Source organism: Candidatus Syntrophosphaera thermopropionivorans, assembly GCF_004353895.1.
GTDB classification, from domain to species: Bacteria; Cloacimonadota; Cloacimonadia; order Cloacimonadales; family Cloacimonadaceae; genus Syntrophosphaera; species Syntrophosphaera thermopropionivorans.
On the sequence record NZ_SMOG01000001.1, the window covers coordinates 115343 to 230685 of the forward strand.

The window sequence follows — 115343 nt, forward strand, 5'->3', positions numbered from 1 at the left end:
GGATAAGCTACATTTTCCTATGAATAAGGTTATAGTAAACATTGAAAAATATGCGAATACTTCCTCAGCCACCATACCAATTGCTCTGGATGAAGCCATAAGGGATAAGAAGATTAGACGGGGTGACCTCGTTATTCTGACTTCATTTGGTGCAGGTTTAACCTGGGGTGCTATTCTGGCAAGATTTTGAGGTGTAGGTATGAAGACAGCTTTTGTTTTTCCGGGACAGGGTGCACAATATGTAGGAATGGCACAGGATTTTATCTCTGCTTATCCAGAATTTGCTGCTGTATTGGATGAATTTGATGCAAGACATCAAACTAATCTAAGACAAATTATGGCAGAAGGTCCAGAAGATGTTTTGAAAGAAACTCGTTACACTCAACCAGCAATTTTATTTCATAGTATCTGTGCATTGAAATGTTTTGAGGAGCACTCTCCTATTCGTCCTGATTATGTGGCAGGACATTCTTTGGGAGAAATAACTGCTCTGGTAGCTAATGGAACTCTTTCTTGGAATGATGCTATGCATTTGGTTTATAAACGCGGTGAGTTTATGATAAAAGCTAATGAAGGAAACCCTTTTGCTATGGCAGCAGTGATGGGATTGGATCCTCAGACAGTGATAGAAATATGTGAGGAAGCAGAAAAAGAAGGATTAGTCAAAGCAGTAAATTTTAATACCCCAGCTCAGACGGTTATTTCTGGAACTGAATCAGGAGTGGCAAAAGCAAGCGAATTGGCAAAAGCAAAAGGTGCAAAAAGAGTTGTTCCTCTAATTGTAGGTGGTCCTTTTCATACCCCCCTTATTCATAAAGCCAGTTTATGGTTAGCTCAGGAGATGGAAAACATTCCTTTTAAAGATGCCACTATTCCTCTAATCTCTAATGTGGATGCCTTGCCTAATACTTCAGGACAGATAAGCAAAGAAAAACTGGCAAAACAAGTTATTTCTCCTGTTCTATGGGTGGATTGTGTTAGAAGAATGATCCAAGATGGAGTGGGATATTTTATTGAATTTGGTCCCCAGAAAGTTTTAAGCGGAATGATAAAGAATATTGACAGAGATGTTAAAGTTTTTAATATGGAAAAAATAGAAGATTGGAAAGCAATTGATGACGCTTTTAAAGGATAAGGAGTTTTAATCTTGGTTAAATATGATTTTGAGAATATGACTGTAGTCATCACAGGTGCAGCTCGCGGGATAGGTTTTGCCATAGCTGAAGCCTTTGCTGGACAAGGAGCTCATCCAGTAATAATAGACATCAATAAGCAAGTGGTGGACGAAGCAATGCAGAAGTTGCAAGATAAAGGATACTCTGTTTCTGGTTATGTAGGTGATGTCACCAATTCTTCTCAAATGGATGAGGTCTTTTCTGCTATTATAGAAGAAAGAGGTAAAATAGACTGTTTGATTAATAATGCTGGAATCACTCGCGATAATTTACTTTTACGGATGAGAGAAGAAGAATGGCGAATGGTTTTGGAAATTAATCTAACGGGTACCTTTATCTGCACCCAGAAAGTGTTTAAATATATGATGAAAGCAAGATCTGGTTCTATCATTAATATTGCCAGCGTGATTGGAATTATGGGAAATGCAGGACAGGCTAATTATGCTGCCTCTAAAGGTGGAATCATAGCCTTTACTAAGAGTTGTGCTAAAGAGTTTGCATCCAGAAATATTAGAGTGAACGCTGTTGCACCAGGTTTTATAGAGACTGAGATGACAGCAAAGCTTCCAGAATCTGTAGTAGAAGGCTATGCCAAAGCTATACCTTTGCAGAAAATGGGAAAACCTGAGGATGTAGCTAAGCTTTGTCTTTTCTTAGCTTCTGAAGAGAGTGCTTATATAACCGGTCAGACCATAGCTATAGATGGTGGACTGGTTATGCATTGAGGTGACAATGAATTTTACCCTAAGAAAGAGAACACGAAAATAAGAGGAGGAAAAATGGATAGTGAAGCCATTGAAGCCAAAGTTAAACAAATCATAATGGAAAAGCTGAATGTGGAAGAATCGGAGATTGTTCCCTCAGCTAACTTCATTGAAGACTTACGTGCCGATTCCCTGGATACAGTGGAACTTGTTATGGCATTTGAAGATGCCTTCCAGATTACTATTCCACTGGAAGACCAAGACAAACTTCAGACTGTGGGACAAGCAATTGATTATCTGAAGGAGAAATTGGCTTCTTAACCTCAACTGAAAATCAATCCTGATAGCTTCGGTTATCAGGATTGATTCAATTTCTTACATCACTACACTTATTTATTTAATGTTGGGTGAAGTATTTGTAGGGGATGAGGTTTATTAATCTTCTTTATAAGAGGTCTTAATAATGAAAAAAAGAGTAGTAATAACCGGTTTAGGGGCTTTAACCCCAGTAGGAAATAATATAGAAGAAACCTGGAGTAATTTAGTCCAGGGAGTTTCTGGTGTTGATTTAATCAAGAATTTTGATACTTCCGCTTTACCTGTTAAGATTGCGGCTCAGGTGAAAAACTTCAAGCCTGAGGAACACTTTGATCCCAAAGAAGTCCGAAAAATGGATACTTATACCCAGTATGCTTTAGTAGCTTCAAGAGAAGCAATTAAAGATGCAGGTCTAATGCCCTATACTGGTGACAACTGGAGAATTGGAGTTATTACAGGTGTAGGTATCGGTGGTATTTATACTTTTGAAGAGGAATGTATCAAGAATCATGAACTTGGTCCTCGTAGAATCAGTCCCTTTTTCATTCCTAAGATGATTTCCAATATTGCCGCTGCTCATATTGCCATAGAAAACGGTTTTCAAGGAATTAATTTTAGCATTTCCAGTGCCTGTGCCAGTGCCAACCATGCTTTAGGGACTGCCTTTCGTACCATTCAATATGGAGATGCTGATATCATTATCAGTGGCGGCACTGAAGCTGCGGTTACTGCTTTTGCTGTTGGAGGATTCTGTGCTTTGCGTGCTCTTTCCACACGAAATGATGAGCCGGCCAAAGCTTCTCGTCCCTTTGATGCGGAACGCGATGGATTTGTAATGAGTGAAGGGGCAGGTTTTCTAGTATTGGAAGAATTGGAACATGCTAAAGCAAGAGGTGCAAAGATATATGCAGAAATTGTAGGTTATGCAGCCACAGATGATGCTTTCCATATCACAGCACCACTTGAAGATGGTTCAGGAAGTGCGGAAGCAATGAAAAGAGCTATAGCAGATGCAGGAATTCAACCTGAGGATATACAATATGTTAATGCACATGGGACTTCTACTCCGTTGAATGATAAAGGTGAGACTCTTTCTCTAAAGAAATGCTTTGGGGATTATGCCTATAAATTGAAGATTAGTTCAACTAAATCTATGGTAGGACATATGCTTGGAGCAGCTGCGGCTATTGAGGCAATCGCATGTGTTAAATCCATAGAAACAGGGGTAATTCATCCCACGATTAATCTTGAGAATCCCGATCCAGATTGCGATTTGGATTATGTTCCTAATAAAGCTCAAAACTGTAATGTGAATGTAGCTCTTTCCAATTCTTTGGGATTTGGTGGACATAATTCAGCTCTCATTATAAAGAAATATAGCTAAGGTATTGTGGAGGTGAATTTCCACAAGAATGAAAGAGCTTCGTAAAGAGAAGGGTGTAAATAAGTTCTTTCAGCGTTTTATAGACTTTATCAATGGAAAACGTATCAAAGAACTATATCCTAAATGGGAAAAGAGCCTTAAACAATTACAGAAGAAGATAGATTACAATTTCCATGATATAAATCTTTTGAAAGCTGCTCTAACACATAAATCTTATCTTAATCGTAATTACTCTGAGTCTCAGGCTCCTTCTCCCTTTGAAAGAATGGAGTTTTTAGGAGATGCCATCCTTGGTTTTGGGGTATCTCGTGAGTTATTTAACAGACATCCTGAAGAACAAGAAGGAAAGTTAAGCAAACTTAAATCTAAAATTGTTTCCGAGACCTATCTCACTCTCAAGGCTAATGCTTTAGACCTGGGAAAATACTTACTTCTTAGCCAGGAAGAACAACAAGCTGGAGGAGCAAAAAAACCTTCCATCCTCAGTGATGCAATGGAAGCTCTTATCTGTGCTATCTATCTGGATAGCGGAATTTCTGCCGCTATGAGATTCATTAAAAATAATATTATGAATGATTATGAGAGTGTTGTCAATCGTAATGAACTGGTCAACTACAAAAGTATCCTTCAGGAATATATGCAATCTCGTAATCAACCCCCACCAGTTTATATAACCGTAGCAGAAGAAGGACCAGAGCATAATAAAACCTTTATCGTGGAAGCTCGCTTAAAAAATGAAGTATTAGGTAAAGGAAAAGGCAGCACCAAAAAGGGTGCCCAACAAGAAGCAGCACGAGATGCCTGTCAAAGACTGGGAATTTAAGGAAAGTTTTATGATTCATCTCATTTATGGGGATATAACTAAGTTTGAAGGTGATGCTATCGTAAATGCAGCTAATAGTTCATTGCTTGGAGGTGGTGGAGTTGATGGAGCAATCCATCGTGCTGCAGGACCAAAACTTCTGGAAGAATGCAGAACACTTGGCGGTTGCAATCCTGGTGAGGCAAAAATTACTAAAGGATATAATCTCAAAGCCAGATATGTTATCCATACTGTAGGTCCTATTTGGAGAGGAGGTAACTCTAACGAAGCAGAGACCTTAGCCTCCTGTTATCGTAGAAGTCTGGAATTAGCCAGACAATATGGTATACAATCAATAGCTTTTCCCAATATTTCCACTGGGATTTACGGTTTTCCTAAAGAACAAGCAGCCAGGATAGCAATTGATACAGTAAAAAAAGACCTTTATGAAAATGGCGAGCTGGAGGTCTATTTTTATTGTTTTGACCCAGAAAATTATCAGCTCTATTCAGAATTGCTTGCTTAAAGTTATATTATCCAGATTACCAGAGACCAGTTCTTTTATATAGATTAAAGCCTGAATAGCGTTAATTTGTGCTTTCAGAATGGGAAGCTCAGGATTAATAAATTCAGGATAATGGAGTTCAGGAACTAACAGAGATGCAATTTTAGTGTTTAAATAAGCGTCTCTATCTTTATAATCAAGAAATCTACCATAGCCAAGAGTCATAATATTACCGACGGTGATGCGAGCATATTTGTTTTTGATTCTTCGAGTAAAAGAATAGTCATGGTAAGCGGGAACAGGAATTGGTTGGTATTTTTGGAGATATTGTTTTAGTAACTGACGGTGCGTTCTCTGTGAGAAAGGTATTCTTTGCCAGAACTCCATAAACTCATTATCCCAGAGTGGGATTCTCCATTCGTAGTTGAAGAATTCGTAAACGCGGACAGAATTAACGATAAATTTTGATTCCCATTGTCTCCAAGCCCATTCATCATAGATTGATGTAGCAATCTCAGTTAGCACCGTATCGGGAATGGTAAGATAGCTACCAATTCTATCACTAAAAAGGCTGTATAATTTTTCCATGGGGTATTCCCATAAATGGTAAAATTGCCTTAGGATGGTCTGTATCAGCTCTTTTGAGGTCATTTTATCTCTATTTTCAAATATTAAAGGAAGGTACTGACCTTGAAGAGCTCCTCCAGAATGACCTGGAACAAAGATAGCATCTGAAGGGATAAGTTCCTTTTCCTTAAGAATTTTTACAGCAAGCCAATCCTGAACATGAAAACTGGAACTCAGATTTGTGCCAAAACGGAAATATTGGAGCATTTCTTCACTATGGAAAGCTTCATACCACATTGGACGTGTGTTTTCCACCATAATCCAGGGAAAATTAAGAAATTTAGCTACTTTACGGGAAGTGCTACAATCTCCGTCATAAGGTTTTCCATAAGTGAAACAGATAACATTTTTATAATCTGCTCTTTTTAGCATATAAGCTATATTACGAGAATCATAACCACCGCTTAAAGGAATAACTAAAGTGCGATTGTGAGCGCTATCAATCAAGCGTTGAATTATATGTTGGTGCATCTCATCCATTGCCTCAATTGGATTCTCTATAGGTTCAAAGAGATGCTGATAAATATAATAATCCCTTAGCTCCAATCTGGCTTCTGATTTGTGCCAGATAAGAAACTGTCCTGCTTCCAGTTGTTTTATTTCAGGGTAGAGAGTATCATTTTGACAGCAATGAGCAGTAAGCAAAAACTCGGTAAATATTAAATTATCTAATTCAGGATTATTCAGAAGTTTTTTTAGCTCAAATGCATCAGGGTCAATGAATAAATCCTTTCCCTTTTGGTAAAAGAAAAGAGGAAGAGAGCGTACTCTATCCACAGCTGCAATAAGGAAATCATTACCTTCAACTATTAATCTGAAACAGCCATTTAATTCTTTCAGAATGGAAGTATAGGTCTCAGGTTTATATTCTGACGGGAAAAAGTCTGGTGGTAAATCGTTAAAAAGTTTGTTTTGATACCAAAAATAGCCATTAAATAAATCGGTTTTCATTTAGAACTCCAGAGAAGCTTTAAATCGGATAAAGAAATACTTAATAATTCGTGCAAGGAGAACTCCTCTTTTTTTATAAAGACGATTAAGTAAAATAGTCCATAGATAAAATAAGAAATGCAGGATGCGATGGCGGCACCAGTAATTCCTTTGAGGGGAATTAACCATAAATTTAAAGCAATGTTAATTAATAAAGAGCAGGAAGTAGTGAGAAGATGTATCTGCGGTTTTCCTGTACTGAAAAAATATTGCATTGAGACTTGAGCACAGCTGGAAAAAATAGTGCCTATTAAAAGAATCTGAGTGCTTATAATTGCTCCTGCAAAAGCCTTACCATAGAAGAAGGGGATAAGTAAACTTAAGGGGATACCAATCACTGCTAATAAGCAACAAATCCAGAAGGTTAGCTTATATGTCTGAGCCATAACCTGTCTGAATTTTTGTTTTTCATCAGTATTATAAAGCTTTCCTAAAAGTGCGGTATTGATACTTGCGGGAAGTAAAAACATAAGTTCTGCCAGAGTTACTGCAATAGAATATACCCCCAGAAAACTGGTTCCCAGCATCTGTTTTATCATCAATTGGTCAACTCTAAGATGTAGATAATCACAACAAGCGGCTAAAAATATTATTCCACCATAAGAATATTCTGCTTTGAGCAAAGCTAAGTCTATCTCAGGTCTAAAACCTTCTCCTGTATGAGTTCCCAAAAATATGGCATTGATTAACATTCCCAGGACAGAAGCATAAAAATAGGTCAGAGGATTTAAGGTTCTGGTCAACCAGAGTAGGATGATAATAGCACTTTTGATAAAAAAAGCAGTGATAATGAAGCGATTGCTTTCCCTAATAAGTTCATCAGCTACGAACCACGAACGGTAGTGAGTAAAAAGCAAATTTGAGAAAATATATATTATTCCACCCAGAATATAAAGGTAGTTGTAATCACTTAGAAACCATCTGTTACTTCGTAGGACTAAGAGAACAGAACTGATAGCTACTGCAAATAGGATTAATAATGTTACATTTACATTATATAGGTGAGTGGGATTAATTTTTTTTCTTTTTTTAAAGTAGATAACGGCGTTGTTTAAACCGAAGTGACCGAAATTACCCAGTATAGTGAAAATCAATATGGCATAAGCCACATATCCCATTCCCTGAGGTCCCAGGACACGGGAAGCAATAATACTGGTGGCAGCACCTATGATTAGATGAAGAATCTGATTGACCAGGTTACTGGTGATATTTGCTTTATAACCTTTTCTGGGAATCATCTACAATAATCTGAAGGTGAGGTAAAAATTATTAGAAGATTTCTGTCTGAGGATTTGAAGGGATTATGCCCAGATGTTGATAAGCTTTATAAGTTGCTTTTCTACCTTGAGGGGTTCGTTCCAGGAAGCCTTGCTGAACCAGATAAGGTTCAAAAATCTCTTCAATTGTTCCGGGATCTTCTCCTACAGCTGTAGCTAAAGTTTTAATACCTACGGGTCCACCTCTATAATATTCAATTATAGTAGAAAGCAATCTTTTATCCATTTCATCCAATCCTTCATTATCAACCTGTAGCATCTCCAATGCTTGTAACGCTATATCCCGAGTAATAACTCCATTTCCCATAATCTGAGCAAAATCACGCACTCTTCTCAATAACCTATTTGCAATACGTGGTGTTCCTCTACTACGATGAGCAAGTTCAGCAATTCCTTCATCTTCTGCTGGAATTCCTAAGATATTAGCAGACCGTCGGATAATCTGATTAATTGAATCAAGGTCATAATAATCCAGACGAAGAATGATGCCAAACCGATCTCTTAAAGGTGGAGTCAGCAATCCTGCACGAGTTGTCGCTCCAATAAGAGTGAAAGGTTCTATACTGATACGCAGAGTTCTTGCACTGGGACCATTATCCAGGATAATTTCCATCTGGAAATCTTCCATTGCAGGATAGATATATTCTTCTATGATATGACTGAGGCGGTGAATTTCATCAATAAAGAGCACCTCATGCCGTTGTAAATTAGTGAGAATTCCAGCTAAATCACTTGGTTTTTCCATCACAGGACCACTACTTACGGTAATATTAACTCCCAATTCATTAGCAATAATTCCTGCTAAGGTGGTCTTTCCTAAACCAGGAGGACCATAGAGAAGAATATGGTCTAAAGATTCTTTCCTCAATTTTGCAGCTTTTATAGAGATATCCAGAAGCTGCTTTATATGTGTTTGTCCGATAAATTCATTTAGAGTACGAGGACGAAGAGCACGATCAAATTCTTTATCTTCAGGTCGCTCAAAAGGTGTGTTAATGCGTTCTAACATTAGTTAGTTCCGTCAATGACAGTGCGGGCAGTTACTACAGCTGCTGTTATTTTCTTTTGGCTTATCGGAGCTATTATCAGTTTTAGGTATTATTTTCTCGGATTTTACTTCTTTGTAGGGGGGAATAATCTGAGGAGTGTCTAATAGCATAATAGTGGCTGTTCCTTCAGGAATATAGACATCCCATTCTACCTTTTGTCCCGTTTCTTTGTGTGTTAGTTCCAGGTGAAGAGTCTCTCCAGCATGCCATTGACTGGGAAAATTACCTAAATTGACACGACTAACCACCATAAAGGGAACTTTCTTCCCATCTCCAACCTGTGTGATTGCCAGATGATGATAGGTATGTGTTTCAGTGCTCAATATCTCATCAGGTCTTTCCCAAATCCAGGCTCTAAATAGATATTCTGGGGAAGTTTGGTCCTTATACCAAGTTATAAAAGGATTTGTCCCATCCTCTAAAACCAGTTTTTGCACATAAACTCTCGGAATAGTCGGTTGAGCAAAAAGGGACAGTAAGGCTATCATTAATAATGTAGTTATCCATACTTTTTTCATAATAAACCTCAAAGCTATTTAATTTTTCCTAAAAGCTTCATTATTTGTAGGCGCCATACCATCCAGGCTGCTTCCCAGACAATCTGACGACTCATCTTGGAAACTCCATCTCTCCTTTCCGTAAATACTATAGGGATTTCATAGATAGTAAAGCCTTTAACCCAGGCTCGGAAATTCATTTCAATCTGGAAAGCATAACCATCGGAAAGGATGCTATCTAAATCTATTGCTTCCAAAACCCTTCGGCGAAAACATTTAAAGCCACTGGTCGGGTCTTTGATAGGCATACCTGTAATTATACGCACATATTTGGAAGCAAAATAGCTGATAAGTAAACGCCGGAAGGGCCAGTTGATTATGTTCACTCCTTGACAATAGCGTGAGCCAATTACCACATCATATTTCTTTGCTGCTTCCAATAAACGAGGTATGTCCGCTGGATTATGAGAAAAATCAGCATCCATCTCCAGGACATAATCATAGTCGTTATTTAAAGCATATTTAAAACCTTGAACATAAGCAGAACCCAAACCCATCTTTTTGGGACGTTCTATTAGATTGATATGTGGCTCATTTTCCATCATTTCTTTCACTGCTTTAGCTGTTCCATCGGGAGAATTATCATCTATAACTAAAATATAAAGGTCAGGTGATTGAGATAGCGAAGCAGTAATAATATTTTTTATATTAGCTATTTCGTTGTAGGTTGGTATAATTAGTAAAGCTTTCACGATTTATCCAGATTATTCTTTAAAAGTTGAGCTTCAGGTACATCGCGTAAAATACGAGCAGGACTTCCCAGAACCACTTTTCCTGCAGGAACATTATGAGTTACTACTGAGCCAGCAGCAACACAAGCATCTTCTTCTATAATGATACCGGGTAGAATGGTAGCATGAACACCGATACGTGCTCCGCGTTTCATAGTAACCCCTTTAAAATGCTGGAATCGTTCTGGATCTCTTGCCATATAATTATCATTACTTGTTGCAACACAGGGTCCAACAAAACAGTAATCCTCAATTTCTGAATAAGCAGTTATATAGCAATTGGTTTCCAATTTATTGCGGGAACCGATTTGAACATAGTTTTCAATAGTTACATTCCGTCCAATAATATTTAAATCTCCAATCTTTACATTTTCCCGGATAGTTGCCAGATCAGCTATCATATTGGATTCTCCTATTTCACACTGAGCATATATAATTACATTTGCTCCTATCTGGGAATTAGCTCCAATAATCGCAGGTTTCAATTCTTGAGTGGTTTTAAAAATGCTACGAAGTGAAGTAAGTGGTTTTTTTCCTATTACCGTATTATCATCAATTCTTACATTATCTCCAATATAAGTACCAGGATGAATAACAACATTATTTCCAATCTGACAATAATTACCGATTACAGCATCATCCATAATTATAGTATTACCACCCACTTTAATTTCTTTTCCCAATCTGGCACTATCTGCGATATAATGATTCATCATCACTCCTTCTACTAAAACTAAATTTTTCTCGACAAACAAACAGGCAAGTAAAAAATGCATATTAGGGATAAACTTATGACTCCAGAACAAGAACTATATCAACAATATATACGCGGTGAAGGGAAATCACCATGCACTATTACTGCCTATATGAAGGATTTGAGTCAATTTTATAATTTTGTGGAAAGATATTTTGAAGATGGTAATATCCAGCTTGAACAAATCTCTCCACAAATGATTCGGGACTGGTTTCTTCATCTTCATAAACATCAAGTTAGCAATCGCAGTCTGGCAAGAAAAGCAGCTGCTTTACAGAGCTTTTTCTCCTGGTTAAAACTTACCAATCGCATTTCCAAAAATCCTATGGATAAAATTAAAAGACCTAAGTTTGAAAAGGGTCTACCACACTATTTTACGGAAGAAGAAATGCTTACTTTGCTAAATCTGCCTGATCAATCCAGCATCTTTGGTGTGAGAAATCGTGCTATTCTGGAGTTGCTCTATTCTTCTGGACTTCGGATCTCTGAACTGGCAGATTTAGAGCTAAATGACATTGACTTGAAACGAGCTCTGGTGCGTGTTAAAGGTAAAGGTAATAAAGAAAGAATCGTACCTATAGGAAAGCCAGCAATAGAAGCAATAGAAGCATATCTTCCTGTGAGAGACAAGTTAAAGCAAGAATATAGTTCCCATAAACTTTTTCTCACCAAAAGTGGCAAAGATTTTGACCACAGACAATTATTCAAAATTTTACACCATTATTTCCAAATAATTGCACGACAAAAAGGTTATTCTCCACACACTATTAGACATAGCTTTGCCACCCATCTCCTTTCCCGCGGAGCTGACCTTCGTGCTCTTCAAGAAATGCTCGGACATTCCAATCTTGAAACAACCGCTATTTATACTCACCTAACCCTGGATGACATTAAAAAAGCCTATCTTAAAGGTCATCCCCGCGGAAAAGAATGAATCTGTTATTATTTACATTTTAGGATATAATTGGAGAATACACTCCTTCTACTTATTTCTAAAACATCACACCTAAGCTTATCATCAGACCATTATTAGTGGTAGTGATATCCTCATTATCATCATCATAAATATCTGCTAAACCGAGAGAATATCTGGCTCCGATAAGAAACTGATTTAAAAAAGTAATGTCCAAGCCAAAGTCAACTCCATAATCCAATAATATAGGGTCATTTGGGAAATCTGCCTCTTCCTCATTTACCAGATACTGAGTAACGATTGCATATCCTATTCTTGGAGCTACTGCTGGTTGAATATGAACATCACTGATATTGATATCAAATTTCAATGCAAGAGGCAATTCAATATAGTCCATATTAACTTTGGTTTTGATATCTTCAAATAACGGGATTTCAATGGTTCTCTCATATCCCCTTTGAGAATAAAGTAGAGAGGGTTCAATAATGAAATATTTACCTAAAGGATATTGCATAAAAAGTCCACCATGATAACCGTAACGGTCATCAGTTTTAGCTTCATCACTATCATCATCAGTAATTTTTACATTTGTTACATTCAATCCTCCACGAAAACCAAAATATGGTTGAGCAAAGGATAATCCAATAGAGACAAGTAAGAGTACTGCAAGTATTATTGACTTTTTCATTTTTCTCTCCTTTAAATATTTCTTTATATATTTAAATTAATGTATTTATGAGATTAGACAAGTATAATTTTAAATTTAGTTTATTTTACTTATTTACTTATAGCAGTTCAAATAGTTTTATAGAATGAAAAATATTAGTGTTAAGGGACAGAATATCCTTGTATCGCAAAGCAGTAAAGCTTTTCCAGTGTTACCGATGATAATTTCTATAACTTAAAAATATAAAGAGACAAAAAGCTTCTGCAAAGCTCAGAAGGTGAAGACATCTTCTCCTTCATTACACGAATTTACATTGCATATTATAATTATAAATTTCAATAAGTTACGAGTTCTTTCTTAGCTCTCTCTTAGCTCTTGCTTACCTTTTTACTAAAGAAATCGTCAAGAGGAGGCTAAGTAACAAAAAGTTAACCAATTAAGGTAATTCAAATGATGATAAAAGAGATATTTATCTGGATGATAGATAAGCAATTCAGAGAAAAATAGAATTCTGCACGCATTTAAAGTGCAGGCTAAAAAAGATTGATTTATCAAAAAAGAAAAGAAATAATGCCTATAAACTTAGAGACCGCTCTCTTTATCCTTTATAAGATACATCTTTATAACAAACCACAGAATCTATTGCTTAAATTCTATATTTTCTTTATTGGTCTGGAAAGATATTGGACTTGACTAAATGAAGATATGCATAATTAGAATAAAATATAAGATGTAAGGAGATAAGAGAATGATTATAGAGGAATTACTTCAGCGTTTAAATGAATTTGCTCCTTTTTCTCAGGCTTATGAATGGGATAATATAGGTTTATTAGTTGGAGATTCTAAAAGGGAAGTAACAAAAGTCCTTATTACTCTGGATGTAACTTTTAAGGCAATGCAAAAAGCTCTGGAATTAGGAGCAAATATAATTCTGGCTCATCATCCAGTGATATTTCATTCTTTAAAGCATATAACCGACCCGCTTTTATTATCCCTGGTAGAGAACCAAATAAATGTAATTTCAATGCATACCAATCTTGATGTTGCACCTCAAGGAACTAATTATGCTCTGGCTACAGTTTTGGGTTTGGAAAATCTGGAATCTTTATCCTCTGAACAAGGCGAAAAATGGTTTCATCTTTCAGTTACCGTTCCTGCAGGTTATACTGAAAATGTAGCAGATGCGGTCTTTAAAGCCGGTGGAGGAAGGGTTGGCAATTATATTTATTGTTCCACTCGTCATCCAATTAAAGGGACTTTTAAACCATTAGAAGGAGCCAGACCTTTTATATCGTCAAAAGAGGACGATAAATTTACGCAAGTAGCAGAAGAAGAACTGGAGTTTATGGTACAGGAATCCAGGCTATTTGATGTTGTTTCTGCAATTAAAATCTCTCATCCTTATGAGACGCCTTTGCTGTATTATTTCCCAGTAACAACCCCTCAACCTCTTTTTGGCTTGGGGATGACAGGAATTCTACCAGAACCTTTAACACTTAGTGCAATACTATCCTGGATAAAAGATAAACTTGGATGTCCCAATCCTAAACTATGGACAGCAGGATTACCCTTATCCACTTCAATTCAAAAAATAGCAGTTTGTGGAGGTAGTGGAAGTTCTTTGATTAGGTTAGCTGAACAATCTGCCGAACTCTATATAACCGGTGATGTAGGCTATCATAATTTGATGGAAGCAAAAATTCCTATTGTGGATGCGGGTCATTTTTACACTGAATATCCGGTTCTGGAAGTATTGAAAGGACAGCTCATTAATTGGAATCTGGAAAGTTATGTGCTTTCCAGAGAGGAATGTGAATACTGGCAGAATACTCATTCCTATCATAATTAAATAAAGAGACTATATTTAAGAAAGATTTTCTATAGCATCTCGTATATCGTCTGGGTCAAAACCTTTACGAAAGAGATATCCAAAAGCTCTTTCTTTCAGTTTTTCAGGTGGTAAATTTGAATGAGTAGAATAGTATTTTTTCAATAATTCTTCCAGATTACTGGCTTTTTCTTCTTCAGTATAAAGTTCTTCCAACAGAGGTTTCCAGACATTTATGGGTATATGGTTTGCAGAAAGTTTAGCCGTAATAGCTCGTTTACTGGCTTTTCTTTTTATATAGGAAGAGATTAAAAGTTCGGCAAAACGCTGGTCATTAAGATAGTTTAACTCCAAACAACGGTGGATAGCATCCTGAACTATTTCTGAACAAAATCCCTTTCTCTGCAGATAAAGAACGCATTGGTATTGACTATGTTCTTCTTTAGCTAAGTATTTTACTAAAAGATTAAAGGCATAATCCTCAAGCATCTTAATGATTTGATTTGCTTCACTCTCGCTTATTTCTCCCTCATAATCAGAAGGATAGAGAGAGGATATCTGCTTAATGGGTAAGATTCCCCTAGATAAATCTTCTAATTCTATGGTGGCAAGATATTTATTCTTGGATGATATCCTCAGTTTCATCTGTTGTAGGAGATTCAAACATCTTTTCAGGTTTTACATTCTGTTTCACCAAATTAGATATTTCTTCTAACAAAGCAGGGTTTTCATTAAGATATTGCCTGGTCTTTTCAATACCCTGTCCCAGTTTTAAATCACCATAGGATAGCCAGGAACCACTTTTCTTAATGATTCCAAGGTCTATTGCCATATCCATTATAATGTCAGTATTGGAGATGCCTTTTCCAAAGATAATAGGAAATTCCACTGTTTTAAAAGGTGGGGCAAGTTTATTTTTAACGATTTTAACCCGGGTCTTAGCACCGATAACTTCTGCATCCGGTCCACTTGATTTTATCGCTCCCGCAAAGCGTACTTCCATCCGAACAGAAGCATAAAATTTGAGTGCTACACCTCCGGAAGTAGTTTCTGGATTCATAAAAGCAGCGGTGCCAATTTTCATTCTGGTTTGATTGATAAAGACTACAGCAGTATTGGATTTGGACACGATAGAGGTAAGTTTTCTTAGAGCCTGACTCATAAGTCTTGCTTGCAAACCTACATGACTATCACCCATATCTCCTTCAATTTCTGCTTTAGGAACCAGAGCGGCAACAGAATCAATTATAACCAAATCTATGGCAGAGCTACGAACCAAAGTTTCGCATATTTCCAGGGCTTGTTCACCTCCATCAGGTTGAGAAAGTAATAGGTCTTCCACTTGGACACCTAAATTTTTGGCATAAGCAGTATCTAAAGCATGTTCTGCATCAATAAAAGCGACGATTCCACCAAGTTTTTGTGCTTCTGCCGCAATATGCAAAGCAAGTGTAGTCTTACCACTGGCTTCAGGACCGTAAATTTCAGTTATGCGTCCACGTGGAATACCTCCAATTCCCAGAGCTATATCCAGATTAAAAGCGCCAGTTGGAATAACATCCACTTGTTGCAGGGGCTGATCTCCCAAACGCATAAGAGTGCCCACACCATATTTCTTTTCCAGTTGTGATATGGCAGTCTTTAAAGCCACTTCTTTGTTTTTATCCTGCATAATATCTTCCTTTAAGATAAATTATATTGGTCTAAAATTTGATAAACTGGACCTTCCGGTTTTAAGATGCTACGATAGAGAGTGATTGTATCATAGCTAAAGAAATCCTTATCTACCTTACTTTCCAGGATTTCTCTTTCTTTGCTAACGGGAAGTTTAGTTTTAATACGTCCCAGTGTGATATGAAGTTTTAACGGTTTTATATCAGGTTCAAAACCTGCTTTACGAATCTCTTTAAGTAGAGATTTATGCCACTGGAATAAAGAATCATCCTGTTCTAAAAGGGTAGCCCAGACAAGTCTTGGTTCCTTATAGGGAAATAGTTCCAGACCTTGAAGGGAAAGATTGAAAGGAGCAGCTATTTCTGTTGCTTGTTCCAGAATACCAGATAATTCATTAATTCTGGTGCTATCTACATCTCCCAGAAAAAGTAGAGTTAAGTGCAAGTTCTGTTCTTTTACCCAATTTACACCCTGAGTAGATTTAAAAGTATTGAGCTTCTCTTTTAGGTTTAGAAAGACAGTTTTAGGAGGTTCCAGGGCAATAAAGGTGCGATAATTCATTTAGCGTTTATATCCCAGGTTCCGGAGAAATCTTTTTCTATGCGTAATATCTGTATCCAGTTCAATACCTTTAGGTGAATTTCCATCAATTACACCCAGAATACCATTTCCCTGTTCTGTTTTAGCCAGAATTACCTGTACCGGATTAGCTGTTGCACAAAAGATATTTACCACTTCAGGACAATTCTTGATAGCGTTGAGTACATTGATAGGGAAAGCATTCTGCATAACTATGAGAAATGAATGACCTGCTCCCAGACGATGCATATTTTCTATGGCACATTCCATCAATTCATTGTCAGTTCCCTCTTTACGAATAAGACAGGGTCCGGAAGCTTCGCAAAAAGCTAAACCAAACTTGATGCCTGGAACGCTGTTGACCATAATTTCGTAAAGGTCTTCCACGCTTTTAATAAAATGACTCTGTCCCAGAATGATATTGGCATCAGATGGGAATTTAAGCTCTTCAATTATAATTTCCATTCAGATGACCTCTAAGTTTTATTTATTTCTAAGCATTAAATTATTAAGACTTTGTCAAGGAAAAGTTTTTGTAGTTAAAATGGTTTTCTCAGAGCCTTTCATTCTCTCCAGCCAGAATTCAAATTACCATAAAAGCAGGTATAAGTAGTTCCACGCACAAGGAGGTAAGATGATAGCACTTTTACTTCCATTGATCCACCCCGAGAAGAGATCTGACGCACAGCTAACATTTTTTTATTCAATCTTTTTGACCAAAAAGGTGCAAGATAAGTTTGTGCAGAACCAGTGACAGGATCTTCATTAATACCTTCCCAGGGAGCAAAATAACGGCAGACATAGCCATTTTCATCTAAAGCAGACACTGCGATACCAGTAAAAGGCAAATCCTTGAAACAAAGCAAAGTGAGGAAATCTGGCTTAAGTGATTTAATCTTTTTTGCATTGTCGTAGATAAGGATAAGATTATGACTTTCAGGAGCAAGATAACTTTCTGCTGGCTTAGTTTTCCCTAAGGCTTTCAGAACTTTTTCCTCTGTAATGAAAGGGATTATTTCCTCAAGTGGTAAGGTTAGCTGGATTAAATGGTTATATTTTTCTGTCTCAATCATACCATTACTGGTTATGAAACTAAACTTATCTTTCTCTGGGTAAAGGTGAGAAAAAATTACTGAGGCTGTTGCCAAAGTTGCATGACCACAGAGAGAAATTTCCTGGGTGGGGGAAAACCATCTGATTTGAGCTAAATCAGGACTTTTCAAGCAAAAGAAAGCGGTTTCAGAAAGATTAAACTCTTTTGCCAGTTTTTGCATTTTTTTATCTGAGGGGAAATCGGATAGAGCTACAATTGCCGCTGGATTTCCTTCATAGAAACTTCTGGAAAAGGCATTAATTATCCATAGCGGGTCATATTTACCGATAGAGATTGCTTCTTCCTCGGTTAAGTTTTCCTTCTTATTGATATTTTTGGTTGTTTCCATTTTTTTAATCCCAATCTTTTTCGTTTATGGGCGAAAATTGAAGTTGAACCTGATGAATGATAGCATCTAAGAAAGGTTCTCCGGTATCATAGATATCAAAAGGCTTAAAACCGAGGTATTTATCCCACTGTCCAGCAATATAATCATGTGAGATTATCCGGTAGATTTTATCTGTTTCAATTGAATCCAGCCTGGTATATTCACAAATATCAAAGGGTTTTTCCTGTGAATGAAGTTCATTTAACTGGAAGAAAGTTAATAAATCCTTACCATAGCAAGAGAAGACTACCACCGTATTATTAAAAGGTAGCAATTCATTCAAATCACGAAGTGTTACCGGTCCAGCAGGAATTACTTTTCTTAAGCCTCCATTGTTGATGATAGCCATATCGGGATGATAAATTCTTTCATATTCAGTCTTTAAGGCACTGGCTATCCAGCGAGAAAGGGTAGTGGATTGATATTTATCCGGAATCCAATCTTCTGGAATAAAACCAATTACCTTAGACATCTCTTCTTCTATTTTCACAGTCTTTTCCTGGATATATTTTGCCAGAGGTGTATCAAATTCCTTTACTGGTATTTCCAGAGGAATAAGCTGATTTTTAAGTGAGGTTATTTTGTCATCTTCAACTTCCAGTTCAGCTAAACCCAGATAATTTAGATGAGAACCACTATAGAGCAGATACTTACCGTTTATAAAGTGGGGCTTTTCTGCTCTTATATGGTCGTGTCCTCCAATAATGAGGTCAACTCTTTTATCCAGATTAACGGCAAGCAAGCTATCTGCTTCAAAACCTTGGTGAGTTAGGACAATAATTAAATCAGTCTTTTTATCAACTTCTTCCAGATATTTATTGATAGCCTCAATAGGTGGAAGGATGGTTACACTACTAACATTTTCGGCTTTGACTTTTTCAGGCAATTTTTCCAGAGTGATGCCAAAGATTCCGACTTTTATATTATTTCTCTCCAGAATAGCATAGGGTATTCCGGAAACACTCTGTCTTGTAGTTTTATCTATTAAATTCGTGCAGACAAAGGGATAATTAGCTTTTTTTGCCAGGTCTCTGGTGTTAGTATAGGAAAAGTCAAATTCATGATTTCCAAACACACTGGCATCAAGTGCGAGCTGGTTGAAGACTTCAATAACTGCTCCACCATAAATTCCATCTTCTACCAGCGAGGAGAAGATAGTACCGGTTTGTTGGTCTCCCGTATCTACATAAATGCTATTCTTACTCTCCGTTCTTTTTTGATTTAATACTTCTTCCAGAACCAGATAGCCACCCATAAGAGTTCCTCGTTCTTTATCCAATTGAGCTTCATAAACACCATGAGTATCTCCTGTGTAAAAGACAGAAAAGGGAGTAGAATAGATACAACTAATTGTCAGGGACAGGATTACAATACAAATTCTCTTAAACTTCATAGTTCATCTCTTTTAATAAAATTTCCAGATTAAGTAAATCCTCTAAAGTATCCACTCCCATACCATTATATTCTGTAGTGACCATCCGGATAGGGATTCCGTTTTCCAGTGCTCTTAATTGTTCAAGTTTTTCCACCTGTTCCAGTTTTCCTGCAGGTAGTCTCACTAATTGCATCAAGGTTTGACGACGATATGCATAAACTCCAATATGTTGAAAGTAATCTTCAAAATGGATGTTATCACGATTGAATGGTATGGCAGAACGAGAAAAATAGAGAGCGTTAGAAGCATTATCTACTACCACTTTAACCAGATTAGGATTAGAAAGTTGTTTTAAATCTTTAATTTTAGTCATCAGTGAGGCTATTTGGATGGAAGAATTCTCAAAAACATGAAGTAAAGGGGCAAGAGCTTTTTGATTAATTAAAGGTTCATCACCTTGCACATTAACTACAATATCGCAATCAAGCGTTTCTGCTACTTCAGCAATACGGTCAGTTCCACTTGGATGTTCTTTTCTGGTGAGAATAGCTATAGCACCAAAATTCTCTGCAGCTTCTTTAATCTGTATAGAATCAGTAGCGACTATTACCTGATCAAAAAGATTGGCATTAATTACTGCTTCCCAGACCCATTGAATAAGAGGTTTAGAAAGAAGTTTTGCCAGAGCTTTCCCGGGAAAACGGGTGCTATCATAGCGAGCAGGAATTATTGCTACTGCTTTCATTCAGCTTTTCTCTCAATTTTTTGTTGTTTCTTTAGCCAGAGCAAAAGAGCAGCGGTATCAGAATAGTTAACTCCTGGAATACGCATTGCTTGAGCAAGGTTATGAGGGCGGATTTTCATTAGTTTTTCACGAGCTTCCCAGGCAAGTGCATTGATAGAATAATAATCTATATCATTAGAGAGGAAGATATTTTCAGAAGCACGGAAGCGTTGCATTTCTTCTTCTGCGCGTTGCAGATAGCCTTCATATTTTAATTCCAATTCGCAGCGGCGAAGAATATCTGGAGTTACTTCTGGAGATGGTTTATAACCGTAAAGTTTGAGCTTTTCTATATTGATATCTGGTCTTTTTAAAAGGACAGCAAATTTTTGTGGTTCTTTCAGGTCAGGATGATTGATGCTCTTCTCGGTTTTCAACCTTTCCATTTCCCGTTCTTTCAATTCCATAGTATGTTTAAATTTTTGCCAGCGAACATCTGAGACCAATCCTAATTGATAACCCAGAGGCATTAATCGTTCATCACAATTATCCTGACGAAGGAGCAAACGGTATTCAGCGCGGGAAGTAAACATACGATAGGGTTCATTAGTTCCACAGGTAACCAGGTCATCTATAAGGACACCAATATATGCTTGAGTGCGACTGAGGATGATGGGTTCTTTGCCTTCCAGAGCAAGAGTAGCATTAATTCCAGCCATAATGCCTTGAGCAGCAGCTTCTTCATAACCAGATGTGCCATTAATTTGACCGGCTAACCACAGACCTTTGATTTTTCTGCATTCCAGCGAAGGAAGAATTTCTTCTGGGTTAATATAATCATATTCAATAGCATAGGCATATCGCATTATTTGAGCATTTTCCAGACCTGGAATGCTATGTAGCAATTTTTCTTGAATATCAGGAGGCAAAGAAGTAGAAAGTCCATTCACATAACCTTCACAGGTGTCCAATCCTTCGGGTTCAATAAAGATATGATGGCTTTCGCGCTGGGGGAATTTCACTATTTTATCTTCAATGGAAGGACAGTAACGAGGTCCAATACCTTTTATGATGCCTCCATAGAGAGAGGATTTCTGCAGATTTTGTTTGATAATATTATGTGTTTCAGTGGTAGTATGGGTGATATAACAGCTAACTTTATTAGAAAGTTCTACTTCCCGATACTGAGAAAAACCCATTGGTTCAGGGTCTCCTGGTTGTTCTTCTAAAAGATTATAGTTCAGGGTTCTCATATCAATTCGGGGAGGAGTGCCAGTTTTGAAACGACCAAGTTTCAATCCATACTTTAGTAAGCTGTTAGAAAGAGCTTCTGAAGCAGGTTCTCCACTACGTCCACCAGGGAAAGAGATATTTCCCATATGGATGAGTCCATTGAGAAAAGTTCCAGTCGCAAGGATTACTTGAGGAGCAAAATATTCCATTCCTTGCAAGATTCTAACACCCTGAATACTTCCTTTTTCTACCAAAAGTTCAGAAACACTTGCTTCTATCAAGCTGAGATTATCCTGTTCTTCTAAGTGCTGTCGCATTAATAATGAATAGAGCAGCCTATCATTTTGAGCGCGAGGAGCCCAGACAGCTGGACCCTTACTTCGGTTTAGCATACGAAAATGAATGCCGGAAAGGTCTGCTACATAACCAAGTTCTCCACCCAGAGCATCAATTTCCTTAGCAAGATGTCCTTTAGCAGGACCTCCAATGGAAGGATTGCAACTCATTCTGCCTATAGTTTCCAGTTTCAGGACAAAAAGTGCTGTTTTAGCACCTCTTCGGGCAGAAGCCAGAGCTGCTTCAATACCTGAATGACCTCCTCCTACAACGATTACATCAAAGTCACGGGTCATATTTATATCAGATGTGCTCCTATCCAATTATAAAGAGGTTCCAATCCTGTCTTTTTTAGGGCAGACACCGGAAAGATATCTTTATCTTTCAACCCAAGTCCTTTAGCCAGATGTTGTAGCGTGCGATTAAGTTTGGTCTTTGGTATTTTATCTGCTTTAGTAGCGACGACACAGTAATCTATTCCTCTAAGTTTTAACATTTCCAAGAGTTGGATATCTTTAGGATCGGCTGCTAATCTTATATCTACCAGAACTATTATTCCTTTTAACATTTCTCGCTGGTCAAAGTAGTTGTTTATCATTTTACGCCATTTTTCCTGTTCCGCTAAGGGGACTTCTGCATATCCATAGCCAGGGAGGTCAGTTAACTGTAAATGTCCTTCTTTTTGAGCTTCATCATCTTTCCACCGAATAAGGAAGAAGTTTAAAAGTCTCGTTTTACCAGGATGTGAACTGGTTTTAGCCAATTGATGATAGCCAGTTAATAGATTGATTAAGGTGGATTTACCAACATTACTTCTTCCTGCAACAGCGAATTCAGGGTAGGCACTGGCAGGATAATCTTTGGGTTCAACTGCACTTTTAACAAAATAGGATTGCACGAATCTAAGCATTGCTATATATAACACTAACTTTATCGGATTCTTGCAGTTCCACTTCTAAAAGTGATAGCGAGCTATCTTTAAAGGATTCGCTTATGCTTTCAAAAATGTACCTGGCAATATTCTCAGAAGTAGGATTAATATCTTTAAATATGGGCAGTTCATTTAAAAAGATGTGGTCAAGCTGATTTAAGATTTCCCAGAGCTTCGCTTTTAAGACTTTAAAATCTATAGCCATTCCAAGGGAATCAAGTGTATCTGTCTGGAAAGTAACCTTAACTTTCCAGTTATGTCCATGAACATTGCTGCAAGGACCTTCATATCCACGAAGTCGGTGAGCAGCACTAAAGTAATCATAGACGCTTAATTTATACATAGATAACCTCTATTTAAAACATATTTTTATGGATGAAATATAATACCACGAGGGTGGATGCAACTGCTGAGATTCCCATCAAAATGAGAAAAGCATATTTACTTTCTTGAAGTGGTAATGCTACATTCATACCCCAGATACTTGCCACCAGAGTTGGTAGCATCAGGACGATACTTACTGAAGTCAGGAATTTCATTCTGATATTTAAGTTGTTGGAAATGATAGAAGCAAAAGCATCCATCATACTGCTTAAGATACTGGAATGGACATTAGTCATCTCAATAGCTTGACGATTTTCAATAATAACATCTTCAATCATATCTTCTGCATCAGGGTCTTGATTCAACCACCGTGAGCGTTGCATCCTTTCCAGAATTATTTCATTTGATTGCAGGGAAGTGGAAAAATAGACCAGACTTTTTTCCAATCTTAAAAGACGAGTGATCTCTTTATTTCTCATACTCTGATATAATTCAGTTTCTATGTTATTGGAACGGCGTATGATTTCTTTCAAGAACTTCAGAAAATAGATAGCAGTGCGGAGAGCTATTTGGAGTAGAAAACTCTGTTGTGTGATATTAAAAGGTTTATGTTTACCTTCAAGGTATTGAGTGAGCACTTCAGTGGCAAAGAAAGAAACAGTTATGAGCTTGTCCTGTACCGCAATTATTCCTAATGGAGCTGTAGCAAAAGGAATAGTGGCAGATCTATGACGGTAATATAAAGGCACCCGAAGTATAATGAGAACTGCACCTCCATCATATTCCATACGGCTGTTCTCATCAGCATCCTGGAGGTCGGTGATATAGTCTTCTTCCAAATTGAAGCGTTCAATCAATTGTTTGATTTCTTCATCATTAGGATTATCCAGATGAATCCAGAAAGCTTCATTCGGTGACATTGCAGGGACAAAACGCTGCTCTTGAACTTTGAAATATTGGACCATAATCACCTCCTTTTTTACTTATTTCTTATTTACCATTCTTTTAAACTGCTATATTATGGCAATAGAAAATTTAGAGCTCCATATCTATCAAAAAGATAGACATTTTTTACCCGGTTCTTTTATAAAATTCAAGGATTTCATATGAATGCAGCTCAGGAGTTCATAATTAATTATCATATAAATCTTAAGATTATTGGACACAAAAAGTCAGGAAAGTTATAGCTAATTGTATTATATATCAGTGAGTTAGGCATATTTTAAATTGCAAAACTCCTAATTGACTCTCTCTTAGCACTTTATGAGCAAAAGAGCCAAGAGAGAGCCAGGAGAGAAATTGGGGGAAGGCATACATCTTCCCAGGTTAATATAAAAAGGACAATAATGATAAGTAATGATATGGTAATAAAGAAATAAGGGATAGTAAGGTGGAAAATAAGAGGAAAATAAATTATGAAGAGAGAAGATAAAGGTGTAAATAATCTATGTTAAAAGGGATATTGGGGGACTATATGTAAGAGCTGGATATTTTAATTAAGTGTGAGATATTATTTTCCAATGCAGAAGTTATTGAAAATATTGGTGAGTAAGTCCTCGGTGGTAACGATACCCAGAATTTCTTCCAGAGCTTGGCTGGCGGCAATTAAATCAAAGGCGGTAAATTCATAACCTGCTTGATTATCAATAGATTGGAGAGCATTTTTAAGAGAAGAAATGGCTCTGGATAAAGCAGCAAGATGACGTGCATTAGTTACTAAGGGACGGTCAACCCATTTTTGAGGTAGAGCAAAATGATTAAGAATGGCTTGCTGGAGTTTTTCCAGACCTTCTATTGCATATACAGAAGCAGGAATAGCGGAATCAGGTGAATGTCCATTCAAATTATCAGAGTTTTTGACATCAGAAAAATCAGGAGTTATAAGGTCATATTTAGTTGCTACCCAGAGAATTTTATTCTTTATTTCAGAGGGAAGTTCATCAATTTCTTTCCAGTCAATTTCCTGGTCTACAGGAAGAAGATAGAGAATTAAATCAGAGTTTTGCATAAGCTCTCTGGTTCTTTCAATACCTTCCCGTTCCACTTCATCGGAGCTGATTCTCAATCCGGCAGTATCATATAAGATCAAGGTATAGCCCTGTAAATTAACTCTCTCTTCCAAGTAATCTCTGGTAGTACCAGGATGAGGGTTAACAATAGCACGATTATACTTTAGAAACGCATTGAAAATAGAGGATTTACCAGAATTAGGTGCACCTACCAGACTGATTTTAATGCCTTCTCTGATATATTTACCCTGCGAAACACCTTCTGCATACAGCTCTTCTGCTTGTTTTAAAATATGGGATATTCTATTTTTCAAATCTTCAGGATCTACAGGAGGTAAGTCCTGATCTGCGAAATCAATAGCTAATTCACAGCGTAATCTTGTTTCCGATATATCATTTAGCAAATTTTGTAAATGCTGTGAGAGAATTCCCTGCACCTGCATTAACGCAGCTGATTCAGCCATAGCCCCGGAGGCAAAAACGAGGTCATTAACTGCTTCTGCTTGAGGGAGGTCCATTTTTCCATTTAAAACTGCTCGCAAAGTAAATTCTCCTGGATTAGCCATTCTTGCATCCAGAAGTAGATTTTCCAGGATTTGAGAAGCAATTTGTGGATTTCCATGCGAGGATATTTCTACCACATCTTCGCCGGTATAGCTGTGAGGTGCTCTAAAAACTGTGCAAAGCACCTGGTCTATAGCTCTTCCTTCTCGGGAATAAAAGGTGCCAAATACCACCCTATGAGAAGGGCAATTGAGTAGTTTTTTGCGGGGCTTAATATATTGTGCTACAATGCCAATGCTTCCTTTTCCACTGATTCTTACAACATTTATAGCAGCATAACCCGGAGGTGTAATAAGAGCACAGATAGGCTCGGAAAGATTTGCCATTTATAAACTTAGATGTCTTTGTATCTCTTCCGAAAGATGAGCGGGAGTGAAACCAATCAATTCATTAAGCTGTTCTATCTTTCCATGCGGTACAAAGAAATCAGGATAACCAAAGTTAATTACTTTACAGGGTGATTCTTCCAGCAATTGTCCTATGCGAGCACCAACTCCACCGATTACCACATTGGTTTCAAAGGTAAAGATATGGGAGCAGGTTTTTCCGAGATTTTTTAGCAAGTCCTCATCTAAGGGTTTCAAGCAACGGAGATTTATAAGCCAGGGATTTAATCCCTTGCTATTTAATAAGTTCCAGGTTCCTAAAGCAATTTGCCAGGCTCCCCCTTCGGAAAGTAGAGCAATATTTTCACCTTCTTTAACTATTTGAGCTTTACCAGGGATAAAATCGGTAACAACTTCTTCACTGTGAAAAGCAGAACCACGAGGATAACGGATAGCTATGGGACCTTCCTTATAAGTGGCAGCAAAGTTTATCATAGCAATCAATTCCTCATCATTGGCAGGAGAAAAAATCATTAGATTAGGGATGGAATTTAATAAGGAGATATCAAAGGTTCCATGATGAGTGGGCCCATCTTCTCCTACTAATCCAGCACGGTCAATACAAAAGACGACTGGTAATTTTGGCAGAGCAACATCGTGAATAACCTGATCTATAGCTCTTTGTAAAAAGGTGCTGTAAATGGCAACGAAGGGTTTTATTCCCTTGCATGCCAAGCCAGCGGCAAAGGTCACAGAATGTTGTTCTGCTATTCCTACATCAAAGAATCTTTTGGGGAATCTTTTTTCAAAAGGGGTTAAACCTGTGCCAGAGGACATAGCTGCTGTAATAGCCACAACCTCAGGATTATTTTCCGCTATATCGCAAATCGTTTTTCCAAAGACTTCGCTCCAGCTTTTCTTTCCATTAGCAGGTAAAGTTCCACTTTCTGCATCAAAAGGTTCCACGCCATGGAAGAGGACTGATTCTTTTTCTGCAGGTAGATAACCTTTCCCTTTTTGAGTGACAACATGGAGAAAAACCGGACCTACCATATGTCTTTGAATCCGACGAAGCATAGTACAGATTAAATTTATATCGTGACCATCAATGGGGCCCACATATTTAAATCCTAAATCCTCAAAGATGATATTGGGGACCAGTATGTTCATCATTGATTCTTCAAGTTTTTGAGCTCCGAGAATGAAGGTTCTACGTAGATTTGCAGGTAAGGTGGAACTGAGGTCCCAGATTTGTTGTTTCAGAGTGTTATAAGGACGGCTTGCCAGCATTCTTGCGAGATATTTTTGCAGACCACCCACATTTGGTGAGATGGACATAGCGTTATCATTTAAAATTACGAGGAATTTATCTTTCTGGAGTTGCCCTGCATGATTTAAAGCTTCAAAGCTCATACCACCAGTTAATGCTCCATCTCCAATGATGGCAATACAATGTCCAGTTTCACGATTGAGGTCTCTTCCACAAGCCATACCCAAAGCTGCAGAGATAGAAGTGCTGCTATGACCTGTGGTAAAAGCATCATAAGGGCTTTCATTTCGGTTGCTAAATCCACTCAATCCATTAAGAGAACGGAGCGTTTCAAATCTATCATTTCTTCCAGTAAGGATTTTCCAGGTATAGGTTTGATGACCTACATCCCAGACTATACGGTCTTTTAAGGGATCAAACACATTGAGCAAGGCGATGGTCAATTCAACCACACCTAAACTGGCAGCGATATGTCCTCCAGTTTTGGACACAACATCAATGATGCGTTTGCGGACTTCTTTTGCCAGGAGGTTCATTTCTTCCGTATTTAATTTTCGGATGGAAGAAGGGTCCTTTATATTTTCTAATATCATAGTTAACTTCCTGAACTGGGAACTGCTTCCGGAATGGAGCGCAGTTCCTCACTTTTAACCAGAATAATTTCCAGAATTACCAGAGCTAAGGCTATAGCCAGCAGGATTTTCCATAATTCATAACCCAGCCGAGTATGGAATATCTTATCCTGCCAGTCCTCACCTAAGAGCTGGACATTTTTCAGTTCTTGATAATTCATTGGGATAAATTCACTTTCCTGTCTGGGAGCTTCCACCGATATAACCGTTTCCGTTCCATCAGCCTTTTGTAGAATATAAATTCCCGGTTGAGAAAGCTTATAAGGACGATTGGAAAATAACAAGTTTTCACCAGCTGGAGTTATTACACTGTGAGTGTTTATTATATCTCCGACAATATATTTTTCTCCGGTAGCAATAGATGAACTGGTATGTTCCAAACAACGATAAGCGAAGACAGGAAAAGCTGCATCCAGCAAAAATGTAGAGCGTTCTGAACCAGGGTCAAAGTTCCAGAGGATAAAATTATCTCTGGCTAAGGCAAAGGTCTCTCCCGAACCAGCCAGAAGTGCATTTATTTCCCTCCCTTCTAAATGCCAGAAATCTGAAATGTTATTGAATTGAAGACTTTTTCCAGCAACAAGAGAAGTGGTAAAATGATGGGGATTAACATAAGTTATAGATTTTGGCTGAGATTGCCAAGCACCAAATTTGACCTTAAATATATTTTCCAGAAATGCGCGATATTCAGTGGAAAGATTAGCGGAAAGACAGAAAAGAGCACCACGATTGGAACTCTGTAAAGTATTTATGACTTCTCGCATCTGAGGTGGAAAAGAAGGGGTGCCTAAAAAAACATAGGATTGGTATTGATTGAGCATAGAAAGATTAAGTTGCTGCGGTTCAATTAAATTAATTTTGCCTTCGGAGCCTGCATAAACTCTTAAGAGAGAATATAAAGCTGGAGGTAAAGACCTGTTCTGGGTGATGACCGCAATTTGAGGATAAAGATAAAAAGGGAACGAAAAATAACTGCGATTATCTTGTTCCAGATGGTCATCAACCACTTCCACATATCCACTCTGCCAGCCATCTTTTTGCAGGTCTATGACCATAGTTTGATTTACCGTCTGACGAGCAGGAAGATGGACGAATTTCTCTCCTACCTTTGCTTCTCCCAGCACTGTTCTAACTAGCACTTCCTGACGGTCTTTATTTCCATGATTGGTGAGTTTAAACTCAATAGTTTGTCTTCTGGATTTTTCTGCCAGTTGAGGTAAGACCTGTGCTTGAGAACAACTTAGATTTGAAAAATCTTCGTTCTCAGCGATGTTAATCACTTGGAGGGTAATATCAGAAGGGGAAGGATATTCCTGTTTTTGACCATCGGTTATCAGGTAGATTTCTTTATTGGCAAACTGAGTTTCCTGTAAGCGGCTTTTTGCCTGTTCCAGCATAAGGGAAATGGTTAAAGGTTCGTAGGTAACGCTTATTGGTTCTATGATATCTTCTGGAATAGAGCCTGCATATATCTGAGAATGAAGGCGATTCCAGTTTTCATCTGAAGTGACCAGGATTAAACGGTCATCAGAATTGGAGAGTGAATTAATCTTTTTGATTGCATCCTTTGCTCGGTCTAAATTGCTGCGAGAATCATAAACATAATCCATACTATATGAGGTATCCAATAAAATTGCTAAAGCTGTGGGAGGATGATTAGCAGAAGGTTTCAAATGAGAAGAAGAAAATAAAGGTCTGGTAGCAGCTAAAGTTACCAGCAGAATAATGAGCATACGTATGATAAGTAGAAGGATATTTTTAAATCGGGTTTTCTTTTTTTCCTGTTCTTGACTGGCTTTGATGAAACGGATAGTAGGGAAAACAACCTGTTTTGGTTTTTTCTTAGCCAGCAACCAGATAATTAATGGAAGTATAGTTGCAGCTAAGAAAAAGAGGAATCCTGCATTGAGGAAAGTTAAGTTACCCATAGTTTAGGGCATTCCCACACCCAGCGATATAAGTAATTCACTATCTTTAAGTTTCATACCTTTATTGTTCAAGGAAAAGTCAAAACGGAAAATATTGTAGTTATATCCGCCACCAATGGTATAATTGATATTCTGAGTACCATAAAAGTTGTGACTATATAGTCCAGCTCTAAGCGCCAGTGCTTTATTTGCACTTTCCACACTATAATATTGCGAACCCCAGGTCCAGATATATTGTCCTCCAAGATGATAGGTGGTATCAGTGGATTGAGCAATTTTACCCTGCAATCCCAGATTTAAGTTGAAATTATCTGTTCCGTATTGAATACCCATAGCTACTCTGCTTTGAATAGCTTCTGAATTGTAATGTTCCCAGTATAAGCGAGAGAAAATATCATAAGCTGCCAAACCATAGGTGAAACTTCCCGTCTGGAGGGTAAAACCTAAATCAGTAGAAAAGCCATTAAGTTTGTCATCAATGAAGGAATTTGGATTGGTAGAGACAAGATAGACCAGCCTTCCCGTTAAGTATTTAAGATTTAAACCGAAGCGAATAGGTTGCCAGGAATCATCACTGCCAGCTATGGTAGCTTGAACTTTATCCAGTTTATAGTCATAATAGCGATATCCCACTCCGGTTTCAGGAGGTTCAACAATATGTACAGAAGCCACTGGTTGATAAGTCCATGCTGTTTGTTTTGCCAGAAGAGAAATATACTTTAACTGCTTGGGCTTCAAAATATTGCTAAATTGAGCAGCTTCAGCAAAATTCACCGCTTCATCACTTTTTATCCTGAATGCACCCATCAATACGCTAAAATCATTGTCTCCAATTAAAGCAGGATTGGAATAACTGGAATAGAAATCTCCTGCATAGGTTACATTTAATCCACCCATACCTATGGCAATAGGGGAAACATTGTTTTCAGGAAGAGCATAATCATAACTCTGAATGATAGGCATATCCGAATTCTGAGCAAAAATAGAAATAGAGCAAAAGAGGAATAGTAAAGTTAGTAGTCGCTTCATTTTGGTTCTTTCTCCAGTTTTTGTCTAATCCAATTAGCTACAAAGTAACCTGCAATCCCGGTTACAATTCCTGCCACTGCATCAATAAACCAATGATAATGGCAGTAAACCGTAGAGATAGATAGAAAGAAAGCTATTACACAGAACACATAACCCCATTTACGCACATATTTTAAACCCGCAATAGTAAGCACTATAGTTATTGCAATATGAGAACTTGGGAAAGCACCACCCCAGTGTCCACTATGATTATAGATAAAAGCCATAAGTCTGGTGAAAAAGCCATAACGATAGGAATGAGCTAATTGATAACCTTCAGGAAAGTAACGACCTCCAACAACCGGAACGAGACTATAGAAAAAATAGCAAAAATAAAAGACAAAGGTAAGATTGAATATCAGCTCTTTAAAGCCTTCTTTATTTTTAAAATAGAGATAGGTAGGCAATCCTGCAATCATAGGATAATAGCAAAAATAGGCAAAATGGAAAAATTCCTGGGCAAACCAGTTGTCATATTTTTGTCCCCAGACCATTGAAGGATAATAACCAAAGATTTTATAATCTATATTGCTGAAGAAAGGGTCCAGCCACTCAGGATAGAGAATGCGACAAACCGAATGCAGAGAAGTGTAAAAATAAGTAAAAAGGAGAACAGGATAAATACTTCTGATAAATTGGAGAAATTGCAATAGCTTAGGATTCATAACGGAAGCATAATTGCGTTCCAGCCAAGCCATAAGTAACACAGCAGTTATAATGCTGATAAATCGTGGAAGATGAATTGCAGGTTGTTCTGCTCTCCCCACAAAAATACCAATTATCATATAGATAATAATCCAGGCACAATAAGCAATGGTTATAATATCTATGGGGCTTAAGAAAGTTTTGGTCTTGCTTTCCACATCAACTAAAGAGGTCTTTTTTTCTTTTATAAGAGCTTCAGAAGCATGGTTGGACATTCTATATTTCGCCTAACCTTTTGGATAATATGAAATTAAGTACACCCATAATAATTGCAATAGCCCAGATTATAACGATAAAATGAGGAGGTAAATTCCTTCTAAAAGTAGGAATAAAGGCATAAAAAATATGAGTTAAAAGCACGGGAAGAATAACAATAACATACTGAGCAAAACGAACTTGTTTCCAGATGAAGGTAATTACTCCGGCAACAATTAAAGAAATAATCATAGGAGCGGGAACAAAATAGAGCAAATACCCACTATAGGTGAAGATTCCTCTTCCACCTTTGAAGTTATTGGTAGCAGGAAGACAATGTCCAACCAGCATTGCCAGTCCATAAAGTAACATAATGTTTTTGTTATAAAGAAGGTCAGCCCCCTCTACAATTCCATAAAAATTAAGCCAGCGCACGAGATATTCTATTACAAGTAAAAAGAAGAAAGCTTTAAGAATGTCCAGTAATCCTACCAGGACTCCCAGAGGACGACTCACATTAACAAAGATATTTTCTGTATCAGCTAAGCCAGTGCCAACTTTATATATATTTAAAGAACGGAAGGTTTTTGCTACAACACGAGCGGAAGAGATGCAACCATAAAAATAGGCAGCTATAATGATTAGAATTAAAATCAGATAGTTCAATTTGTTCCTCCATAATTTCTGGTACCAAAGATAATAGTGCCCAGACGTAGCATATTGGACCCTTCTTCCAGAGCTATCAGGTAATCTTCACTCATTCCCATAGAAATATATTTCATTTGAACTTCAGGTATTTTTTCAGCCTCTATTTTCTCTTTCAATTTCCATAATTTTCTGAAGTAGGGACGGGTGTTTTCCGGGTTAGGACTAAGCATTCCGATGGTCATTAATCCTTTAATATTCAGACAAGGCAAAGCAGCAATCTGCCAGATCATATCTATAGCATTTTCTGGGTTGACTCCACTTTTAGTGGTTTCAGCAGTAGTATTAACCTGAATTAAAATATCCTGAGTGATATTTTTTCGTCCCAGTGAACGATTAAGTTGTTGAGCGATATATAGACTATCTATGGACTGAATGAGCATTGGTTTTAGTTTTAAGAGATTGTTTATTTTATTGGATTGGAGATGACCTATAAAGTGGAAACCTTCATAAGGAACGGTTATAAATGGGATTTTATGTATTGCTTCTTGCACCTTGTTTTCTCCGATATGAGAAATGCCATTTCGCAGAGCTTCCTCTATTACTGCAACTGGATGAGTTTTCGTGACAGCTACAATAGTTATGTCATCTTCAGGTCTTCCCAGGGAAATTAGTTTTTCTACAGTTTGTTCTTTTATTCTCTTAATATTGTCCGCAATACTGGACATTCAAGCTCCTTTTATCATATTTTTATAGAGAAATCCTTTTTTATCTTTGACTGGAACTGTCAAGAACAATTTACTTTTACTTACTATGATACAAGCCTTTACCGATAATAAAGTACCACCGTGCTAAGAGTAAATAGTTTTAATTAGCTTATTTAAGATGGAGCTTTAGATTCTTGGTAAAGATGGAAGACCTCAAAGACTTCCACTGGTAAGCGTTGCGCTCTTCCTTCACTGGCAAAAACTCCCAGCATCTGAGCTTCAAAGCAGAGCCTACCACTGGAATCATAAATCTGCTGAATCCAGTGTTGTTTTATTCTGCTTATTTCATCAAACCAGCTTCGGATAGTGATTAAATCCTCATGCTGGACAGCTCTTTTATAGTCCAGGTTGAAATTTCGGATAAGAATCTGCAGATTGAGCTCTCTCATTCTTTTAATGGACATCCCCATCTTTATCATAGCTTCCACCCGTGCAGCTTCCAGTAATTGGAGATAATTAGCATTGTTTAGGTGTCCATACACATCACATTCATAGCCGTATATTCTTTTCTGGAATTCAAATATCATAGTGCAACTCCGTTATTTAAATAACTATGCTGTGCAATTTATTCTTGACCAATAAAAGCAGCATAATTCAAAGGTAATAACAATATCTGATTTGAGGATTATATGGCTAAGAAAATTGTCAATCCCAAAATTTCCCCAGTTGGGAAACAAGAGAAGAAAAAGATGGTAACTCAGCAAGAGGTAAAGAAAAAATTGCAGGAAAAAGGCAAACCCTCTTCTGTGCCAGTTAGTGTAATCGAACCTGGAGAGACTCTTTCTCAAAAGAAATGGCTGCCCTGGGTTTTGATGATATTTTTGTTTGTATTTGTTAGTCTGCTCTATTTTCCAGTAGCTTTTCAGCATATGGTTCCTCCAGCTTCGGATACAGCTCAATGGGAAGGAGCTGCACATCAGATAATAGAGTATAATAAGACCCACAAGGACCCTGCTCTCTGGACTCAGAGTATGTTTTCCGGGATGCCTTCTTATATGATATCTTTTCCCAATCGCTATCCTTTTCTGGAAAACATCACCAGGATAACAGATAAGGTTATCAACTGGAGGATATTCCTGCTATTTGTAGGTGCTCTGGGAATGTTTTTATTGCTACGCTATCTCAAACTAGATATCTGGGCTTGTTTTTTAGGTGCCGTAGCCTTTATGTTTTCCTGCCACTGGATGGGATTATTGGAGATAGGACACAATACTAAATTCCGAGCTATAATGTATATTCCCTGGGTTATCTGGGCTTTAATTCATTTAAGGAAAAAGCCAGGGTTGCTTGGACTTGGATTCTTGAGCACAACCTTGATTATGCAATTGCGAGAGAATCATCCGCAAATCACCTATTATTTATATCTATTTGTAGGATTGTATTGGATTTGGCAATTGATAGTAAGCCTTAAAGCTAAGGATTTAAAGAAATTCTGGCAATTTACTGGATTGCTTATTCTGGCATTTCTGATAACAGTTTTAGCGGTTATGAATCCCTATTTAAGCACTTGGGAATACAGTAAATATACCCCTCGTGGTAGTTCTGGGGGTCTGGAAACCAGCTATGCTCAGCAATGGAGCTTTCATCCTCTGGAAATCGTTACCTTGATTATTCCTAATTTTTTTGGAGGTGTGAGTCCTGATTACTGGGGTTATATGCCCTTCACTCAGACTTATAACTATTTTGGTATTGTAGTCCTGGCTCTGGCAATTATAGCTTTGTGTGGTAAAAAACATCGTAAAACAGCTACCTTTCTTGGAATCAGCTCTCTACTCTTTTTAATTATGTCTTTCGGTAGTGCTACACCCCATCTCTCTAATCTATTTTTAAAATATCTACCTTATTTCAATAAATTCCGAGTACCCTCTATGATTCTGGTGATGGTTCAGATTCTGGCAGTAATTATGGCAGGACTGGGATTGGACACTATTTTAAGTTTGACGGAAGAGGAAAGAAAGCAATGGAGCAAAGGACTTTTCAAGGCTTTCTGGATTTGTGGAATAATCTTTCTATTATGGTTGATTCTGGCTAAACCTATTTTTGGAGGGTTACCTTTTGCCAGTGCACAAGAAAAGCAACAGCTGGCAAAATACAATATGACTGAGATTCCTGCTGATATTCGTGCTACACGGCTTAATATGCTATATACCAGCGGAATATTGAGTCTACTACTATTAACTGTCAGTATTGGATTGGCATATCTTAAAACCGTGAAGAAATTGCCTCAAATGATTTTTGTGGTTCTGATGTCGGTAATTGTCTTTATTGACCTCTATACCTATACAGGTAAGTTTCTCAAAAAAGAGAATCTGCAACCTGTTCAGCAATATAAAGACCGCTTTGCAGCTCAGGATTATGATGAATATCTACTGGCTGATAATAGCAACTATCGGATTTATCCAATTGAACAAAATATTATCAGTGATGCACGTTTGCCTAAGACCACAGGAGAATGGGCATATCATCATCAAATAGTTACAGGTTATTCTGCTGCCAAACTGGCTCGTTATGATGCTTTAATGAACTATCTGCAGGATAGCGTTAAAGGACCTGGTGAATGGCGTGATTATCTTATTGGAATTTTTAGCCCTGAAAAGGGAGAAATTCCACGAGAAAAACCAACAAATATAATGGATATGCTATCAGTTAAATATATGTTGCATCCTGAACACCTGCCCTATGATTCATTATTAGTTAATATCCATCCAGTCTTTGATGGAAGTGACAATGTGATTATATATAAAAATAATAGAGCTTTGCCTCGTGCCTGGTTTGTGAATAAAGTACAGAAAGTGGCTCCCGCAGATTCTATCTTACCACTTTTGAGGGAAGAGACTTTTAATCCTCGTAATCTGGCTTATGTGGAAACAGATATTAAAGATGTGCAGGCTCCTGATTCCTGCAGCGTGGTTCAAACCGTTAATGAATTACATAAGCTGGCTTATGATGTTTATACTGATAAGCCTTCTTTCTTAGTGCTTAGCGAAGTTTATTATCCCGCTGGCTGGAAAGCAAAGTTAGACGATAAAGAGATTCCTATCTATCCAGCTAACTATATCCTTCGTGGATTGCAGATTCCAGCAGGTCAGCATAAACTGGAACTGGTTTTTGCTCCAGAATCCTATACTATCAGTATCAGATTGAGTTTGATAGGTTTGCTTGCGAGTTTATTAACTCTTATAGGTGGATTAATCTGGAATTATAACAGAATTAACAAAGTTAAAGAGGAGAAAGTTTAAAACTAAATAAAAACGGAATAATATGATAATAAATCAAAAAGAATATAAAAGTGTATGGTGGGAACATAATCGTTTGTATGCGATTGACCAGAACAAACTTCCCTGGGAACTTTCCATTGTAGAATTCACAGATTACCTCCAGGTGGCTCAAGCCATAAAAGATATGACCGTTAGAGGAGCTCCTGCCATTGGAACTGCAGCAGCTTTTGCTATGGCTTTAGCGGCGCAAGTTGCACCCGAGGATAGATTTCGTGTTTCTCTTAGAGAAGCGAGAAAACATCTTTTAGAAACTCGTCCCACCGCAGTGGATTTGCTTAATGGGGTAAACTATGTTTATGAACAGACCATAAAGTTTATTCCAGATATAAAGCATTGTCGGCAAGTTGCCATACTTGCAGCCCAGGAATTTGCCAGACACAGTGAAGAGGATTGTCGCACGATAGGCGAAATTGGAAGTGCGATAATTCAGGACCAGTCAAGAATCCTAACTCATTGTAATGCAGGGGCATTAGCCACTGTGGATTGGGGAACAGCTCTTGCTGCTATTCGTTTTGCTCATCGTCAGGGTAAAAAGATTTTTGTTTATGTGAGTGAGACTCGTCCTCGTTTTCAGGGTGCACTTCTCACAGCTTTTGAATTGGAACAAGAAGGAATCCCTCATTCTATCATTCCGGATAGTGCTTGTGGCTTCTATTTCTGGAAGAAAGAGATTGATTTAGTGATTACTGGTGCTGATCGTGTTTGTTTAAATGGAGATGTGGCAAATAAGGTTGGAACCTATGAAAAAGCAGTTCTGGCAAGATATCACAGAGTGCCCTTTTATGTGGCTGCTCCACTTTCCACTTTTGACCTTGGGTGCATTCGGGGCAAAGATATACCTATAGAATTCCGCAGCGAAGAAGAAGTGAAACAGTTCGCTGGTGTTCCGACAGCTAATCCTTCATCTCCTGCTTTGAATCCAGCTTTTGATATCACACCGGCAAAACTTATAACTGGAATTATTACTCCTCAGGGCATTTTTCCTGCTTCTGAAGCAGCTCAAAAGGTGCAAAAATACTATGAATAAAGAGATTGATTTAATCGTAAAGGGTGGCATTATCCTTTGTATGGATGAGGAGATGAGGAATCTGGAAAATTACCAGATTGCAATTGATGAAGGCAAGATTATTGACATCTATCCAGCAGAAAGCAAGGAATATATTGCTACTAAAACTCTGGATGCATCGGATTGCATTGTGATGCCTGGTTTGATTAATGCACATACTCATCTTCCAATGACCTATTTTCGCGGTTTAGCGGATGACCTTCCTCTGGAAATCTGGTTAAATCATTATATCTGGCCACTTGAAGCAAAGATTCTAAATAGAAACTTCATCTATAATGCCTCGCTTCATGGAGCAGCAGAAATGCTGAAAAATGGCATAACCCAGATTCACGATATGTATTTTGATATGCTGGCTATAGCTGATGCCTGTACTAAAGTGGGTTTGCGTGCTATTATTGGCGAGGCACTTTTAGATGGGAATAACAGTTCTCCAGAAAGGTTTAATGAACTTGGAAATAAGATGCTGGAATTGAAACAACGCTATAAGGATAATCCCTATGTGGATTTTAATCTGGCACCTCATTCCATCTATGGTTGCAGTCGTCAAACGCTGGAGAAATGTGCTCAGGTAGCAGCTGATACAGGAATATTATTGCATATGCATCTTTCCGAAACAAAATCAGAGGTAGAACAATGTATCAAAGAACACGGATTGAGACCAGTTTTTTATCTAAAGGATATAGGAATCCTTGATTTACCAGCGGTTTATGCTCATGGAGTCTGGATAGATGAAGAAGAAATTGAGCTACTATCAGAGGTTCCTGCTTCTATTGCTATCTGTACGGAAAGTAATCTCAAACTTGCTTCTGGCATTCTTCCTTTGGCTGCTTATAGAAAGTATAAGGTAAATCTTTGCTTTGCTACTGATGGAGTTGCCTCTAACAATAATCTGGATATCCTGTCAGAAATGGATGTTACCGCTAAGTTGCATAAAGTGATAAATAATGATCCTGCTTTTCTTCCAGCAGTGGATATTGTGAGAATGGCAACTTGTGATGCAGCCAAAGCTCTTGGTATTTCCCATAAACGTGGTTCCCTGGAAATTGGTAAAGATGCAGATATTTGTATCCTTAGTCTTTCCGAACTGGAAAGTCAGCCACTATATAATCCCTATTCTCATATTGTCTATGCTCTCAGTTCAAGGAATGTGCGAGATGTTGTCGTTAATGGCAAAATTGTGCTGGAAAATGGGAAGCTTATGCAAGAGGATGAATCTGCTCTTATTGCTACCGCTAAACAACAAAAAGAATATATTCTTCAGCAATTAGCAAATTGAAATCAATTAAAAATAGAAGAGCTGAACACGACTATTATATCCTGCAGAAAATAGAAGCGGGAATAGTACTGACTGGAAGTGAAATAAAATCCATCCGGGCAGGAAATGTCAATTTTCGCGATAGCTATGCCAAAATTGAAGATGGAGAATGCTGGCTTTACAACCTTCATATCAGTCCCTGGGGAAAATCTGCCCATTTTGTTCCGGATCCCAGTCGCAAACGCAAACTATTACTTCATAAAAGAGAAATTATCAGGTTAAAATCTAAAGTTGAAGAACAAGGTATGACCTTAATCCCTCTGGAACTCAAAATCAATGAAAAAGGGCTCTGTAAGGTTATTCTGGCTCTGGCAAAAGGGAAAAAGATTTATGACAAACGAGAATCCCTTCGCAGAGAAGCCATTGAAAGAGATAGAGAAAGAGGATAATAAAAAATCATTTACCATCCTTCATCCAGAGGTATATTTAATTCTTCCGTACCAGGGAGAATAAATCTACCGTTTCGGATGATATCAGTGCGAGTTCCATCGTAACCAATTGCAGTAATAGAATCCAGCATTTCATAGGGTAGGGTGATATCTATATGTTTATTGGTGTAAGCATTTATAGGGTCTTCTTTTCTGGTAGTACTTTTTTCATTTTCTACAGCAATCATAGATTTACCGTTTAAAAAATTGATATGAGGAGCCTCTTCTTCATGGCTGAAGCAGGTATCTCCAATGGCAAAATGAGGTCCCATCTTTTCTATGATAAGGATAGGAAGGCGAGAAATAATATTGTATTTACGAGCCATTTGATAAGCTGTGGTATTAGTGCCGATAGCAAATTCGCCCAGAGGTAAAGTCTGATGTGGTAGGAGGAGATTTTGGTAGATATATCTTTTACTTTCTTCAGGATCAGGAAAGTTGGTGCAGGAATAATCTTTAATCCAGCCATCTTCAAATTGAATTTTTAGATTGAAAAAGCGAAGGTTCTGCAGGTAAATATCTTCTACAAAGAGTGTACCATTAGTGCCTTTAAGTAATGGAGAAGTGAAGACTTCACCTACAGGAATATTAACATCTGCTACACAGTTTTCAAACTTAGTTTGATGTTCAGAATCGGATAAGGGATGTAATTTAACTATAATATTGGTTTCATTTCCTGGTTTACCCTTAACATAGACAGCATCAGCATTATCCAGCACATCTATTATCTTTTGTTGGATGAGAGCATATTTATGACTATCCAGCGTATTGATTTTTACCGTATCGGCAAAGATTTCAGGGAATTGAGGTCCAATTTCGGGAGATGGGAAAGCTATAATGGTAAAACTTGTTTCATCGGGATGATAATACTTCATATAGAGAAAGGAATTTTTACTGCTCAGTTCCCTATAAAGCTGTTCCTGCTCAGGACTTAATTGAATAGTAGAAGATTTGATTTCAGGAGTGAATGGAAGCTCACCAAAAAGTTCAACATAGACAGGTCCCGCTTGGTCAATAATGAGGTTTTTTAGATCTTCCAGGATATCTTCTGCAATTTTGAGGCTTTCATCCACATAGGAACGGTCAAGCAGTAGTGCAATATCAAAACGATGGTCATAGTTGTATTGACGATTAGCACCTTTAGTATAAGGTTGAGTGACTAAAGGGATAAAATTAAGCCTTTTTAATTCTTCTATCAAAAGCTTCCCAAGGCGTTCCATACCACAAGGAATAACCAGATTTACATATTTCTTGAGCGAATAATCTTTTTTGGCACGAATAAAACCATCTATCCAGCACTGAATTATATATTTTGCCAGCTTATCCAGTTCCTCTGAGGGATATTGAGTCATAAAATCTGCGAGGGCAAACTCATTATCACTGATATAATTTCCATAACGGAAAAGATAGCGAAGATCATTTAAATCCGAAGTTTCTATAATATTACGGAAAAGGTCAACCTCAGGAGAGAGTCTCAGTAGATTTTGAAGAGCAGATTTTAAATACATATTGGTTAAACGGGCAGAGAGATATACCTTTTTCCAGTCATCAAAATTGGCATTATTAGAAGAGGCTAAATCATAAAGAGTTAAGAATAAATGTAAATCTTCATCCAGTTGGAGGTAGTTATCAAACAAGAGATATGTGCGTGTATTGCGATATTGAGTGTAAATAGCAGAAAGTAACTGTCCCATATCTTTACCATATAGATTTACTGTGTAATCTGGATTAGCCAAGCTTCTCTGATAACCTTCTGGTTTGATGGGGGCGAAATAATCAGCATTGAGTGTTTGTAGCAATTCTATAGGTGTAGATTTAAATTCTGGGTCTTCCGAAATTATTTTCCCGAACTCATATCCTTGAAGAAAAATATCCCGAGAGGCATTAAAAAATTCTTTAAAAGGAAAATCTTCAGGTATAGTTAAAGCTTCCAGTTGAGTTTTTTTACTTTCCCACTTAGGTTTATAGCTTTGCAATTGTGACTTAATTTGTTCATAATTAAGGCTCATAATTTATCCTTTTTCGCAGTAGAGAGATAATCAATTAAAAAGAACTTTAGCAGTGATAGTCTCTCCACCGCTTTTAATATTTATCAAATAAATCCCGGAAGGGACTTTTGTCCCGGAAGAGTTTGTGCCATCCCAGATTATTTCCGTAGAACCAGAGAGAAGAGTCTGATTCCAGGTGCGGATTTTTTGACCTTTAAGATTATAGATAGAGATTTCTGCCTTACCAACATCCTGACTCTTGATATTTATAACTGCAGTATTATGAAAGGGATTGGGTGAGATAGAGCTAAGGGAGAGGTAAGATGGGGGTGAAGTTATTGTCTCATCGGTAATTGGAGTACTCCAGATACGGTCTACAAATTCTGGATGGTCAACATAGGGATTACGATTATTTTGAAATTCATAGATGGCGTTATTACGTGCAATTTCCGCTGCATCTGGAGGGTCTTGAGTATTCCAGACAACTAAATCGGGTATCATATTTACATTTTGCTGAGTAAGAGTATCATAATAACGGGTATTAAAATATAAGAGAGCACGTGCCACATTTCCCTTGGATTCATCAGCAGGTTCAAAAACGGTATAACCATTGGCACTAAGACCACGATAGCTTTGCCACGGAGTATATGAATAATAAACATTGGCAGAATTATGATTAGCAACAGTGAAAAGAGGGTAATTACTACGGGCACTATTGACATTGGAATCAGAAGGGAAAAGATGATGAAGGTCAGAACGACGCACTGGATCATTCTCAACTCCAAACCAGCTTTGGGCATAAATGTGTTCTGTATTTGGATTAGTTGAACCAGTGTAGTTATATCCTACATAAAAGGATTGGCCAGTATAGATACAGGTTACATAGCCATTAACATTATCCAATTGCTGGAAAAGAAAAGCTTTAGAACCATTATAACTATTATTGGTATTGGTAGATATGAGTGAATGTAAAGCTGTATAAAGAGTTTGTCCGGTGAGATCAATCACAGAATCGTAATAATTTCCCTGAGCAAAACAGAAGATACTCAGTGAAATTAAAATAAGAGTAAAGATTATTTTTTGCATTATGTACCTTTAGTTAAATGTAGGCAAAAAGCCTATTTTCTATGTTTTCTAATAAGATATGGATTATCATTGTATGAATTTCCTGCACTCTATCTGTGGCAAAAGAGGGAACGATAAGTTCAAAATCACAGGTTCCGGCAATTTTTCCTCCATTTCCACCTAATAAAGCAACAGTGAAGCAATCAAGACTTAGAGCCTTTTGAACACCTTTGATGACATTGAGAGAATTACCGCTGGTGGAAATTCCTACCACAATATCTCCTGCTTGGGCATAAGCTTCCACTCCTCGAGCGAAAATTTCTTCAAATCCGAAATCATTGGCTACACAAGTGATAAAAGAAGGATCAGATAAGGCAATGGCGGGAAGAGCTTTACGATTTTGGCGAAAATGTCCAGCCAGTTCTTCGGCAAAATGCATAGCATCGCACATAGAACCGCCATTTCCAAAGATAATCACTTTATTATCTCTCTCAAATGCTTCAGCTATCAGGTCTGCAATCTTATCTATGGTTTCTAAGTTGTGGTTATTGGTAATAAAAGCTTGCAAAGTCTTTTCGGCTTCGGTAAAAGATTTCTGGATAAGGTCAAACATAGTTACAGATTTTCCTTCATTTTAATAGTGGTTTTTAGTTCGCTTTTTTCCAGTTCTTCCAGCTCGCGGAGAGTTTCATTTATCAATCTTACTCGTTCTTTATAAGGTAAGAAAGCACTTTTGAAGCCATTAAGGATAACATTTTTTATGGTGGGATAATCCAAGTGAAGTTCGTTGATAGCAAGCATATATTCATCGGTGACAGTGGTATCACTAATGGTGCGATTGTCGGTATTGATAGTAACTCTTAATCCATAATCAATATAGAAATCTATAGGATGACTTTGAATATTGGGAACTGCTTTAGTATGGAAATTGCTTTTAATGCAGATTTCTAAGGGGATTCTATGGTCATTAACATAATTCAGTAAATCACCATCTTCCACTAAACGAGTTCCGTGTCCGATACGATGTGCTCCACAATAATGCACAGCTTGATGAATGCTATCAGGTCCATAGGCTTCACCCGCGTGAATAGTTATATTTAGATTGTTTTTAAGAGAGAGCTCAAAAGCTTCTTTGTGTTCCTTGGCGGGATAATTAAATTCGCTACCAGCTAAATCAAAACCGACTACTCCTCTATTTTTAAAAGCCACTGCTAACTCAGCTAATTTAATTGAAGTGGTAGGGTCCATATTCCTAAGTCCGCAGATAATAACACCTGTCTCTATGGGAAATTCTCGCTCTGCTTGTCTTAAACCATCTATAACTGATTGAGTGATTTCAGTCATTTTCAGTCCCTTTTTTGTGTGTAAAATAGGAGAAAAGCGCACTTCCATATAACGGACATTTTCATTAGCTGCATCCTCTGCCAGTTCATAAGCAGCGCGGTATAAACCTTCCTTGGTTTGAAGAACAAGATTAACTATATCAAAACCACGCAGATATTCTTCCAGACTTCTGGTATGTTCATCACAAACGATAAGTTTTCTGAGTTCACCCGGGTCCATAGTAGGAAGCTGTATATTGAATTTTTTAGCTAAATCTATAATGGTATTTATCCGAACACTACCATCCAGATGGACATGAAGGTCAGTTTTGGGGAGCTTTTGCACAAATTCACGAGTTAATTTTATATTCATTTTTTACCTCAAATAATTCCTTAACACTAAATAAATAAAGAGGGGTTTGTCAAATAAAAAAAGCGATTAAACCTCAGCTTGATCTTTTATGATAATAGGTGACAATCTTGTCCAGGGGTAAACGGTTCTTGCTTTTGGGGAAAACGCTTAAAGCCTGAGTGTAGAGAGTTTTCTTTTCTGCAGGATAGCCTAGGGGAAGTAAAGCTACAATCCTCCAGGAATCAGGTAATTGGAGATATTTTTTCAGAGTTTTTTCACTAAATGCAGCAATCCAGCAACTTCCAATGCCATAGCTCCAGGCAGTTAAAACCATCTGCTGGACCGAGATAGCAGTATCCACCAGATAGTAGTCTTGATGATTTATCCGAACATTGTAATTAGTATCAGCACAGGCAACAATTAGACAGGGAGCTTTACGAATAAAGATATTGGATAAGCCAATCAAACCGCAACGCAAGGATAACTCTTTTATATCATCATTGGAAGTAAAGACAATATAACGCCAGGGTTGACGATTTCGTGCAGAAGGTGCTAATCTTCCTGCTTCCAGAATCTGTTCAAGAATTTCTTCAGGAATGGGATCAGGAAGATAATCCCGTACACTATGACGAGTTGCAATCAATTCCATTAAGTCCATAATAGGTTCTCAGGACGGTTAATATTAAGCAGAATCCCTTTATCTTCAACTGGAAAGTCAATAATCCCTTTTGCTTGAGTGCGAATAATAGAAGCAAGACCCTCTTCATTATCATCCATAAAAAGGTCTAAAGAGGAAGGGATAAGAACAGGATGTCCAGTTTTTCCGTTGCAAGAAGGACGAATTACCATTTCTGGAAAGTGATGAAAAGTAGAGCATAAAGCATTTATCGTAGAAGGTTGCACAAAAGGATGGTCAATAGGGAAAATGAGAAATCCCGAAAAGCGGTAAGGATTTAATTGTTTTAATGCACAACGCAAGGTAGATAACATATCATTCGTATTGAAATCTTTTGCTAAGTATATATTATTAATTCCCGCTTCTTTCAGGGTATTTATGATACAATCAGTAAAAGTTTTACCATTTAACAAAGCTTTATGTTTGGGTTGACCAAATCTTTTACCTTTTCCGGAAGCCGGTATAAGGGCAAGTATATCAGAGAAGGGCATTAAACTCCTCTATTGCATTATCCAGTTGTTCCAGATTATCTTCAAAAGTTTCTTGCCAGTATGCAGGATCCCATTGCTGGAGAATTTCCTGATAGGTTTTTCCTTGCTGTTCTATCCAGGTATAGTATTTTAAATTATGAATGCGCTTTTTATCCCAATAGCGAAGCTCAAGGAAATAATCAATCTGTTGCGACATAATTGTACCTTCCCAATCCAGAGCTGCCTGTCTTTCAGAATATTCTCCTTTAAGATTACGCTGCTCTATAAGTCTGGATTGATACAATTCCGCAGAATCGGTAAAGACAGTAAAAATGATATCATCTTTCCCCAACTCAAAATATTTACATAATTTTATAGAAGCCAGAAGATTGGCGATAGAAGAAATTCCTAAAAGAGGCAGTTTTTGGACTATATCTTCTGGAATACCTTCTTTTATCAGAAATTCTTGTCCTGAGGGTTCATTGAACAAACGGAAAAGACGGAGACAATCTTCATCCCGTATAGCAGCAACAGCATCAGTGTTCCGGACATTATGCACCCAGGGTATGTGTTTATCTCCTATACCTTCAATACGATGGCCACCAAAACCATTAAAAAGGAGAGTGGGACATTCCAGAGCTTCGGCGGCTATAGTTTTCATCAAAGGGAAATGTTTTTTCAAATAATCTCCGGCAGCAATAGTTCCTGCGGAACCAGTAGCACTAACAAAACCACTAAAATTACTATGTTCATCTTTTACTATATCCCATACTTCTTTAATAGCATTTCCAGTGACATGATAGTGCCAGAAAGGATTACCGAATTCCTCAAATTGATTGAGAATAACATAACGAGGATCTTTTCGTAATTCAGCACAAAGGTCATAAATCTCTTTAACATTAGATTCACAACCGGGTGTAGCATAAACCTCAGCTCCAATTTGGCGTAACCATTCAAAGCACTCTTGACTCATTTCTTCGGGCAAAATTGCTACTGCTGGACAGGCTAAAAGAGCGCAATCAAAAGCACCACCGCGACAATAATTACCTGTTGAGGGCCAGACTGCTTTTTGCGTTTCCGGGTCAAAAGTTCCACTAACAAGCCGTGGTACTAAACAACCATAGGCAGCTCCGACCTTATGTGCACCAATAGGAAAGTATTTTCCCACCATCCCAATAATTCGGGCTGGAACTCCGGTTAGAGAAGAAGGAAGTTCAAAAAAGTTAGGTTTTCCAAAAAGACCTGTTTTAATGTCATTTTTCCAGGTTATACGAAACAGATTCAGAGGATTGATGTCCCATAAACCTATATTTGATAATTGATTCTTGATGTTATTGGGAATAGTTTCAGGATTAATCTGTTGTTTAATAGTAGGGAGGATAATTCCTCGTTCTTTACAGCGTTTAGCATTTTTCAAAATGATATTGTAATTCTTTTCAGTGATTAATTTAGGCATTACTGCTCCAGTGTATTTAAAGATTTTAAGTGGGATAGAGGATTTTTTATTTTAGAAAGAAATATCATAGCAGCGATGACAAAGGGTTTATATCCTGCTTCTTGATAAGTGTGAATACGATAGCGTTCAAAGACAGATTTTGCTACTTCGCCTTTGGGACAACTTACACCTGAAATATCGGCAGGAAGACAATGTTCATAGAGTGCATTGCCATTGCGAGTAAGTTTCATCATTTCCTCGGTGCATTCCCAGTCTTGATGTCTGGCATTTTCTGCTAAGCATTGTTTTTCCAATGCCTGCAATGCCTGAAGATTTCCTTCTTTTAATAATCTTGTTCTTTCTTGCATAACCGTCATAGGTGCCCAGGATTTTGGATAGACCACATCAGCATCAGTAAAAGCATCTGTCATAGAATGAGTGATACGGAAGGAACCGCCACTTTGCTCAGCAAAAGCTTGTGCGCTATTTACAGTTTCAGGCAGCAAGTCATAGCCTTCTGGATAGGCTAAGACTACTTCCATACCGAAGCGAGACATAAGATTGATTATACCTTGAGGAACAGAAAGTGGTTTTCCGTAAGAAGGAGAATATGCCCAGCTCATAGCTATCTTTTTACCTTTCAGCTGATTGAGGTCTCCAAAATAACTTTTCAACTTTAAAAGGTCAGCCAAACATTGAGTGGGATGGTCTAAATCGCTCTGAAGATTAAGAATCATAGGACGCTGAGCCAGAACTCTATTTTGGAATCCATCGTTAACTGCTTCGGCAACTTCCAGCATATAGGAGTGTCCTTCTCCGGGATACATATCATCACGAATACCTATAACCTCAGTGAGAAACGAAATCATATTAGCTGTTTCTCTAACAGTTTCTCCATGCGCAATCTGAGATTTTACCTCATCCAATTCTGCTAAAGCTAAACCGAGAGCATTAACAGCAGAAGCAAAACTGAAACGAGTGCGAGTGCTATTATCACGAAAGATAGAGACGGCTAAACCATAGTCAAAGATACGGAAGGGTTTCTTTTCCCAGTGCAAACTCTGCAGTATTTCTGCTACAGCCATAATGGCTTTCAAATTATCCAGACTATTTTCCCAGGTGAGCAGAAAATCTTTTCCATAAAGCTCTGGCTGTAGTTTTTCCAATTCTAAAAGTCTTGACTTAATTATTTCTTTTTTATCCATTTCATTCCTCAAATGCTTTTTTAAATTTAGTTGGAGGAAAGTCTGTCAGCGGCAAGCATTACAGCATCAATAATCTGTTGATAACCGGTACAACGACAAAGATTTCCCCTAATAGCCAGTCGCACTTCTTGCCTGGTTGGATGTGGATTTTTATTAAGTAACGCATAAGCAGTTAAGACCATACCAGGCGTGCAAAATCCACATTGAATAGCACCTGCATCAATGAATGCTTGTTGAACAGGATGTAAAGTTCCATCTGGTAAGGCGATACCTTCTATAGTGATAATATTGCAGTTCTCAACATCTTTCAATTTCAGACGGCAAGAAAGTTTTGGTTCTCCATCAATCAGGACAGTACAAGAACCACAAACTCCAATATCGCAACCTATTTTAGTACCTGTGAGAGAAAGGTCTTCTCTCAACCAGAGAGAAAGTTTTCTTTCCAGGTCATAATCATAGTAGTTGAAACCATTAACCGTAATCATATTTTTATCCTTATAGGCAAAGAATGATATCGTTTACCGGTAGCGTGATAAATAGCATTAGCTATAGCAGGAGCCATAATTTCATTAGCAGGTTCACCGATACCTTTAGCTCCGGAAGGTGAGATAGGGTCTGGATTTTCTATAAAGATAGCTTTCATTTCCGGTAAATTTATGCTTCTTGGCGGATGATAATTATGGAAATTAGTAGGAACAACTAAGCCATTTTCACAGGGACAATTTTCAAACAGAGCATAACCCGCACCCATAGCCATACCACCGTAGTATTGTCCTTTTAAAGCATAAGGATTTATCACTTTACCAATATCGTGTGCCGCAATCATATTCAGCAGTTCCACTGCACCTGTTTGTGAATCAACTTTTAATTCCACTGCCTGACATCCATACACCCAGGTAAAATAGGCATTTCCCTGCCCAGTTTCTTCATTCCAGGAAATTTGTGGAGGCTGGAAAACTCCAAAGGCATAAGGATAGACTTGATTATCATAACAGAGCTTTATTGCTTCATCCCAGGACATAATAAGATTATCTGAAGAGTCAAGTAGTTTAGAATCTTTAAAATAAGCAACAGATTTACCCGTAATCTTCTGTATAGTTTCGGTGATAATCTGTTTTAAAATTATTGAGGCATTAATTACTGCTCCTCCACCCATAATAGTTCCACGAGATGCTACGGTTGAGCCTCCATCAGGAATATTAGATGTGGAAGGCATACGATAACGGATTCGTTCTAAGGGAAGTCCCAGTTGTTCTGAAGCAATTAAAATCATAGCTGATTCAGCGCCCTGTCCATTTTCAAATACACTTGTTTCTAATAGGACTGAACCATCAGGTTGAACATATAAAATCGCAGAATTCACATCAGTTCCTTCAGCACCAAGACTTACACCCCGATAGCTGATAGCCAGTCCAATACCATACCATTCCTTTTGATTGAGATTGCCCAAAGAACAGAGTTTACGTTTATTTTCATAATCGCTTTCTTTCAATACTGCATCCAGCACTTGAGTTAGAGAAACTATATGATTATCCAGCACCTGACCAGTTATAGTAGTGGAACCCTGTTTAACTATATTTTTACGACGGAAAGTTATTTCGTCCATTCCCAGCTTTTCTGCTGCTATTTCTACCAGTTGTTCTATAGCAAAATTTATTTGAGGGGAACCAAAACCACGCATAGCACCACAGAATACATTATTAGTATAGACTCCATAGACATCAGTTTCCACATTGGAGACCTCATAACATCCACAACTTTGAACCGTTGAACGCCAGGTGACCCAGGGAGTAACACTACAATAAGCACCACCATCTGCCACAATGCGTGCTTTGACGGAAAGGATTTGACCTTCTTTATTTAGTCCCATTCTATATTGCATCTTATAAGGATGGCGTTTGTAGCTTTCCCTCATACTCCATTCCCGGGAATAGGTTATTTTAACCGGTTTTTTAAGAATCCAAGCACAGAGCGCTGCACGTGCACAAACCAATGCAGCCGTATCATCTTTTCCACCAAAACCACCACCACAGGTTAAAGGTTTAACTTCCACATCCTTTAGCTCTACTCCTAAAGTGGAGGCAACGAAACGACGAGTTGAAAAAGGATGTTGCATACTGCCAAAGACTTCCATAACTCCATCCGATCTTAAATGACATATAGCTGATTCTGGTTCTAAATAGGAATGTTCAACTCTGGAAGTGGAAAATTCTTCTTCAATTATGAGGTCGGCTTCTTTTTCTGCTGTGGCTACATCTCCACGACGGACCCGATGATAATTGGTGAGATTGGAACAGTGAAACGGGTGAAGAATCTCAGCATCTGGTTTCATCGCTTCTTCAGGGTCTAAAATAGGTTTTAAGGGCTGAAGTTCTATTTTGATAAAAGGAACAGCGGTTATTGCTTGTTCGCGTGTCTGGGCTACAATTAAAGCTAAAACATCCCCCGTGGAATTGATATCTTCATCTACCAGAACAGGATAATCCTTTATTATCTGTCCGTAACGGATGTTTCCTGGAATATCTTTAGCGGTGATAATAGCAACCACACCTGACTGTTTTAAGGCAGCAGAACCATCAAGAGAGATGAGTTTTGCACGAGGCATTTCACTATAGACAGGGACAGCATATAACATATCGTGTAATTTCAGGTCATCAGTATAAATAGCCTGACCGGTGACTTTTGCATAAGCATCATTTCTAAAAGCTTTTTCCATATTTATACCCTTAAAAGCAAGACATTAAAGTCTTCGGTTTATGGATGGTCATTTCATCCAGACTCGCTTGAGAGATAATTCCTGGCTCTACAAAGTTGTTGAACATACTGGAATAAAGAGTTTCCAAACCAGGGATTCCACAAGGTACCAGTTCAAGATTATCTTTAAAGCGGTCTTTATCTTCAAGTTTAAATGGACAATGGTCACTGGCTAAAATATCAAAATATCCATCTTGCAGAAGTTCTACTAAGAGTCCCCGAGATTCTTCACTTCTGAATGGTGGTGTGCAAAGCCAGCGATGAGCATTTATACCAGACAATCTATTTTCATTATATATTAAATAATGAGGTGCTGTTTCACAGGTTATAAAAGGATACTCTTTCTTTGCTTCATTAACCAGGATGGCAGCTTTAGGTGAAGAGATATGAACTATATGTATAGGATGAGTATGTTTTATAGCTAAGTTCAAGATTTTTTCTACGGCAACTATTTCTGCCAGTTCAGGTCTCCTGAGAGTATGGTCTTGAGGGGTGCGAAAAGGATGCTCTGCAGAAGCTTGAGTTATAATCTGGTCATCTTCACAATGCACTAACATTCTGGTTTTAATATCCGATAGTTCTACCATCCAGTGTTCTATTTGTTCATAAGAGCAGTACAATCCAGATTCACGATAGGTGGTATAGAATTTTAAGTCCCATCCTTCTTGCAGAAGCGGAAATAATTCATCAGTTTTTGTATGAACTGGAGTTAAGTGCCAGTGTACTTTTCCTTTAAAATTAAGTTTGGCTTTTTCTTGCATCTTTCTAAGTTTTACCGTTAGAGAAAGGTCCGACTCTTCCGTCACGAATGTTCCAATTCCAGCAATACCATTAAGTTCAGCCATTCTATCCAGATCAGGAAAATCATCCCGCAATTCATATCCGCTTATTTTTTCGCCGATATGGACATGAAAGTCGCAGATTCCTGCAGGTTTATAATCTAACGGCATTGATATCCTTTAAGCCAGTTCCTGTAATGAGCAGAACAATCTTATCTTCCGGTTTAATCCATTTTTGGGTTAAAGCCTTTTTCAATCCTGAGAAAACTGCTGCAGAGGAAGGTTCAGCAAAGATTCCCGTCATTTGTGCCAGATATTTTTGGTCAGAGAGTATTTCCTCATCGGAAACACGAACTGATTTTCCTTGAGTTTGATATAGAGCATTAACTGCCCAGTGTGCATTAGCTGGAGTTTTAACTGAGATAGAATCAGCTATAGTGTAAGGATGATTGGCATTATGATAGGAGCCTGTTTCCCAGTAAGAAGTAATAGCATCAGAACTTTCTGCTTGAACGGAAAGAAGTTTAGGTAATTTCTCTATTATACCAGCAGATTTTAAATCTTTAAAAGCTTTATAGATACCTCCCAGAATAACACCATCACCAACCGGTATAATAATCCAATCTGGAACATCGTTTAATTGAAGAAATATCTCAATTCCAGCAGATTTTTTCCCCTCTATAGTTAAAGGATTGAAAGCGGTATTCCTATTTAAACAATCATTATTAGCAGAATAAGCCAGCGCAGAATTGAAGGCATCATCATAGGTGCCAGATACAGTATAGAGTTTTGCTTTATGCACTTTAATCTGAATGAGCTTTGCCTCAGGAATACTTTTGGGGACAAATATTATAGCTTCTTTTCCTGCAGCTGCACAGATAGAGGCAAGTGAGGAAGCTGCATTTCCTGTGGAAGCACAAACAATTTTATCTATTCCCAATCTAATAGCATCTGCGACTACTAATTGAGAAGCACGGTCTTTTAAAGAACCACTGGGATTCAGAGCATCGTTTTTGATAAATAAATTAGGTAGATTTAAGTTTTTGTTAAGTCTTTCAGGTCTAAAAAGGGGTGTGTTACCAACCGGAAGGGAGGGATAGAATTTTTCTTCAAGAACACTGAACAATCCAGGATAAGGTTGTTTATCCCATTCTTGTTTAATCGCTGGATAATCAAAGAGGGCTTCTAAAACTCCGATTAGAGGTTCACCACCTATCCACTTTTTGCTACATTGAGGGCAAAGATAGTGAACTTCGTCCAATTCATATTCATTACCACAATTGGTACAGCGCCAGTTCTGAAAGAAACTCATTGATTTAAAGCATAGATTAACGCAGCATAAAAAGCTGCGGCTTCGGTTAGATGGATTACAGGCGTCGCTTCATTAGGGGCATGAGCATAAACTTCATTGCCAGGACCCAGACCAATACAGGGTATATGATGCATTCCTGCAATAGCAACGCCATTGGTAGAAAAGGTCCATTTATCAATTACAGGTTTTCGTCCTAAAGTCTGGCTATAAGCTCTTTCAGCAATTTTAAGATAGGGGGAATCCGCAGGAGTGACCCAGGTGGGATAATATTTTTCAGTGGGATAGACCAATCCAGTATATGAAGGTTCATTATAGGTTAAAACCTGAATCCGGGCATCTGATTCTCCAGCTAAATGACAGGCTTCTTTAACTTCTTCCACTGCTATTTCTTTGTTTTCACCCTGAGTTAGTCTGCGGTCTAAATGCAGATATGCACTATCGGGAATAGCACATTGTGAAGGTCCACTAAAATGCACTTCTGTGGCTGCAATAGTGCCCTTTCCCAGAAAGTCATCATAGCGTAAATGTTCATTAAGCTTCTCTATTTCAAGAGCAATACGACTAATTTTATAAATAGCATTAACGCCTCTTTCTGGAGCTGAAGCATGACAGGAACGACCTTGGACAAAAACCTGCATTTCCATCCTGCCACGATGTCCACGATAGATATTCATATTAGTAGGTTCCGTGAGGACTACCAATTCAGGCACTATTTTATCTTCTCTTATGATATACTGCCAGCAAAGTCCATCGCAATCTTCTTCCATAACTGTGCCCGTAAAATAAATACTAAACTTTGAATTTAGATTTAACTCTTTTATAATACGAGCAGCAGTAAGCATTGAAGCCATTCCACCTTCCTGGTCAACAGCTCCTCTTCCCCAAATCATCCCTTCTTTTACCTGAGGTTCAAAAGGGTTAAAATCCCATAAGGAAAGGTCTCCAGGATAGACAGTATCTATATGAGCATCAAAGGCAATTATATTTTTTCCACTACCTATTTTTCCTATGACATTTCCCAGAGGGTCTATAAAAGCTTCATCAAATCCAGCTTTCTTCATTTCTTGCAGGATATATTCAGCCAATTCCTTTTCCTTAGTGGAAAAAGCTGGTATGCGTATCATATCTGTTAGATAACGAATGCTTTCAGCTTCATATTCTCTGGCTTTTTCTAAAATCTCGTGATACATTTATCTTCCTTAAAATCTTTCCCATAAAGCTTTAGCAAGTTCACGGCCTCTTTTCCGCACTTCATTTTCATCCACAGATAACAGCAATTGACCATTCCACATCAAAATCTCTCCCGCACAGATAGTTGTATTTACATTAGCTTGAGAGATGCCATTAACTATATGTCCAATCCAATTCTCTTCATTTAGTGGAGTATGTGGTTCATAATCTATCAGAATAATATCGGCAGGAGCTCCTTCAGCTATGAAACCAAAATTATCTCCCCAATATTTTTGAGCTATTATAGGATTATTCAAAAGTAAGGTCTTAGTCATTTCTTCAAAACCTGCGGAAGGATTATTCTGTTTTATATGTTGTGCCCAGATTCCAACTCTCAGTTCTTCCAGCATATTAGTAGTCATAGCGTCTGTTCCTAAACCCACAGTGATACCTAATTCATTCATTTTGCATATATCTGCTATTCCGACGGCATTATTAAGATTGGATTGAGGATTGGTAATAATTGCTGCGCCTGCTTCTTCTATCAACATCATTTCTCTGGCATTTAGATGAACGCCATGTGCCAGAAGACTATGGCAATTCAGGAGGTCAAAATCACAGAGTCTTTCAATCACTCTTTGTCCATAGTGCTGAATATTAAAGAGTTCATCATATTCGCCTTCAGCTATATGAATGTGAATACCACAGTTGAGTTTATCCACCCAATCTGCTATATCTTTCAGAGAATCATCAGAGAGAGTAAAAGCTGCATGCATTCCAAAAAGTCCTTTAAGCCTGGGATTTTGTTCCTGAGAGACTTGTTGCAACCAGGTCACATTTTCCAGAATACCTTCTTCGCACTTATCAATACCATCTCTATCGGAAACTTCATAGCAAAGAGATGCACGAATTCCACTTTCCTGGATGGCTTTAGCAATTTGAGATAAAGAACCTTTTATAAAACCAGGGCTGGAATGATGGTCAAAAATAGTAGTGCAGCCATTTCTAATGGCATTCATTGCAGAAATTAACGCACTGATATAGATATCTTCTGCAGTCAGTTGTTTATCTAAACGCCACCACAGGTTTTCCAGCACTCCCAGAAAATCTTTAGCTGGAGATGCTTTGGTTAAACCAGTTACTAAAGTGCTATAAAAATGATGATGGGCATTAATTAATCCTGGCATAACAATTTTTCCCCGGGCATCCAGCTTTTCATAAGGCAAAGATTCTATCTCTGTATCTTTCAGAATTTGGCTAATTTTACCATCTTCTACCAGTAAGGAATAACCTTCTAGTAAGGGGAGTTCAGGATTAAAGGTCAAAATTATTCCGCCATAAATTAGATAGGGTTGCATTTTTTTAGTCCCTTGATTTTATTTTTATTTAATAAAAAAATATCTTCTATTTTCTGTCAATCAGAAAAGCATCATATTCCCACCGTAATAATTGAATATAATGCACTATGGATAAAGAAGCTGCTATATCCTTATATAAAATTTAGGAGATTTTAATATCAGATTATCTTAGTTTTTGTGTTTTTGAATTTGAGCGTTATATTCTCTCAGGTACTTAGGTTCCAGATTGGCAATATAATCCAGATTGTAAATTTCTGGTTGAGGAAAGATTTCTTTTAGCAAAAACAATCCAGCTGCACTAATAGGTAAATACGGAACTGAGATAAAAGGTACATTTTTTTCCTGGGAAAGCAGCTCTAAGGAGTTTATTCCTCTTTCCATAAGATAACAATCTCTAAGTTCCCAGGATAGTATATGTTCCAGAGTGCATACCTGTGGAGGGTATATTTCTTCCAGATTTTCATTGTAAAGGGCAGCATATACCTCTTGCATTTTAGCATCAAGTAACACCAGAATATCCTTTCCACAATGATATCGCTGAAGAGCATAGAGCTGGAGACTGCTATAGGTCAAAATTGGTATTTTTAAAGCATAGGCTATACCTTTAGCCGTAGCAAGCCCAATTCTTAGTCCTGTAAAGGAGCCGGGTCCGCTGGTGACTAAAACCGTCTTGATATCAGCTGGTTTGTAGCCACAAAATTTCATAGCTGTGTCAATCTGAGGCATTAAAGTCTCGCTATGAGTAATTCGGATATCAAAACAGGCAGACCAGATGGTTTTTCCCTTATCCCATAAAGCGATGGAACCAGAAGATTGAGAAGTATCAAGAGCTAATTTCAAAACGCTAATTACCCTGCTTTAACCACTCATCGTATAAAGTTTCAAACCATAGTTTGTGTTTTGCCTCTTCAGAAGCAAGTTTACGGAAGAGGTTACCTATTTGTTCATCAGCGAATCTAACACTGAGTTCAGAGTAAAGACGCAATGAAATTTCTTCGCGTTTCATAGCCATAACCAGCAAATTTGGATAGTTGAGGTCAAGCTTTTCTATATCGTCAGTTAGATATTCAGATATATGTAGGTTGGGCACTTTATCAATATTAAAATCGTTAGTATAGCGAATGTTTTGAAGAGTAGATTTATGAGCTTTTTCCATTGCTTCCAATTCTTTTAGCATTTCTATCTGACCCTGAAATTTAGTTTCTTTCTGAAGGTCTTGATAAAACTTAATAGATTCCTCTTCACGAGCGATAGCAAAATCAATTATTTCTTGAAATTCTTGAGCAGTCATTTTTTTCCTTATATAGGAAAGCCTGCATCAAGCAGGCTTTCCTCTTGGTTAGTGTTTATTAGTCTATCGGTTCAAACATATCTTTGCCGACTCCACATTCCGGGCAAGTCCAGTCATCTGGAAGTTGCTCAAATGGAATATCATCATTTTCGGCAGGATCATAGATATAACCGCAGGCTATGCATTGATATTTTTGCATAGTATCCTCCCTCAGTAATTTTCACAAAGGACTTCAAAATAGGATTGTGGATGCTGACAACAGGGACAAGTTACTGGAGCTTCTGTGCCTTCATGTATATAGCCACAGTTGTTGCATTTCCAGTAGACCTTCTCGTTTCTTTTGAACACCATTTGGTTTTTCACATTCTCATATAATTTACGATAGCGTTTCTCATGCTGTTGTTCCACTTTCATCACCTGGCGCCAGGTATTAGCTATATCAGTATAACCTTCTTCTTCAGCGATATCAGCAAATAGAGGATAGAGCTCACTCCATTCTTCCTTTTCTCCATTTGCCGCATAGAGAAGATTTTTAAGAGTGCTATCGGGAGACCAACCTATAGGATAAGATGCCATAATATTTCTGGCTTCTCCTTCCAATCCATTAGCTATTAGATGTTTGATAAAGAGTTTGGCATGTTCTTTCTCATTATCTGCAGTTTCATTGAAGATATTTCTAATCTGAATAAATCCTTCCTTTTCTGCAACCCGTGCTGCATATTGATAACGCAAACGAGCTTGTGCTTCTCCAGCAAATGATTTCATTAGATTATCAGCTGTACGACTATCTTTAAATGCCATTTTTATTCCTCCTTCTATTTTTTAATGATTAAGCTTTCCATAATCCGTGGATATTACAGTATTCACGAACACCTATAACCTTTTCAGCTTTCACACAAAAGGTTGCTTCAGGAGCATCTCCTGGTTTGAGTTCACGACGTAAGACCTTCTTTTCGGTAAGAACTTCAATCATTGTGATATAATGTTTCTCTTCCATAGGATGAGGTACTGAACCTACGGTTACTTTTACCTTATCACCCAAATCAATCAAGACGGGAACATGCTTTTCCGTTGCAGCATCTACAGTATTACCTACCAGTAATTCCATTGGTTTACCACAGCAGACTAATTCTCCTCCTCCAACATAGGTAACTTCTACAACATTGCCACAAACAGTGCAATGATAAAGCTGACGTAATTCAATCATTTTTCAACTCCTTATCAATATATTTATTTTCTTATGCGATTCTTTTGCTTTTTTTGTCAATATAAATTTCACTTTATGACACATATTTAATTTTATTGTATTCCTGAAGTTACAAAATCCACTTTTCAGGATTTACATAAAATAACACTGACTATAATTATAATAATTCTATCTGCCGAAAAAGAAACTCTTTTTTAAAAGATTTTTGTTTAGATTAGAAATTCAGTGTCAAAAATATTTTCCTTGCCAAAAAATCGATTATTCTTTTAGTAGGAAAAGATAAGCTAATTGTAATGAGGATTCTAAATTGAAGAAAAAAATGTTACCTCTCTTAATCATAATGTTATTCCTGTTAGTTGGCTGTGTGGAGTACAATGAAGAAATGTGGCTAAATCCTGATGGTTCAGGAAAAGTCTCTTTGCGTTTAGTCCATCGTTCCAACTATGCCAATACACAGGAGATAATGAGAAAATCTGAATTACCGGGAATTCATCTTATTAGTTCCCAGGTGCAGAAAAATGGACCTTTTATGGTCTATAAGGTAACTTTCAAGTTTGATAATATAGAATCCTTCAATAGAATAAGCGAAGAACCTACTCCTGTAGATTTTTTGGGACAGATATCTGTAAATAAAAATAGTGAAGGACATCTCGTCTATAAACGTAGAATTTCTTTAGGTGGTTCTGAAATACTGGAACCTGGAACGGAAAGTGATTCTATTGATATCAATTTACTTTCTGACCCTGATGATATTCTGGCAAGCATCTATAAAAAGCAACAGAAAGATTATCCTAAATGGAATTATACAATTCATCTACCCTGGAAAATAATCTCTGCCAGTACTACTGCTGATAAAATAGATTATAAGAATAAAACGGTTAGCTGGGAATTTGACACGGAACAAATGTGGAATAAGTCAGAATTAATGACCGTGGAAATGAAAAAAGGAATAAGTTGGATAGTTTGGGTCATAATTGCACTGGCAGTTCTGCTTTTGGCGTTCTTTATTAACTGGTTAATTAAGATAAGACATCGCTCTCATCTTCAGGAAGCCATTGAACATAATCAACGACCAGAAAATCAGCAATCTCCGCCTACTATGAATCTTGAGGAAAGTGGAGAAGAAAAGGATTTAGAATAAAACTAAAATAATGCAGGTATCCAGAGGATTAGCACATAAATCCAGGTTAAAATACCCAGAATAATTGTCCCATAATGACCAAAAGTATGAGCAGATAATTTCTTATTAAACCGCATATTGGCAATATTAATATAATTTTGTATGGGCATAATACAGCAAAGAGACAAAGTTAAGGCAACAAAAGAGACAAAAATACTAACTAAGAAAGGGATGCGGGTCAGATAGTTAATAATTCCGCTGGCAAAGATAAATAAAGTTAGCAGGGCTAAAATCCAGATTATTCCATTAACAGTGAAATCTCGCTCTTCTTTTTGAACCCGTAATTCTTTATCATTGCTTATGTGCTGAAAGATTCTAATGACACCGAGTGGATTGATTAAATCCAGCCAGAAGGCTTTGGCACTACTATTTTTACGAAAGTAATGTAAGAAACGCCAGTTCATATACAGCCAGTAGAGTTCATACCAGCCAAAAGTGACAATACTTAAGGTTATTAAGCGAGTTGTGGGGATATGAAAGAATAGGGGAATAGATTCATCACTTTCGCCGGAAAGAGCAATTTCCTCAGCCCAATCGGATATCTGGATGTCAGATTCATAAAGGAAGTGCATTAATTCAGGGATATCACGTATTTTAATCCAGCGTGGAGAACGTGTGTCCATTACCAGGGAATCCAGGCTTAGCACATCCTTTAGAATGAGGTTTAATATCTGTTCACGATTTACGGGACCGAGAGTTTTCCCTTTGTCCGTATAAAAATAGCGAGCCATATTTAGAGAAAGGGCGGCAGAAAAAACTTACCGCCCTCAATTATTGCTTTATAAACGAGAGAGATATTCCATTAGGTCGGCTACTCTGCAGGAATAACCCCATTCATTATCATACCAGCTAAATACCTTTACTAATTTACCTTTTACAAAGGTAGAAGTGGCATCAAAGATAGAAGAACTGCTATTACCAACTATATCACTGGAAACTATAGGATCTTCAGAATACTGCAGATAACCCTTTAAATAGGTTTCCGAAGCTTCTTTCATTGCTGCATTTATCTCTTCTCTGGATACCTCTCTTTCCAGATTGGCACTAAGATCAACTAAAGAACCATCTGGAACTGGTACCCGGATGGCTATACCATCAAGTTTTCCAGCCAATTCGGGAATAACTAAGCCAATTGCTTTTGCTGCTCCAGTGGAGGTTGGAATCATATTAAGAGAAGCAGCACGAGCACGACGCAGATCTTTGTGTGCTAAATCCAGAATACGTTGATCGTTGGTATAAGCATGCACCGTAGTCATCAATCCGTTTATAATGCCAAAGTTATCTTGTAAGACCTTAGCTATAGGTGCAAGGCAATTCGTGGTGCAAGAAGCATTGGAAATCACCTTATGTTCAGCAGTTAAGATATTATGATTAACTCCCATAACGATAGTTGCATCAACCGTATCTTTAGCTGGAGCAGTAAGAATTACTTTGGAAGCACCAGCAGTTAAATGTTTAGCAGCACTTTCTCTGGTATTAAACACACCTGTGGATTCAACCACAAAATCTACTCCCAGATCTTTCCAGGGAAGATTTTGGGGATCTTTTTCAGCAAAAACTCTTACAGTTTTTCCATTGACTATGATGCTATCTTCTGTATTGCTTATATTAGCATCAAAGATTTTATGCACACTATCGTATTTTAAAAGATAGGCAAGAGTCTTGGCATCAGTTATATCATTAATGGCAACAATCTCCATTTCAGGATGGTATTTTATTATGGCACGGAACACTAAACGTCCGATGCGTCCGAATCCGTTAATAGCTACCTTTTTCATATTCTGTTTCTCCTTTTTTATAATTATAATAATATACTATTATTAGCGCTTCCAGACATCAAGCAAAAACTCTGGACGGTATTTTGCATTCTTTGTTCTGCTTTAATAAGCCATTTCCGAGGATCAAATCTACTTTTATCTGGCATATAGACATCGGGTGGAACATCAGGAGGACAGACAATGGCATCTTTTTCTTTCTCCCAATAGGCTTGCACTGCTGCTGCCATATCCATCTGATAATGGGTATCTTTGTTAAGTTTGACTACACCATTAGCTATAGCTGTTTGTTGTTGTTCATCAGTCAAACCGGAAGCACCATGTAAAACCAGACCTCTTTCAACTCCATTAGCAATTAGCAAATCATCAATCTCTTTAATTAAATCCAAACGCAAAACCACATTTTCTCCTTTAGTGACACCATGATTGGTACCTACAGATGCGGCAAATAAATCTACATTAGTCTTTTTCACAAATTCCAGTGCTTCTTCAGGTTTAGTATAAAGTTCCGTTTCTGAAACTATCTCGTCTTCTGAACCTTTAATATAACCAATCTCACCTTCAACTATAATTCCATGGCGATGAGCAATATCTACCACTTCTTTAGTAATTCTGATATTTTCTTCCAAACTTTCTTTGGATGCATCTATCATTACCGAACTGACCAAATTGTTTTCAATGCAATAGACGATAAAGTCAAAATAGTTGGGTGTGGCATGGTCTATATGTAAACCTACCCCACAATGCGGAAATTGTTCAGTGAAAACCTTGGCTATAGCGGATATTAAACGAGCTCCAGCTTTGATATCCTGAGTTTCTCCAGCGGCATATTTACAAGCACCACTGCTCATTTGTAAGAGTCCATCCGATTTAACTGCATTATAACCTTGGACTAATGCTCGCACTTGCATATCAAATACCACATTGGAAGCAATAATGCCAAAACGCTGTTTTTTTGCTTTGAGAAACACCTCTTTCATCTGTTGTCCTGTTAGAAACATTTTAACCTCCTTTTTTATTTATGTTTTAAGTAATACTTTATTTTTAAATTTAATAGAGACTGTCAAGATAAATCCTCATCCGTATTTTCTTCAACTTGTACCTGATAATCTTTTTCCTCTCCCAATTCTAAGATCACTGAACTTTCCTCCAGTGGAAGTTCTTCCACGCTTTTAAGCTTTCTCTGAATTTGACGACTGCGAGAACTGGCATCTTCTATGGTATTGGATGCTTCTTGCAACTTCTTCTGAGTTTTATCCAGTAAATCTCCAAATTTGGCAAAATCAGTCTTTATAGCACCGAGAATTTTCCACACTTCATTGGAACGTTGCTGAATAGCTAAAGTGCGGAATCCTAATTGCAGACTGTTTAAAATAGCAGATATGGTGGTTGGTCCAACTGCTACAATATGATATTTCTGCAATTCATCAAAAAGAGTGGGATCGTGTAAAACTTCTGCATATAGACCTTCTATGGGAAGAAAAAGCAAAGCAAAATCAGTAGTCAAAGGTGGGGCAATATATTTTTTCTGGATATCTTTTGCGCACTTCAAAATCCTATCTCTAAGAGCAGCTCTTGCAGTTTCTACAGCAGCTAAGTCACCTTTATCCCAGGCATCAACCAGGGCATTATAATCTGACAGAGGGAATTTAGCATCTATGGGTAGATAAACTTTTTCTTTCGGATCATCTTTACCAGGTATGCAAATAGCAAATTCTACCACCTCATTTTTATTCTTATCTGGCTTCCAGTTCTTAACATATTGACCAGGACTTAGTATCTGTTCTAATATTGCTTCCAGCTGATATTCTCCTTGCATTCCTCTGATTTTAACATTGGAGAGCACTTTTTTCAAATCACCAACTCCATTAGCGAGATTTTGCATCTCACCTAAACCTTTATAGACCTGTTCCAATCTTTCACTTACCTGTTGAAATGAAGCACTTAATCTCTTTTCAAGGGTATCTTGTAACTTTTCATCTACTGTTTTTCGCATTTCTTCCAGTTTATTTTCATTACTACTGCGAATCTGTTCCATTTTTGCTTCCATAGCAGTTTTTAAGGAATCAAATTGAGTCTGTTCAGTACTTACAAGTTCCTGAAGCCTACGAGATAAAGATTCGGATAAATCTCGCAAAGAATTACCCAATTCATTACGATTCTTAGCTGCATCCTCATTCATTTGTTGATTGAGCTTTGCCAGGGAAGATGAGATTTCTTCTCTATTGCTTCTATTTTCTTTGCTGATAGCCTCATTTTGCTGATTTAATGTGGTTAGTAATTCTGTTCGGGTATTGGATTGAAAAGATAATAAATCAGCTCGCAAACGCTGGATATCATCTCTAATAGTCCTTTCAAAAGATTCTATCAATGTGGATATATGATTCAGAGAATCCTTTAATTGTTCCATTGGAATATTTTTTCTTGAAAGAAGAATAATTAGAATAATTCCGATGATGAAGAGTAGAGAACAAAGAATAAGGATAATTACTTCTATATTAGACATATGACATTGGTTCTCCTATCTATTTAAAAAGTTTGAGCATTTGATATATAATCTAATGCATTTAATTAAATTGTTAAGAAAAAAATCAATAAAAGTGCTTAACTATTAATTATAAAGGGATTTTCATCCGACTCGCAAGAAACTAATTATTTGGACAGATTTTATTATTCTTCAATTATTGAAACATAGAAAAAATCAAGACTAATATTATAACCCCCAATAACAATAATATTGCAATAGCACTATTGAGCATTTTGTTTATGTGAATTATTACCTTACCTTGTTCTTCTAATTTATCCATAGATTTATTTTCTAATTCTTCAATTCTATTAAGGATTTCTGGTTCAATAACTTCATTTAAGGTTTTCATAAGTTCCAGATTATCTTTATTAACCTTTTCAAAAGCCTGGTTAATATTATTTTCCAGTTTAGCAATGCGTTCCAAAATTTCTGGTTCAATATTATCTTTTATAAGAGTGATAATATCCTGGCTATTTTTATTGATTTTATCAGCAGCTTGATTAAGACTATTTTCCAGTTTAGTGATACCTTCCATAAGTTCTGGTTCGATATTATCTTTTATAAGCGCGATAATTTCCTGGTTATTTTTATTTATTTTATCAGTAGCTTGATTAAGACTGGTTTCCAGTTTAGTGATGCCTTCTATAATTTCTGGTTTAATATCATCTTTTATAAGCGTGATAATATCCTGGCTATTTTTATTGATTTTATCAGCTGCTTGATTAAGACTATATTCCAGTTTAGTGATGCCTTCCATAAGTTCTGGTTCGATATTATCTTTTATAAGGGTGATAATTTCTTGGCTATTTTCATTGATGTTATCAATTGCCTGGTTAAGATTTAATTTAAGTTTTTCCAGTCTTTCCAGAATTTCCATAGCACCAATTTCTTTAAGAATTTTAATAATTTCATAGCTTCCGCTAGCTATATTTTCGGTAGATTCAATAAGTCCTATAAGGCGCTGTCTAACCGTTTCCAGTTCTTGAGTTGCAGATTGATAGGAAGTTGCTTCATTATGAAGTTCTTGTAAGGTTTCAACCAATTTTACTGCTGTATCTTCAGCTTGTAAAAAGTTATCAGTATCTTTATTCATTATAATCTCCCTTTTTTAAAATTAAGGATTGGCAATTTTTATTAAGTTCTGAAATGAGATGCCATGCTGGTATATCAGCAAGTTCAAATGGTAAAGCATCAATAAGGTATCTTATTTGAGACCTTAATAAACCGTTGATTAAATCAGAAATTATATCTTTAGCTAAGAAGGTATCACGTTTTGCAATAAGTGTAGCTGACCATCCAGCAAAATTACAAACCAGATTATCCTCTATATTATAGTTGTTCAATGCTGATGATATAGAAACTAAGAAGTTTTGTTTCACTACTTCTGCATTTTTTTCTTTGGTATAAATTTCAGAAATAGCACGTAACATTAGAAGTGAGGGATGATCGGGATAACTTTCAAGATAACGAGAAACCTGACCTCTAAGTTCAGCAGCTTCATTAGGAGAGCGAGCTTCATTAAACACATCTATACAATATAATAAACCACCATTTTCTTCACTTATCAATTTTTCCAGTTGTTCAGAATATTCAGTGGATTCAAGATATCTTAGAATTCGTTGTCTTATTTCTTGATCATTCTTACCTTCCTCACATAAAAGCACCATTTCTGATAAGGCACGTCTTCTGCCCTTTTCAATCACTTCATAAATAAAATTGAGTAACAGTTCTATCATCTTGGAAACAAATTCATTAAATGGTAAGGAAAGAAATTTCAATGCTTTGTTCTTTTCTGCAAGACTTCTTCCAAACTGATAACTTTCAATATATTGACTATATGTTTCAATAATATCTTCTTTAGAGGCTCCAGTTAAATAAATAGTAAATTCATCATTACTATATTTAAGAGTGTAATCAGAAATAATTCCTAATAATTTAAGATGATAGATGGCTTTTTCAGTTTTTTCACGCGGGTTATCCTTTTTATCAGAATCATCTTTTGGGGAACTATTCTTGTTATATAATAATTTATTGGGTATAGTGAAAGATTGTTTTTTGGGGTGAGTTATATCTCCGATATGGTTTAAGATGGTTTCCATATTCTTTTTTTCATTTTCTATCCCTTGAAATGAATTTAAGTGAAAATACATATTCCTTGAAATATCATCATCAACATCTTTGGAAATATTGGCATAAATTTTATTTATATCTTCAATTTTTGCATTAGGATCTAAAAGTTTATGTGATCTTGGTTTGTAATCATTAGAAGCAATGATAAAGCAATAAGCAGTTTTTTTATCTCTTCCAGCTCTTCCTGCTTCTTGATAAAAAGATTCTATAGATGGTGGGATATTATAATGGATTGTATAACGAATGTTTGGTTTATCTATTCCCATTCCGAAAGCTTTGGTACAAACAAATAATGGGATTTTATTACGTTTAAATTTAATGGTAGCATTTTTTTTCTTATTTTTATATTCATTGCTGGTATAATTCTTAGGTTGTTTTCCGCTGTAAATATCAGTTTGAATGTGCAATTCATTTTTAATTTTTTGTTCAATCATTTCTACACCATATTCTCCATCTACATGAGGACAGAATACTAATCCAGCATTAGTTTGTTTACCATGCGGTTGATAAAAATCTGAGCTTGTGGTGTTAAATAAAGGAGGAAGTTTATTTATCAGAATGCCTTTTAAGATGTTAAATTTATTTATTGAAGGGGTATGGATAATTTCAAATTTTAATTCAGCTCTATCAAAGGTTTTAGGAGTGACTATTGCTTCAAAGTCTTCTATTTGAAGTTCCCTTTGAACATCTTTTAGAACAGCTCTGGAGGCTGTTCCAGTTAAAGCCAGTAGAGGAGGAATTCTATTGCTATTTGGATTTTTGCAAAGGTTTCTACTTGTCTTTCCTATATTGAGATAAGAAGTACGAAAATCATGTCCCCATTCAGATACGCAATGAGCTTCATCAATGACTATCAAAGATATGGGAATACCAACGGTAAGAGATCTCAATTGCTCACGAAATTCTTCAATTTGTAATCGTTCAGGAGATATATAAGCAAAGAGATACTCTCCTTGACCAAATAATTGAGTTGCTCTTGTCTTTTCTTCTTGATCTTCCATCAGGCTGGAAATAGCAATACATCTATCAATTCCTACCAGAGAAAGATTATCAATTTGATCTTCCATTAGCGATATAATAGGGTCTATAACTATTGTAATGCCGGGTAATAGCAATGAAGATAGTTGATAAACTAAGGATTTACCTGCACCAGTGGGAAGAAGTAGCAAAGCATCTTTACCTGTAATTGCCCTAATAATTCCCTCATATTGACCTTCTAAAAAATACGGTTTTCTGAAGAGGTATTGTAGAAAGTATACTAAATCACTTTCTTCTGGATTTTCAATAACTGGTACTAATGTCGTAGTTGACATAGAAGAATTGGTAATATGATAGGGGAAGTAGAGGTCCTGCACATAAAAACAGGTCAAATGTTGGGGAAAATAATTAGCAAAGGAGATATAAATGGTATTTTCAGTTTCCACCGAATAAGAATCTGAACTTATATTTATAAGGGGAGTTTCTAAAGCTAAATCAATTGTATAAATTTTACATAAATATTCGGCTAATTCTATAAAATCTTCTACTGATCCTTTAAGAATAGAAAGCGATTCTTCTTTATCAAAAATACCAAGTTCATCTATATCAGAGATAATATGCCATAATCCTGTTTCTTCTAAGTTCAAATGACCTGATTGAATGGCAGTTAGAAGAGTCAGTTGGATTTGATGAGATATTTTAATGGAAGTTAAATATCTTATTATATCTTCATCAGAAGCATAAGATTCTTTGCTGGAATTTAAGGAAGAAATTATACCAGAAATTTCCTTTTTTAATAAGGATAATTTCTCTCCCTTTCCTTTTCTAATTTCAGATGCCGGAATACGGATAACTTTGTATCCATAATTCTGTAAGATAGAATCTCGTAATTTATCAGCCTCAATATGACTTTTGTGCTGTTCTCCATCAATTTCTACAATAAATTTTCCCTTTTGGTCAGGATGAAAGATAGCAAAATCAACTCTCTGAAATTCCTGGTCATAATTTTTATTTGGAGGAATAAAACTGGAAATATCAACCTGTGGAATTACATATTTTTCAAATCCTTCTCCTAAAATGTCTGGAAGTATTTTTTCATAAAAAATCTTTTCCTCTTTACTATCTAAATAAAGCGATAGCTGGTTTTGATTCGTAACTCTTGTTAGTAATGATTGTATTTGTTCGGGGTAAAATTCAGGATTAGCAAGCTTAAATAACTCCTTAAATTTAGATTCTATTATGGGAGAGACTAAGGTAATATGCCCTCTGGTTAATATTTTTTCCATTACGGAAATAAGAGAATTTTGGATTTCTGTAAGGGATTGGGACCATTCCTTTTTATGAAAATCTATTCGCCATTGTGAAATAGCTTTAAGAAACTCTTCATTTATTTCTTCAGATTGGATGAGATCTAAAAAATCTTCGGGAACCGCACCGTTTTCAAAAAACCTTACTTGATAGTTTTCAAATTTTTCCCTTGCCACAAAGGGACGAGGATAATCTAAATCTACTGAACTATTTATTTTTGCGCGGGGAGGAGGGTTAGTTTTTTTCTCATTCATTTTTTTCGGTTTATAGGAGAGTGTGCCCTTGCAATGAGGGTAGCGTGAGCAGCCATAAAATTTTTTTCCTTCATACGAAGTGCGAATCACCATTGGAGAATCACATTTTGGACATTTTATTTCAGCCATTTTGAACTATCACCCTAATTCCTATTAACAAAACATTAAAAATAAAATTCTCTTAAAAAACTCATACTAAAATTCACTCCTTAAAGCTTTTAAAAAATTTATAAAACTATAATAAATAATAAGATAAAAAACTCTAAGTTTCAAGCTGGAGTAGATTTATAACCTGTTATTCAGAAAAAACCTCCTTTCATTTTTTTCTCTTCTATATCCTTTTTTTACATTTTTATATTAAGTCAAACAAACAATTTTTGTCAAGATTAATTTATTTCTTATTTAGAAAATTACTCAAGATAGCCTATTTTTAAGAATTGGTTTGGATTGCAAATGCACAAAGATTATAAGATGGTATTGTGAATAGATTTATAAAGGTATTTGTTGCATTTTATAATAATTCCCACTTTTTCTTAAATTAAACGAATAGAGATAATTTAATGACACTTACTCTCTATTGAATATCCCTCTATATAAGGGATATATTTCAGTTTTTACGATGCCTTCATTTATGTTTAGGATTTGGTTATCTTTTTTATATATTATACCTCTTAAGGCAATTATAGGCAATAACCTTTGTAAATGAGTATGCTAATTTATCTTTTTTTACAAATATTTCAGGGTTCATTAGCTAAGAACATAGAGATATTTCTTGAAGAAAACTATGTAATTATCTATCTTTACTTATAGTTAAATCATATTTTTGTTTCTTATCTCCTACTTGACTCTCTCTTAGCACTTTAGGTAAAAAAGAGCTAAGAGAGAGCTAAGGTACTCAAGAGGCAAAAGCAGGTTTAAAATATTGACTTTATAAATTAATTGCGAATAGCAATGACCTTATAAAAGACTTTAGATAGATTACGTGTATCCAGATAGTTGTTCTCATTTACAGTTTGTAAAAGGGTAAAGTTTGCATAGGGATCATCAGAGGTCCAGATTTGATAAGAAGTGGCATAAGGAACTGTTTGCCAGGAGAGAAAGATTCCTTGTAGATTTGATGAGATATTTACCACTGGAGAAATAAGGTTATAAAGGAAACCGGTACCAGATACGGCAATGTTTATCAAGCTCTCATCGGGGTCATTACTTAAGATAGATACCTCTCCATTATAGGTTCCTACAGCGGGAGGAGTGAAAGTTATATTGAAAATAGCAGAGTTTCCTGATGGGATATTAAAGTTAATGGTATTTCTTTGTGTGTTTTCCTGTTTATTTAAAGGATAAATTATAGAGGAAATACTTTCAGAGGGCGCCACAGTATATCCTTGGGGGGTTGTTATTGTTCCAGTAAGGTTTGCATTGCCGTTATTCTGGATAGTAAAGTTGTTCCAGGAAGAAGTTCCTACTTCTACATTACCGAATTCCAGAGAAAGAGGGAAAACTGTTATATCTGGAGCTTGAGCAATGGGTTGAAGATATAATTGGATGTTATATCTACGGCTGACAACCATTCCTCCGGTAAAGACATCAGTTTGGTCATCACTATTACTCCAGACGAAACGATAACCATTAGTCATAGAGGTATATTGCAAAGTACCCGTGTTACTTGCAGTTTCCACCAGACTGAAAGCAGTATCCACTAAAATATTATCTATTCCATTCCATTCAAAGGGTGTATTGAAAGTCATCATATCAAAACCGCCTTCAGTTGGCATAAAGGATGGATTAGTATAGGTGGTTAAAAGATTTTCCGAAGTATGCCAGTTTGCTGCATCGGTAGCATCAGTATGCTTCATTCTTACCAAAAATTGAGGTAATGGTAAAGCTGGAGGTGTAACCACATAAAATCCTAAGGCAGTGATTCTTAGGGGACCAACTATTCCTGCGGCATTTAATTCTGCAGCTGTATAGACAGATTGACCATGAACGCTATTATTACAGATATTTAAAGGACTATTTTGTACTCCAGTGGTAATCGAGGTTCCTGATCCTAAAACTACAATAGAAACCATTTGAGGAGTGGCTTCAACAGTATTAGAGGGAGCTGATTCTCCCGCTGGATTAATGTAAACAGTTGTTACATAATAAGAATAGGTAGTGCCATTAACTAAACCTGTATCCTGATAAGTGGTTTCGGTAACATCCTGAATCGGGACATTGTTCCGATAAACTCTATAACAGCTAATCAATCTTTCTTTAGTATTATCTCTTGGACTGTTACGACCTTCTGCAGGATTCCAACTTAGAGTCACTGTGGCATTTCCTGCCAAAGCAGTAAGATTGGTAGGAGGATAAGCATTTGGTATAACAGTGATAGTAGAAGTAGGAGAGGATTCTCCATTGGAATAGTGCGCAATGATATAATAAGAATAGGAGACTCCATTAGTAACGGAGAAATCGGTATAGGTTAAAGAGGTTACATTTGCAATAGAGGATGAATTTCTAAATATCTTATAAGCAGTTGGATTACCAGACACTGGAGCAGACCAAGAAAGATATACAGATTGATGACTGGGGATAGCAGTGAAATTTTGAGGAGGCAGTAAGGATTCAACTTGTGGGAAAATTTTTAACCGTAAATTGGGCAAATTGTTACTTGTTGTCAAATTTGTGGGAGGAGCAGAATCGCTTCTATTTTGTCTTGCTCTGCTGGTACTGGTAGAAGTATAAGTCCACATAGGATAATTTGATATCCATTGTTGATGTCCTTTAACAATTAAGATAGAAAGATTGGAAGTTCCATCATAGACAAACATTGGAGATAGAGTGACTTCCATCCAGCCAGAGGTGGAATTATTAGGGAAGGAACCACTATAAACTTGAGTATATCCACTTGTGCTATAAGTTCCAGAACTCAAAGTGGAAGCAGTGGTATTTTTCATATATATAGTAACGGATTCAATAGGACTTACATCTGCTCCGCTGGCTTTGTAGTAGGCAAGATTTTTAATGGTGCAGGCAGAGCCAATTTCACTGGCTAAATAAATAGACTCATGAGCACAATAATTATAATATCTATCCAGAGGATAAGACTGGGTTCCTGTTCCCGTTCCAATAGTTAATACGATAGGTGCTCCAACTTCCACAGTTTCAGAATGTTGAGCAGTAGTGGTTCCAGCGACAGCATTAAAAATAAGGTTAATTAAAGTTCCAGTACTCATACTGGAAGCGGCACTAATAGTAAAAGATAAAGGTTCAAAAGCTGCTGGTTCAAGGACCGGGAAGGTATCAGTCCCATTAATAATTGTTATTCCAGCATTATTACAGGTTAAAGTTACAGTTCCAGGAGGGGCAGGAATTACACCTGTATTTACTATATGAATATTAACTGTGACAGTTTCACCTGGGTCTAAAATACCGTTACTATTTCCGCCACTATCATTGATAGTCATATTATTAAAACCGAGTTCTGGAACTACTACTTCCAGTGGGAAATTATAGTTCCAGTTTCCAGTATCAGAAGTAATATATATATTAAAATTGATTTGATGATGTGCTGGACAATTAGGAGATACGAATATAGAATAATTAGTTTGAGGATAGCCACTACTCTGAGCTGGTATTGTTCCATAATTAGTACTGGAATTAAGGATAGTTACATAAGAATCAGAACTGGAAATAACTGCAGAGACCCCAGTAGCATTAACCAAGCCACGATTTCCCAGACGAATAGATAGATCCGCATTTTCTCCTGGTTCTAAATAGGCATTATCGTTAGGATCTATCACAAATATCTGTTCTAAAACTAAATAAGGATAATCTGGTAAAATTGGTCTGGTAGTAATAAAAAGTGCGGAATTATGAGAAAGTGGAGCTGCTGCAGTAGGATAAGTGTTATTAAAAGTATATTCCAAGCCTATAGTTTCGGTATGGTCTTCAATTCCGATAGTACAATAATTTCCATGAGGTAAAGTATCACCAGAACCTAAATCAATATTATTGAATTGTTGGTATTGCAGTTTAATCTGTCCATCTAAGGTGGAGGTAGGATAATAGATGGGGTCATATAAGATGGCTTCAAAGGTTTCCAGTGAGCTATTATTATATCCGGAAATCATATGATACCATTCCACTACAAAATAGTGTAAAGTTGCATTGTAATAAGTGTAGACACCACTACCAGTTCCAAGCGTGAGATCATCCCAGAAAACGGCAATCATAGGACTTGGACCTCCCGCATCAGGAATTCTCCAGTTACGCCAATCTGCATCCTGAGTTTGTCCAAAGGCAATAAAACCATTAGAACTGATAGAAGCTTGAGTGTATTCTATCCCATAAAATTTAAAGGGGAAGGGAAGATTAACAGTTGTTATAGCTACAGCTGAAGTTTGATCTCCTTCATCACTCGTATTTCCTGGATCATAGAGAGGAAGAAGAGTTCCACTGCCTCCTTCCGCAGGTGCAATACCAATCCAGTTATAAGTTGGACACTGATCATACCCTGTGTCACCCTGATCAAAGATAAAGTATCCATAAGCATCCTGTCCCAATGGATCGTGTATTGTAGTTTGTCCTATAGTGACAGTAAAATAAATAGTTTCCTTATAACCCGCAGAGTTAAAGAGATAAAGTTCCAGAGGTATCACCATTCCGTCTATACAGGTACTTCGAGCAAAAACACTAAAAGTGTCAGAATTATTAGAAACAGTTGAGGCAACAGGAATAGACCCATAAGTTCCAATAGAATCGGTTATTGTAAAGTAAATATCACGAGAACGTAGTCTTGCATTTATTCCATTTAACCCAAGTGAACCAACATTTGTTAGGCTAATAGTCATAGGAAGGTTATCACCAGGATGAATGTAGTTATTAGTAGCGCCAATAAAAGTATAAGAGGCTATATTTAGATTACCATTATGAACTGTAAATGGTACATATACTTCCCAGCTACCTGCCGTAGTTTCCACTGTAAGTTTTAGGGAAAATTGATGTTGATCAGGACAATGTGAAGCGACACTAAAAACAATGGGGTCAATATTCACACCACTTGCTTGAGGATTTATATTATTATATTGAATTCGGCTGGCAAGAATTAAAGTTACATATGGATCAGAACAATTTGCAATCACAGCAGGCGTCAAGACTTGATTGGTTGTATTTTTAAGACTTACATATGTTTCAACTGTTTCTCCAGCATCTAACAAGCTATTACCATTACCCCACATATTGTCATCAAGTTCTGTACCATTGAAAACAATTCCACCACTGCTGACAATATTAATGGTTGATACCAGGGGTTTGAAATCATCTTTGTTGATAGTTAAGGTTAAAGAGCCAGAGAGATTGGAAGCAAATTCCAGATAGGCTTTACCTTGAGCATTGGTATAAGCTAAAGCTTGCTGTCCATTTTCATTGCTCAATACGACTGATGCTCCCTGCACAATTTGATTGGAATCGTTTAAAACTGTGATTTCTAAGGTAGATGAACCTGCAGGAATAGAAGTAGGTGCATTGGAAATGAAAGTTGAAGGAATGCCTACATAGACAGAAGCAGTAGGATCACCGATTAAATTACAATAGGAAGAGAAATTATAAGCCTGGGTGGATTGGCTAACTCCATAGACAGCATACAGATAGAGTTTAGCATAGAGCATTGCTTCGCTCATATTTCGCATTCCCAGAGGATAGATGCCATGAAAGATTCCTACAGTCAGACAGTTGTTCATAGGCGTATGAGTTGAAGAAGTTGCCATTCCTATTGAGGTTATTGCCCCTCCTAAAGAAGCTGCAGTTCCATATCTAACTACCGCTTCCGTGGTACTCGTTCCACTGTTGAAAGTACCGGTATTACAAGTAATAAAAACACTATGGAATAGCTTATAACCGTTATTTAATTGACTGATTGTATTGGGCCAATTACTCATCCCAATATAACCACGATAGTTATAGAAAACTACTCCTTGATTGATGGCATTATTGATAGTGGTAGTAGAAGGAGAAGGTCCATAAAGTTCGGTATAAGTATAGGAAGGATTAACCATTAAGGAATGATCATGTATATATCTATTAGTATAAATGGTAGAAATACCAGAACTGCTGGAATCTCCAACCAGTAGCATACTATTAAGCCAGGAAGCAGTGCTAATATTTACATCTCTTTCCAGAGAAGAGACCTTTGCCATATAATTTACCATATCGGCTGTGCTCTCAACCGATATTCGTCCTATGGCTGCATCTCCCAGGTTATCATTCCCAGCTAACCAAGTGTAGTAATAATCAATATAACTATTGTAACTGGGGATAGCCATATTGCCGGAAGTATCACCAATAAGGACAATATAATCAGGACGAGTTGAAGGATTATTGTATTGATTTTGAATATAGTTTTTTATAGAAGTATAAGAGCTACCAGTAGTAGAAGTACTAACTGCATTTACTATATAACCTTTTTGTTTTTTCCAGTTAACATAATTATTGACCTGGGTTAAATAGATAGTATCTGAATAATTTCCATATATCACCAGCATTCTGGGACGAGAATAAGTTATTTCATCACGGGTAATAAACTGTTCGTAATTCAAAATCAGAGCAGGATAAATCTTTTCAAAGGCAGGAGATAAGTTTAAGGGGGGTTCTATTTCATTGATAGAAGGTTGATTATCATAATTTATTTGAATATCAATTGATTCTAAGATGGATAAAGTTTGTTTACTCTGGTCATACTGGAAGGGATAAATATTTAAAGTGACAATACGAAAATCACGCATAATTTGCGGTTCTGATATTACTACTGAATTTGCAGGATACAATTCTTCATTATATCTTCCGCTTGCCTTCTCAGAACTAAGTAATGAGTCAAAATCAAGTCTAATATGATTCTGAATACTTTGTTGAGTAGTGTTTATTTGCAGATTGACCCCTCCCTGATAGGGAATGGCAATCATCGTGCTAAATACAGGTAGAGTTTCGGTCTCTTCCAGGAAAAGATAGGGGATATCGTCTATTTTAACTCGGGATAGATTATTAATTTCACTTCTTTCCATAGACCAGGCTGGAAGTTCAAAGCGGATTTGGATAGAATTGTCTGAAATATTAACAATATTAAAAGGTGCAACGGAGGTTTCAGCCAGAAGAAATAGTGGAGCTAACAGTATAAGTATCAGAGATAAATATTTAAAAGTTTTTTTGGGCATTAGTTATTTCCTTTAATCATCAGGAATTAATATCTTTATAGATATATGCAATAACTGGTGCAAAAATAAATGTTTTTTATAGGTTACAGTGATACAGGATAACTCTAAGGAGACTTGCCTATCTCTGCATCTCAAAAAGAGATTGCCTTTCAGATTTATTAGAATAAGATTTTAATATAAAAAGGAGTGAAAAAAATGAGACAACAGTTGAATCTTGGTATTGACGGTATGCATTGTGCAGCCTGTAGTGCACGAGTAGAAAAAGCTCTCTCCAGTTTAAAAGGAGTGATTTCAGCAAGTGTTAATCTTGGACTGGAAGAAGCTTCCCTTGAATATGATGATAGATATCTAAAGGTTGAAGATATAGTAAAAACCATAGAATCTCTGGGCTATTCAGTTCGGGAAAGTATTATCCTGACGGAAGATGAACAGATACAGAAAGTGCAAATAGCCAGAAAGAATATGATTCAGATGTGGATTATAGCCATCATTGTGATGGCAATAATGTTAATAATGATGGCATCTCACGAGATGCCTTCCTGGCATAAGGCAGCAAACTGGGTAATATTTTCTTTAACTATTTTAGGGATGTGTTTTCCTGCTCGTAGAGTCTATATTTCAGCTTTCAGGGCAATAAGCACTGGAGGCACTAATATGGATGTATTGATAGCTATTGGCACCATTGCTTCATTGCTGGTAGTTCCTTTATCTTTAATCGTAAATGGAATACGAGCAGATGATTTTAGTGGTATAGCAGCAATGATTCTGGCATTTCATTTAACGGGTAGATATCTGGAGACAAAAGCACGAGGTCAGGCTTCTTCAGCAATTAGAAAACTTATTAATCTGGGAGCAAAAACAGCTCTTGTGCTTATAGATGATGAAGAAAAAGAGATTCCAGTGCATAAACTTAAAGTAGGAGATATATTTTTAGTAAAAGCAGGAGCAAAAGTTCCAGCCGATGGAATTATTATTGAGGGTAGTGCCAATCTTGATGAATCAATCGCTACGGGAGAATCCTTACCTGTATATCGTCAAGCAGGAGATAGGGTTCTGGGCGCAACTCTAAATCTTGATGGCTTTATTAAAGTGCAAGCAGAAAGAGTAGGTAAAGATAGTTTTCTGGCTCAAGTAGTAAAATTGGTGGAGGAGGCTCAGAATTCCAAAGTGCCAGTTCAGCTATTAGCAGATAAGATAATATCTGTATTTGTTCCAGTTGTTTTGACACTATCCATTTTAACCTTTTTTGCCTGGCTACTTTTTCCGTCTTTTATGAGTAATATAAGCGAAGCCATTCGGACAATTATTCCATTAAGTTCAGCTAATTATGGCTTAGCTGCAGCTTTGATGGCGGCAATTGCCACTCTGGTGATTGCCTGTCCCTGTGCTCTGGGACTTGCTACACCTACAGCTTTAATGGTGGGTAGTGGAATTGGAGCTGAAAGAGGGATTCTAATAAGAAATGGAGAAGCTTTACAAAGGATGAAAGATGTAAAAGTTATAGTTTTTGATAAGACCGGCACCATTACCTATGGGAATTTAAAGCTTTTAAAGATAGTGAGTCCAAAACTTTCCGAACAAGAGATATTACAGATTGCTTTTAGTTTGGAACAAGGTAGTGAACATCCTCTGGCTAAAGCTATTATTACAGAAGCTCAGGCTCGTGACCTGCAAACCTTGCCTATTGAAGAATTCACTAATTATAGTGGAAAGGGTATCTCTGCTAAAATAAATAGTCAAAGCTATTATCTGGGTAATCTTGCTCTCCTAAAAGAAAATGGGATTAAAATAGACGAACTCAACCTAAAAGATACACAATATCCTTACGCTACTTCCGTATTTTTGACGGATGAGAAGCAAGTCCTGGGTATACTATATCTGGCAGACACCATTCGTCCTGAAGCTTTTGAGGTAGTAAAAACTCTAAGAGAAATGGGAATTGAAAGCATTTTATTGAGTGGTGATAATCAAGAGACCACTTCTGCCATTGCAGCAGAATGTGGTATCAATAAATTTATAACTGATGCACTTCCTGGAGATAAAGCTAAAATTATTAAAGAATTACAAGATGAATATGGTGCTTTAGCTATGGTAGGGGATGGCATTAACGATGCGCCAGCACTTAAACAAGCAGATATTGGTATAGCTCTTGGTCAGGGAGCAGATATAGCCATAGAAGCAGCAGATATTGTAATCGTTCCCAATAAATTAGAGCTCATTCCCCGAGCGATAAAGCTTTCTCTTACTACTTTCCAGAAGATTAGACAGAATCTGTTCTGGGCTTTCTTTTACAATGTTATTGCCATCCCCTTAGCGATTTTTGGTGCATTACATCCCATTATCGCTGAAATAGCTATGGCTATCAGCTCAGTAACGGTGGTTAGTAATGCTAATCTATTGCGTCGTGAATTACGCCATCTCTAAGTTTAGACTTTAAACTCAGGGTGTAGTCTCATCTATATAATTTATCAGGCGAGAAAGACAATTGGTGTATGAACCGAGTTCATTATCATACCAGCCAAAGATTTTAGCATGAGTTACTGGCATATAGACAGTTTTATCCTCTGGAGCACCCAATTCTTTCAGGGTCTGGGGTGGCACAGCAATAAAGCTTGTACGGGTGTGAGTTTCATTAGCTTCTATCACTACTGCTGCCATATTGCCAATCATATCTGCTGAAACATTTTGTCTTTCGGTATACATTAATAATCCATTTTGTGGACCTTCGGCTGCCTGTTTATAAATATCATTAATTAGTTTTCTGGTGATATTGGGTTGTCCTAATTCATTTAGTTCTGCATGGAAGGTTACATTAAGGTTAATAAGAGAGACGGTGTTAGTAGGAATTCGCACAGAATCTGCCATAAAACCTATATTTTTAATTTCTGGCATCACCAGTTCCAGAGCTTTAGAAACACCGGTAGTAGAAAGGATGATATTATTGAAGACACTGCGCGTTTTACGCAGGTCAGAAGCTCCTGCTTTAGGCACAGAATCCAGGATACTTTGAGAATTGGTGGCAGCATGAATAGTGCTCATAGATGCAGTCATTATGTTGGCTGTTTCTTTATGTTCAAGTAGAGGTTTTATCATATGAGCCAGTCCAGTGGTAGTGCAACTTGCAGCGGAGATTATATGATGTTTTTGAGGGTCGTAATTGAGGTGATTGATACCATAAATCATTGTTATGGTATCTGGATTATCTTCCATTACTGCTGCCTTACTTTTGAAAGGAGCTGAACAAATGACCTTGAGAGCACCTGCTGCTAAATGACCTCTAAGACAGGGCACTCCTTTTTCAGGTGTAATATTGGGGTCTAAAAAATTACCTGTACAATCAACTACTATGCGGACACCTTCTTCTAACCAGTTGATATCTTTGGGATCACGTGCTTTACGAAGTATAGTTATGGGCATACCCTCAATCTCCAGAACAGGTTTTTCTGGGTCTATAACCTTGATTTCTGCCTTACGTCCAACTACCCCAAAAAGGAATTTGTGGATGCTGCCATAGGTGGAATCCATTTCTAAGACCTGAATCAGGTCATCCAAGCTTTTTCCTACTTCTCTGCCAAAGTTAATGACAATACCATCAAAATGTCTCAGATGAATATGATTCCAGAGCAGAAGTTTTCCTATTCTTCCCACTCCGTTGATTCCAAGTAGCCTTTTACCTTTCAATTGGCTGTTCATTGTTTTTCTCCTTATCTATATTTTTTTTGCGTTAATATCTTAACCTGGTATGGTTTCCACCGGATAATGTCCTAAATATATAGAACCACTGGAAGCATCAATCGCTATCTTATCGCCAGGACGCAGAATATAATCTCCTATCCGACAGATATTGTCTTCTTCTATAACCTTGAGTTGACGACAGTTAACGACGCCTATAATTCCCAGACGAACGGCTGTTACAGCAGCATGAGAAGTGACACCACCACGAGAAGTTAGCAAACCCTGACAATCAAATAAAAGTTCCATATCCTCAGGAACTGTATCCGGTTTAACCAGAATTAAAGGTAAATTCATATCTTTTAGTTCGTCAATATCTTTACGAGAAATGACAATTATCCCATTCAGGACACCCTTTCCGACTCCAATTCCATTACCTAAGATTTTCAATTCACGTTTAGGGACACTGAAAACTGTATATTGTTTGACCTTAGTAATTAGTTGATTGCGTGTCTGAAGTATATATAATTGCTCTTTGCGTGGACCCTCAAAAGTGAATTCTATCTCTTGATGGGGATATCCACGTTCTTCTACCAATTGACGAGCCAGGGAAAGTAAACGAGCATAAATGTCCGGGAAATCTTTTTCCAGGGAAACTTGTACTGGTGATTTAGATAATTTCCGTTGCTGTTCTGAGATAGGCAAAGTATATACCAATCCTGCTACTACATCCTCTCCTTGACTGCACAAGGTAAAGTCACCATTCAGAGTTATTCCTGGTTCTTTACTCCAATCTGCATAAGTGAATGCAACACCCGTGCCTGAATCAAGACTGATATTACCTAAAATCATTTTTTGGATAAGAACAGCAGTGCCCCAATCATCTGCTATCTGAAGTTTTTGACGATATAAACGTGCTCTATCAGTGTTCCAGGAGTCTAAAACATGATTTATAGCCTGTTTAAGCTGAAGAAATACATCCTGCTCAAAGGAAACCTTATGACGAGCTAAAACCTTTTTATAGGAAATGCACATATCTCTCATCTGCTCCGGAGTAAACTGAGTCTTAAGCTGTACTTTATACCGACGCTTATAAGAAATCATCACCGCATCAAATTCATCACGGTCTATACCATATGCCATTCCCCAACTTTGCAAAAGACGACGATAACAATCCCAGGCAGTCCAACCAAAATTAGGCATAGTGCTTAGCTTGAGAGTAATCTCATCATTCATACCAATATTGAGAAAGGTGCTCATAGCTCCAGGTAAACTCATAGGAGCTCCAGAACGCACTGATAGTAATAGAGGAGCCTCTGGATTGCCATATTCCAATCCGGTATAATTTTCTATACGATTAACATTGAAGCGGATTTTTTCATCCAGCTCTTTCTCTATCTCTGGATGCGCATTAATTATATTACGAGCCCGGAATAGCTCTGTAGTAATAACAATTCCTGCGGGAATGGGAAATTCATACTGAATCATTTTTTTAAGAAAATAGGCCTTAGCACCTAAAAGCACTTGATTGTCCAGACGACGGTTATTTGTATGTAGAGGTACAAACAGCAAATCAGGGTCATAACTCATTACTTTAATGAGGTCCTCTGGAGCAAATATGGTCTTCATAGAATTTAAAGAAGTGATAATCTGAGAGATAAAATTGTCCATTGATTGGACGAGAAATGAGCTACCCAGAAGTTTACGAAAAAATTCTTCAGCAAACATTTGCTGGATGGTTTGTTTTTTATACTTTCCTGGTATTCCCTTAGCGGGTAAATGGCTTAGTTCTTGTTCATAAAAACGATAGAAATGTTCATTGATTAAATCGGTGATACTATCTTTTATCTGTTTGAAGAGGTCCAGATATTGGTCTAAGGAAAGTCTGACTACACGTTGACTGGATTTTAACATCTCCAAGGCATTGGAAAAAGCACTGACTGAATAGCCTTCATAAATCAAACCCAATTCATATAGTTCAAGAATATGGATGATACGTTTGAGGGTTTTAGCAGTTAGATATTCCAGATTTAATTGCTTTATGTCTTTTTCAATCAGTCTTTCCACCAGATTTTCCAGACGGAATATTATGCCCATAGCTTCTAATTTCGGTTCTCGGTATTGACCATACATAGAAGGAATACCAGCAGCTATGTGTCTTTTATAATATATATTTTCCCAGGGCTGAGTAGGTTTTGGATCAAGCACTATTTTATTTAATCTGCCAATATAATTAAGCATCTGATGGATGCTGCTATCATAGTCATTTCTTGCCAGACTCTGTTTCAAGCGAAGCTGCTCCTTCTGGTCAAACCAGTTATATCGGTTTAGAAACTTTGTTATATCATAGGGGTCCAGCTGATATTTATCCAGTAAAAGATAATAAATCCGGCATAGCAGTTCTAATTTTTTAAGTGGGATATCTTCATTTTTTATTGATTTAAAAAGTGGAGCAATGCTTTGCCAGGATTGGCTGAGCAGGGTTTGTGCATCTAAGTTGTGGTCGCTTAAAAACTTATTTACTGCCTGATGCTGTTTCTGGTTGAGTTCATCGGGATGACTTATATATTCTTCTATATCTTCAGGTGCCAAGCCCTTCAAATGATTAGGGTCAAGGTCAACCCAGTAATTTAATATCTCTTGGAGCAGCTGAATCTGAGTATTATTACTTTCAGTGTGCACCTGTTTGCGGACAAAGTGTATCAATAAATCCTTACGATAGCAGAGCTCATCAATTTCGGTGCTTAAGTCTCTAATTTCACCTTCTGCTCCTATTTCATTATAAAAAACAGGTAAAAGTCTTAAAAGATGCTTTGCTTGCACATAGATAGGTTTGATGTTGCTATTTAGAAATGCAGATACATCTTTCTGGAACAAATCCGTATCGGATACAAAGATTCCCTGTCGGATTATAGAAATAGTTAAAGCGGCTAATAAATCCTTACAAAAAGCTGGGTCAATGCTGATAAGTTGAAGCCAGACACGTATATTTTTAATGTGGTTTTTATTGGCTATAATCTGCCAGTCCCGGTTAATTTTAATTTTTCCGGGAGGAATAAAACCAAGATCTATTATCTTTCTTATTAACCTTTTTTCCAGTTCGGGTTCTTCAGGGTCAAGTACCGCCTTGCCAATAGTGAGAACACAATCCAGCACAATACTGGTATGCACATCCTTATATTCAGCCAGGAATTCAAAGACAGAATCTAATAGCGCATTTATCTCTTTAGCAGATAAGGTCTCTCGTAACTGTCCTAAAATCCGATTAAAATCCCATAAAAGATGGTCAATTAAACCACTCATAGGGGGTAAACTCAAAAGATAAAAGATATAATGAATCTTTTCCTGTATACTTGGAAATTGAGCCAGCAAATCTCTATGACGAACGGCTATTTCTGTAAAAGAAGGAATCTCGTTTAATTCCTCTATACTTTTAATCTTACCCAATTGGTTTAATTGCTGGTTATAGAACCTGGTGCCTATTGTACGAGAAAGATAACTGCGACTGAGAGTAATCAAATCGGTATATTTATCATACCATTCCTCAATGGAAGAGCTGGATTTCCACAATTCCAGAGAAGATTGATAGATAGATTTTAATAGCACAAGTAACCTTTCTGGATGGGATATCCTGGTAGAAAGAAGCTTCAATGTGCTATAACATTGTCCTGTAAGCGGAATAAATAAATCTGGGTAATCTCTATACCATTTTTCTAATATTTCTCCACTGTCTTCCAGAATTATTTGTGGAACCTGTTCCTGACTTGCTAAAGCACTAACGAAGGATAGAAATTCAGTTATAGCCTTCTGCTTGGTTTCATTTTTTTCTGCTTTTTGAAAGATTTCTTCAAAGATTTTTAGAATAATAGATAGAGCCTTATCTCTTTCTGGAAGCTGAAGATAGAACCATAAATCTCCAATTACACTTTGTCTGAGCAAAAATAGCACCTCATCCCAATTGGCATAAGGATGGTGAAATTCTTCCAAAAATTGCTTGGTTCTTTGTTGTATACCGAAATAATTGGTACTTTGCTTTAGTAACCACTGGCTCTCTGGTGAAAGAACAATCTCTTTTACCTGTGTTTGAGCCAGGTTTTCAGCTAAAGCTTGAGATTGTATTTTATCCACTATTATCCTCAAATATTCTTTATGATTTTAAATATTGATTATAATGATGTTCCCTAAAAAGCTAAATTTCAATGCTCTTAATTCTATAGATATTTTACAGGTTATAATGTCAAGCTTCTTTTCAGTGTGCATCAAACCAGCTATGACCGTGTCCAATATCAACTTTTAAAGTCACAATGCGACTGTATTTTTCCGGTAAAGCTTCTTCCATTGCTTTCTTAACCAACTTTTCAGCTTCTAACAAAAATTCTTTATGTACCTCAAAGACGAGTTCATCATGGACTTGTAGTATCATCTTGATTCTGGGATTATCTTTAATTTGTTTATGTATATCAATCATAGCAATCTTAATAAGGTCGGCTGCAGTACCCTGGATAGGCATATTTACTGCCACTCTTTCTGCCTCAGCTCTTAATCCCTGATTACTGCTATTTATATTTTTAAGATAGAGTTTCCTGCCAAATAGGGTCTGACAAAATCCATGTAATCTTGCCTCTGCTTTGCAATTATTAATGAAAGCCTGGATGGTGGGAAAACGATGGAAATACTCATCAATGAGTTTCTTCGCTTCCTCTTGAGAAATTCCCAGTTCCCGTGAAAGTTTCTTCTGTCCCATTCCGTAGAGTAAACCAAAATTTATAACTTTTGCTCTTCTTCGTTCTTCATCAGTGACATCGTTTAAGGGTTTTCCTGTAATTAGAGCAGCAGTTTGACGATGGATATCTAAGTCCTGTTTAAAAGAATCTATCAGGACCTGGTCTCCAGACATTAATGCTAACAATCTCAATTCTATCTGGGAGTAATCTGCATCCATAAGTTCCCAATCCGGGTCAGCGGCAATGAAAGCTTTCCGAACCGTCTTACCTAAATCTGTTCTAACTGGTATATTTTGGAGATTTGGATTGGAAGAGGAAAGTCTTCCCGTTGAGGTTACGGTCTGATTAAAAGAAGAGTGTATTTTCCCGGTTCTCGGATTAATTAATTTTGGTAAAGCACTCACATAAGTGGATTCAAGTTTACTTAACATTCGGTATTGCAGAAGTTTCTCAGCAATCTCATATTTTTCTGCCAGCTCTTCCAGAACTGCACTATCGGTGGAATAACCACTTTTGGTCTTCTTCTTAGCAGGTAACTTCTTCTCTTCAAAAAGAACCTTTGCCAGTTGCTGAGTTGAATTAATGTTAAACTCATAACCGGCATAGGCATATATCTCTTCGGTAAGTTTTTCCAGTTCCTGGTTGATATTTTTGGATATCTCTTTCAATACTTCTGTATCAATGCTGACTCCATTTTCTTCCATCTGCTGTAAAACTGGTATTAAAGGGATTTCTATATTTTCATATAGCTCTTTTAAACCTGTGTTTTCCAGCCTTTTCAGATAGATAGGATAGAGCATATAGACTGCCCAGGCATCTTCCGCAGAATAGTCACAAGCTTTTTCTACTTCCAGTAAATCAAAGCTGGGGCAGGCTTTTTTATTAATTAAACTTGAAAAAGTAATCATCTCATACTGAAGTTCCGTAGCAGTACAGGTTTCCAGAGAATATTGATTTGTCCCAGGGTCTAAAAGATAAGCGGCAATCATAGTGTCTCCAATTTTATTATCCCAGTTCCAGCCTTCCTGGTGGAGTACGATCATATCATACTTAATATTATGACCCAGAATCAATTTACCTTGCAAAGCTTCATTTAGTTCACGGAGAGTTTGCTCTTTAGGGAAATTATTATACTCCTTGTGTCCTATAGGTATATACCAGGCTTCATCAGATTTAAAACATAAGGAAATACCAACTAAATCGGCTTGCATTGCATCTTCAGAAGTAGTCTCTGTATCAAGACTTACCAGATTAACCTTCTTCAAATGGTCCAGCAGCTTAGAATAATTTTCTGCTGTTGCCAGTATTGCCTGAAACTTCTTATTTCCCATTTTGGAGGGAACTGTATACTCACTTTCAAATATATCACTCTGTACCAATTTATCCGGTTCTTCTGAAGGAATTGAAATAGCTATTTTCTGCCCATAACGATTATCTATTAATCTCTTCAAAGTATTTATCTCATAGCGAGTGAGAAAATCCTTTGCTTTATGTAATGATTCTGGATTAAATTTTAGAGCTTCAATTCGGGGGATCTCAATAGGAACATTTCTGATTATCATAGCCAACTGTCTGGAAAGATAGGCATTATCTTTACCTTCAATCAGCTTTTGTCGTAATTTTTCCGGAATTTCATCCAGATGAGCATAAATCTCATCCAAATTGGAATATTGCTTGAGTAACTTAACTGCTGTAACTTCTCCAATGCCTCTAACTCCGGGTATATTATCACTGGGGTCTCCTGCTAATGCCAGAAAATCCACAAATTGTTCAGGGAGTATTCCATATTTTTTAACAATTGCTTCTTTATCCAGAGTAATATTCTTCATTGGGTCGTAGATAACTGCCTTATCGTCGACCAGTTGTGCATAATCTTTATCAATAGTAACAAACACTATATCATAATCAGTTTTAAAGTGTTCTGCTAAAGTTGCCAGAACATCATCAGCTTCATAACCGTCTATGGATATTTCTTTTAGACCGATTATCCGAAAAAACTCTTGAACTGGCTCTACCTGTGCCAGCAGAGCATCTGGCATAGGAGGTCTATTAGCTTTATAGGCTTCACTGAGTTCATGTCTGAAAGTGGGTGCTTTACGGTCAAAGCTTATCAATAAATTTTCTGCCTTTTTGGAATCCAGTAAATGCAAGAAGGAATTGACCACACCATATATAGCACTGGTATTTTCACCTTTACTATTTATCAGTGGATTATTAACGAAAGCGTAATAAGAGCGATATAGAAGTGCCGTACCATCTATCAAGTAAAGTTTATCTCGCATTATCTTTGCTCCTTTCTTAAAGTTATTTTCTTTTTTCTTATTCTCTTATCCTGATTAAACTGTCAATATTAAATCACTTATATTAAAATATATATGGATAAAAAAAGGATTTGCAGCTTAATCTTGACAAAATACATAACCATAAATATTTATTAAAGATTGAAATTTAAGATTATCCAAGGAGAAATAATGGCTCTGGTCTTAAAAACTACTAAATTCGTAGAAGCCCAGATTGATACCTTTCTGGATATAGTCAGTGATTCTGCTTTAATTTTCCGTTTTGCTGTGGATGACTATCTCCAAGAAAGGACCTCGCAATTTGAAGAAAGATTGAATCTGATTAGAGAGAATGAAAAGAAGGTGGATGACCTCAGGATAGCAGTAGAACGCTATTTATATGAACGAACACTAATTCCAGAAAATCGGGGTGATGTTCTGGCTATACTGGAAAATACTGATGAGGTTATGGACCATATGAAGGATACTTTGATGCAGTTTTCTATAGAAAATCCGGAAATTCCTTCCGTACTGGATGACCTCTGGCTGCAGACTACCACTGCTTCTACAGCTGCTGTAGAACAACTGGTCTTTGCTGTGCGTTCCTTCTTCCGTGACCTCAGTCAGGTCAATAACTTCATCCATAAGGTCTATTTCTTTGAAAGAGAAGCTGACCAATTAGGAGAAAAACTACGCCGTCAAATCTTTTCTCTGGATATAGACCTTGCCCTTAAGAGTCAGTTACGCTGGTTTGCCATTCATATTGAACAGATTTCTGATTATGCTCAAGCAGTCTGTGATAGGCTTGCTATCTATACTATAAAAAGACAATTATAGATTATCAGCTGATATGGTCTATTTCTATCTTCTGAGTGGGTTATTCATCGGTTGGTCAATGGGAGCCAATGATACCGGTAATATTTTTGGTGCTGCCGTTTCCACCCGTATGATTAAATTCAGTCAAGCTGCCCTGATTGCAGCTATTTTCTATACCTTAGGTGCTTTTCTGGAAGGAAGTGGACCTTCTGGAACTCTCGGAAGATTGGGTTCCATAGATGCTATTGGGGGCGCCTTTACTGTCGCATTAGCTGCTGCTTTAGCTATTGTGGCAATTGTCCGTTTAGGCATTCCAGTTGCCGTTTCTCAAACTATTGTTGGAGCTATAATTGGTTGGAACTACTTTTCTGGACGCATCACCGATTTTAATTCTCTGATTACTATTGCCAGTAGCTGGATTATTGCATTTATTGTCTCTGCTGCAGTTGCTGCTTTATTCTTTTATCTTATGCGAAGGTGGATAAATCGTTCCCGATTACATCTTCTGGAACAGGATATGATTATCCGTTATGCTTTAGTTGTATTTGGAGCTATTGCAGCTTATTTCTTAGGTGCAAACACCATTGCTAATGCCATTGGAGTTTTTGTACCAGTTACTCCTTTTAAAGATTTAACCATAGGTTCTATGTTTTCACTTACTGGAGTTCAACAATTATACCTGGTTGGTGCGCTTTCTGTAGTTTTAGGCATCTACACCTATTCACATAAAGTGATGGGAACTGTAGGGCATGAAATCTATAAACTTTCTCCAGCTATGGCATTAGTAGCTCTTTTAGCTGAGACCTTTGTTCTATTCTTATTTTCTTCTCGTGGATTGCATAATTTACTTCTTTCTATCGGGTTACCAGCTGTTCCCTTAGTTCCTATATCTTCCACCCAAGCTATGGTCGGTGCTGTACTTGGTATAGGTCTGGCTAAGGGAGGAAAAAATATAAAATATAATGTGCTTGGGAAGGTATCTCTTGCGTGGATTGTTGCACCTTTGATGGCTTTCCTTCTTTCCTTTGTTGCTCTTTATATAAGTCAAAATGTGTTTGAACTAGAGGTACGCCTTCCTATAACCTACACAGTAGATAAAGCTGCAGTAAAAGAAATAGAACAACGCGGAATAGATACTAAACATCTATCATTTGTTAACCTACGAACCTTCAAAACAGAAAGAGAGCTCTATAAAGAATTAATGGAAGAAGATTTCTATACACCTGAAGAGGTAAAAATTATTATTAGTATATGTGAAAATTATCCTCTCCTGGTTAATGTGGAACTCCTCAATAAAGGAGGTCTTAATCGTCGTTTTACTGAGGAACAACTCAAAGCTTTATCTGAATTGGATGGTAAAAAATTTAAGCGAAAATGGAATTTAGCTCAAGCTCTATCCGAATACCCTGCCTGGAAATTTATTGAACCACCACAAACAAGAGCTGATGAAGAACATAATGAAGATTTAAAATCAGACTTAGAAATAATTTATAAAGTCTTCTATTTTCCATCGGATAACAATAACCGCTAAAGAACTCAATAAGTTATGAATTTCTTCCAGGGACAGAATCTCACCTTTATTTTGTGTTTCTTTATTGGTTTTATCCTGAAAAAGCTGAAACTCTTACAAAAAGATGATGCTCACATCCTTCTTCGCTTTGTACTTAATGTCTGTATCCCACCTCTAATGATTCTGGCTATTTATCGTGCTACCTTAGCTCTGGATTTACTTTTAGTAGCACTCTGTGCAATGCTGGTGATGGTGATAATTTATTTCATCTCTTCTGCCATAGGGAAAAAGCTGAAAATGGAACCCCAAACATTCGGAAGTTTCCTGGTAGCTACTATGATAATGAACACAGCTTTTGCTCTGCCTTACTTTAAAATTATAGGAAGTGAAGAACTGGCTCGTGCTTCCCTTTTTGATATTGGAAACACTATAATGATTTTTACCTTTGCTTATTATCAGGCAATCAAATATGGGACTTCTGCTACTAAAGAAAAAATCCAGCTCAAAAAATTTCTCACTCTTCCTCCTTTATATGCCATTCTTTTTGCCGTTCTGATTAAAATGTCAAATCTGCAACTATCCAATACGGTTATCTCTTTCCTGGAACTTTTAGGTAATCCTACTGGAATTCTGATGATGGTAGCTCTCGGATTAGCCTGTGAACCAAAGCTAAAACATCTCGGGAAAGCTCTGATTGCTGTAGTATTGAGAATGGGAGTAGGCCTAATTACCGGTTATCTACTAACCCTCATTTTTAGGTTACATGGAACAGCTCAAATCGTGGTTATAATCTGTTCTTCACTGCCTGCAGGTTTTAATACCCTTATCTTGGCTGATAGAGAAGATATGGACCGCGATTTTGCTGCAACCGTGGTCTCTATCTCAACTTTTATTGCTCTATTTACTATACCCTTACTGATTAACTTCTTCTATTAAAATGGGGTGTAGAAGGACTGATACGATATCATCCTGGGTATTTTTTATAAGATTTAAATTGTTATTGCTTTAGTAAAGAAGATTGTACCTCGTTCCACAGACGAAGAAATATTCTGTCACTTTTATCCCTTGAAGGGATTTATATCCCCTGTAATAGAATTTTGAATAGAAAAAAGAAGCTTTATTAGCCCAAAAACCTTGTATCAAAGCTTAGGTCACAGACTATTTTTAGCAGATAGAACTGGAGACTGCTAATTTTTTATTTGCTTTTTCTCTCACTTTCATTATATTAATAGTAGAAATCAATAAATGAAAAAGGAGGTTTAAAATGAAACTAGTACCATCTCGTAGAACTTCAGAGATTAATCCAATGAGCACGATGTTAAATATGTTTGATGAATTTTTCAATCGTGCTTTTGAGGAAGATTTTGAAGAAGAAAATTTCCGGGCTATGCCAATGGATATCATAGAAAGAGATAAAGAATATGAGATTCTGGCTAACCTGCCTGGATTCAAGAAAGACAATGTAAAAATAACGGTTCATGATAATCAGCTTCTGATTGAAGCCAATGTTGAAGAGACAAAGGAAGAAAAGAAAGGAACAATCTACCGCTGCGAACGCTATAGTGGTAACTATCGTCGCAACTTACTTCTTCCTGATAATACTGATGTCTCTAAGATATCGGCTAAAATGGAAGATGGCGTGTTGCATCTGATTATCCCGAAGAAAGAACCAACTCCGCAGAAAGAGATAGTCATTCAATAAACCAGCCTCACAAAGAAAGGGACGCAGGTATTCAAAGCTTGCGTCCTTTTCTTTTTTAATCTCATTTATTTTCTGTCTGGGGAAAACTTTTTTAAGTTGTCCTTGACACAATATAGAGCTATTCAAATTTAGCTTTAAAATAAATTAGGGGAGAAACAAAATGCTGGTTCCTGATGATTTATACTACACAGAAACACACGAATGGGTTAGATTAGATGATGGGATTGCCACTGTAGGCATCACCGATTTTGCTCAAAAAGAATTGGGTGATATTGTCTATCTGGAATTGCCAGAGATTGGAAATAAAGTCTCTGCAGGTGAACCTTGTGGCACTATTGAAGCAGTTAAATCTGCCGAAGATCTGATTAGTCCTGTCAGTGGGGTTATAGAAGAAAAAAATATTGAAGCTGAAGAATCTCCAGAAATCATCAATAAATCACCCTATGAAGAAGGCTGGCTATTCCGGGTTCATCTTTCTAATCTTGAAGAATTGGAAGACTTATTAAGTCCTCGTGACTATACTAAATTAATTGAAGCTTTATGAACGGTGATTAAAAAAAATAAGAATTTTCTCATTATCCTCTCTTCGCCTTCTGGAGGTGGGAAAAGCACAATTCTTAATGAAGTGCGCAAAATAAGACCGGACATAGAATATTCCGTATCTTATACTACCAGACCTCCTCGTGGAGATGAAAAGAATGGAGTGCACTATCATTTTATTGATGAAGAAGAGTTTCTGCGTCGGCGAGAAGAAGGCGATTTCCTGGAAACCGCCCAAGTTTTTGGTCACTGGTATGGCACTTCTATAAGCTTTATTAAAGACCGTTTAGCTGCCCAGCATCATATTATTCTTGATATTGATGTGCAGGGTGCTGCTCAAATTAGCTCTACCAGTATTCCCTATGTTAAAATATTTATTATGCCACCATCTATGAAAATATTACGAGAAAGACTCATTAAAAGAAATACCGATTCACTGCGGGAAATTGAGAAAAGACTGCTTGTCGCCAAGCAGGAAATTAAGTTTATTCCACAGTATGATTATCTCATAGTTAATGATGAACTTTCTGTTGCGGTTGAAGATGTGCTGGCTATTATTCGCGGTGAAGAAAACCGCACTAACCGTTATCCAGAGCCTATTAAAGACTTTCTGGAAGAGGAGTAATAATTATGTATAATCCTAAAATTGACCTGTTTCTTGAAAAAACTGGTATAGACTATCTGTTTTGCCTTCTGGCTAATCTTGAAGCTCAGAGATTAAGTCAGCTTCCAGCTTATGTCAGACAACATTTCCCGGATAAAATTCCTGTTATGGCTATGAATCATGTCGCTGATAATGAAGTTCCCGATTACTTTAAAGAAATAGAAGAAGCCACGCTTAAGATGGCTAAAGAACACTTACCCTATCCTGAAGAAGAAGTGGAACTGGAAGAAGAGACCTACGACGATTCCGGCGAACATATTGAAGAATTAGCCGATTCTACTCATCGTTTCTATAGCGAAGAAGAAGAGGAAGAAGAAGAAATAGAAGAAACAGAGGAAGAGGAAGAAGAATCCTACGAGTTTGAGGATGACTTGGATAACTTTGAGGATGAAGAAGAATAACCGGGTTCTATGATTCCTCGTGAATTAATTCAACATCTGGAACTGCTGAAAAATCTCGGTGTTAAAGAAATCTTTCTGCCTACTTCTCGTAAAGCAGAAATCCTGAAAGAACTAAGTATTAAATATTCTACCTGCACAAAGTGTAAACTTCATACCGGAAGAATCAAATTTGTATATGGGGAAGGTAATCCGGACGCCCTGGCTATGCTTATTGGTGAAGGTCCGGGAGAACAAGAAAATCTAACTGGTCGTCCCTTTGTCGGACCTGCGGGTAATCTTCTTACTAAGATGCTTAAGGCAATTAATCTCTCTCGGGAAGATGTGTATATCTGTAATATCGTGAAATGCAGACCTCCCAATAATCGCAATCCTGAACCGGAAGAAAGGGAAGCCTGTTTACCCTATCTCCTGGAACAAATTGAAATTATACAACCAAAATTAATCCTTATACTCGGATTGGTTGCGGCTCAAACCTTGCTTAATACAAAACTAAGTATGGAAAAACTGCGTCTGACCACTCATAGCTTTAAAGATATTAAAACTTTTGTAACTTACCACCCTTCTGCTTTATTAAGGAATCCGAACTGGAAAAAACCAGCCTGGCAGGACTTACAGCGTTTTCAGGCTGAATATATTAAACTACTTCAATGAATGCTGGTTCTTTATATAAAAAACTTCTACTTTCCTTTTTCCTTTTTCTTTTTCTCTCATCTATTTATGCCGTTATTGCTATCTATGGTGATTCTCAAAGCAATAATGATATTCATAAACAGATAGTTGAAGCTATAATCAAATATCAACCAGACATTACTTTCCATCTGGGAGACTTAACTGCTCAGGGGAAAAAGCAGGAAGAATATGATGAGTTCTTTTCTTGCTGTAAACCCCTTACAGATTTGTGTCCTCTCTATCCAGTTAAGGGCAATCACGATGCTTCTTCTGAATTATTCTTGAAAAACTTCCCTTTCTTAAGCCAAACTTATTACACGGTAGAATATGATAGCTTGCTCTTTATCATTCTGGATAGCACTCTGGAACTTTCACCTCATTCCGAACAATTAAACTGGCTAATTGAGACATTCAATTCTAATCCTTTACAACCTAAGATTATCCTGATGCACCATCCTATATTCAGCAGTGGTTATCATAGTGGAAATGAAGATTGGGCACTTTATCTTCCGGCTCTTTTTGCTTCTCATAAGGTTATTGCCGTTTTTTCTGGACACGACCATAATTATGAACATTTACAATGGAAAAACCTCAACTTTTTTATCTCAGGAGGTGCTGGAGGGTCTCTTCGTCCTTCTCTTTCTCAACATCCCTACAGTAAAATCTTTTGCTCTTCCTATAATTATCTTATTCTTAATCACCAGAAAAATTATTTGATTTGCACTGCTTATAGTTTAGATGGAGATATTATTGATAAGGTAGCCATTTTTCTGGATTTCTGATTAACTTTCAAGCTTTCTTAAAGTGTCTTCAAGACCCAAAACTTCAGAAAATGCTCCTTTTATTTTTAACTCCTTCAAAGTAAATTTATTAGATAATTTATCCTTTTTTTCTATAACTTAATAATAAGATGGAAATTATTCAATTACCTGTCTCTTCCTTGGCTCTTTCTTGGGGAATTCGCTAAGATAGAAGCAAGATGGACTATACAACTACTAAAATGACAAACAAAAGACCCTAATATTAAAAACTTGTTAGTTATATAACGCATGACTTAACGAATACAATGAGAATAAATAATGGATATAAGAAAACTATTAATAATCCAGAAATTCGTTTTATATGAATGAATAAAGGGAAGATTACATTTCCCATTTGATACCACTTCTCATATTTTCCCTTGAGATTATTCAGAACAAATCTTTAAATCTTATACTGCTTCTAATATTTAGATTGACGGAAAATAATATCTATGGTTTTTGGAAATACAGGATTAAGCAAAAAACTTGTTTCATCAGAATATTAAATGTTTAAATATCAAATAATAACAAACTTTAAGGAGATGTACTTATGTTACAAGGTTCCTTTGTGGCTTTAGTAACTCCGTTTAAGCACGGAGAGGTAGATTATGTAGCCTTGGAGAGGCTAATAGATTTTCATTTAGAGAAAGGGACAGATGGTATTGTCCTCTTAGGGACTACGGCAGAAGCTTCCAGTCTGGCATCGGATGAAAGAGAAGCATTGCTTTTATTTGCGATGCAGAGGATAAATCATCGAGTTCCGGTAATCATTGGCACTGGAAGCAATAATTTTAACCATACTCTGGCAGATACCAAGCAGGCTCAGGAATTGGGAGCAGATTATGCTCTGATAATAACCCCCTATTATGTGAAGCCTACTCAGAAAGGTATGGAAGAATATTTTCTGGCTATTGCTGAGAAAACTAACATTCCTATAGTTATTTATAATGTTCCAGGAAGGACGGGAGTAAATATTTCATCTACTACAGTGGTAAAACTTGCCCGTGAATGTTCTCAGATTGCGGGAATAAAGGAAGCAAGTGGTAATTTAATCCAGGCAACGGAAATAGTTCGTGATGCACCTGAAGGTTTTGCTCTGTTAAGTGGCGAAGATGCAATGAACTTTCCTTTAATGGCAATTGGTGGCAAGGGTTGTATCTCAGTTACAGCAAATATTATTCCCCAAGAGATGAGTGAGCATATACATACTTGTTTAAATGGCGATTTTATTACTGCTGCAAAACAGCATCAGCATCTATTAAAGTTACATCAAACTATGTTTATAGAGACCAATCCTATTCCAGTGAAGGAAGCATTGCATATGATGGGAATGCTGGAATTAGAATTCCGTTTACCTATGTGTCCCTTGATGGATAACAATAGAGAGATTTTACATAATGTTTTAAGTGAATATAAACTTATTTAGGAGAATATAATGAAAAAGCAGGTGGAAAAATACGGTTTTAAACTGCTTGAGACTCGTGAGATAAAAGAAATCTCAGCAACCGCCTATTACTATGAACATAAGAAGAGTGGAGCCCATTTCCTCAATGTTAAATGTGAGGATAATAACAAAGTTTTCTGCGTAACTTTTAAAACTGTACCTCAGGATAATACCGGATGTCCACATATAATGGAGCATTCTGTTTTAAATGGCTCAAAGAATTTTCCTGCAAAATCCACTTTTATGGAGTTGATAAAAGGGTCGTTGCACACTTTCATCAATGCAATGACAGATTCGGATATGACTCTTTATCCTGTAGCCAGCACCAACGAGAAGGATTTCTATAATCTTTCCAGAGTTTATATGGACGCAGTTTTTTTCCCTAAAATCTATGAGCAACCGCATATTCTTCGTCAGGAAGGCTGGCATTATGATATCAAAGACCCTGAAGATGAACTTAAGATTATTGGTGTGGTCTATAATGAGATGAAGGGAGCATATTCTTCTCCAGATAACTTGATTGAATTGAACAATCAGATTGCTCAATTTCCCGATTCGCCTTATAAATATGATTCTGGGGGAAATCCTAAGGAAATTCCTCAACTCACTTATGAAGCTTTTATCAACTTTCATAAAAAGCACTACCATCCTTCCAATTCCTATATCTTTCTTTATGGAGATGCCGATGAAAATGAAATAATGGAAATGATGGATAAGGAATATCTCTCGCAATTTAATAAAGAGGTGGAACCGGTGGAAGTGCCTTTCCAGAAACCTTTTACCCGAACCAAGAAACTGGAAGTGGAATATCCCGTTGAAGAAGGGAAAGATATAAGTGAACAATATCATCTAAGTTTGAATTTTACTTATGGTAAAAATCCTGATTTAATAACCGTCTCTGCCATAAATGCTTTGATGGATATCCTGATGAGTACACCTGCTTCTCCTTTAAAAAGAGCCATTTTGGAATCAGGTTTAGCTCATGATGTGAGAGTTTCTTTAAATATCGGCATTTTACAGCCTACTTTCAGTTTAATCTGCAAAGAAGTTAAAAAAGAAAATATCCCTCTTCTGGTTCAGCTTATCACCGATGAGTTGAATCGTCTGGTTAAGGAAGGGATTGATAAAAAACTCATTGAAGCAGTTCTCAATCGTAGAGAGTTTTTCCTAAGAGAAGGTCCCAGTGGTAATTTCCCTAAGGGCCTTTATTATGCTTTCAATATTTACCATCACTGGATACATGGTGGTAATCCCATAGACGCTCTGGCATTTGAAGATATTCTGAAAGAATTGAGAAGAGGTCTCACTGAGCCCTATTATGAAGAATTGATTAAGAAATCAATGCTTAAGAATCATCATAGCAGCCAGATAACCTATGTTCCTGTTCCGGGACTGGCTAATAAATGGGAGCAAGAGATAAGAGAAAAACTGGCGGAAGAGAAAAACAAATTGAGTGAAGCTGTGCTAAATAAACTGATAGAAGAGACCAGAGAATTTCAACAATGGCAACTACAACAACCAACTCCTGAAGAGCTTGCCCGAATTCCTTTCCTCACGCTTGAAGACATAAATCCTGAAGCAGAAGCCTATTCACTGGAAATAGAAAAACTCGGAACTAAAACTATCCTTACTCATCCTTTAAAAACTAATGGAATTGTCTATCTCAAAGCTTATTTTGACCTTGACCATTCTTCCGAAGAAGACCTTCCCTGGCTTGCGCTATATGCTTCTCTTATGGGAATGGTGAGTAGTAAAAATTATGATTACATAGACCTTTCCAACGAAATATACAGTCATACTGGTGATTTGAATTTAAAGTTAAATATCAGACCCAGTTATCAGGACCCAGATATCATTCTGCTCAAGTTCCTACTTAGTGGAAAAGCACTCTATCATAAGACAGAAAAACTTATTGAACTGGCAAAAGAATTTGCTTTCTATCCTCTTTTTGATGACTATGATAGATTGAAACTACTCATCCGGGAAGCAAAAGCCAAACTCCAAACCAGATTATTTTATTTTGCCGAAAGTATCGCAACTAACCGACTTTTTGCTCCTTCCAGCCAATTACATCATTTTCTTGATCTTACCAGTGGTCTGGATTATTATCGTTTTCTCAGTAACTTAGATAAAAAATTAGAACAGGATATAGAAATTATTGCTCATAAACTTGAACAGATACGAGATACTTACTTCTTACAGAATAATCTCTTAATAAGTATCACTGCAGAAGAAGAAGCCATAAAAGATACCATTAATGGATTAAATCCATTTCTTGATGCCATTTCTGATAAAGAGTTCCCACCTGTTGAACGATATTTTCATCCTAAAGAACTCAATGAAGGTATTATTGCTCCCATTCAGGTGCAGTACTGTGCCAAAGGTGGTAATTTCTTCCGTAAAGGTTATTCTTATTCTGGAAAATTGAGAGTCCTTACTAATATTCTCAATAGCGATTACCTGTATCGTGAACTCCGTGAAAAAGGTGGCGCTTATGGAGCCTGGTCAGGGTTTACCTTGAATGGCTATATGTATTTTGTTTCCTATAGAGACCCCAATCTTCAAAGAACTCTGGAGGTTTATGATCAGACTTCTGAATTCTTGCGTAATTTTGAATGCAGTAAGCGGGATATGGAAAGGTATATCATTGGTGATATCTCCAATCTGGATTATCCTAAAACTCCTGAAGGAAAGGGTGCTCAATCAGATGATGATTATATCACTGGTTTTACCCAGGAAGATAGACAACAGATTAGGGATGAGGTACTTTCCACCAGATTGGAAGATATTCGTCAATATGCAGATATGATTGAAGAAGTGATGAGTATGAATCATTACTGCGTGGTAGGAAATGAGGCAAAACTAAAAGCAGCCAGCGAACTATTTGATAGATTAACCCCACTTTTATCTTAAAACTATGAAACCCAAGGACAAGAAAATCCTCAAACCACATCGTCCAGCAAGGTTAAAAAATACACGCTTGCTGGACCTTGAGGTATTGGATGAATTGCCCGATAATATAAAGTTTAAAGCAAAAAGAACTCCCGAAAAAGTTGCTGAAACCTACAAAAAAGATATGCAATTAATTTCAGGGCGTATACTGGAAATTAAAAGTAACTATCAATATACTATTGAAGCTGATAATAAAACCTTTACGGCAACTCTTTCGGGAAGATTAAAGCAATTCGCTTTTCATAGTAAGTCCATAGTAGCCGTAGGTGATTATGTGGAACTGGATATCGTAGCTGAACCACCAAGAATTGAAAATATCCTTCCGCGTAAGAATACTTTAACTCGTTATCTGGGTTCTAATTTCCAAAGACCTACCATCTTAGCTGCTAATATTGACCAGGTAATAGTTACTTCCTCCTGGAGAAAACCAATGATTAAACCAGGATTGATAGACCGCTATCTCTGTCTTGCTGCTCTGGATAATATTGATGCTATCATCATTATCAATAAAGTTGACCTCTGTGAAGACCGGGAAAAATTAGAAGAAACGGTATCTTACTACAAAAACGTAGGTTATACTCTTCTATATACCTCTGCTCTTACGGGTGAAGGGATAGATGAACTTTATGAACTGTTAAAAAATCGCGATAGTGTCTTCTCCGGTCAATCCGGAACAGGGAAAAGTTCTATTATTAACAGACTGGAACCTTCACTGAATCTTCCAACCGCTGAGGTCAGTGATTACAATGAAAAAGGAAAACATACCACCACCAGCACTATTCTGATTCCTTGGAGTTTTGGAGGTCATCTGCTGGATACACCTGGAATTAAAACAGTGAATCTTGCTAAAGATACTAAGTCTCAAATTCCCCGAGTCTTTCCAGGTTTTGCAACTCTGGCACCTTTATGTTATTTCAATGATTGCACTCATACTCATGAAGAGCATTGTGCTGTCCTTTCTGCTCTGGAAGAAGGGAAGATTCCTACTAATCGTTATCTTTCCTATGTTAGTCTATTGAATTCCTTATAATGAAAAACTTCGTAATCTACATCAATCAAGCTTATAAAGATAAAACTGCTATTTATGATTTGCTGGAAGAACTTAAAAGTGAAGACCACTTGAACTTTTATGGCATTCCTTCTCAGCAAGAGATTCTTCCTCCAGATATTCATATCCTGGAAAGCGATAAAACTCCTAAAATAGATTGTGTGCTCGTATTTGGTGGTGATGGAACTATTCTCAGAGCTAAAAATATCGCTCTTAGGACAAAAGCTCCTATTTTAGGAATTAATATAGGCTATCTTGGTTTTCTTTCGGAAACTACCTTAGGCGAATTAAAATCTTCTCTTAGAGACCTCTTGAACAAAAAATATCGCTTGCAGGAAAGAATGCTTATACAATGTCAGTTAAGGAGAAATGGCTCTATTATTTATAAAGATTTGGCTTTAAATGATGCTGTTGCCTGTAAAGCTGAAATGCCAAAACTTATTGGAGTACGCATCTTTAACAATAGAAGATTCGTTTTTGACACACGATGTGATGGTGTAATTGTCAGCACTCCTACAGGTTCAACTGCTTATTCCCTGGCTGCTGGAGGTCCAATTTTATCTCCAGAAATGAAAGCTATGGTATTAAGTCCATTAAATCCCCATCTTTTAACTGTTCGTCCTATGGTTTTCCCTTCCACTGACCATATCTTATTGCGTATCCATAATCTGGAAGCACCAGCTACTCTTCAAATAGATGGAGTTAATTGTAGTCCCATAGAAGAAAATGATGAAGTAGCTATCACTGCTGCAAAGCAGACAGTACAGTTTGTTAAACTTTCTAATCGCACTTTTTATCAAATTCTTAGACGCAAGATGCACTTGGGAAAATAGATGCTGACCGAGCTTTATATCCAAAACTATCTCTTTGTTCCCCAAGAAAGAATAGAATTTGGACCGGGTATGACGGTCTTAACGGGAGAAACTGGAGCAGGGAAATCCATATTAGTTGGTGCTATTGCTTTAATTTTTGGGGATAACTCTACCGCTTTAGAACCTTATGATGAAACCAAACCTATCTATCTGGAAGCTACCTTTGATATTTCTCATAATTCAGAAGTACAAAGCTTTTTACAGCAACAGGGGCAGGAGATAGATTCTGAACTTACCCTAGCTCGGGAAATTAAACCAGCAGGGAAATCCACTTATTTTCTTAATGGCCGCAAGGTATCAGCCTCTCTTTTGCGTGAATTAAAACCTCTAATGATTGATTTTCACCATCAGCGTGACCAGCAAAGATTACTGTCTAATGCCTATCAGCTTCAATTATTAGACCTTTATGCCCAAAATTCCTCTCTTAAAAAAGAATATGCTCAAATCTATCACTCGCTGAAATCTGCCTTGAAAGAGCTGGAAAAACTAAAAGAAGAAGAAGAGAAAAATCGTCAGCTAAAGGAACTGTATCAGTATCAGTTTAATGAGCTGGAAAAGGCTAACCTTAAAATGGGAGAGGATGAGGAATTGCAGAAAGAATTTGAACTACTGAGTAATGCACAGGAGCTAATTGAAACTGCTTCTTCTGCCTATTTCACTCTTTATGAAAGTGAAGACAGTATTCATTCTCGTTTGGCTCAGGTTATTAATAGCCTTAGCTCCTACAGCTCTATTTATCCCCGGATTGCTCCAATTCTGGAAAATTTAAAGGATTGTTTGGAACAAATTTCTGCCTCTGCTTCAGATTTGAATGATATCAGTCAAAGTATAAATCTTAATCCGCAAAGACTTCAAGAAATTCAACTTCGTCTGGATGAAATAAATAGCCTGCTCTATAAACATCGTGCAAAAAATATCGCTGAACTGATTGAACTTTTCCAGCAAAGAGAGGGTCAAATCAATGCGATGGAAGACCTCAGTGCAACTATTAAAGTTTTGGAGAATAGCATTCAGCAAGATTATGAAAACCTTAAAGAGCTGGGAGAAAAACTTACAAAATCTCGTCAAAAAGCTGCAGATTCCCTGGCTAAAGAACTGCAAGAAAATATCCGTCTTCTTTCTATTCCTGATGCTCTATTCAAAATAAATATTGACAAAAAGACAATTGAGAATATGTTATTAGAACAATATCTAAGTGTATGCAGTGATGAAGGAGAAGATAACTGTCAATTTCTCTTCAGTGCTAATCGGGGAACTGACTTAAAACCTCTTTCTGCAGTCGCTTCAGGTGGCGAACTTTCACGTATATTACTGGCTATTAAAAAGGTATTGTCGGAAAGAATGGAAGAAAAACTTATTATTCTGGATGAGATTGATGCGGGAATTGGTGGTAAAACTGCCGATTATGTCGCTCAGTTTATTTATCAGTTAGCACAGCATCATCGCATTATTTGTATTACACATCTGGCTCAAATTGCTGCTATTGCCAATGAACAACTGGCTTTGCAGAAAGTGCCAGCTAAGCATAAAAATGTTATCCGTATTATTTCCCTTGAACCACAACAAAGAAAGCAAGAACTTGCCAGAATGTTGGCTGGTGATATTTCCGAAATTTCTTTAAAACATGCTGAAGAATTAATGACTAAATATAAATGAGGTTATAATGGCAAAAATTTCCAGTACTGCCCGCAAGAGAATTAAAGGTATAGCTATAATTATTATTTTTCTTTCGCTCGGATGGGCAATTTTTTCTGCAATGGAGCAAAAGGATAGTGGTCCTAATTTAAATGAAATCTTCAAAAAGTCAAATAAGACCTTTGAAGAAACTCATGCCATTAAAAAAGCTAAAATTAGAATCAGCAGTCCCAATATCGCTAATGCTCTTCAACAGATGGATGCTATTGTCCATTCCTATGCTGTGGATACACCTCTATTGAAATCCCGGGAAAGCTCCTATGGTGAATTTATCTTTAAAGTAGATAGTTATAAAATGTCCGAATTAACACAAAAACTTGCTTCTCTGGGCAATATTGAACAGCAAATAGAAGTTGCCGATACCTCACTGGTGAATAAATCCTTAGCTACTGAAGAAGAAATCCTCAAATCTAAAAGAAAAGAACTGGCAGACCTGGAAGCAGCAGGAAATATATATGGCTCACTTGCTGACTATAAAAATAGATTGATTACTGAAATTCGTGTTCAGGAAGATAGAGTTAAAGCACTTCGTCAATCTGATATTACATTACTTTATGTACAACTTATTCCATCTGTGGTTAGTAATCAATTTTCTTGGGCTAAAACCTTTGCTTTAAATTTCGTTAAAGCTCTCGTGATTTTAGTGGTTGGAGTAGTAGTGCTCTATTATATATTAAGATTGATAGCTTATATCCTTTCGCTGTTCGGAGTTAAAGGATTTAGTGCCAGTACCTTAGGTAGTAGTTATCGCTATGGTGATTACTATAACCGATATGATTCCCGTTATGGTTACGGGAGACACAGACGTAAGGTTAAACGTATTTACAAAGATGGCAGAACGAGCGATCAATCTGGAAATAAGGAAGAAACTAAGGATGAACCTAAAACCTGAAGGAGGTAGCTAAATGCAACCGTGGCAAATCTGGATTATTCTGGGAATAATCTTTACTATAATTGAAATATTTGACCCAGCTTTCTTTTTTGTTGCTTTAGGTATTGCTGCTCTCATTACTGGTTTATTGAGTCTTTTCTATATTGTAGGCAGTAATGTTCTGCTACAAATTATTATATTCGCTGTTCTTAGCTTTATCTGCTTCCTTCTTACACGCAAAATTGGGAAAAAAATACTCCAGTTTCCTACAGCAGAAACCAATATTTATGCTCTTAAAGGGAAAACAGGTTTTGTCACAAAAGCCATTCCTCAGGATGGAAAAGGTTATGTGAAAGTAGGGGGAGAAGAATGGTCAGCTATCTCTGAAGATGGTTCTCCTATTGAGGAAAATACTAAGGTTATTGTTCTGGGCGTGGAAGGTAATAAACTGATTGTTAAAAAAGCTCAATAAAGAATTTTCTAACTAATCACCTAACTAATTATATCCTAATAGATTAGATTGTGAAGATAGCATTCAATAAAAATGATACCTTGGTAAATCTATAAGTATTTATATAAATAGTACCCTTTTAATAATTGTATCAGATTCAAAATAACAAAAGAATATATTATAAATTATTTCAAGAATAAAAGGATATAGCATTCTTCTCTCGTAGCAGATTTTCTGAATGCTCTTAATAATTAACTTATTATTGAAGGATTTTCCGAAACAACGGAAATTTTAACATTTTCTCTTCCTTATAACTAATTGGGAAACAATGAGATACCAGATATTTAAAAATAATTTCTAACAAATAACAAATCACATAATTATCAACAATCTTTATAATTTTTACCTTTCATCTTGACCCTGAATTTATCCTATCTCTCCCTTAGCTCTTTGTTGCCTAAGTCGCTAAGAGAGAGCTAATTAGGAGTCAAGGGACAGATAAGTGCTCTAATTAATTGTCTATGTTGGTGTTATCGTTTTTTCAGGAGAAGTTATCGCAGTTTAATAAAATCAAATTGATTATATAAGTGATAAATATACTCTAAAAGGTATATTATAAACTGAATGACTTTAATTTACGAGAATAATTGATGAATATATGGAACATTAAAATTCTGTGCTTAATCTAATGAAGAAATTGAGTCCTGGACCAGGGTATCCATACTCTGTCTCGTAATAGGTATCAAAAATATTTTCTAAACCTACGGCGAGACTGAACTTTTTGAATTTATAGGACAAGCCTATATTGTGCAACCAGTAAGAAGAAAGGATATGATAATTATTTAATTTATCCTGACTAAAACGGTTATCATTATAGCTACAGGTATATCTAAGTTTTAATTTCCAGGGCAAAGATAAATTCTGAGTAAAGTTAGCTTGATGATGTGGAGTTTCAGTTAGTTCGTAATTCTCAGTTCCTTCCCACCAGATATATGAATAGGCAAGCTCACTTTCCCACCAGGCAAATGGTTTGAACATAAGACTGTATTCTGTGCCAGCAGAATGCACTTTATAAATATTTTGGTATGTATCTCCCTGTCTATCAATTAGATTTCGTGTATTATTATAAAATAAGCTTAACTGATTGCTAAAAATTATATTTCCTGCTTTAATTTTCTGTTGATGACTGATTTCACATTTGATAGCGTTTTGAGGTTTAAGGTTCGGGTTACCATTTTCCGCGGAAAATAGCTGACGCATTGTTGGAAAAGAGATGTTATTCCCAATGGAAATAGTACTTTTACTCAGCTCATTCCATTTAAAATTGAAAGCTGCAGAAGGTTCAGGGAAAAAACTGAGTGAACTCTTCACATCGCAATGATGACTGCTTGCCCCCAAACCAGCGAGGAAATTAACTTTATTATTCAGCTGGTATTTCCACTGGCAGAAGGCGTTATAAATATTTAACCAGTGAGGAGTCCACTGAAGATAGTTTCCATTGTCTTTTCTGGTGCTATGCATAGATTCCAATCTAAAGCCAAAATTAAAAGTATTCCAAGCATCGGGAACCCATTCCATCCTTGGATTAAAACCCAGAGTATAGTAACGCATATGGCTATCCAGAATAAGATACTGGTGAGAAGCATCACTGTATTCCCTATAAATGTCCTGACCTCCATCGTAATAAAGATGAGAACTTAACTTTAAGAATTCATTGAGAATATCTACATATTCCAAAGTTGTCCAGTAGTGCATCCAATCTGTATATTGACGGTAATCCAGAGTATAGATGGATGAAGGAATAAGCTTTTCCGGCACATAAGTGAAACCAGCAGAAGCTCCTACCTGTCTGAAAGGATTGAACTCATAGTCCAAACGAGTCTGAAAATCATATTGAGTCTTCAAACTGTGATTTCGCACTCCTCCATTTTCAAAGGGGGTAGGAGTGAAATCTTTTGGTAATACGATGCCTTCATTATGTTCTCGTGCCAGACTAACTCTATAACCAAAGTTTTTAAGCTTGTGATCTGAACTAATCTCCAGCCTATTAGCATTGTTTCTTTTAGCTAATAGATTGAGTTTTAACCAGCTATCTTTGCCCGGGTCAGAAGTGATAATATTGACTACTCCGCCCATAGTGTTCGTTCCATAAATGGCTGCACTGGGACCTTTAATAATATGGATTTCTTTTATGTCGGAAGGAGAAAATTGATGTAAGTCAATATTTCCGAAATAACCACTATTAAGTGGACGACCATCCACCAGAATTTTCACTTCATTACTTCGGAAACCCCGAATGCGTAGATTGCTCTCATCTTTTGTGCCAGTTGTATTTGTCACTCCTGCAATATCCTGCAATCCTTCATAAAGATTGAGAGCAGCAATCCCCTTTTGTTCTATATAATCAATAATATGAAGAGCTCCGATGGCATCCTCTGGTTTATCTGCTATAACTCTCACGGTCGGGAGTAGATATGTCTTCTTAACCAGAGAATCCACCGGAGCCTGATTTGTTGCTATCTCTGCAAAACAATTCAGAGATAATAGAAGTATTAATAAAAGGGAAAGATATCTGGGCAAGTTTACTTTTCCGTCACCATTTCCGTGCTTTCAAAACCACTTAAATCGCTGGGTATGGTAAAAGTCAAATCTGCTTTTTCTTGAGGTGCCAGGGCAAAATCAAAATTCTGGGCAGAAGTAGCACCATAAACATTGATTTTTGCCAGTTTTTTGAATTTTTTCATATTACCCGGAAGAGTGGAATTGAAATTGGGGAAAGTTGTAACCTCTGAATTTAATAAATAATAACCATCGTTAATTAGCTCAGGTTGATAGTTCTTACTGTATCCATCCACAGCTACAAAAGCTACAGAATCATAAGCAGCAATACCCTGAAGCAAGTCACTAAGCTTGATGGCATCTTCGGCTGTGCCTGACCAGTTATCTACCGTATAAGTGCTCAGTCCGCGCAATTCAATCAGTTTAGAACCTCTATTACCAGCATCTACATCCACCTTACGATAGAGACGAAACAATCCTGCATTTCTAACTTTAAAAGCAGAAGGCAGCCCCATTCCAGGAAACCAGGTTCTATGGTCGTCATTGGGAACATAGTATCCTTGCGAAAAAGTTTCCCAGGGCAAGTCATAACCTGCATAAGCACTTTGACGAGGACTGAATCCATCAGTTGAACTGACGATTTCATAAGCAAATAAAGAACGGTATTCCAAATCTGCTTCTGCCTGAGTGTCAATATGAATACGCACGGTATCGGGATTGATAAACTGGTCAAGTTTGTAACCAAGAATCTTGACCTCTGAGGGATTGTCTTTTTCACTGCAAGCAGTAAATGCTAAGAGCAGTAAAAGAACCAATAAATAAATCAGCTTCTTCATTTATCCTCCTAAAAGCTGTAAAAGAGGGGAGATTTAATTGCTCTCCCGCCTTTCCAAAATGGGAGGCATAACCGTTTCCAGTTATACCCTGTCGGTGTTTAATCCTGCTTTTTGAGTTTAGATTCAAACACTCGGCGTGCTTCTTTTTTATGATACAAGTCCTTATTGTCAAGAAAAATTAAGGACTGAAATAATTAATAAGTCAATAAGATTTAAAAAAGAAAGTACTTAAAAGACCAAGACTCAAGGTATTTTTATTGACAAGAAAAGCTATCTTAGATGTTAGGATAGAGCAGTTAAATAAGTTAAACCGCCTGAACATATAACATTATTCTTGATAGATACCAAAGCTGAGAGAATAAGTTCTAAGGAATTTTAAAGTTGAATTCTATCAGATTATATAAAATAGGATTTTTAGCGGATTTACTTTTATTAGTTCTTTCAAAGTTTATAAATAAATGAGGTTATATTGAGATGTTAACCGTAAAGAACCTTTCCCGTAGTTTTGGGGATATTAAGGCAGTACAGAATATAAGTTTTACTGCAGATAAAGGGGAAATTGTAGGTTTTCTCGGTCCTAATGGAGCAGGGAAAACAACTACTCTCCGGATGATGGTGGGATATCTGCAACCTGATAGTGGAACCATTGAGCTGGATGGAGAAAATGTGTTTGATAACCCTCTTGCAGCCAGTGCTCGTATAGGTTATCTTCCTGAACTTAATCCTCTTTATAATGAAATGACCGTGGAAGAATTTCTAAGATTTATCGCTGCTCTGCGTAAAATGAAAGAACCATATCTTTCCGAGAGATTGGAGTTTGTTAGAGATAATTGTGGTTTGGATGAAGTCTGGAAACAGAAAATAGGCACTCTTTCTAAGGGTTATCGTCAACGCACTGGTCTCGCTCAAGCTATAATTCATAATCCGGACCTACTTATTTTGGATGAACCAACCAGTGGACTTGACCCCAATCAAATTCTGGAAATTCGGGAATTGATACGTGAACTGGGAGAAAATAAAACCGTTATCCTTTCCAGTCATATTATGCAAGAAGTACAGGCTCTTTGTTCCCGGGTAATTATTATCCATAAAGGACAAATCATTGTTGATGATAGCATAGAGAATCTCAGTTCTTATATTTCAGAGACCACTCAGATAGTTCTTGAACTGGAAGCAGAAAATCCAGATTTTCAACCCTGGCTGGAACAATATCCTCAAGTTCAGCTAACTGACATAGAACCTAAAGATGACCATTTAGCGTTCAAGTTCACCATACCCATAGAGATGGATCTTCGTAAGGAATTATCTGCTTTTGTATCAGAGCAGGGCTGGTATCTTATCAGTATGTATAGAGAAACTCAAAGTCTGGAAGAAATTTTCCATTTACTCACCTCAGAGGAACCTTTCTATACTGAAGAAGAAGAAGAAAAAGAGGAAGAAGAGGAAGTTATAGAAGGGGAAGAAATTTCTTCAGAAGAAGTTAATGAGTCTGAAGCAGAACCAGAAGAAGAGACAATATCTTTAAGGGAAACTGAAGAAAAGGCTCAAGAAGAATCTTCAACTAAGGAGCAAAAATGAACCCTGCATTAACTATAGCTAATAAAGAATACTCTCTGGCAAATCGTTCCTTAAGCACTTATATCATTTATGGGGTTTATCTTCTGGCTTGTGGCATCTGGTTTGCTCTTAATGCACTTAAAATCGGAGCGGCAGATATGCGAGGTATCTTTGGTGTTATGCATACCCTGTTCTTATTCTTTATTCCTGCTTTAACTATGGGAAGCATTGCTAAAGAACGAAGCACTGGTACTCTGGAGCTTATCAGTACTTTACCCATCAAGCTGGGTCACATCGTTTGGGGCAAGTTTTTAGGTGTTTTATTCCAGTTAGTCACCGTCTTGCTTTTTACTCTTGTTTTTGTATTATTAATTAGTCTTTTTGGTATAGGGGTAGAGTATGGAGCTATCTTTACTGGTTATCTTGGTTTGTTATTTGCTGGAGCGGCTTTTATAGCCATAGGAATGTTTGCCAGCAGTCTAACAGATAATCAAGTTCTGGCTTTCATTATAGCATTTGCCATCTCAGGTGCCCTGTTTATCATTGGTCGCATAGGAAATTTAATCCCTCTGAAACTTTTTGCCACAATTGAATACTTTGGTTTTGATTATCATCTGGAAAGCTTCCTGAAAGGGGTGATTGATAGTAGAGACCTAATCTGGTTTGCTGCCGTGACCATAATCTTTATCCTTTTAGCTCAATTCCGTCTTCAGGCTCAAAACCTTAGTCAGGAGCGATAAAATGAACACACGCAATCAAATCATAACATCCTATATCATCAAAATCCTGATTGTTGTGCTGGTAGTAATTATCTCCAGTTTCCTTTATTTCCGAATTGACCTGAGTAAAAGTAAGTCCTACACTCTGGGCAAAGCAACTAAAGAGACCCTTCATTCTTTAAAAGATAAAGTTATAGTTAAGGTTTTTGCATCACAGGATTTACCACAGGAATTGAGCACTATAAACCGTAGCTTAAAAGATATGCTGGAAGAATTTGCCCGTAATTCCCATAACAAGTTTAGTTTTGAATATGTTAGAGCCAGCAATAATAAAGAACTGATTGAACAGGCAAAAGATTATGATATTCCAGCCTATTCTTTTACTGCCTATGAGGATGAAAAACTTGTTACTAAACAGGTGGTCTTTGGCTTGTATCTGGAAAGTGCCGGAAAATCTTCCTCTATGTATCTAAGACCTGGTATGGAACAAATGATGGAATATCAGCTCTTGAAACAAATTAATAAACTGCATCCAGATAATTTACCGGAACTAACCGTCTTTATGGATTCTCTTAGTATGGTTCATCAATATACAAATTATTCAGATGCCTTAGCTACCTTTTTCCTTGAATTGATGGATAACTATAGAATCACCTATACTGACCTTAACACCCGTCCTAAGCATACCCCTGTTATGCTATGTTTAGGAACTATTGATACTTTGAGCACTAAACAACTCTACTATCTTGATCAATATCTGATGCAAAACGGAAATATAGTTATGACTCAGGATCGTGCTCTGATGTTTTTATCTGAGCGTGGTTCAGCTCTGGCTCTTCTGGATGGACCTATATTTAGGCTTCTGGAACATTATGGAATTCGTATAGAACCCAATATTGTGCTGGATATGGAATGTGAATATGGTAGAGGAAGTGGTTTAGGAACTATAGTCCCCTATCCTTTTATTCCAAGATTACGTCCTAATCCTAAATTTCCCTATACTGCTGGTTTTCCAGTTATCACCATGAATATTGCTTCTGAAATTAATCCCGTACCAGATGCTAAAATTAAGTTTGAAAAAGTGCTCCAAACCTCTAATCATTCCAATGTTTTAATAGGACCAGATTTTAGAGTGGATATAGCTGTCCAAAAAGGTTTGGATCCTGGTTATCTCAGTCAACCACCCAAAACAGTTGCTGCTGAGGTGTCAGGTACTTTTCATAGTTTTTTCCATGTAGCACTGGATGACAGTACCTTCTATAATTCCACGGATAAATCAAAGATTATCCTATTTGCGGATAGCGAATTTCCCTTGGAATTTAGTGCAGGAGCATTTATTGTTCTTAATGCCGTAGATTATCTTTTAGGTAGGAACGATATGATAAAAATCCGTTCACCCAGAGATATCTATAATGAACTCAGCGCAGAAGTTTATATGCAAAAACACCAGATGCAACCTGCTGAACAAGAAAAGACTATTTCTATTTTAAATAGATATTTTCGGCTGACCGCTATTTTCTTGCCTGTTCTTCTTTTGGCACTCTTTGGCATTATTCAAGCTTCAAGACACGCAGCGAAGATTAAATATGAAGAAAAATAAGATTATCCTTTTAATCGTCTTTCTTGCTTTGCTGGCAGTGGCTATCTATCTGCTAACTTCTCGTCAGAAAAAAGAAACCCTAAAGCCTATATTTCCAGCTGATTCTACAGCTATTGCCAAGATTGAGATTGCCAATCCTGATACCAGTATCACTTTTTCTAAGATAAATAATCACTGGACGATAACCTATCCTATTAAATGGGATGTGGATGAAGACCGTTTCAAGATGTTCTGGAACGAAGTGCTAAAAGAGAAATATTCCACTGAACCCGTTGCTTCTGGCAAAGCAGAGCTTGTTCAATATGAATTAAAAGATTCCACCGCACTTAAAATCAAGGTCTATGATAGTAAGAATAAACTTCTTAAAGAGGTGTGGTTCTCCGATTTAGGTAATCCTGCAGATTATTTCTGTTTTAAAGGTGATAATAATGTCTACCAGATAAAACGAAAAGTCTGCTTAAATTATCAACCAAATTTAGATTCCTGGCGTTCTCCTTATGCACTTAGAATATTCCCTGAACAATTATATGCTATTGAAGTTAAGCATACCAAAAACAGCTATCAATTGACTCGTAACGGAAATATCTGGCACTATAAAGATAGTAAGGAGGATTTTGATATCCCTCCTGGAAATGTCACTATGGGCAAGATATTAAATGCACTTTCAAGATTAGGTTCGGGCACAATTATGTCTCTTGATAAAGCTCCAGAATTGGGGAGTTCTGCTTGTTCTGTTAAACTTTTATTAACTGATAATTCCACTATCCTGATTGAATTTTATCCTGGAGAAAAGAATTACTTTATGACTATTGACCTCTATCCAGACCTGGTCTTTGAAGTGCCATTTGACACCTATTTCCGTTTTACAAGATTTGCCGCTACTTTCCGTGCTCAAGAAGGTGATCCGGAGGAACTTTTACGCTAAATATCATCCATTGTCTCCAATTGAATGAGAATCTCTATGCTGAAATCATATCTATCTGGGATAAAACAGGTATCAGTAATCCTGAACGTGCCGATAGTTTTGATTCTATCCAGAGAACTTTAGAACATGGAGGTATTCTTCTTCTTGCTTATATGGAAGCTATCTTAGTGGGAACTATATGGTTAACTAATGATTACCGTAGATTATATATTCACCATATGGCAGTTTTACCAGAGTTCCAGAAGCAAGGGATAGGTCGCTCTTTATTACAAGAAGCAATTCAAATAGCTGATAAACAAGGTCTTCAAGCCAAGTTAGAAGTTCACTCTGATAATGCTGCTGCCTTGAATCTTTATCGTTCTATGGGTTTCAAAGTACTGGATGGCTATCTGGTTATGATTCGGCGAAACTGAATCTTAGAATAGACCGTATTTATAGGAGACCCCAGCGACGACGGAAAAATAACTCCAAACAGAAAGCTACAATAAATAAAGTTAACACATACCACTTCCGATAAAGAGGGATATCTTTGCTTTTATTGACCACTCTGTTTTGAGCTGGAAGGGGTTGAAAACTTTGGAGGGTAGCAGGATATAGAAGTTTTCCTTTAGTTTCTGAAGTTATCCAGGAAAGTAGAGGTATATTCAGGTCAAAATCCATTGATTCCAGAGAAGATTCTGCCACATTAAACTTTCCTGAAACACTTTGTTTACTCATCTGATCTGAAATAGTAAAACTGTAAATACCAGGTTTATCCAGACTGAAATGAGTGGTATATTCACCTTCTGCTTGAATCATAAAATCACGATATACTTCTTTCCCACTTGCATCAAGAATTTTAAGCTCAGGATTCAAATCCAGAAGCAAACCTCTAATATTATCTTCTGCTCGCAGTCTTATATTAATTTCTTCTCCCAGAAAATAGCTGTTGTTATAAATAGCATAATAACCTGTGGAAGAAGTGTTAGCTAACCAAGTTAAAGTATTAGAAAGTAATTTTTTATAGCCACCACTCTCGCTTTGCATTTGCCACTTCCAGAGATTCAAAAATGCCATTGCAATTACTTTTGCTCTACCTTGAGTGTTAACTGCTATGGCAGGAGAGTTTTGTGGATTGTCTATTGTTGCCAGAACCTCAGCTCCTTTAGTTGATGTCACATAATAGTAATCCAATGGAGGAATATTTTGCAATTCTGAATTGACAAATTCCAGCATAGGATATCTTGCTGCTTGAGGAGTCAATTCCAGAAAACCCTGATAAACACTGCTTATATTGGATTTTTGAAGCGGAAGAATAGAAGCAAGTTCTGGAAGGGGTAGCCCCTGAAACAAAATTCCTATCCCTTTTTGATAGGAAGAAAGAACATAATTTAGTGGATATCCCGAAAGTTGTAAAGCACCATTATTAAGAATGATAATGGCAGATAGATGGTCTGAGGGTATGGTATCAACCAGCTTTTCTCCAGCAAATACTTTATCACCCTGAACTCGATAATATTTCACTTCCCAGCGAGGATTTTCCGTTACGGCATCAACTATAAATTTATTATCCCAAGAAGGGCTTTCAGAAAGAATAACCACTCTTTGTTTATTGGTTAGCACTTCTATCGCTCCAGGATAACTGTTATTATTCAAAGACCTCTCTTTAATTCCAGGAACGGAAACCTCCACTCTAAAAGGATAAAATCCTGTCTGGCTAAAGCGGTAATCAAAATCCAGACTTATAGTTTCACCTGCTTTTAATGAGACTGTTTGATTACGAACTTCTGTGTTGCCAAGAAATAAACTGACCTTTGCTGAACCTGAATAGTTTTCCGAATGGATTTCCGCTCTTATGATGGTGGGCTCATTCCGATAAGCTTGTGGATTGTAGATAACTTTTACCACCTTGATATCTGCTTGTAAAGAGGTTGCGGTATCACCCAGAGCATAAAAGGGACAGCCTAATTGTTTTACAGGTATAGGAAATGCATCATGTAACCAGCCATCAGAAAGCAAAACTATACCCTTTATTCTACTGAAATCATGCTTCTTATTTAGCTCTTCCAGAGCAGGAACAAGAAGTGTATTATTCCTGTTATTGGTCAAACCAGAAGCAAAATCGTAGGAAATTATCTCATAGCCAGCTGAGCTAAATTTATCTTTTATGGTAGAACTATAACTCTGTATCCAGTTTTTCTTTGTTTTTCCATTGCCACCTGGAAGGTCCATACTGGCAGAGATATCGGAAAGCAGGATAATCTGTTGCTTTTCATTTACTTGCTGAACATAATGAATTATCGGACTGATAAGTAGAAGCAAGATAATAGTAAGACTTATGCTTCTCAGAAAGAAAAGCAAAAAACGCTTACCTTTTTCTAAGGCTGGTTGAGTTCTATAATAGTAATATCCTGATATAATCAGAGATATCAGAATTATGATTATGTATTGCAGTACTATAACCTCACATTAAAGTAAGTAGCAAGGGCAAGTCCTTTAGTTGAAGAACCAGGTAAGATACTCTCTATAGATTGTATCGCAATACCGAAACCTACTGATTTTAAATCCAAACCTATCCCATAAGACATACGCCAGGGATAGATTTCATTGCCTGAACAATAACCCAAACTAATTGGAATTTGCGGAAGAGGACAAATCTGTGCTCCCAGTGAGATACGACCCTGTTTACTAACTTCAGGAGAATTGCCAAATCCCACCACATAATCTGCAGAAACTGAGACTGGCTTAAATGTATATAAAGCAGATAAACGTATTTCAGGAGGTAGTTTAGTTGTATAGGGTTTTATATCCACCGTTGAGCTGTCTTCAATATAAAAGTCTTCATCTATATTTGAAGCATAAAGATTGTTTATCTCAAAGTGATAAATTTCATCTTGAGTCTGAGTTTCCCATCGGATAAAACCGAACAGATTATCCAGAGTAGCTCCAACTTCTAAACGAGGTATGGGTTCAGAATACAGACCAAGCATAGCTTTGAGTCCATAACCACCTATACCAGTGCGGATTATAACATCCTGCTGGACATTTAAGCCATCCAAATTGGAGGAAAGATAGCCATCCAATTTACGAGTTTGAACATTGCCTAATCCTCCAAGTGCACTCAAGGAAAAACCGAATTTTATATCTGGGATGGTTTCAGGAAGGGGAAGTGATATGTCACCAATTCCATAAGTCAGGTCTGCATAGCTCAAGCCTTCAGCATAGTTATTATTTTTGGTAAAATGATAGACTTCACTTCCATCTCCATTTCCATAAAGAACAAACTCAAGAAATTGCTCATCCAAAGCTCCTTTAGCTGCTAAGTGAACGGAACCAGTGAATGACATATTACCAGTGGTAAAACCAATAATTCCCATATTTCCACCTATACTAAAGGACATATTACCATCTATAGCATTCAAAATCTTCTGCTTAGCTACATCATCCAGGTAATCTTGTTCCATAATATAGTTGTATAAATCAATATTAAAAGAATTATTTCCCAGATAAATGCTGTTATTGAAGAAGGGAATCATAATATCAGAATAACCTCTTTGAAGCAAAGCAGGATTCCAATAGTTGGCATCACAACCTCTTGCTCGTAACATATAACTATCGGCAAAAAACATTGATTTTGGTGTTACTGTTGTAGCAGAAAGTATTGATAGCGTTAAAAATATAATCAATCCAATAATAATCTTTTTCATTATTCCTCCTCAATATGAATTCTTACAGTAAGCATACCTTTCATATGAATATAATCCGCGGGAGAAGCATAAATGGTTACGGGACCATCAGTCGCTTCAAAGCTGAAGGAAGGCAAAAGATATACTTCTGGATTCTGGAAAACTTTTATTTCTTCCTGTTCTAAAGTTAGATTTATTAATTGCTCTCCCTCAGAATTTACATCCGGACCTATATATTCAGAGGAACGAATAGCAAACTGCTTATTAAACCGATAAGATTGAGGATTAGATGGATCAATATTTGCATCAGTACCTACATAAATAGTAGTAGTAGCCCCAATAGGTAGCTGATTTTTAACTTTCATTACCATTGCGGCATAAGTGACCCTGTCACCAATCTGGTCTCTTACATCTTTAGGCATTTCTACCTTAGATGGTTCTTCCATAGTAAAAGGATTATCAGTAAGAATAAAAGTGAAAGGTGCATCTATTTGATAAGTGCAACGTAATCTATTAGTAGAATTAACAAAGCCAGCTGTACCATTATTGCCTCCCTGGATTAATAAATAGGCATTGATAAGGTTAACTTCATCTGGCATAATTTGAAGCACCTCATTTATTCTATTAGAAAATTGAAGTTCAGTGATAACGGAACCGGATTGATTGGCAGGAGCTATATAAAAAGGCAATCCATTTTCATCTAAAATAGGTATGGTTTTTTCTATGCCGGTCCTATGATTAATCCCATATAGTTCTCCATAAAACTTTACTCCAAAACCAAATTCATTGTTCATTTCCAAACGAAGATTAGCTTCTTGCAATTGTATTGCTTCATCAATTCCAAAAGGATAATCAATGTTTATAGTGACAGAGCCAGGTTCCATATCCAGCTGGTAATCGGAAAGATAACCTTCAAAAGCAACAAAACTTAGAGGTTGGTCTATTTTTAAACCTGCTGTGCCAACTGGTGTTCCATTTGGTAGATTTGATTGTATTGTAATCACCACTGATAAAGCATTTAAAACCTGTCCGGAATGCTCTACACCTATAGTACATCCTGCTAAATCAATATCCTGCCAGTACGGATAAGAGCTCCCACTGATAGTTAAAGGATTACCTGAAGAAGTGCGTATATCAGGGAAACTCAGGGAAACCTGCGTATTTTCCGGATCATCTAAGTCATAATAATAAGAAAGCGTCCCATTATCAACTAATCCATAAATTAATTCTACTGTATTTGTAGGGTCAATAAAAGGGATAGTCACATTGCCTACTATTCCAGAGAGTAAAGGTATAGGGTCTAATATTGCTTCGGGATTAAAACTTACATTTCCAAATTCCTGGCTCTCAGTTTCACCTGTCCCTATCAAGGTCAGAACATTATTTTCACCTACGAAAAGATTAACACTATCCGCTAAATCAGAAACAAAATATCGCTCATTTATCAAAGGTACAGTAAGTTCCACATCCCAGGTAGGAAGATGAGGTTTGCTTATCTCACAAGCGGAA

96 protein-coding genes, 1 pseudogene and 1 riboswitch (2 of these 98 running past the window's edge) are annotated in these 115343 nt (G+C 37.0%); of the genes and pseudogenes, 36 read left to right on the plus strand and 61 right to left on the minus strand.

The window, feature by feature from the left end:
• From E0946_RS00475 to E0946_RS00505, 7 genes are all read left to right on the plus strand, one after another.
• Positions 1–190, plus strand: the 3' end of a protein-coding gene (locus E0946_RS00475) for a beta-ketoacyl-ACP synthase III (protein WP_133200504.1). The gene continues 803 nt to the left of window position 1, outside the view; the window shows 190 of its 993 coding nt (coding positions 804–993); its start codon lies beyond the left edge, outside the window; it ends in the stop codon at positions 188–190.
• A gap of 9 nt (positions 191–199) precedes the next feature.
• Complete coding sequence (gene fabD / locus E0946_RS00480; protein ID WP_133200505.1) at positions 200–1135, plus strand: ACP S-malonyltransferase; 936 nt, start codon at positions 200–202, stop codon at positions 1133–1135.
• A gap of 36 nt (positions 1136–1171) precedes the next feature.
• Positions 1172–1900 carry a 3-oxoacyl-[acyl-carrier-protein] reductase gene (gene fabG, locus E0946_RS00485; RefSeq protein ID WP_133200674.1) on the plus strand — a complete coding sequence of 243 codons (729 nt, stop codon included), beginning with the start codon at positions 1172–1174 and terminating at the stop codon, positions 1898–1900.
• Positions 1901–1954: 54 nt separating this feature from the next.
• Complete coding sequence (locus E0946_RS00490) at positions 1955–2200, plus strand: acyl carrier protein (RefSeq protein WP_133200506.1); 246 nt, start codon at positions 1955–1957, stop codon at positions 2198–2200.
• A 142-nt stretch (positions 2201–2342) separates the two neighbouring features.
• Positions 2343–3581, plus strand: a complete 1239-nt coding sequence (fabF, locus tag E0946_RS00495; RefSeq protein WP_165942039.1) for a beta-ketoacyl-ACP synthase II — start codon at positions 2343–2345, stop codon at positions 3579–3581.
• A 28-nt stretch (positions 3582–3609) separates the two neighbouring features.
• The gene (gene rnc / locus E0946_RS00500; RefSeq protein WP_133200508.1) at positions 3610–4404 is read left to right on the plus strand and encodes a ribonuclease III; all 795 of its coding nucleotides are present in this window, start codon (positions 3610–3612) and stop codon (positions 4402–4404) included.
• A gap of 10 nt (positions 4405–4414) precedes the next feature.
• Positions 4415–4909, plus strand: a complete 495-nt coding sequence (locus E0946_RS00505) for an O-acetyl-ADP-ribose deacetylase (RefSeq protein WP_165942040.1) — start codon at positions 4415–4417, stop codon at positions 4907–4909.
• Here the strand turns inward: E0946_RS00505 and E0946_RS00510 are convergent.
• From E0946_RS00510 to E0946_RS00535, 6 genes are read right to left on the minus strand one after another with little or no spacing between them, the layout of a single operon-like run.
• Positions 4892–6466: an asparagine synthase C-terminal domain-containing protein gene (locus E0946_RS00510; RefSeq protein ID WP_133200510.1), complete on the minus strand. Its 1575-nt coding sequence runs from the start codon at positions 6464–6466 to the stop codon at positions 4892–4894. The genes E0946_RS00505 and E0946_RS00510 overlap by 18 nt on opposite strands.
• The gene (locus E0946_RS00515; RefSeq protein ID WP_133200511.1) at positions 6463–7743 is read right to left on the minus strand and encodes a flippase; all 1281 of its coding nucleotides are present in this window, start codon (positions 7741–7743) and stop codon (positions 6463–6465) included. The genes E0946_RS00510 and E0946_RS00515 overlap by 4 nt, the downstream gene beginning before the upstream one ends.
• A gap of 31 nt (positions 7744–7774) precedes the next feature.
• On the minus strand, positions 7775–8791 hold the full coding sequence (gene ruvB / locus E0946_RS00520) for a Holliday junction branch migration DNA helicase RuvB (protein WP_133200512.1): 1017 nt from the start codon (positions 8789–8791) through the stop codon (positions 7775–7777).
• 12 nt (positions 8792–8803) lie between these two features.
• Positions 8804–9349: a hypothetical protein gene (locus E0946_RS00525; RefSeq protein ID WP_133200513.1), complete on the minus strand. Its 546-nt coding sequence runs from the start codon at positions 9347–9349 to the stop codon at positions 8804–8806.
• Positions 9350–9363: 14 nt separating this feature from the next.
• Positions 9364–10080: a polyprenol monophosphomannose synthase gene (locus E0946_RS00530; RefSeq protein WP_133200514.1), complete on the minus strand. Its 717-nt coding sequence runs from the start codon at positions 10078–10080 to the stop codon at positions 9364–9366.
• Complete coding sequence (locus E0946_RS00535; RefSeq protein WP_133200515.1) at positions 10077–10832, minus strand: acyltransferase; 756 nt, start codon at positions 10830–10832, stop codon at positions 10077–10079. Before E0946_RS00535 ends, E0946_RS00530 begins: the two co-directional genes overlap by 4 nt.
• 57 nt (positions 10833–10889) lie before the next feature.
• Here E0946_RS00535 and xerA point away from each other — a divergent pair, with 57 nt between their 5' ends.
• Entirely contained in the window at positions 10890–11807 is a 918-nt protein-coding gene (gene xerA, locus E0946_RS00540; RefSeq protein WP_207930803.1) for a site-specific tyrosine recombinase/integron integrase, read from the plus strand.
• A 58-nt stretch (positions 11808–11865) separates the two neighbouring features.
• On the opposite strand, the gene E0946_RS00545 is transcribed toward xerA, so the two are convergent.
• Positions 11866–12474 (minus strand): porin family protein, encoded by a 609-nt coding sequence (locus E0946_RS00545; RefSeq protein ID WP_133200516.1) that lies wholly within the window; start codon positions 12472–12474, stop codon positions 11866–11868.
• Positions 12475–13201: 727 nt separating this feature from the next.
• Between E0946_RS00545 and E0946_RS00550 the strand changes: the two genes are divergently transcribed.
• Entirely contained in the window at positions 13202–14302 is a 1101-nt protein-coding gene (locus E0946_RS00550; RefSeq protein WP_133200517.1) for a Nif3-like dinuclear metal center hexameric protein, read from the plus strand.
• Positions 14303–14317: 15 nt separating this feature from the next.
• On the opposite strand, the gene E0946_RS00555 is transcribed toward E0946_RS00550, so the two are convergent.
• The 19 genes from E0946_RS00555 to E0946_RS00645 all read right to left on the minus strand — a co-directional run bounded on the left by E0946_RS00555 (position 14318) and on the right by E0946_RS00645 (position 33574).
• Positions 14318–14926, minus strand: a complete 609-nt coding sequence (locus E0946_RS00555) for a regulatory protein RecX (RefSeq protein WP_133200518.1) — start codon at positions 14924–14926, stop codon at positions 14318–14320.
• Positions 14898–15953 carry a recombinase RecA gene (gene recA, locus E0946_RS00560; RefSeq protein ID WP_133200519.1) on the minus strand — a complete coding sequence of 352 codons (1056 nt, stop codon included), beginning with the start codon at positions 15951–15953 and terminating at the stop codon, positions 14898–14900. Before recA ends, E0946_RS00555 begins: the two co-directional genes overlap by 29 nt.
• Before the next feature lie 11 nt (positions 15954–15964).
• The gene (gene thpR, locus E0946_RS00565; RefSeq protein WP_133200520.1) at positions 15965–16516 is read right to left on the minus strand and encodes an RNA 2',3'-cyclic phosphodiesterase; all 552 of its coding nucleotides are present in this window, start codon (positions 16514–16516) and stop codon (positions 15965–15967) included.
• Complete coding sequence (locus tag E0946_RS00570; protein ID WP_133200521.1) at positions 16517–16999, minus strand: adenosine-specific kinase; 483 nt, start codon at positions 16997–16999, stop codon at positions 16517–16519.
• Positions 17000–17097: 98 nt separating this feature from the next.
• Positions 17098–17976, minus strand: coding sequence for a PhzF family phenazine biosynthesis protein (locus E0946_RS00575; RefSeq protein WP_133200522.1), 879 nt, complete (start codon positions 17974–17976; stop codon positions 17098–17100).
• A 4-nt stretch (positions 17977–17980) separates the two neighbouring features.
• A complete protein-coding gene (locus tag E0946_RS00580) occupies positions 17981–19408 on the minus strand; it encodes a bifunctional metallophosphatase/5'-nucleotidase (protein WP_133200523.1) in 1428 nt (475 codons plus the stop codon).
• Positions 19398–20135 carry a 3-deoxy-manno-octulosonate cytidylyltransferase gene (gene kdsB / locus E0946_RS00585; RefSeq protein WP_133200524.1) on the minus strand — a complete coding sequence of 246 codons (738 nt, stop codon included), beginning with the start codon at positions 20133–20135 and terminating at the stop codon, positions 19398–19400. Before kdsB ends, E0946_RS00580 begins: the two co-directional genes overlap by 11 nt.
• Positions 20132–21979 (minus strand): tRNA uridine-5-carboxymethylaminomethyl(34) synthesis enzyme MnmG, encoded by a 1848-nt coding sequence (mnmG, locus tag E0946_RS00590; protein ID WP_133200525.1) that lies wholly within the window; start codon positions 21977–21979, stop codon positions 20132–20134. The genes kdsB and mnmG overlap by 4 nt, the downstream gene beginning before the upstream one ends.
• Before the next feature lie 2 nt (positions 21980–21981).
• Complete coding sequence (gene yihA / locus E0946_RS00595; protein ID WP_133200526.1) at positions 21982–22593, minus strand: ribosome biogenesis GTP-binding protein YihA/YsxC; 612 nt, start codon at positions 22591–22593, stop codon at positions 21982–21984.
• Positions 22586–22957: a 6-carboxytetrahydropterin synthase QueD gene (gene queD / locus E0946_RS00600; RefSeq protein WP_133200527.1), complete on the minus strand. Its 372-nt coding sequence runs from the start codon at positions 22955–22957 to the stop codon at positions 22586–22588. Before queD ends, yihA begins: the two co-directional genes overlap by 8 nt.
• Before the next feature lie 13 nt (positions 22958–22970).
• Positions 22971–23903 (minus strand): magnesium transporter CorA family protein, encoded by a 933-nt coding sequence (locus E0946_RS00605; RefSeq protein WP_133200528.1) that lies wholly within the window; start codon positions 23901–23903, stop codon positions 22971–22973.
• 545 nt (positions 23904–24448) lie between these two features.
• Complete coding sequence (gene mnmE / locus E0946_RS00610) at positions 24449–25837, minus strand: tRNA uridine-5-carboxymethylaminomethyl(34) synthesis GTPase MnmE (RefSeq protein WP_133200529.1); 1389 nt, start codon at positions 25835–25837, stop codon at positions 24449–24451.
• Positions 25838–27700: a 1-deoxy-D-xylulose-5-phosphate synthase gene (gene dxs, locus E0946_RS00615; protein ID WP_133200530.1), complete on the minus strand. Its 1863-nt coding sequence runs from the start codon at positions 27698–27700 to the stop codon at positions 25838–25840. It abuts the gene before it with no gap.
• Positions 27701–27702: 2 nt separating this feature from the next.
• A complete protein-coding gene (locus tag E0946_RS00620) occupies positions 27703–29667 on the minus strand; it encodes a BatA domain-containing protein (RefSeq protein ID WP_133200531.1) in 1965 nt (654 codons plus the stop codon).
• A gap of 3 nt (positions 29668–29670) precedes the next feature.
• Positions 29671–30696 (minus strand): PorV/PorQ family protein, encoded by a 1026-nt coding sequence (locus tag E0946_RS00625; protein WP_133200532.1) that lies wholly within the window; start codon positions 30694–30696, stop codon positions 29671–29673.
• Positions 30693–31655, minus strand: coding sequence for a phosphatase PAP2 family protein (locus E0946_RS00630; RefSeq protein WP_133200533.1), 963 nt, complete (start codon positions 31653–31655; stop codon positions 30693–30695). Before E0946_RS00630 ends, E0946_RS00625 begins: the two co-directional genes overlap by 4 nt.
• Position 31656: 1 nt before the next feature.
• Entirely contained in the window at positions 31657–32301 is a 645-nt protein-coding gene (locus E0946_RS00635; RefSeq protein ID WP_133200534.1) for a glycerol-3-phosphate acyltransferase, read from the minus strand.
• Positions 32298–33008 (minus strand): YggS family pyridoxal phosphate-dependent enzyme, encoded by a 711-nt coding sequence (locus E0946_RS00640; RefSeq protein WP_133200535.1) that lies wholly within the window; start codon positions 33006–33008, stop codon positions 32298–32300. Before E0946_RS00640 ends, E0946_RS00635 begins: the two co-directional genes overlap by 4 nt.
• Before the next feature lie 152 nt (positions 33009–33160).
• The gene (locus tag E0946_RS00645; RefSeq protein WP_133200536.1) at positions 33161–33574 is read right to left on the minus strand and encodes an acyl-CoA thioesterase; all 414 of its coding nucleotides are present in this window, start codon (positions 33572–33574) and stop codon (positions 33161–33163) included.
• Between the two features lie 102 nt (positions 33575–33676).
• Here E0946_RS00645 and E0946_RS00650 point away from each other — a divergent pair, with 102 nt between their 5' ends.
• From E0946_RS00650 to smpB, 4 genes are read left to right on the plus strand one after another with little or no spacing between them, the layout of a single operon-like run.
• Positions 33677–36286 (plus strand): YfhO family protein, encoded by a 2610-nt coding sequence (locus tag E0946_RS00650; RefSeq protein WP_243713673.1) that lies wholly within the window; start codon positions 33677–33679, stop codon positions 36284–36286.
• Between the two features lie 22 nt (positions 36287–36308).
• The gene (gene mtnA, locus E0946_RS00655) at positions 36309–37352 is read left to right on the plus strand and encodes an S-methyl-5-thioribose-1-phosphate isomerase (RefSeq protein ID WP_133200537.1); all 1044 of its coding nucleotides are present in this window, start codon (positions 36309–36311) and stop codon (positions 37350–37352) included.
• Complete coding sequence (locus E0946_RS00660; RefSeq protein ID WP_133200538.1) at positions 37345–38667, plus strand: amidohydrolase family protein; 1323 nt, start codon at positions 37345–37347, stop codon at positions 38665–38667. The genes mtnA and E0946_RS00660 overlap by 8 nt, the downstream gene beginning before the upstream one ends.
• Positions 38664–39095: an SsrA-binding protein SmpB gene (smpB, locus tag E0946_RS00665; protein WP_133200539.1), complete on the plus strand. Its 432-nt coding sequence runs from the start codon at positions 38664–38666 to the stop codon at positions 39093–39095. Before E0946_RS00660 ends, smpB begins: the two co-directional genes overlap by 4 nt.
• Positions 39096–39106: 11 nt before the next feature.
• On the opposite strand, the gene E0946_RS00670 is transcribed toward smpB, so the two are convergent.
• From E0946_RS00670 to E0946_RS00760, 19 genes are all read right to left on the minus strand, one after another.
• A complete protein-coding gene (locus E0946_RS00670; protein WP_133200540.1) occupies positions 39107–41143 on the minus strand; it encodes an aminopeptidase in 2037 nt (678 codons plus the stop codon).
• 30 nt (positions 41144–41173) lie between these two features.
• Positions 41174–42208, minus strand: a complete 1035-nt coding sequence (locus E0946_RS00675) for an endonuclease (RefSeq protein WP_133200541.1) — start codon at positions 42206–42208, stop codon at positions 41174–41176.
• 13 nt (positions 42209–42221) lie between these two features.
• A complete protein-coding gene (locus E0946_RS00680; RefSeq protein ID WP_133200542.1) occupies positions 42222–42800 on the minus strand; it encodes a D-sedoheptulose-7-phosphate isomerase in 579 nt (192 codons plus the stop codon).
• Positions 42801–42802: 2 nt separating this feature from the next.
• Complete coding sequence (add, locus tag E0946_RS00685) at positions 42803–43882, minus strand: adenosine deaminase (RefSeq protein ID WP_133200543.1); 1080 nt, start codon at positions 43880–43882, stop codon at positions 42803–42805.
• A 73-nt stretch (positions 43883–43955) separates the two neighbouring features.
• Positions 43956–44519 (minus strand): nitroreductase family protein, encoded by a 564-nt coding sequence (locus E0946_RS00690; protein ID WP_133200544.1) that lies wholly within the window; start codon positions 44517–44519, stop codon positions 43956–43958.
• Positions 44510–45028: a nucleotidyltransferase family protein gene (locus E0946_RS00695; protein WP_133200545.1), complete on the minus strand. Its 519-nt coding sequence runs from the start codon at positions 45026–45028 to the stop codon at positions 44510–44512. Before E0946_RS00695 ends, E0946_RS00690 begins: the two co-directional genes overlap by 10 nt.
• Complete coding sequence (locus tag E0946_RS00700; protein ID WP_133200546.1) at positions 45015–46463, minus strand: pyridoxal-phosphate dependent enzyme; 1449 nt, start codon at positions 46461–46463, stop codon at positions 45015–45017. Before E0946_RS00700 ends, E0946_RS00695 begins: the two co-directional genes overlap by 14 nt.
• Positions 46463–47647 carry a knotted carbamoyltransferase YgeW gene (gene ygeW, locus E0946_RS00705; protein ID WP_133200547.1) on the minus strand — a complete coding sequence of 395 codons (1185 nt, stop codon included), beginning with the start codon at positions 47645–47647 and terminating at the stop codon, positions 46463–46465. Before ygeW ends, E0946_RS00700 begins: the two co-directional genes overlap by 1 nt.
• A gap of 26 nt (positions 47648–47673) precedes the next feature.
• Positions 47674–48132 (minus strand): (2Fe-2S)-binding protein, encoded by a 459-nt coding sequence (locus E0946_RS00710; RefSeq protein ID WP_133200548.1) that lies wholly within the window; start codon positions 48130–48132, stop codon positions 47674–47676.
• A complete protein-coding gene (locus E0946_RS00715; RefSeq protein ID WP_133200549.1) occupies positions 48129–50363 on the minus strand; it encodes a xanthine dehydrogenase family protein molybdopterin-binding subunit in 2235 nt (744 codons plus the stop codon). The genes E0946_RS00710 and E0946_RS00715 overlap by 4 nt, the downstream gene beginning before the upstream one ends.
• Before the next feature lie 10 nt (positions 50364–50373).
• Entirely contained in the window at positions 50374–51351 is a 978-nt protein-coding gene (locus E0946_RS00720) for a dihydroorotase (RefSeq protein ID WP_133200550.1), read from the minus strand.
• Complete coding sequence (gene thrC, locus E0946_RS00725; protein ID WP_133200551.1) at positions 51335–52492, minus strand: threonine synthase; 1158 nt, start codon at positions 52490–52492, stop codon at positions 51335–51337. Before thrC ends, E0946_RS00720 begins: the two co-directional genes overlap by 17 nt.
• A complete protein-coding gene (locus E0946_RS00730) occupies positions 52489–53682 on the minus strand; it encodes a YgeY family selenium metabolism-linked hydrolase (RefSeq protein ID WP_133200552.1) in 1194 nt (397 codons plus the stop codon). The genes thrC and E0946_RS00730 overlap by 4 nt, the downstream gene beginning before the upstream one ends.
• 9 nt (positions 53683–53691) lie before the next feature.
• Positions 53692–55020: a putative aminohydrolase SsnA gene (ssnA, locus tag E0946_RS00735; protein ID WP_133200553.1), complete on the minus strand. Its 1329-nt coding sequence runs from the start codon at positions 55018–55020 to the stop codon at positions 53692–53694.
• A gap of 168 nt (positions 55021–55188) precedes the next feature.
• The gene (gene tsaB / locus E0946_RS00740; protein WP_133200554.1) at positions 55189–55860 is read right to left on the minus strand and encodes a tRNA (adenosine(37)-N6)-threonylcarbamoyltransferase complex dimerization subunit type 1 TsaB; all 672 of its coding nucleotides are present in this window, start codon (positions 55858–55860) and stop codon (positions 55189–55191) included.
• 4 nt (positions 55861–55864) lie between these two features.
• Positions 55865–56311: a ferritin family protein gene (locus tag E0946_RS00745; protein WP_133200555.1), complete on the minus strand. Its 447-nt coding sequence runs from the start codon at positions 56309–56311 to the stop codon at positions 55865–55867.
• A 58-nt stretch (positions 56312–56369) separates the two neighbouring features.
• Complete coding sequence (locus E0946_RS00750; protein ID WP_133200556.1) at positions 56370–56510, minus strand: rubredoxin; 141 nt, start codon at positions 56508–56510, stop codon at positions 56370–56372.
• 11 nt (positions 56511–56521) lie between these two features.
• Positions 56522–57112, minus strand: a complete 591-nt coding sequence (gene rbr, locus E0946_RS00755; protein ID WP_133200557.1) for a rubrerythrin — start codon at positions 57110–57112, stop codon at positions 56522–56524.
• A gap of 28 nt (positions 57113–57140) precedes the next feature.
• Positions 57141–57518: a desulfoferrodoxin gene (locus E0946_RS00760; RefSeq protein ID WP_133200558.1), complete on the minus strand. Its 378-nt coding sequence runs from the start codon at positions 57516–57518 to the stop codon at positions 57141–57143.
• Positions 57519–57825: 307 nt separating this feature from the next.
• Here E0946_RS00760 and E0946_RS00765 point away from each other — a divergent pair, with 307 nt between their 5' ends.
• Positions 57826–58659, plus strand: a complete 834-nt coding sequence (locus tag E0946_RS00765; RefSeq protein ID WP_133200559.1) for a hypothetical protein — start codon at positions 57826–57828, stop codon at positions 58657–58659.
• Positions 58660–58661: 2 nt separating this feature from the next.
• On the opposite strand, the gene E0946_RS00770 is transcribed toward E0946_RS00765, so the two are convergent.
• The 8 genes and pseudogenes from E0946_RS00770 to E0946_RS00800 form a co-directional block, all read right to left on the minus strand.
• On the minus strand, positions 58662–59429 hold the full coding sequence (locus E0946_RS00770; protein WP_133200560.1) for a DUF4339 domain-containing protein: 768 nt from the start codon (positions 59427–59429) through the stop codon (positions 58662–58664).
• Between the two features lie 48 nt (positions 59430–59477).
• Positions 59478–60476, minus strand: a complete 999-nt coding sequence (gene gap / locus E0946_RS00775) for a type I glyceraldehyde-3-phosphate dehydrogenase (protein ID WP_133200561.1) — start codon at positions 60474–60476, stop codon at positions 59478–59480.
• Between the two features lie 23 nt (positions 60477–60499).
• Complete coding sequence (locus tag E0946_RS00780) at positions 60500–61474, minus strand: class II fructose-bisphosphate aldolase (RefSeq protein WP_133200562.1); 975 nt, start codon at positions 61472–61474, stop codon at positions 60500–60502.
• A gap of 62 nt (positions 61475–61536) precedes the next feature.
• Entirely contained in the window at positions 61537–62979 is a 1443-nt protein-coding gene (locus tag E0946_RS00785) for a DNA recombination protein RmuC (RefSeq protein WP_243713674.1), read from the minus strand.
• A gap of 175 nt (positions 62980–63154) precedes the next feature.
• The gene (locus E0946_RS00790) at positions 63155–64093 is read right to left on the minus strand and encodes a hypothetical protein (protein WP_133200563.1); all 939 of its coding nucleotides are present in this window, start codon (positions 64091–64093) and stop codon (positions 63155–63157) included.
• Positions 64086–67670: a RecQ family ATP-dependent DNA helicase gene (locus E0946_RS00795; RefSeq protein ID WP_243713676.1), complete on the minus strand. Its 3585-nt coding sequence runs from the start codon at positions 67668–67670 to the stop codon at positions 64086–64088. The genes E0946_RS00790 and E0946_RS00795 overlap by 8 nt, the downstream gene beginning before the upstream one ends.
• Before the next feature lie 18 nt (positions 67671–67688).
• Positions 67689–67799: pseudogene (locus E0946_RS07470) on the minus strand (topoisomerase DNA-binding C4 zinc finger domain-containing protein); the annotation flags it as partial.
• A gap of 806 nt (positions 67800–68605) precedes the next feature.
• On the minus strand, positions 68606–74863 hold the full coding sequence (locus E0946_RS00800; protein WP_133200565.1) for a C25 family cysteine peptidase: 6258 nt from the start codon (positions 74861–74863) through the stop codon (positions 68606–68608).
• Positions 74864–75058: 195 nt separating this feature from the next.
• Here E0946_RS00800 and E0946_RS00805 point away from each other — a divergent pair, with 195 nt between their 5' ends.
• Positions 75059–77287, plus strand: a complete 2229-nt coding sequence (locus E0946_RS00805; protein ID WP_133200566.1) for a heavy metal translocating P-type ATPase — start codon at positions 75059–75061, stop codon at positions 77285–77287.
• A 15-nt stretch (positions 77288–77302) separates the two neighbouring features.
• Here E0946_RS00805 and E0946_RS00810 read toward each other — a convergent pair whose 3' ends face one another.
• The 3 genes from E0946_RS00810 to polA form a co-directional block, all read right to left on the minus strand.
• Positions 77303–78556 carry a glyceraldehyde 3-phosphate dehydrogenase NAD-binding domain-containing protein gene (locus E0946_RS00810; RefSeq protein WP_133200567.1) on the minus strand — a complete coding sequence of 418 codons (1254 nt, stop codon included), beginning with the start codon at positions 78554–78556 and terminating at the stop codon, positions 77303–77305.
• Positions 78557–78595: 39 nt separating this feature from the next.
• On the minus strand, positions 78596–82663 hold the full coding sequence (locus E0946_RS00815) for a PEP/pyruvate-binding domain-containing protein (protein ID WP_133200568.1): 4068 nt from the start codon (positions 82661–82663) through the stop codon (positions 78596–78598).
• A 121-nt stretch (positions 82664–82784) separates the two neighbouring features.
• The gene (gene polA, locus E0946_RS00820) at positions 82785–85541 is read right to left on the minus strand and encodes a DNA polymerase I (RefSeq protein WP_133200569.1); all 2757 of its coding nucleotides are present in this window, start codon (positions 85539–85541) and stop codon (positions 82785–82787) included.
• A 189-nt stretch (positions 85542–85730) separates the two neighbouring features.
• Here polA and E0946_RS00825 point away from each other — a divergent pair, with 189 nt between their 5' ends.
• The 16 genes from E0946_RS00825 to E0946_RS00900 all read left to right on the plus strand — a co-directional run bounded on the left by E0946_RS00825 (position 85731) and on the right by E0946_RS00900 (position 101994).
• A complete protein-coding gene (locus tag E0946_RS00825; RefSeq protein WP_133200570.1) occupies positions 85731–86375 on the plus strand; it encodes a DUF47 domain-containing protein in 645 nt (214 codons plus the stop codon).
• Between the two features lie 13 nt (positions 86376–86388).
• Positions 86389–87885, plus strand: a complete 1497-nt coding sequence (locus tag E0946_RS00830; protein ID WP_133200571.1) for an inorganic phosphate transporter — start codon at positions 86389–86391, stop codon at positions 87883–87885.
• A gap of 15 nt (positions 87886–87900) precedes the next feature.
• The gene (locus E0946_RS00835) at positions 87901–88800 is read left to right on the plus strand and encodes an AEC family transporter (protein ID WP_133200572.1); all 900 of its coding nucleotides are present in this window, start codon (positions 87901–87903) and stop codon (positions 88798–88800) included.
• Positions 88801–89128: 328 nt separating this feature from the next.
• Positions 89129–89566, plus strand: coding sequence for an Hsp20/alpha crystallin family protein (locus E0946_RS00840; RefSeq protein WP_133200573.1), 438 nt, complete (start codon positions 89129–89131; stop codon positions 89564–89566).
• 160 nt (positions 89567–89726) lie between these two features.
• Positions 89727–90110, plus strand: a complete 384-nt coding sequence (gene gcvH / locus E0946_RS00845; RefSeq protein WP_133200574.1) for a glycine cleavage system protein GcvH — start codon at positions 89727–89729, stop codon at positions 90108–90110.
• A 3-nt stretch (positions 90111–90113) separates the two neighbouring features.
• Positions 90114–90731 (plus strand): guanylate kinase, encoded by a 618-nt coding sequence (gene gmk / locus E0946_RS00850; protein WP_133200575.1) that lies wholly within the window; start codon positions 90114–90116, stop codon positions 90729–90731.
• Positions 90732–90736: 5 nt separating this feature from the next.
• Positions 90737–91171, plus strand: coding sequence for a hypothetical protein (locus tag E0946_RS00855; RefSeq protein ID WP_133200576.1), 435 nt, complete (start codon positions 90737–90739; stop codon positions 91169–91171).
• A 9-nt stretch (positions 91172–91180) separates the two neighbouring features.
• Positions 91181–91822, plus strand: coding sequence for a uracil-DNA glycosylase (locus E0946_RS00860; protein WP_133200577.1), 642 nt, complete (start codon positions 91181–91183; stop codon positions 91820–91822).
• Positions 91819–92622: a metallophosphoesterase family protein gene (locus E0946_RS00865; RefSeq protein WP_133200578.1), complete on the plus strand. Its 804-nt coding sequence runs from the start codon at positions 91819–91821 to the stop codon at positions 92620–92622. Before E0946_RS00860 ends, E0946_RS00865 begins: the two co-directional genes overlap by 4 nt.
• 568 nt (positions 92623–93190) lie before the next feature.
• Positions 93191–94066, plus strand: coding sequence for a 4-hydroxy-tetrahydrodipicolinate synthase (dapA, locus tag E0946_RS00870; RefSeq protein ID WP_133200579.1), 876 nt, complete (start codon positions 93191–93193; stop codon positions 94064–94066).
• 9 nt (positions 94067–94075) lie between these two features.
• Positions 94076–96997: an insulinase family protein gene (locus E0946_RS00875; RefSeq protein WP_133200580.1), complete on the plus strand. Its 2922-nt coding sequence runs from the start codon at positions 94076–94078 to the stop codon at positions 96995–96997.
• Positions 96998–97001: 4 nt separating this feature from the next.
• Positions 97002–98066, plus strand: a complete 1065-nt coding sequence (gene rsgA / locus E0946_RS00880) for a ribosome small subunit-dependent GTPase A (RefSeq protein ID WP_133200581.1) — start codon at positions 97002–97004, stop codon at positions 98064–98066.
• Positions 98066–98917 carry an NAD(+)/NADH kinase gene (locus E0946_RS00885; protein WP_133200582.1) on the plus strand — a complete coding sequence of 284 codons (852 nt, stop codon included), beginning with the start codon at positions 98066–98068 and terminating at the stop codon, positions 98915–98917. The genes rsgA and E0946_RS00885 overlap by 1 nt, the downstream gene beginning before the upstream one ends.
• Entirely contained in the window at positions 98918–100612 is a 1695-nt protein-coding gene (recN, locus tag E0946_RS00890; protein ID WP_133200583.1) for a DNA repair protein RecN, read from the plus strand.
• A gap of 7 nt (positions 100613–100619) precedes the next feature.
• Positions 100620–101543: a hypothetical protein gene (locus E0946_RS00895; protein WP_133200584.1), complete on the plus strand. Its 924-nt coding sequence runs from the start codon at positions 100620–100622 to the stop codon at positions 101541–101543.
• A gap of 13 nt (positions 101544–101556) precedes the next feature.
• Positions 101557–101994 carry an NfeD family protein gene (locus E0946_RS00900; RefSeq protein ID WP_133200585.1) on the plus strand — a complete coding sequence of 146 codons (438 nt, stop codon included), beginning with the start codon at positions 101557–101559 and terminating at the stop codon, positions 101992–101994.
• Positions 101995–102639: 645 nt separating this feature from the next.
• On the opposite strand, the gene E0946_RS00905 is transcribed toward E0946_RS00900, so the two are convergent.
• Positions 102640–104433, minus strand: coding sequence for a TonB-dependent receptor (locus E0946_RS00905; RefSeq protein ID WP_207930804.1), 1794 nt, complete (start codon positions 104431–104433; stop codon positions 102640–102642).
• A 122-nt stretch (positions 104434–104555) separates the two neighbouring features.
• On the minus strand, positions 104556–105368 hold the full coding sequence (locus E0946_RS00910; RefSeq protein ID WP_133200587.1) for a hypothetical protein: 813 nt from the start codon (positions 105366–105368) through the stop codon (positions 104556–104558).
• Between the two features lie 30 nt (positions 105369–105398).
• Positions 105399–105517, minus strand: a riboswitch (molybdenum cofactor riboswitch).
• Between the two features lie 325 nt (positions 105518–105842).
• Here E0946_RS00910 and E0946_RS00915 point away from each other — a divergent pair.
• From E0946_RS00915 to E0946_RS00935, 5 genes are read left to right on the plus strand one after another with little or no spacing between them, the layout of a single operon-like run.
• Positions 105843–106946 (plus strand): ATP-binding cassette domain-containing protein, encoded by a 1104-nt coding sequence (locus E0946_RS00915; protein WP_133200588.1) that lies wholly within the window; start codon positions 105843–105845, stop codon positions 106944–106946.
• Entirely contained in the window at positions 106943–107665 is a 723-nt protein-coding gene (locus E0946_RS00920) for an ABC transporter permease (protein WP_133200589.1), read from the plus strand. Before E0946_RS00915 ends, E0946_RS00920 begins: the two co-directional genes overlap by 4 nt.
• 1 nt (position 107666) lies before the next feature.
• Positions 107667–109244 carry a Gldg family protein gene (locus E0946_RS00925; protein WP_133200590.1) on the plus strand — a complete coding sequence of 526 codons (1578 nt, stop codon included), beginning with the start codon at positions 107667–107669 and terminating at the stop codon, positions 109242–109244.
• Complete coding sequence (locus E0946_RS00930; protein ID WP_133200591.1) at positions 109231–110169, plus strand: DUF4340 domain-containing protein; 939 nt, start codon at positions 109231–109233, stop codon at positions 110167–110169. Before E0946_RS00925 ends, E0946_RS00930 begins: the two co-directional genes overlap by 14 nt.
• A gap of 20 nt (positions 110170–110189) precedes the next feature.
• On the plus strand, positions 110190–110582 hold the full coding sequence (locus E0946_RS00935) for a GNAT family N-acetyltransferase (protein ID WP_165942042.1): 393 nt from the start codon (positions 110190–110192) through the stop codon (positions 110580–110582).
• A 19-nt stretch (positions 110583–110601) separates the two neighbouring features.
• On the opposite strand, the gene E0946_RS00940 is transcribed toward E0946_RS00935, so the two are convergent.
• From E0946_RS00940 to E0946_RS00950, 3 genes are all read right to left on the minus strand, one after another.
• Positions 110602–112509 (minus strand): hypothetical protein, encoded by a 1908-nt coding sequence (locus E0946_RS00940; protein WP_243713677.1) that lies wholly within the window; start codon positions 112507–112509, stop codon positions 110602–110604.
• Positions 112510–112604: 95 nt separating this feature from the next.
• Positions 112605–113855 (minus strand): DUF5723 family protein, encoded by a 1251-nt coding sequence (locus tag E0946_RS00945; RefSeq protein ID WP_133200594.1) that lies wholly within the window; start codon positions 113853–113855, stop codon positions 112605–112607.
• Positions 113855–115343, minus strand: partial view of a hypothetical protein gene (locus E0946_RS00950; RefSeq protein ID WP_133200595.1) — the 3' portion only. The gene runs 44 nt beyond the window's last position; only the last 1489 of its 1533 coding nucleotides appear in the window; its start codon lies beyond the right edge, outside the window — the gene reads right to left on this strand; it ends in the stop codon at positions 113855–113857. The genes E0946_RS00945 and E0946_RS00950 overlap by 1 nt, the downstream gene beginning before the upstream one ends.

Excerpts from the sequence above, each read along its gene's own strand:
- E0946_RS00625 (WP_133200532.1), bottom strand. The coding sequence starts at position 30,696 with ATGAAGCGACTACTAACTTTACTATTCCTCTTTTGCTCTATTTCTATT.
- ssnA (WP_133200553.1), bottom strand. The coding sequence starts at position 55,020 with ATGCAACCCTATCTAATTTATGGCGGAATAATTTTGACCTTTAATCCT.
- E0946_RS00750 (WP_133200556.1), bottom strand. The coding sequence starts at position 56,510 with ATGCAAAAATATCAATGCATAGCCTGCGGTTATATCTATGATCCTGCC.
- E0946_RS00575 (WP_133200522.1), bottom strand. The coding sequence starts at position 17,976 with ATGGAAACAACCAAAAATATCAATAAGAAGGAAAACTTAACCGAGGAA.
- E0946_RS00710 (WP_133200548.1), bottom strand. The coding sequence starts at position 48,132 with ATGATTACGGTTAATGGTTTCAACTACTATGATTATGACCTGGAAAGA.
- E0946_RS00800 (WP_133200565.1), bottom strand. The coding sequence starts at position 74,863 with ATGCCCAAAAAAACTTTTAAATATTTATCTCTGATACTTATACTGTTA.
- E0946_RS00780 (WP_133200562.1), bottom strand. The coding sequence starts at position 61,474 with ATGTTTCTAACAGGACAACAGATGAAAGAGGTGTTTCTCAAAGCAAAA.
- add (WP_133200543.1), bottom strand. The coding sequence starts at position 43,882 with ATGAATATAAAATTAACTCGTGAATTTGTGCAAAAGCTCCCCAAAACT.
- E0946_RS00795 (WP_243713676.1), bottom strand. The coding sequence starts at position 67,670 with ATGAATGAGAAAAAAACTAACCCTCCTCCCCGCGCAAAAATAAATAGT.
- dxs (WP_133200530.1), bottom strand. The coding sequence starts at position 27,700 with ATGATATTAGAAAATATAAAGGACCCTTCTTCCATCCGAAAATTAAAT.
- E0946_RS00515 (WP_133200511.1), bottom strand. The coding sequence starts at position 7,743 with ATGATTCCCAGAAAAGGTTATAAAGCAAATATCACCAGTAACCTGGTC.
- ygeW (WP_133200547.1), bottom strand. The coding sequence starts at position 47,647 with ATGGATAAAAAAGAAATAATTAAGTCAAGACTTTTAGAATTGGAAAAA.
- E0946_RS00945 (WP_133200594.1), bottom strand. The coding sequence starts at position 113,855 with ATGAAAAAGATTATTATTGGATTGATTATATTTTTAACGCTATCAATA.
- mnmG (WP_133200525.1), bottom strand. The coding sequence starts at position 21,979 with ATGACCCGTGACTTTGATGTAATCGTTGTAGGAGGAGGTCATTCAGGT.
- polA (WP_133200569.1), bottom strand. The coding sequence starts at position 85,541 with ATGCGAGATAAACTTTACTTGATAGATGGTACGGCACTTCTATATCGC.
- kdsB (WP_133200524.1), bottom strand. The coding sequence starts at position 20,135 with ATGAAAGCAGTAGCAATAATTCCTGCTCGCTATGATAGCACCCGTTTT.
- queD (WP_133200527.1), bottom strand. The coding sequence starts at position 22,957 with ATGTATAAATTAAGCGTCTATGATTACTTTAGTGCTGCTCACCGACTT.
- E0946_RS00580 (WP_133200523.1), bottom strand. The coding sequence starts at position 19,408 with ATGAAGTTTAAGAGAATTTGTATTGTAATCCTGTCCCTGACAATTAGT.
- E0946_RS00670 (WP_133200540.1), bottom strand. The coding sequence starts at position 41,143 with ATGAGCCTTAATTATGAACAAATTAAGTCACAATTGCAAAGCTATAAA.
- mnmE (WP_133200529.1), bottom strand. The coding sequence starts at position 25,837 with ATGGCAAATCTTTCCGAGCCTATCTGTGCTCTTATTACACCTCCGGGT.
- E0946_RS00855 (WP_133200576.1), top strand. The coding sequence starts at position 90,737 with ATGTATAATCCTAAAATTGACCTGTTTCTTGAAAAAACTGGTATAGAC.
- E0946_RS00720 (WP_133200550.1), bottom strand. The coding sequence starts at position 51,351 with ATGCCGTTAGATTATAAACCTGCAGGAATCTGCGACTTTCATGTCCAT.
- dapA (WP_133200579.1), top strand. The coding sequence starts at position 93,191 with ATGTTACAAGGTTCCTTTGTGGCTTTAGTAACTCCGTTTAAGCACGGA.
- E0946_RS00915 (WP_133200588.1), top strand. The coding sequence starts at position 105,843 with ATGTTAACCGTAAAGAACCTTTCCCGTAGTTTTGGGGATATTAAGGCA.
- rnc (WP_133200508.1), top strand. The coding sequence starts at position 3,610 with ATGAAAGAGCTTCGTAAAGAGAAGGGTGTAAATAAGTTCTTTCAGCGT.
- E0946_RS00825 (WP_133200570.1), top strand. The coding sequence starts at position 85,731 with ATGGCTCTGGTCTTAAAAACTACTAAATTCGTAGAAGCCCAGATTGAT.
- E0946_RS00675 (WP_133200541.1), bottom strand. The coding sequence starts at position 42,208 with ATGCAAAAAATAATCTTTACTCTTATTTTAATTTCACTGAGTATCTTC.
- E0946_RS00930 (WP_133200591.1), top strand. The coding sequence starts at position 109,231 with ATGAAGAAAAATAAGATTATCCTTTTAATCGTCTTTCTTGCTTTGCTG.
- E0946_RS00695 (WP_133200545.1), bottom strand. The coding sequence starts at position 45,028 with ATGCCCTTCTCTGATATACTTGCCCTTATACCGGCTTCCGGAAAAGGT.
- rsgA (WP_133200581.1), top strand. The coding sequence starts at position 97,002 with ATGAAACCCAAGGACAAGAAAATCCTCAAACCACATCGTCCAGCAAGG.
- fabD (WP_133200505.1), top strand. The coding sequence starts at position 200 with ATGAAGACAGCTTTTGTTTTTCCGGGACAGGGTGCACAATATGTAGGA.
- ruvB (WP_133200512.1), bottom strand. The coding sequence starts at position 8,791 with ATGTTAGAACGCATTAACACACCTTTTGAGCGACCTGAAGATAAAGAA.
- E0946_RS00790 (WP_133200563.1), bottom strand. The coding sequence starts at position 64,093 with ATGAATAAAGATACTGATAACTTTTTACAAGCTGAAGATACAGCAGTA.
- E0946_RS00505 (WP_165942040.1), top strand. The coding sequence starts at position 4,415 with ATGATTCATCTCATTTATGGGGATATAACTAAGTTTGAAGGTGATGCT.
- E0946_RS00550 (WP_133200517.1), top strand. The coding sequence starts at position 13,202 with ATGATTATAGAGGAATTACTTCAGCGTTTAAATGAATTTGCTCCTTTT.
- E0946_RS00925 (WP_133200590.1), top strand. The coding sequence starts at position 107,667 with ATGAACACACGCAATCAAATCATAACATCCTATATCATCAAAATCCTG.
- E0946_RS00840 (WP_133200573.1), top strand. The coding sequence starts at position 89,129 with ATGAAACTAGTACCATCTCGTAGAACTTCAGAGATTAATCCAATGAGC.
- recA (WP_133200519.1), bottom strand. The coding sequence starts at position 15,953 with ATGCAGGATAAAAACAAAGAAGTGGCTTTAAAGACTGCCATATCACAA.
- fabF (WP_165942039.1), top strand. The coding sequence starts at position 2,343 with ATGAAAAAAAGAGTAGTAATAACCGGTTTAGGGGCTTTAACCCCAGTA.
- E0946_RS00860 (WP_133200577.1), top strand. The coding sequence starts at position 91,181 with ATGATTCCTCGTGAATTAATTCAACATCTGGAACTGCTGAAAAATCTC.
- E0946_RS00865 (WP_133200578.1), top strand. The coding sequence starts at position 91,819 with ATGAATGCTGGTTCTTTATATAAAAAACTTCTACTTTCCTTTTTCCTT.
- E0946_RS00490 (WP_133200506.1), top strand. The coding sequence starts at position 1,955 with ATGGATAGTGAAGCCATTGAAGCCAAAGTTAAACAAATCATAATGGAA.
- thpR (WP_133200520.1), bottom strand. The coding sequence starts at position 16,516 with ATGAATTATCGCACCTTTATTGCCCTGGAACCTCCTAAAACTGTCTTT.
- E0946_RS00510 (WP_133200510.1), bottom strand. The coding sequence starts at position 6,466 with ATGAAAACCGATTTATTTAATGGCTATTTTTGGTATCAAAACAAACTT.
- mtnA (WP_133200537.1), top strand. The coding sequence starts at position 36,309 with ATGATAATAAATCAAAAAGAATATAAAAGTGTATGGTGGGAACATAAT.
- E0946_RS00715 (WP_133200549.1), bottom strand. The coding sequence starts at position 50,363 with ATGGAAAAAGCTTTTAGAAATGATGCTTATGCAAAAGTCACCGGTCAG.
- xerA (WP_207930803.1), top strand. The coding sequence starts at position 10,890 with ATGCATATTAGGGATAAACTTATGACTCCAGAACAAGAACTATATCAA.
- E0946_RS00900 (WP_133200585.1), top strand. The coding sequence starts at position 101,557 with ATGCAACCGTGGCAAATCTGGATTATTCTGGGAATAATCTTTACTATA.
- E0946_RS00910 (WP_133200587.1), bottom strand. The coding sequence starts at position 105,368 with ATGAAGAAGCTGATTTATTTATTGGTTCTTTTACTGCTCTTAGCATTT.
- E0946_RS00830 (WP_133200571.1), top strand. The coding sequence starts at position 86,389 with ATGGTCTATTTCTATCTTCTGAGTGGGTTATTCATCGGTTGGTCAATG.
- E0946_RS00570 (WP_133200521.1), bottom strand. The coding sequence starts at position 16,999 with ATGGAAATTATAATTGAAGAGCTTAAATTCCCATCTGATGCCAATATC.
- E0946_RS00660 (WP_133200538.1), top strand. The coding sequence starts at position 37,345 with ATGAATAAAGAGATTGATTTAATCGTAAAGGGTGGCATTATCCTTTGT.
- E0946_RS00545 (WP_133200516.1), bottom strand. The coding sequence starts at position 12,474 with ATGAAAAAGTCAATAATACTTGCAGTACTCTTACTTGTCTCTATTGGA.
- E0946_RS00770 (WP_133200560.1), bottom strand. The coding sequence starts at position 59,429 with ATGGCTCGCTATTTTTATACGGACAAAGGGAAAACTCTCGGTCCCGTA.
- rbr (WP_133200557.1), bottom strand. The coding sequence starts at position 57,112 with ATGGCATTTAAAGATAGTCGTACAGCTGATAATCTAATGAAATCATTT.
- E0946_RS00810 (WP_133200567.1), bottom strand. The coding sequence starts at position 78,556 with ATGAACAGCCAATTGAAAGGTAAAAGGCTACTTGGAATCAACGGAGTG.
- E0946_RS00645 (WP_133200536.1), bottom strand. The coding sequence starts at position 33,574 with ATGATATTTGAATTCCAGAAAAGAATATACGGCTATGAATGTGATGTG.
- E0946_RS00700 (WP_133200546.1), bottom strand. The coding sequence starts at position 46,463 with ATGCCTAAATTAATCACTGAAAAGAATTACAATATCATTTTGAAAAAT.
- E0946_RS00785 (WP_243713674.1), bottom strand. The coding sequence starts at position 62,979 with ATGTCTAATATAGAAGTAATTATCCTTATTCTTTGTTCTCTACTCTTC.
- E0946_RS00760 (WP_133200558.1), bottom strand. The coding sequence starts at position 57,518 with ATGATTGAATTACGTCAGCTTTATCATTGCACTGTTTGTGGCAATGTT.
- gap (WP_133200561.1), bottom strand. The coding sequence starts at position 60,476 with ATGAAAAAGGTAGCTATTAACGGATTCGGACGCATCGGACGTTTAGTG.
- E0946_RS00885 (WP_133200582.1), top strand. The coding sequence starts at position 98,066 with ATGAAAAACTTCGTAATCTACATCAATCAAGCTTATAAAGATAAAACT.
- fabG (WP_133200674.1), top strand. The coding sequence starts at position 1,172 with ATGACTGTAGTCATCACAGGTGCAGCTCGCGGGATAGGTTTTGCCATA.
- E0946_RS00835 (WP_133200572.1), top strand. The coding sequence starts at position 87,901 with ATGAATTTCTTCCAGGGACAGAATCTCACCTTTATTTTGTGTTTCTTT.
- E0946_RS00730 (WP_133200552.1), bottom strand. The coding sequence starts at position 53,682 with ATGTATCACGAGATTTTAGAAAAAGCCAGAGAATATGAAGCTGAAAGC.
- E0946_RS00640 (WP_133200535.1), bottom strand. The coding sequence starts at position 33,008 with ATGTCCAGTATTGCGGACAATATTAAGAGAATAAAAGAACAAACTGTA.
- E0946_RS00805 (WP_133200566.1), top strand. The coding sequence starts at position 75,059 with ATGAGACAACAGTTGAATCTTGGTATTGACGGTATGCATTGTGCAGCC.
- E0946_RS00895 (WP_133200584.1), top strand. The coding sequence starts at position 100,620 with ATGGCAAAAATTTCCAGTACTGCCCGCAAGAGAATTAAAGGTATAGCT.
- E0946_RS00680 (WP_133200542.1), bottom strand. The coding sequence starts at position 42,800 with ATGTTTGACCTTATCCAGAAATCTTTTACCGAAGCCGAAAAGACTTTG.
- thrC (WP_133200551.1), bottom strand. The coding sequence starts at position 52,492 with ATGAGTTTCTTTCAGAACTGGCGCTGTACCAATTGTGGTAATGAATAT.
- E0946_RS00875 (WP_133200580.1), top strand. The coding sequence starts at position 94,076 with ATGAAAAAGCAGGTGGAAAAATACGGTTTTAAACTGCTTGAGACTCGT.
- E0946_RS00620 (WP_133200531.1), bottom strand. The coding sequence starts at position 29,667 with ATGGGTAACTTAACTTTCCTCAATGCAGGATTCCTCTTTTTCTTAGCT.
- E0946_RS00630 (WP_133200533.1), bottom strand. The coding sequence starts at position 31,655 with ATGTCCAACCATGCTTCTGAAGCTCTTATAAAAGAAAAAAAGACCTCT.
- yihA (WP_133200526.1), bottom strand. The coding sequence starts at position 22,593 with ATGCTTAGATTCGTGCAATCCTATTTTGTTAAAAGTGCAGTTGAACCC.
- E0946_RS00745 (WP_133200555.1), bottom strand. The coding sequence starts at position 56,311 with ATGACTGCTCAAGAATTTCAAGAAATAATTGATTTTGCTATCGCTCGT.
- E0946_RS00555 (WP_133200518.1), bottom strand. The coding sequence starts at position 14,926 with ATGAAACTGAGGATATCATCCAAGAATAAATATCTTGCCACCATAGAA.
- E0946_RS00525 (WP_133200513.1), bottom strand. The coding sequence starts at position 9,349 with ATGAAAAAAGTATGGATAACTACATTATTAATGATAGCCTTACTGTCC.
- E0946_RS00920 (WP_133200589.1), top strand. The coding sequence starts at position 106,943 with ATGAACCCTGCATTAACTATAGCTAATAAAGAATACTCTCTGGCAAAT.
- E0946_RS00605 (WP_133200528.1), bottom strand. The coding sequence starts at position 23,903 with ATGGTCCAATATTTCAAAGTTCAAGAGCAGCGTTTTGTCCCTGCAATG.
- recN (WP_133200583.1), top strand. The coding sequence starts at position 98,918 with ATGCTGACCGAGCTTTATATCCAAAACTATCTCTTTGTTCCCCAAGAA.
- E0946_RS00690 (WP_133200544.1), bottom strand. The coding sequence starts at position 44,519 with ATGGACTTAATGGAATTGATTGCAACTCGTCATAGTGTACGGGATTAT.
- E0946_RS00535 (WP_133200515.1), bottom strand. The coding sequence starts at position 10,832 with ATGAATCATTATATCGCAGATAGTGCCAGATTGGGAAAAGAAATTAAA.
- E0946_RS00650 (WP_243713673.1), top strand. The coding sequence starts at position 33,677 with ATGGCTAAGAAAATTGTCAATCCCAAAATTTCCCCAGTTGGGAAACAA.
- gcvH (WP_133200574.1), top strand. The coding sequence starts at position 89,727 with ATGCTGGTTCCTGATGATTTATACTACACAGAAACACACGAATGGGTT.